The sequence below is a fragment of the Vibrio sp. 1402 genome, from assembly GCF_033340275.1.
Genome location: NZ_JAWOWE010000010.1, coordinates 57,672 through 173,014, shown reverse-complemented (window position 1 = coordinate 173,014; position 115,343 = coordinate 57,672). Strand labels below are relative to the sequence as shown.

The window sequence follows — 115,343 nt, the reverse complement described above, 5'->3', positions numbered from 1 at the left end:
AAAGCCGCCTGAATGGGCGGCTTTTTAAGTTTGAGCTCCTCGTCTTGAGTTCCCCCTAATTTGACTGTACTATTTCGCACCGCAACGAATATCTACTGGAGTTATCGATATGCTAACCATCAACTCTGATGCAAAATTAAAAGACCTGCTTGAGTTCCCTTGTTCATTTACTTACAAGGTAATGGGTCATGCAAAGCCTGAACTTCCAGAGCTTGTTCTTGAAGTTATTCAGCGCCATGCTCCAGGTGACTACAGCCCGACCGTTAAACCAAGTGCTAAGGGCAACTACCACTCTGTGTCAATCAACATTACTGCAACCTCTATCGAGCAGGTTGAGACACTGTACAAAGAGTTAGGTGAAATTGACATCGTACGCATGGTTCTATAATTTTTTGATATATTAAATTTTTTTTGAAAGCAGCCTTGGCTGCTTTCTTTTTATTTATCAAAGAGATAACGAGGCTTTACATCGCTTTCAGTTAAAAATCTGTTACGCAGCGGTAGAGCATCAGGGTTATCCGGTTTATAATCCAAAAACTTTATATATTAGCAACAGGAATTCCCATGCAACACCAACTTGTTGTAAAACGACTTGGCCGCCAAGACTATGAGCCTGTATGGAAGGCGATGCATGAGTTCACCGACCAACGCACAGAAGAAACCCGTGATGAAGTCTGGTTGGTAGAACATAACCCAGTATTTACGCAAGGACAGGCAGGTAAAGCTGAGCACTTGATTAACACTGGCGATATTCCTGTTGTACAAAGTGATCGCGGAGGCCAGGTTACGTATCATGGCCCTGGTCAGTTGGTCGCCTACTTCTTGATCAACCTACGCCGTAAAAAATTAGGTGTACGAGATCTCGTTACCACAATCGAGAACCTCGTGATCAACACGCTAAAAGCATACAATATTGACTCAGCCGCGCGACCTGACGCACCAGGTGTCTACGTTGCCGGTAAGAAAATATGCTCTCTCGGTTTACGCATTCGTAAAGGATGCTCGTTTCATGGTTTAGCCTTGAACGTAAATATGGATTTAACACCGTTTCTGCGTATTAACCCTTGTGGTTATGAAGGTATGGAAATGGTTCAGGTCAGCCAATTTGGCGGCCCAGACAATGTAGAAGCCGTAGAAAAACAATTAATAGAAGAACTCGTTACTTTGCTCGATTATGAGCAAGTAGAATTCAGCACAGAAGCACCTTCTCAAGGTAATAAAGCATGAGCAAACCAATCCAGATGGAAAAAGGCGTTAAATATCGTGACGCCGATAAAATGGCATTGATTCCCGTAAAGAACATGCCTACAGAGCAGAAAGAAGTGCTACGTAAGCCTGATTGGATGAAGATCAAGCTACCAGCCGACAGCCAACGAATTCAAGACATCAAAGCGGCGATGCGTAAGAATAAACTTCACTCCGTATGTGAAGAAGCATCTTGCCCGAACCTAGCGGAATGTTTTAACCACGGTACAGCAACCTTCATGATCTTAGGTGCTATTTGTACTCGTCGTTGTCCTTTCTGTGACGTTGCTCATGGCCGCCCATTACCACCGGAAGCAGAAGAGCCTCAAAAACTGGCGAAAACCATTGCCGATATGAAGCTGAAATACGTAGTAATCACTTCTGTTGACCGTGACGATCTGCGTGACGGCGGTGCACAACACTTTGCCGATTGTAACCGCGAGATCCGTGCGTTAAACCCGCATATTAAGATTGAAACACTGGTTCCTGACTTCCGTGGTCGCATGGATGTAGCGCTTGATCTAATGAAAGACAATCCGCCAGATGTCTTCAACCACAACTTAGAAACAGCGCCACGTCTTTACCGTAAAGCTCGCCCAGGTGCGAACTATAAATGGTCACTTGAGCTTCTTAAGAAGTTCAAAGAGCAGCATCCCGATGTACCGACCAAGTCTGGTTTGATGATGGGTCTTGGTGAAACCAAAGAAGAAATCATCGAAGTACTGAAAGATCTACGCGCACACGGCGTAACGATGCTGACTCTAGGCCAGTACCTAGCGCCAAGCCGTCACCACTTGCCAGTAGAACGTTACGTTCCACCATCAGAGTTTGACGAGCTAAAAGAAGTTGCACTAGAACTTGGCTTCACGCATGCAGCGTGTGGTCCATTTGTTCGCTCTTCTTACCATGCCGATATGCAAGCTCAAGGTATCGAGATTAAATAAGCTCTCGCTTGTTTTGAAAAGTTTGTTTTGAAGAGAAAAGGTTGGCTCAGTGCCAACCTTTTTTGTATCTGGCAAATGATGATAAAAAGCCATTCTACCACCGTCATTCTGAACAGCGAGGAACGAGCGTGATTCAGAATCTGTTTTCAGAATACTGATGATTTTTAGGGAAACTCTGAGTAAAAGAGTGTGCCTCAACAAGATTCCTGATCTCGCCTTGGCTCGTCGGAATGACGTGGTTTGGATATATTGAAAAGGGACAGTGTTGGTAGCCATCCCCTTATCACACACTCTCGCTATATCTCATTCCAAACGCCAGACAAACAAAAAGGCCCTCAAATGAGGGCCTTTAGTATATCAATGTTCAAAATAGATGAGTCGAGTTCTAGAAGAACACACGGAGTTTGCGCGAGCAAATGAGTATGTTCGACACCGAAATCGACTCACTCTATGAAAAGCAGTTAGGCGTAAACTGGTAGACGCTTACAAATTTCTAGCACTTTCTGTTTTGTCGCTTCGATAACTTCTTCGTTGCCGATGTTATCTAGAACGTCACACATCCAGTTTGCTAGCTCTTTTGCATCTTCTTCAGTGAAGCCACGGCGAGTGATCGCTGGCGTACCTACACGGATACCAGACGTTACGAATGGGCTGCGTGGGTCATTTGGTACTGAGTTCTTGTTTACAGTGATATTTGCTGCACCTAGTGCCGCGTCTGCGTCTTTACCAGTGATATCTTTGTCGATTAGGTCAACAAGGAACAAGTGGTTTTCTGTACCGTTAGATACGATTTTGTAGCCACGCTCTTGGAACTGACCAACCATTGCTTTTGCGTTTTTCACTACGCGAGCTTGATAAGCTTTGAACTCTGGCTCCATCGCTTCTTTGAACGCTACTGCTTTACCAGCGATAACGTGCATTAGAGGGCCACCTTGACCACCAGGGAACACTGCTGAGTTCAATTTCTTGTACATATCTTCGCCAGCATTTGACAAGATAAGACCACCGCGAGGACCTGCTAGTGTTTTGTGCGTCGTTGTTGTTACCACGTGAGCATGCGGTACTGGTGTTGGGTATTCACCGGCGGCGATAAGACCAGCTACGTGCGCCATATCAACAAATAAGTAAGCACCTGCTTTGTCAGCGATTTCACGCATGCGTTTCCAATCAACGATTTGCGAGTAAGCAGAGAAACCACCGATGATCATCTTAGGTTTGTGTTCAAGTGCTAGCTGTTCCATCTCGTCGTAGTTGATTTGACCAGCTTCATCGATACCGTAAGGGATAACGTTGTAGTGCTTACCAGAGAAGTTTACTGGTGAACCGTGAGTTAGGTGACCACCGTGCGCTAGGCTCATGCCTAAAACTGTATCGCCAGGGTTAAGAAGCGCCATGTAAACTGCGCTGTTTGCTTGAGAACCTGAGTGAGGCTGTACGTTAGCGTACTCACAACCAAATAGTTGGCATGCACGCTCAATTGCTAGTGCTTCAGCTTTATCTACGTACTCACAACCGCCGTAGTAACGCTTACCTGGGTAGCCTTCAGCGTATTTGTTCGTTAGCTGAGAACCTTGCGCTTCCATTACACGTGGGCTTGTGTAGTTTTCAGAAGCGATAAGTTCAATGTGTTCTTCCTGGCGAAGAGTTTCTTCCTGGATAGCTGCGAACAGTTCCGCATCGTAATCTGCGATGTTCATATCACGCTTAAGCATCTGTATCTCCTGACTCAGATTAGTACTGAAAGTTGCAAAAAAACTGTTGAATGACCCGACGCAAACGTTTTCGTCACCCTAATGGCGCGCATTCTACATAATTTGATTTAGGTCATAAAGAGAAATTTACAATTTTTCTCATGCAGTTTTTTCATGATGACAAGCAATGTTTATCATGCCAGCATTGCAATCGCATAACGACAATCTATTGCCTGTCAAATTTGTGCTTTACACCCTGTAAAACAGCAATTACATAGGTTTACCGTAAATTTTACCCTCTAGCTACCGAAAAGATCATCTTTTTACTACTATGCACGCCTTATTTATCACTAATGACTGCAACATTGATGGAAAAACACTCATTAAAAGAAGACTGGATAGCGATTCTCACGGGTACCTTTTTAGTAGCTCAAGGCGTTTTCTTTCTCCAATCCGCGAACCTTCTAACGGGAGGCACGACTGGATTGGCTCTGCTTATTAGCCAATTTACACCTTTTACCTTTGGTGTGCTGTACTTTTTAGCAAACAGTCCTTTTTACTTACTAGCATGGAAACGCTTCGGCCGTCATTTCGCCATTAATAGTGCCATTTCTGGCGCGTTGGTTTCTATCTTTGCCGATCATCTTTATTTGCTAATCTCGCTCGAATCGGTAAATGAAGTTTATTGCGCCGTCGCAGGCGGACTTTTAATGGGGCTCGGTATGCTGATCCTATTCCGACATCGCTCCAGCTTGGGTGGCTTTAACGTGCTGTGTTTGTTTATCCAAGACAAATTTGGCATTTCAGTTGGCAAAAGCCAAATGGCAATCGATGCATGTATCCTGTTTGCTTCATTCTTCTTTGTCACACCAGAAGTGATTGGCCTTTCAATTTTGGGGGCGTTTGCACTCAATCTCGTGTTAGCGATGAACCACAAACCGCACCGCTATTCCGTGACCTACGGTTCATAAATTTTTGATAATGATTGAAGCGCGATTTATAAGATTTCGCGCTCCAATCGCTATATAATACTTCGCGATTTCCAAATAGATCGGTACGGTATGCGCGACTTTCTGCAACAAGCTAAACAGACTCACAGTTGTATTGCGATTGGAGAGCTGATCTATAACCCGAAGACACAGACCCTTCATCAAGATGCTATCGCGATTGATCTTGAACCTCGCACCATTGAATTATTAGAACTGCTGTTAACAAGCGTTGGCCACCCACTCTCTGCTGACACCATTATTGAAACCATTTGGCAGAGCAAGTTCATCTCTAAGAATGTGCTCACGAACCGCATTAGCACCTTACGTGCCCTGCTACAGCAGTACTTACCCGAATACGATGCCGCTAAGCTCTTGGTCACTTACCCCCGCAAAGGCTACTTTCTTAACCCTGCCAATATTCGTTTAGTGCCACCAGCGAAAAACCATCGGCGCGTTATCTCAACCCAGGTGGCGAGTAATAAGAACTTCAAGCTGATTTTTGCTTACAGCTTATGTGCCATACTTGCGGTATGTAGCATGACACTCGCAAGCTTGTTATGGCAACGCCAAGAAATCTCAACACAACAAACACGTCATCAACTACTGATTCCCAAAGTCGAGCTACTACTCAACCGTGTCGATTCAATCGGCTCCCAGGCGCGAAAATACCGCATACTGGTCAAAGCCATCTTGCTGCAACAACAGGTCGAATATCCATACACCGACATCGCCAACCAAGATGCTCCCAGTTACTTTCTTGATCCTATCGGTCATACGCCATATTTCCCTGGCGCACGAAACATGCAGACCAGCGACTACGAGCTCAATATCGAGTTAAAAGACGGCACAAAACAGGGCATCTTGAAAGCGCAGATGAACCTTATTTATCCTGCGACGGGCAAGCTGGCGTTTCGCAATGAGTACACACTGCGTTTATCTGCCTTACAATCGGATATTTTCCAAATGCACTCGGATGTCGCGCAATACTTCAATCTGCCTGCACCTTCGGCAAGTTCGTGGCAGCTTTCGAATATTCACAAAAAAATGTTATTCGAGAATGCCTTTTCTAGCCAACCTCTCCGACAATCTGATGAGTTTGCGGCTATAACAACGGCAAGACATCTCGCCTTATACGAGCACGAACATCAAAAGCTGGAAGCGTATTTAACTCAAGTACAATCGTCGTTTGATGTTTTGCCAGATGAGCTGAGCCTCTGGTTAGGTCTATTGCATTTCAAATTAGGTAACTTAGACAGGGCAAAAGCTCTGTTAACGACACCAGATGGCGACTCACGTATCCAAAACGCACTGATTTATACCTTTGTGTCTCACATTGCTTACAAGCAGAACAAACTTGAACAGTTCCGTCTCAACTACATGGAATCACTGGTGGCGCTGCTGCGCGTTTTACCTTCCGAAACCTTGTTTGAGCGTCTTTCTCAATCTGAATCAAAAGAGACTTGCCTCCAACCGTGGAAAACGTTGCATGTTAGTGTGACCGATCAAGAAATCATAAGCCGATGGAAAGCGCTCATTAACGAGTATTGCATTAACGTAGCCAACGAAATAACCCCAAATAAAACAAAGACCTAAATATAAAATTAAGCTTTCATTAACCCCTATTATCTTTTGTTTTTTGCCCTTTTTCTCTCACTGAACTTAGCATGCTCGCATTCAAGCAACGGCCCAACATGAAGCGGCCTTATCAATCAGGAATGTAAACCATGCTAAACAAAATGACGCTTATCGCAGCAGCAACTCTGGCTCTTTACGGCTGTGGCGGAGGTTCGTCTTCTGGCAGTGCGAATCCAAACAAAGTGCCTCAAGAAAGTTTCGACGTCTCGATTCACAACTCAATCTTCGCTCCCACGCCAAGCACACAGCTAAACTACGCATTTAGCTTGGATGGCCAACCAGAAGGCGACATAAAACTGAGCTTCCAAGCGATGGGTCGCGAGCAAATATTGGCAGCATTGGCACAAATCCCAAACAGCGAGGCAATGGTCCAGTTGGTTAATGACTTGGTGAACTACGGCGCCGAACAGTTCTACTATTCAGACGAGCAGTACAACGACGACGAAGAGAGCAATACGCTTTACTTTGCAGGATCAGATGGTGCACTCCATGAAATCACTGACGCTTATTTCATTGGTCATCAGTTTATTGCCATGCTTATGCGCAGCGGTCCGATTTTCCGCCTAAACGGTGACGACGTAAAAGAGAAAAGCCCGAATATTGACATCGGTGAAGAAACTATATCTCTGCAAACCACTCTTACAGGCTACTCAGTTCACAACCTACTAGACCGTTTTGAAGAGCATGAGTGGGTACAAAACCTTCCTATGACAGCATCTTGCCAAGTGGTTTGGCAACAGCAAATCCGAGAGACTGGCGTGCGTAAAGCGTTCTCGATCTCAGGCAAGAAAATTGAAGCGGCATACCTGATGGAAGAAAACATCTACAACCTGAACTGTGATGACATGGACTCAATGGAGTTCGCCACTTCGGCAGAACGTTGGTTTAACCCGAGCTTAGGTCTGATTGAACAAATTGAACTGCTGAAAGTACAACAAGTACAAATCAACGAAGAGAAAGTGCAGCTAACAGCAATTGAAACAAAATAAGCCTGTACTCCACAAGTATCTCGCATCTCAATAAAAAAGGCTTTGGGGAGCACACCAAAGCCTTCATCTCGAACATCAATCTTAGGGGTGATGACACCCGAGTTTATTCTTCTATCAATAAAATACGAGTTTCGTAAGGTCGTAACACTTGATGGTTTGACGCGACTGCGCTCGCTGAGTTTTGATAGTTAGATAGCAAGTTTTTCGCCTTACTCATATCAAAACGTTCTGGCAGAACGCATTCCACCTCTTCAGCGTAGTAGTTATTGATACACAGCAGCGTTTGCTTATCGTTCTGACGAGCGTAAGCGAAAATACGTTTGTGCTCTGGCAGCAGGTCCTCGTAACGGCCATCGGTGATGACTGGAACCTGTTTACGCAGTTCAATCAGACGCTTGTAAAAGTAGAACACCGAGTTCAAATCGGCAACCGCAGCTTCAGCATTGATTTCCGAGTAATTCTGCGCCACTTCAAGCCACGGCGTGCCCTCAGTAAAGCCCGCGTGTTTTGCACTGTTCCATTGCATTGGTGTACGTGAGTTATCACGCGACTTCTGTGCCAAGATCGCCATCATATCGTCATGAGATACACCATCACGGTTGACCATGATGTCGTACATGTTAGTACTTTCAACATCACGATATTGGCTGATTTCGGTATAACCCGGGTTGGTCATGCCGATCTCTTCCCCCTGGTAAACATAAGGTGTGCCTTGCATCATGTGCACTGATGCCGCAAGCATCTTGGCAGATTCAACACGGTATTGCTCGTCGTTACCTAATCGGCTCACAACGCGTGGCTGGTCGTGGTTACACCAGAACAGCGCCCCCCACCCTTTGCCATTTAAGCCCGTTTGCCAATGATTGAAGATCTGTTTTAACTGAATGAAATCAAACGGCGCTTTGGTCCATTTTTCACCATTTGGATAATCGACTTTCAGATGATGGAAGTTGAACACCATGGATAGCTCTTTGCCGTCTAGCGAAGAATATTGCTGGCAGTGCTCTAGTGTGGTGGAAGACATTTCACCCACCGTCACGCTGCCGTATTTTTGAAACACAGATTCGCTAATCTCTTGAAGGTATTCGTGCACGCGTGGGCCGTCGGTGTAGAAGCGGCGACCATCACCAATATCATCACTTGGAAAATCTTGCTGCTTGGAAATCAGGTTGATAACGTCGAGACGGAAACCATCCACTCCTTTTTCTGCCCAGAAGCTGATGACTTCTTTCACTTCTTCACGCACTACTGGGTTTTCCCAGTTTAAGTCCGCTTGCTCTTTAGCAAAAAGGTGCAAATAGTACTGGCCTGTTTTTTCATCCAGCGCCCAAGCGTTGCCACCAAACTTTGATTGCCAGTTGTTTGGTTCAGCACCATCTACCGGATCTTTCCAGATGTAGTAATCACGGTATGGGCTGTTTTTATCACCCAGTGCGGATTGGAACCACTTGTGTTCTGTCGACGTGTGGTTCACTACAATGTCCATGATGATACGAATGCCCAACTGATGCGCTTCTGCTAGCAAAGTATCGAAATCTTCCATAGTGCCGAACTGTGGATTGATCGAGTAGTAATCGGAGATGTCATAACCGTTGTCGATCATTGGCGATTGGTAAACCGGCGTCAGCCAAATCGCATCCACACCAAGATGCTTAAGATAATCCAGCTTAGAAATGATCCCTTTGATGTCGCCCGTGCCTTTACTGCCACTGTCACAAAAGCTTTTTGGGTAAATTTGATAGATGGTTGCGGTTTTCCACCAGCTCTCATCATGCTTGGTCATAGCCATTTCTAACACTCACTTACCAGTAATCGGAAACTTAAAATTTGAAAAGAAAAAATAGGAGGAGGCAGCCAAGTCACTGCCTCAAATAGAATTACGCGTTTGCAGGCTCAAGCTCACCTTTGGCTTGTGCACGCTTATAAAGAATTAACGTTAATGCAGCAGGTACCAGCATTGCGACTAACATAGCCAAAGCAAAAATGCCCCAGAACTGCGGTTGGATAGACAAGATGCCCGGCAAACCGCCCACACCGATACCGTTCGCCATTACGCCCGCACTACCACAAATAGCAGCAGCACACGCACTACCGATCATCGCGCTCAGCATTGGGAACTTGTATTTCAAGTTGATGCCGTACATCGCCGGTTCAGTCACGCCAAGGTAAGCAGAGATAGCCGCAGGCACTGAGATATCACGCTCGCCGTGTTTTCTACTGATGATAATGATGCCGACGACCGCAGACGCTTGAGCAATGTTTGAAAGTGCAATCAGAGGCCAAATTGGCGTACCGCCTAGCTCTTGCATCAGTTGAAGGTCTACCGCGTTGGTAGTGTGGTGAATACCAGTAATGACCAATGGCGCGTATAGGAAGCCGAAGATGGTTGAGCCAATCATAGCGAAGTCACCCGTCATGGCTGCTTTTGCTGCGAAAGCAACGCCGTCACCCAACATACGACCGAATGGACCAATGATAGAGTGCGCAAGAATCACAGACACAATGATTGAGACAAACGGCACGACCACTAGGTAAAGGTAAGACGGAATGATGCGTTTTAAGTTGGTTTCAATAAACGCCAGTGCCATACCAGCAAGCATTGCTGGAATCACTTGCGCCTGATAGCCCACTTTCTCGATGGCGAATAAGCCAAAGTCCCACACTTCGGGTACTTGCTTACCAATCAGGTAGGCGTTCATCAACTGTGGCGAAACCAATGTTACACCAAGCGTGATACCCAGAATCGGAGTACCGCCGAGCTTTTTCACTGTCGACCAACACACGCCAACTGGTAGGAAGAAGAAGATCGCCTCACCAATCAGCCATAAGAAAGAGTGTACCGTAGCCCAAAACTGGCTGATTTCCGTTAGCGTTTGACCATCAAACATCTTGATGTCGCCAATCACGTTACGGAAGCCAAGAATCAGACCACCGGTAATGATCGCAGGTAGCAGTGGTACAAAGATTTCTGCAAGGTGGGAAATACCACGCTCAACGATATTCATGTTTTGACGAGCAGCGTTCTTCGCTTCGTCTTTGCTGGCTTCACTTTTACCCGTCAGTCCGATCAGTACCTTGTAAACTTCATCCACTTCAGTACCGATAACCACTTGGAACTGGCCTGCGTTGGTAAAACAGCCCTTCACCATCGGTAATGCTTCTAACTGTTTCGTATCTGCTTTGTCCGTATCATTTAGAACAAAACGCAAGCGAGTTAAACAGTGACTTACACTGGCAATATTGTCCGGCCCCCCGACCAGCTCAATAAGACGCTCCACGTCTTTACGCGCAATCTTACTCATAACTTTGTCCACCCTGTATTGGATACATTCGATTCATCATTTTGTTTTTATAAATGGGAACATTCCCATTTCTTAATTTTAATATTGCCATCCGAAGGCAAAAAACAAAATGGGAACAGTCCCATTAATTGAGAGTGATCACAGTATAATTTTAGAGCAGATCGTTTTAGTGTGGGTCAATAAACGATAGGCTGTTGAGTAAAGTGAACCACTTCCTCATCGCCATTTAATTGATTGATCAGCATGTTAGCGGACTTCTCACCTGCAAGGGTGTAACCTGGGTCGACACTAAATACTTTAGGGAAAAGGAAAGAGAGCAATTCATTACCACCAACACCTGTCACAACCACGTCTTCACGTCCTAACTCTTGAAGACGCTTAATCACGCCCAACGCGATAGTGTCACTGGCGCACACGATGGCCTGAGTATCAGATTGAAGGACTTTGTCTACCAACTGATAAGCACTTTCATGGCTCAACTTACCCGTTTGGAAACAAGGTGTAATTTGCTTGCGTTGACACCAAGCTTTATAAGCATTTAGACGAGCTAAGCCAGTGGTTTTGTCTTCAGGATCAACACCAATATAAGCAATGCGAGATAAAGATTGCTGCTCAAGGTGAGACAAAGCCATGTCTATCACACCTTGGTTATCGTAGTTGATCGAGGAAACCATTTGCGTGTCCATCGCGATCACGACGATACGATTCCCCCACTCCGCCAATGCTCGCTCATCACATCCAGTAAAGCCAAACACGATCACCCCATCGACGTTGCGACGTTTAAGCACATCCAAATGTTCATTGGTTTTATCGCGATCGAATTGGCTCTCCATGATCACCGCATCATAACCAGCGGAATACAAAGCATTGAGCATTGTACCAACGGCGCGATTTTCTGATGGTGAATCTAAACGGGAGATGATAACCCCAATAACTTTTTGGCTGCCACCACGCATCGACTGCGCCGACTTTGATGGGACGTAGCCTGATTCACGAATGATTTGCTCTACCTTCTCACGCGTTTGCGGTTTTACCTTGGGATCATTGGTAAGCACACGGCTGACCGTCGATTTGCCCACGCCAGCCAATTTCGCGATATCAAGAATGGTGAGTTTTTTGCTCATAAGTGTTCAGACTAAAAGAAGGAATCAAACAAAAGGGAAGCAGTGGCTTCCCTTATCTCAGTCAGTAATGAAGATTACTTGTTTAAGTACGCAGGCACATCTGCAATGCTATCTAATACTACCGTTGCAATGGCTTCGCCCTGTTCCGTTACTGGCTTACCAGTGCGAACCAAAATCTTAGTGCCAACGCCTGCCGCTTCTGCTGCCATCATGTCTTCAGCTTTATCGCCGATCATCACAGATTTCTCCATGTCGATCTTCAAGAAGTCACGCGCAGAAATGAACATGCCTGGTTTTGGCTTACGGCACTCACAATCTTGCTTGTACTCGCCAATGCCATGTTCTGGATGATGTGGACAGTAATAGATACCATCGAACTCAACACCATTATCAGCAAAGTTCCAATCCATCCATTGAGTCAGAGACAAGAAACGGTCTTCACTGAATTTACCGCGTGCGATGCCCGATTGATTCGTCACTAACACTAGAAGGTAGCCTTTATCTTTTAGCGCTTTCGTCGCTTCAAATACACCATCAATGTACTCAAAATCGTGTTCGTCATGAACGTAGCCGTGGTCAACGTTTATCACGCCATCACGATCGATAAAAACAGCAGGTTTTGCCAAAACGTATTTCTCTATTAACTCGGTTTAATCAGATTATTACATACCTTATAAACTTCAACACTATCTAATTCATTCTAGGCCTCGACAAAACGGTTGATTTGTTGGGCAAGAATCGGTAAATCTGAGGGTGCCCCGCCGTCTACCTCCTGCTTGTTATCTATACATCTTGGTTTCAAAACAGAACACCCATACATTTAGACGTCTAGACGTAAAAATATCTATTGACTTCATTCTGCTTAACCCATAGCATCAACTGAAAATTGAGATAAAGCTCAACATTAAGTTCTGTCAAAGGCCGTTTTTGACAGCGAAGTTCCCCGTATCTTTGGGCAGGTTGAAACATGATAGAAATAAAAAACGTCAATAAAGTGTTCTACCAAGGCAGTAAGGAAATCCTTGCCCTGAAAGACATTAACCTACACATCGACAAAGGCACTATCTTTGGTGTTATCGGTTCATCAGGTGCTGGTAAAAGTACGCTGATCCGCTGTGTCAACATGTTAGAAGCGCCGACCTCTGGTTCCATCATCGTTGATGGTGTAGATCTAACCAAACTCAGCAAAAAACAACTAGTCGAAACACGCCGTAACATTGGTATGATCTTCCAGCACTTTAACCTGCTTTCGTCTCGTACTGTGTTTGATAATGTGGCATTACCCCTAGAACTGGCAGGTAAAGACAAATCGCAAGTCACAACAAAAGTAACTGAGTTGCTAAAGCTTGTAGGCTTAGCCGACAAACACGAGAGCTACCCATCTAACTTAAGTGGCGGACAAAAACAGCGTGTGGCAATTGCTCGTGCATTGGCATCCGATCCTAGCGTGCTGCTTTGTGATGAGGCCACTAGCGCACTAGATCCGGCAACAACTCAATCTATCCTTGAGTTATTGAAAGAGATCAACCGCAAACTCAACATCACGATTTTACTTATCACTCACGAAATGGAAGTCGTAAAAAGTATCTGTCACGAAGTAGCAATCATTGGTGGTGGTGAGCTGGTGGAAAAAGGCACCGTTGGCGATATTTTTGCGCACCCTAAGACAGAGCTAGCGCACCAATTCATTCGCTCAACGCTGGATCTTTCCATTCCTGAAGATTACCAAGCACGTCTGCAAGCAGAGCGTGTTGATGGCAGCTACCCGTTGGTTCGCTTAGAGTTTACTGGCGCAACCGTCGATGCACCGTTAATGTCGCAAATTTCTCGTAAATACAATATTGATGTGAGTATTTTGAGTTCCGACCTTGATTACGCTGGTGGCGTGAAATTCGGCATGATGGTCGCAGAGCTATTTGGTAACGAAGAAGATGACAACGCAGCTCTTGAATACCTGCGTAAGCACAACGTAAAAGTAGAGGTACTTGGTTATGTCCTTTAATACGATTTCTGAATGGCTGAGTTTAAACAGCAAACTACTTTTAGGTGCAACGTGGGAAACGCTTTACATGGTTGCGGTTGCCGGATTAGTCGGCTTTGCTGTGGGTATTCCATTAGGCGTAATCCTCCATATTACTAAGAAAGGCGGCCTACTTGAAAACACCAAACTAAATAGCGGCTTAGGCGCTATCGTTAACATTGGTCGCTCAGTGCCATTCCTCGTACTGATGGTTGCGATTATTCCAGTGACAAAAATGCTGGTTGGAACCTTTATCGGTACAACCGCAGCAATCGTCCCACTGACTATTGGCGCCATTCCTTTTGTCGCTCGTCTTATTGAAGGCGCTTTATTAGAAGTACCGACAGGCTTGGTGGAAGCAGCGCAGTCAATGGGGGCGACTCCAACACAGATCATCACAAAAGTTCTACTACCTGAAGCAATGCCGACTATTGTTAACTCAGTAACGATTACCTTGGTCACTCTCGTTAGCTACTCAGCTATGGCGGGTACGGTAGGCGGCGGCGGCCTAGGCGACGTAGCCATTCGTTACGGTTTCCACCGCTACGATGTAACTATCATGGCCGTGACTGTCGTGATGTTGATTGTTCTAGTACAGATTATTCAGTCTATCGGCGACGCAGTGGTGCGCCGTGTAGACCACAGATAAGCATCAAAAATACAAATTATAAGGAGATAAAGATGAAATTTAGCCTTAAAGGTCTTTTGACTGTAGCAACGGCCGCCTCTGCTCTTGCTCTAGCGGGTTGCGGCGACAAAGAAGTAGACGTAAACAAAGTAAAAGTTGGCGTTATTGCTGGTGCTGAAGCACAAGTAGCCGAAGTTGCCGCTAAAGTAGCAAAAGAGAAATACAACCTAGACGTTGAGCTAGTAACATTTACCGATTACGTAACACCAAACGCCGCTCTGGATGATGGTTCAGTAGACGCGAATGCGTTCCAACACAAACCATACCTAGACCAACAAGTGAAAGACCGCGGCTACAAACTGGCTATCGCGGGTAACTCATTCGTTTACCCTATTGCTGGTTACTCAAAGCAAGTAAAATCAATTGATGAAATTCAAGATGGCGCACGCATCGCAGTACCAAACGACCCAACGAACCTAGGTCGCTCACTACTGCTTCTTGAGCAACAAGGTTTGATTACGCTACGTGATGGCGTTGGTCTACTCGCTACAGTACGTGACATCGTAGGCAACCCTAAAAATATCGAAATCATTGAACTAGAAGCCCCACAGCTTCCGCGTTCACTGGATGACGTAACGCTATCTATCATCAACACCACTTACGCAAGCTCTATCGACCTATCGCCAGAGCGTGACGGCGTGTTCGTTGAAGATAAAGACTCACCATACGTAAACCTAATTGTCGCTCGCGAAGAAAATGTTAATGCGCAAAACGTACAAAACTTCGTAAAAGCTTACCAAACGGAAGAAGTTTACGAAGCGGCAAAAGAGCTGTTCAAAGGTGGTGTTGTGAAAGGTTGGTAATCCCACTTTTCAAAACATGACCGAAAACAACGTTCCAAACGTAAACGTTCTAAACCTAAAAGGGCTGATGTAAAAACATCAGCCCTTTCTATTTGTCTATCTACCCATTTAAGTAGCTTCAATTCGCTACTTAAGGTGATCCCAAGAGATATTCGACACGATTCGGCAGTCATCACACTTAAAATGAAATATGTCATGTAGTGGCTCATCGAGTAGCCACTCGCCATCGCATTTTGGACACTTGCGCGCTTTCTCGCTCTCCAGCGACTGACCACCGACACGATACTGGTAATAGTACGTAGGGATCTTCGTGATGTATTCGATACGGCCACGTAAGTCCCAACCTCGGCGAAACAGCACACTATCCACATCGCAAATTTCGTGCAGCGCCGCATGTTCCGCTCGGCAGCCCCCTGCCATTTGGATTTCATCACACGCTTGCCACTCAGTCTGCCACTTAATGACGGCTTTATGGTCTCCATTAAGTGTTGGCTCATTACGATACAAAGGAATTGGCAACAGGGTTTCACCACTTCGCAAAGGCGAACACGTATGAACATAAGTCGTGTACAACACTTGCCAGCTAGGTGTCTCTTCTTCGGCTGCTTGTTCTGAATTCAAATCACGCCCCAGCATACGCATTTTCGGAGCAAGCAAAGACGCATCCGACAAACGGTTCATGCACACTTTGACGAAATCTGAGTGATAACGTGGATGTAAGCTGTCTTGTTCTGGGCAAACAACACGAACGAAAAATTCACCTTCTCCCATCACTATCGGGAATTCACGACCTAATACTTGGCCGTTGTAACGCAGAGCATCCATCAAGCCATTAATGGCTTTGTCTACCGCGCTGACGGTGGTGTTATCAAAACACTCAAACTGCAACTCAACAACATACATACTTAGACGGCAGCCTCTAACTTATTCAAGAACTCAACCAATGAATCTGCCAATACATCACGTTTAGAGGTGCCCAAACGCTCTAGAATCACATTGCCAGTTAGGTTACAAATAGAAATCACATCCATTTCCTCATCTGTCGCTGCGATAAATACCGTTGGTTTAAGTTTCAAGCGGCGCTGCGTCACCAAATGACCAAGAATATTTTCTTGTAGGCGCACGAAATCGTCATCGCTCCACACTTGCAGCAGCGTCAACGAATTACCTTGCCAAGTTGCCTCCATATCGGCGCAGTATTGAGAACCATAAAAGGCTTTAACATCATCTTGCAGTGACAACTCAATCGCATTTTCCACATTGGTGAAATCGGCCATTTCATCACGTGCGACCGCTTTCCAAAGCACCTTTCCATCACGCTTCTCTTCGACACAAGGAGAAACAAGCTCTGCAAGCTCTTCACTGCTTGGCAACTCATTGTGCTTAGCTTGCCAAGCTTGTTGGTAGCGCAGGCTGAACTCTTGTAGCGCCTGAGTAACGTTTTGGGTCATGAAGATCTCCTCATTCCTTATTTATCAGATAGCCGTACTTGCCGGATGGCAATTGACCAGCGGATTCAGTAAAATTCTCGCCATTCTAATCGAAAACGACCACAAAGTATGAGCAAATATTCTGACGCTAAAGAGCTTGCTGGCCTAACACTAGGTAAAACGACCGAGTATGCGAACCAGTATGACCCAAGCTTGCTGCAACCAGTCCCTCGCAGCCTGAACCGAGATGACCTTCAGTTAGGCGATACTCTGCCTTTCATGGGGAACGACATTTGGACGCTGTATGAACTGTCTTGGTTAAATAGTAAAGGTTTACCACAAGTGGCCGTTGGCGAAGTATACATTCCAGCCACCAGCGCAAACTTGATTGAATCGAAGTCTTTCAAACTGTACTTAAACAGCTATAACCAAACCCGCTTTGCAAGCTGGGAAGAAGTGACTGAGCGTTTAACACAAGACCTGTCTGAATGCGCAGGTGAAAAGGTGCTGGTTGAGGTGAATCCAGTGACCCACTATACCAATCAACCTATCGTAACAATGGACGGTGAATGTATAGATGACCAAGACATTGACATCACCAGTTACGATTTTGATGCCGATTTGCTTGGAGGTGCGGCAGGTGAAGCACAAGTTGAAGAGGTGCTACATAGCCACCTATTGAAATCAAACTGTTTGATCACTAACCAACCCGACTGGGGCAGTGTAGAAATTCGCTACCAAGGCGCAAAAATAGATCGTGAGAAGCTGTTACGTTACTTAGTGTCTTTCCGCGAGCACAATGAGTTCCACGAGCAGTGTGTAGAGCGTATTTTTACGGATCTAATGAAATACTGCCAACCAAGCAAACTGACCGTATTTGCCCGCTATACGCGCCGTGGAGGCTTGGATATCAACCCTTACCGCTCAACGGAACAAGATAAGCCAGCTCACAATCACCGTATGGCTCGTCAGTAAACGCATAGGCAACAGAAATAAGTTCGGCAATCTAAAGGGTTGCCGGACGTTTTTATTGTCCAAGCATGTTACTATATCAAATGGCTTCAACCCGCATTTAAACGGCTAACTGAGGCTTTTCGCCGTTATCGCCATATCTAAAAACAGTTCGAGGGAACGAAAGGATGTTTTGGGACAGTTCGCGTCTATTCAAATTGATTGGCTTTCTTTGCTTGCTGTTTGTACAGCCACTTCATGCAACCATTTTATCGTCCGCGTTACTCAACGAAGCACAACAATTGGCGGAAATAGAGCCATCACAAGCAAAACAAGCGGCAACCAACTATTTGTCACAGCGTGAACTAACAGAACGCAAAGAAAGTGACAGCCCTTCAGCCATGTCTCGCGACGAAACAGATCGTAGCGTTCGCACACCAAGCAGCACCATCGAAGCGCACAAGATTATCGCTCAGGCAGATTACGCCATGGGTAATGTTCGTTCGGCTATCGAGCACCTAAATAAAGCGGAACGCTTAGCGCAAGAATATCAATTGCCGTACATGGACTTAGATCTCCAGCTGATGCGCAACCAAATGATTTGGATGTACGACGAAAACTACTCAAAAGCGGAAGATACGCTTAACCAAATTGAACAACAGCTCGATGAAGCCGATGCCGTATTACAACGCACCGACAGTGTTCGCTACCGACTAGTGATGCAAAGAGCACTCCTCGCTTCACATAGTGGCGATATCATTAAAGCGGAAAACTTGTACTCTGAAGCAAAGACCATGCTTGACGATAGCCGCTCTGAGTTAGCCTTGATCGACTACTACACAGCCGTCGGCGAGTTTTACCTCAATAGCAAGAAATACAATTTGGCTTTGTCAGAACTGCTATACGGTTATTGGCAATCTATTGAAAGTAACAGTGGTGCAAGATTAGCAAAAGTGAATCGCCTTTTGGCTAGGCTCTTCCAGGAGCGACGAGTGTACGACAAAGCGATCGAATACTTATCTCAAGCCGCAGATTTTTATGACTCTTACCCTAGCTCTCCGATCCTAGCGGACGTCCTAGAGCAAATGGGCGACATCTACTTTTATCAGGGTAAGTTTAACCTTGCATTAGTGCATTACTTCAACGTACTTGACCATGAAAGTACCAGTAAGAACATCAATAGAATCATTAAAATTCGCTTAAGCTTGGCGGCTACCTACCTACAACTCTATAACTACGCGCTAGCAGAGCAGTACTTAGACCGCTCTAAAGAGCTTTTAGAATACACTAATATTCCTAAGCTTGAAGCAAAGGCTGCCCTGCTTCAGTCAGGTCTGGCTTATCATCAAAATGACAGTAAAGACGTCATTACTAATGCAAAGCTGGCGTTAGCGCTTGCTGAAAAGTCACCTGAAAATAACAACTTCATTAAGCAGCAATCATACCGTTTACTTGGGTTAGGTTACGAGCAGGCAGGCGAATACAAACTTTCTCTGCAAGCTTATAAAAAATACACCAACCTCGTTCGTCTAGAACAAAAGCAGCTTAACCAAATCAGTGAAGATGCGTTCCGTCAGCAAAAAGAATTTGCCGAACAAACCATCCATTACATCGGTCAATCAGAACGCTTAGAGCAAGTGGAAAGAGAGCATCGTAAATTCCAAAAAATCTCATTTGCATTGTTTATTACTGTATTGGTCATGTTTTTGTTCATTATGCGCCGCGGTGTCATTATGCAGCGCCAAGCAAGTGAAATCGAAAAACTGCGTAACGACCTCTTCACCCACTCTCGCTCTCGTTTACGTAACTTGCGTATGCTGAACGTTAAGCTGTCTCGCTCATTGAAAAAGTCGAGCGAAACTTTCGAGCAATGGCAAATGGGTGAATTGATCCACGAACCACTTAATGATCGCCTACGCTTTGTTATGATCGATTTGCCATTCTTACGAAGCATGTACGTCCATAACGGCTATAAGGCAGGTCTAGAACTAGAACGTGCATTTGGCGACTTCCTTGCGGAAAAAATAGAAAAACCGTCGCGTCTTTATCATTTCTCAGATGCGAACTTACTCTACATAGAACCGAACGCTGACCGTGATGCTTCTGCCGAAGTCATGTTCGAAAAATTCCAGACTTGGGTGGATGAGTTCGCACAGCAGCACAACGTCAATCGTATTATTCGTATGGGCATCAGCGATTATCCGTTCTTACCCCGAGCCTACACTGCAATTAACGATGAGGAATTACTCGATCTGTTATTGCTTGCTACTCACATCGCACGAGAAGTCAGCTTGAAGGATAAGCAAAGCCACTGGGTGTTCTTAAAAGCCATCGATAATGCGCCTGCTGCTAGCTTTGCAACAGGTAACATAAGAACTGCTTGTCAACATGCCATTAGCCAAGGCCTGATCAAGATCCATTCGTCCTACAAGAATGAGGACGACATCAAGAAAATATTAAAAAATGGATAATTAAACGCCTGTTGAACGTAATAACTAATGACGCTATAAAGTTTTTTGTTATTATCAGATAATTGTCAGTAGTACATGGACTTAACCGTAGTCACTTCATGGGAATCTTGGAATCCGATATTCAGTCGCAGCTGCATCAGCTGAGTTGTCAACTTGACCAACTCAGACTGACTCATCGTGATACTTCACTCAAATTCAAACGTGAACAACAAGTTCTTAAACGCGTTGTGGCATCATTGTCTTCAGCTTGCCAGGGTTCGAATACTCAGGTATCCAACTACCTATTTGAAATCCAACAAGAGCTGCAACATCAAAAAGATATCAGCACTCTTATCCCGCGTTTAGCGGTATTAGAGAGGATGCTCAAACAGCAGTCGAAGACGATGGATAAACAGAACGGTTACCTTAACGAACAAATCAAGCACAGTGGTGAAACACTGCAACGTGTCACGGGCTTACCTGCGCAGTTAAAACGTGAACTACGGAACCTGATGAGTTTCTCTGAAGTTCACGCCAGCAATAAAGCTGATCAAGCCACTAAGCTACTGAGTATTTACGAACGCGCTCTGAAAATCATCACGTCTAATTCACGTCTACATCTTAGTGAATTTGAAAACAATCCCGACAGATCTCAGCTTGAGTGCTTAGCCAGCGACCTCCAACATACTATTACAGAGCTGGATTTCGAGGGAGAATCAGGCGATAGATTGCTGGATATTCGCGCTAAGTTGCTCCTTGGCGTGAGTGCCGAGTCTCTCATTGAGCTTACGCTCTCAACGCTGAAATTGGTTGTCGAAGCAACAAAGTTCGAGCGCGAGGCGTCTAGCCAATTCCTTGATCAGCTGAACACTTCTCTCGCAAGTAACCTAAAAACCGTTCATCAGAACGTCGACCAGCATCATACCTACTTTGAACACCGCCAAGAGCTCAACACAGAAATGAACAGCTTGGTTGAATTAAGCCAAAAGTCACTTAATCAAGCTCAAGATATCGCGGTTGTGAAAAAAGAAATCACGCCTCTTCTCGAAAAAATGGCGTCGCTGACAGAGCGACTGAAAATGACGGAAGAGCGAGAGCAAGCGCTGCAAGAACGGTTAAGTTACAGTAAGAACCAACTCGAAGCGGTATTTGAAACTACGCAAGATTATCGTCGACGCTTAGATGACCAAGCTCAGCGTATGTTGCTCGACCCGCTGACTAAAGTTTATAACCGCACTGCATTTAACGATCGACTAGAGCTAGAGTATCGCCGTTGGATTCGCTCTCAGCAAAACCTTCGTGTTGTGCTGTTTGATGTAGACAATTTCAAAGCGGTGAATGATAGCTATGGTTATACGGCTGGCGATAAAGCGCTGAAGATTATCGCTCGTACTATTAACAAGCGCGTATCAGAAACGGAAACAGTGGCTCGCTTTGGTGGCGAGGAGTTCATTCTACTCGTCCCGGAACAATCTGAAGAATACACACTGGATCTGATTAAGCATATCCAGCGTGATATTAGCCAATTACCCTTTAAGTTCCGTGAGCAAAATATCATGATTACCTTAGCTGCTGTATCGACGTCTTTCAAAGAGTCCGATACGCCAGAGTATGTGCTCGATCGTCTTGGCAAGATGCTTGCGGACGCTAAAAAACGTGGAACAAACCAGCTTAACTGGAGCTAAGATTCGTACAAAAAGCGAGCAAACAAACCAAGTTTGGTGCAATCTGCGCTTTATAACCACCCATTTTCAACGAGTTATCACATTTCTTCCCTTTTAGTCTGCTAAGCTGTAAAAACCCAAGTCACTTCAAGATGATGTATTTATAAAAGGCAAATGTATCATCTTGAGGTTGCTTGGGAGTTGATAACCATAAAACCAAATCGGCCAACTACCTTTCATCAAACCATACGTATAACACCAAAAAGGTAAGTTGGTACTTTCCCTCAAATTAATGCAACACAAGGAGGCGTTATGATTACCCATATAAGCCCCGCTGGTAGCATGGACTTGCTATCTCAACTAGAAGTAGAGCGCTTAAAGAACACAGCCTCGAGTGAACTTTATCAGCTGTACCGTAATTGCACATTAGCGGTGTTGAACTCCGGTAGCCATACCGATAACTCGAAAGAACTGCTCGATAAATACCAATCGTTTGATGTCAACGTCGTGCGTCGTGAGCGTGGTATTAAGCTTGAGCTGACTAATCCGCCAGAGCACGCTTTTGTTGACGGCGAAATAATTAAAGGTATCCAAGAGCATCTGTTCTCCGTATTGCGTGATATCGTTTACGTAAACATGCATTTGGCAGACGCCCAACGGCTCAACCTTACTAACCCAATTCACATTACGAACCTCGTGTTCGGCATTCTTCGTAATGCCAGAGCATTAACTCCAGGTATCGCACCGAATCTTGTCGTATGTTGGGGTGGTCACTCTATCAATGGAGTGGAGTATCAGTACACACGTGAAGTGGGTAACGAACTGGGCCTGCGTGAACTTAACATCTGTACAGGTTGCGGCCCTGGCGCAATGGAAGGGCCGATGAAAGGTGCAGCAATTGGGCACGCAAAGCAACGTTATACTCAGCAACGTTATCTTGGTTTAACCGAACCCTCGATTATTGCGGCCGAGCCACCAAACCCAATAGTAAATGAACTGGTCATCATGCCCGACATCGAAAAGCGCTTGGAAGCTTTCGTCCGTATGGCTCATGGTATCGTTATTTTCCCAGGAGGCCCGGGCACAGCGGAAGAGCTACTGTACATTCTTGGCATCATGATGCACCCGGATAACGCCAATCAACCAATGCCTATCGTATTAACAGGACCAAAAGAGAGTGAAGAGTACTTCCGCTCTATTGATGAGTTCATTCGCGACACACTTGGTGAGGAAGGGCAAAAGCACTACGAGATCATCATTGACGACCCGGCAGAAGTCGCTCGTATTATGAAACGCTCCATGGACTCGGTACGCCTTCACCGAAAAGAGAAAGGCGATGCGTACAGCTTTAACTGGTCATTGAAAATTGAGCCAAACTTCCAACTGCCATTCGAGCCTACTCATGAGTCGATGGAACAATTGGATTTAAGCCTAGATCAAGAACCGCAAGTTTTAGCGGCCAACTTGCGTCAAGCCTTCTCTGGCATAGTGGCAGGTAACGTAAAGGCTGAAGGCATTCGAGAAATAGAACGTAGAGGGCCTTTCACCATTCATGGCGACGCAGTCCTCATGAAAAAACTCGATAAGTTGCTAAAAGACTTTGTCGAACAGCACCGAATGAAATTACCTGGCGGTTCAGACTACGAACCGTGTTATCGAATCGCTCACCCGGAAATTGGTGGTCGATAGTCAGGCTAGCATTCGTTACACTAGGGGCATTACGCCCCTTTTTTATTGCTAAGTCATTATGTCTATTCATCTTGTTATCATTGATGCCCTAAACCTGATCCGCCGAGTGCACTCAGCACAACCAGATCCAACCGACATAGCAAGAACCATAACCACAACGCAAAGAACCCTCACTCGCATTCTGTCAGAGGCCAACCCGACACACATCATCGCAGTTTTTGATCACCACGAACAAGATAGAGGTTGGCGCGCTGAAATTCTCCCTGACTATAAGCAAAACCGAAAACCAATGCCTCTGCCACTACTGCAAGGGTTAGATGCGATTCAACAAGCGTGGTGGGAGCAAGGTATTGATTCATTGCTGTCTGAAGGCGATGAAGCAGATGATTTGGTTGCTACACTCGCAACGAAAGTGGCCAGCCATGGTGAAAAAGTCACCATCGTTTCGACTGACAAAGGTTACTGCCAGCTACTTTCCCCTACCCTACAAATCCGTGATTATTTCCAACATCGTTGGTTAGATGAACCATTTATCGAAAAAGAGTTCGGCGTAAAACCAAGTCAACTAGCGGATTACTGGGGATTGACAGGGATAAGCTCTAGCCAGGTTCCGGGCGTACCTGGAATTGGCCCGAAAGCAGCGAAAGAGATTCTCACTCAGTTTGAGAGTATTGAAGCTGCCTACGCTAGTGAAGATCTCGTACCGAAATACCGTAAAAAATTGGATGAGCACATTGAGTCTGCTCGTTTATGTAAACGCGTCGCCGCTTTAAAGTGCGATATAGAACTAGGCTTTAACTTGCAAGATATTCGCTTTTTAGGGCCAAACAAAGCGGAGTAGTGCCCGATGGTAGTTTCACACCATGAAACCCTCAGATATTAAAAAAGCGCCATTTGAAGGCGCTTTTTCTATTCTAATCACTATCCCTAAAAGACTCAGGGAATAAAGTTAGTAAGGTGAAATATTCGACAGACATTGGATATGAATCGTGATCTCTTCACGATCATGATACAAATGTTTAGCTTGTAGCTTGAACTTTACCTTATTATCAATGAGGAACTGCTTCAGATTTTCAAGGTCTTGCAGCACTTCGTCATAACGCCCTTTCATTGGCAGCTTAAGGTTAAAGATGGCCTCTTTTGCCCAACCTTTTAACAGCCACTGTCCCATCAGGTGAGCAACACGAGCTGGCTTTTCCACCATGTCACAAACAATCCATGTTACGTTCTTGCGGTCTGGTTCGAACTTAAAGCCATCCACCATATGGTGTTTGATCTGGCCAGTTTCCATCAAACTGTCTGCCATCATGCCGTTATCAACGCAGTGAACGAACATTGAGCGCTTCACTAATTGGTACGTCCAACCGCCTGGACATGCACCTAAATCCACACCCCACATACCTGGTGCCAAACGCTCATCCCACTCTTCACGTGGAATAAAGACATGAAATGCTTCTTCCAGTTTAAGTGTTGAACGACTTGGAGCGTCTGCTGGGAATTTAAGGCGAGGGATACCCATGAAGAACTGTGAGTTGTTGTCAGTGTAAGAGTAACCAACGTAACAGTGGCCAGGCTCAACAAAGCAAATGTGCAGTACTGGTTTTTTCGCGTTATCTTTGTTCAGCATTAAGCCTTTGCCGCGCAACGCTTGACGCATTGGGACGGTAAACTTACGGCAGAATTTCAGTAGCTCTTTCGCTTCATTTGTATCTGGCGTTTCAATTCTCAAATCACCACAACGAGGGAATGCTTCAATGTCTGCTAGTTCATTCAAAATTGGACTAATGCGGTCATCACTTGGCAACGATTGAAACTCAGCTGCTACCGCAAACATTTGTCGAGCAAAAATTAAAGACTTAAAGTCTAAACCTCTCGCAAGTTTGTCGGCATCTCCATCTTGGTAACACTCGAAGACAACATAACCTGAGTTTCTCTTCACACGAGGGAAGCCATACACTTCCAACTGTGTCGCTTTGTCCTGAATTTCACCAGCACACTCTTTCTCAAAGCCAGAACGGCAATAGAGCATTAGTTGTTTCACTTGGAGACCTCTTTGATATTGAACGCAGCAAAAAAGAACAGACACCAACCAATCATGAACAGTAATCCTCCCACAGGAGTAATTGGCCCAAACCACTTAATGCCCGTCAGCGCCAGCGCGTAAAGACTGCCGCTAAAACAAAAGATGCCGATAATAAAGCAAATCGCCGCAATGAAAAAATATTTTTGTGCTTTTTGTCCCAAATGGAGCAGAAGCAGAATGGCACAAAACACAATCGCCAACGTGTGAATAAATTGATACAGAACTCCGGTCTCAAATACACCGAGCAAATAAGGGGCCAGTGTCGCTTTTAGCCCATGAGCAGCAAATGCTCCAAGAGCGACCGAAATCAGCCCAGACAGAGCAGAGAATGAGAGTAACCACTTACTTTTCACTGTACACCTCTTTTATAAACGCCGCTAACTGCTCTATCGCGAGTGCAATGTTACCCACTTCAGTATGACCTGAGATCTTGCGCGGTTTGAAGCTGTGGTCACCATCAGGTAAAAAGCTCACCGTTACTTGTGACGAAAGGACGAAATCATCGAATTCCTCACGCTTACCAAAGGTGTCTCGTTCCCCTTGCAGAATCAGCGTAGGTTTCTCAATGGTTGCTAAGTGCTCGCCTTTGTATTTCTCTGGCTTTCCTGGCGGGTGAAATGGAAACCCTAAACAGGCAATGCCCGCCACCAGCTCATTTTCAGCCAACAAGCTCGACATACGACCGCCCATTGACTTACCACCAATAACCACGGGAGAAGAAGTAAAGTGAGCGATCACTTCGCTGTATGCTTCGAGCAACTTTGGCGCGCGATCGGGCGGACGCTTTTTGCCATCTTCCGAACGTTTCACCATGTAAGGGAAATTAAAACGCACTACACGAATACCTTGCTCCACTAATCCTTTGGCGACAGCTGTCATGAAGTCATGCTCCATCCCCGCACCTGCGCCGTGAGCAAAAATAAACAGCGGTCCGTTTTCAGACCCCTCAGCTATCCAGTGATTCATCCAATACTTCCTCTTGTTCTTTTCTCGCGGTTGCTAACATCCAGTCTCTAAACGTTGCGATTCGGCCCATATCTGCCTGCTGTTCATGACACACCACATAGAATGCATTCTTAGATATCAACACCTCGTCGAATGGTGCAATGAGTCGTCCGGCTTCCATTTCAGGTTTGGCGAGTACGTTGTTACCGAGCGCGACCCCCTGACCGTGCGCAGCAGCCTGTAGCACCATCGTTGAGTGACTAAAAATAGGACCGTGGTTTACGTTGATGCCTTCAATGTTGTAATGACGAGCAAACTGCTTCCAGTCTTTACGCGAAGTATCGTGTAACAAAGTATGTAATTTGAGGTCACTTAAAGATTCTAATGGTTTGTTACCCAAAAGTAATGAAGGTGAACAAAGTGGGATCAAAAACTCTTGGTACAATTTATCTGCTCGCAAACCTGGCCAGTTCCCACGGCCATAGTAGATCGCCACATCAACATCATCAGTCAGTGAGCCTTCATCCATATCTACGGCTTTAATACGTACATCGATATCGGGCTCTTGAGCATTAAAATCGGCCAAACGAGGTACAAGCCATTGGATAGCAAAACTCGGCGGTAGGCTAATCGTCAATGCCCCTTTTTCGCTACGTTCCAACACCTTATCTGTCGCTTCCGCAATCGAGGTGAAAATATCTTTGATATCGAGAAAGTAACTTTGGCCTTCTTCTGTTAACAACAAAGAACGATTACGTCGACGGAAGAGCTTCAATGATAAGAACTCTTCAAGCGCTTTAATCTGGTGACTGACCGCGGCTTGAGTAACAAATAACTCTTCTGCTGCTCGTGTAAAACTGAGATGACGAGCAGCCGCTTCGAAGACTCGAAGCGAATTTAATGGAGGCAATCTGCGAGACATATGGGACCTCTAATAGGATTAGTTTTTTTAATCTGAAACATTATAAAATGTCCGTTGTCGAACAGCCAGATAAATTCTATATTTCACCCCGCAACACGGGCCTGAACGGCTTGATTTCTTTGGAAATCAATTGGCTTCGTTGTTGCGATGTTGTGTTTGCAAACTCGTATTTCGAGTTAGGTAGATTTCTACCATAATGTTTTGTCCACACTCCCTGTGACAAAACATATACTTCCTGTATTTATTTTTGACCTGTCTGTCAAATTTGTTACACCGCCTAAATTAGGCGGTGTTTTTTTATCTATCAAAAATCTCATCCGCATATCTGGCAGCAATATCACTTTATTACTCTTCTTTCGGATTAATTATCGTTATATCAACACAAAGTGTATGGCTTTGCGATGAGCCTCAACATTATGCTAAGTAATGGTTGTCTGTAACGCGATCAAAAACAAAAAAGGCGCAAATTGATGTCTCAATTTGCGCCTTTTAACGTATTTTAACAGTCAGCTATGGACGGTAAACTTTTACGTTGCTGAAGCCTTGCTCTTGCAAGTAAAGCGCTTGCAGACGGCTCATCACACCGCGGTCACAGTAAAGTAGGTATGTCTTAGACTGGTCTAAGTCACCAAACTGTGTACCCAGCTTGTAGAAAGGGATATGTTTCACATCCACACCTTCGATTTCAAGTGGGTTATCGTCTTCCTCTTCAGGACTACGAATATCTAGCACAACCGCGTGCTCTTCTACCGCTTGAACTTGCTCTACTTCTGGTGCGGCTTGCTCAGACTCTTTCGCGATATCACGAATGTCCATCATGCGAGCTTCTTGAACCACTTGCTCAAGGATACTAAAGTCGAATTTCTCTTCTTCAGCTTCTAGCTTGCCTTTCACCGCTTTCACGGTTGGCTTCTTAGAGATAACACCACAGTATTCTGGCATTGTCTTTGCGAAATCTTCTGTGCCGATTTCACGTGCTAGATTGATGATGTCTTCTTTATCCCAGTTGATAAGCGGACGCAGAATCAGCGTGTCTGTTACGTTATCGATGTGGCGTAGATTGGTTAGCGTTTGGCTCGATACTTGACCTAGCGCTTCACCTGTTACCAATGCTTCGATCTTCATCTTCTGGGCGATCATGCCTGCTGCACGCATAAACATACGCTTCAAGATCACGCCCATTTGGCCGTCATCGACTTTCTCTAGGATTTCCGCAACCACAGGCTCGAAATCAACTGAGATAAAACGTACTTTTGCTGAAGAACCGTATTTGTTCCATAGGTAGTGAGAAACCTGCTTAACGCCGATTTCGTGTGCTGGACCACCTAAGTTAAAGAAGCAGTAATGTACTTTTGAACCACGCTTGATATGAAGATAGCTTGAAACACCAGAATCGAAACCACCCGAGATCAGGCTTAACACGTCTTCTTGCGTACCCAGTGGGAAACCACCTAGGCCTTTATGACGAGACAATACTTGGTTTAGCTTGTCGTTCGAGACTTCTACCTTGATCGTCACGTCTGGGTTTCGTAGCTTAACACTAGCGCTTTCAATCGCTTGATTTAAACCACCGCCTACATAACGCTCTAGTTCAATAGAGGTAAAGTCATGCTTGCCACGACGCTTCGCACGTACAACAAAGGTTTTATTTTCGAGTGCAGCACGGTTGAGTTCTAGCACTTGCTCGAAGATATCGTGCAAGTCTTTAAATTCAGTTTGCTTCACTTCCAGTACGTGGTGAATGCCTGGTGTATGAGTCAAAACCTCAAGAACTTCAGCGTGGAATTCGTTACTCTCAGAGGTCACTTCAATGTGATCACGACGGTTAAATACCGCGACAGACTCCGTGCGGCTCTTAATGATGTTACGAATGTTGCACTCTAAAATCTTTGTGAAGCGCTTACGCACAGATTCACTTTTTACAAAAATTTCTGGATGGGGCTTTACAATAAATTTCATAGTCTAATTCGCAGGTTAGTTTCGCAATCAACAAAGAGTGACACTCAACTTCAATACTTCATACGCAGTAAAACCGCGTTTCAGTCACAAAAAGTAGTCTGAGCTCACTTTTAAGGCGCAAGATTATACACCCAAGCGGATTGGAAAAACAAAAAAAGCGAGCAATCTGCTCGCTTTCTTACCTCTTTACTGACTTAAAACTAAAGCCTAGTTATTGAATTACTGGCACTTCTTCACTGTAGAGAGGCTCGCCTTGCATAATGCTGATTTCAACCCGTCGGTTAAGCGCACGATTTTCATCAGAATCATTCGGTAACAAGGGCTCCGTATCCGCCATACCCCGCACTCTCAAACGTTGATGAGAGAAGCCTCTCACTTTCTCCATCTCTTGCGCGACTGATACTGCACGCTGAGAAGAGAGATCCCAGTTAGAACGATAAAGTTCCGAGTCTAGCGGTCGATTGTCTGTATGGCCAGATACTCGAACAATGCCTGGCACGTCTTTTACTAGCTCTGCAATCTGACGAACTAAAGGACGAAACTTAGGCTGCAAGAAAGCCGAACCTTCTGGGAATGCACCTTTTTCACGCATACGTATAACAATCTGCTGACCGAGATTTTCAACTTCAATGGCGCCTTGTTCAATCTCTCGTTCTAAGGCTTTCTTGATGCTTTCCATCAAGGTTTCCATCTCTTGCGACATCTCTTTAGATTGCTGTTGTTGCATGTCCGCTTCGGCAGACTCATTGTTTTGAGTTGACGTTTCTGCCGATTGCCCACCCGTTAACTTGCCTTCATCACGTTTTGTGCCACCAGCTCGATCAGACTCCCCTTCATGAAATTCGAGCGTCTGCTGAGTGATGTCCATGGTTTGCTGCATGATGACATCAATCGGAGTTGGTTCCGGCCGACCCGGTCGAAACTCTTGGGCAATAATGCTAGTACCTTTGGGAATGTCTTTCACTTCAAGCTGATTTTGCACACCGAAAGCAAATTTCATTGATCCTGCAATTTGTTTGAACTTCAGTACATCCATCTCAGAAAACGAGAGCAGAAGAACAAAGAAACACATCAGTAGCGACATCAAATCTGCGAATGTCCCCATCCATAACGGGAGGCCAGGTGGCGGACAATCGCATTTGTTATCTTCATCATCCATCACGACTCTCCAAGTTACTCGTCAATCTCAAGGGCACGTTTACCTTCATTGAGGTAGTTCTTCAAGTAACTATCGATCACTCGCGGGTTTTGGCCATCTTGAATCGCTAATACGCCATCCATGATCAAACGGCGATTTAGCGTTTCTTGGTCACGACGAAGAGAAAGCTTATCCGCAATAGGGAAAAACACCATATTGGACAGGATCGCGCCATACAATGTGGTCAAGAGTGCAACGGCCATTGCTGGTCCAATCGCTTTTGGATCATCCATGTTTGAAAGCATCGCAACAAGACCAACCAAGGTGCCAATCATTCCCATCGCAGGAGCAACGTCGCCAAAGGCGCGAAATACACCAGTACCTTGCGTATGTCGTTCATCCGTAAGCGCGATGTCTTTTTTGAGTGCCGCTCTCACAACGTCGGCATCATGGCCATCAACCAGTAGATCAATGCCTTTCTGCATGAATGTGTTGTTTATTTCCATCTCTTCAAGAGCAAGAAAACCACCTTTACGTGCCGCGTCGGCCATTTCCACAATTTTTGCGATCAGGTCTTCGGGTTCATCCGCTTTAAACATGAAGGCTTTGCCAGCAATCTTTGTCGCACCAAAAAACTGTCCCATTGTGAACTTCATCAACACGACGAATATTGAGCCACCAACGACAATAAGGATCGACGTGACATCGACAAACATGCCGATGCTGCCACCAAGCACCATCGCCATAATGACGAATGCAAAACCACCAATCAAACCTAATAGGGTTGCTAAATCCACAAAGCACTCCTCACGCTATACTCAAATACTGCCATTGGGCGGATTATTACCTGTATCGACAACTCGCGCAGAATTTTTAGAAAAATCTTAGCTAATGGATCACAAATTACACTTAACAACCTCAACCAAAATATGGGGTTTCACCGCTTAGACTCGTTGAACGCTAATTTTGTGACAATTATATAAGGTTAAATTTGACCAAGTTACTAGGCTAAGGTAACTTTCGTGCATCTTACCCGAGGCTTGATTAAGGCAGAAAAAAGATGGCGGTCAAGAAACCAGAAAACATGACCTTTGAAGCAACCATTGAAGAGCTTGATAGCTTGGTTGATCAATTAGAAAATGGCGATCTTGCTCTAGATGATGCCCTGCGTAAGTTTGAACGAGGCATTGCCTTAGCTCGTGCAGGCCAAACTAAATTAAGCGACGCCGAACAGCGCGTGAGCATTCTTCTTAGTGAAGATGATGAAGCACCACTGAGTGACTTCAAACCAGATTCAGAATAACAATCAGTAGTGAGCAATGTGATGCAACAGACATTGACGTCTTTTCAACAAAGAAACAATCAGCAATTGAATTTGTGGCTCGATCAGCTTCCATATCAAGAGCAGCCATTGATTCAAGCAATGAAATACGGCCTTTTGCTAGGTGGGAAACGCGTTCGCCCTTTTCTTGTTTACATCACAGGTCAAATGCTCGGCTGTAAACCTGAAGACTTAGACACCCCCGCCGCTGCTATCGAATGTATACATGCCTACTCACTCATTCATGATGATCTGCCAGCCATGGACGATGATGAACTGCGTCGAGGTCAACCAACTTGTCATATTAAGTTTGATGAAGCAACCGCAATACTGACAGGTGATGCACTACAAACCCTTGCCTTCACTATTATTGCTGATGGTCAATTAAGCCCGGCGGCAGAAGCTCAACGCATCAACATGATCAAAGCCTTAGCGCATTCCTCTGGTGCCAGCGGCATGTGTGTAGGGCAAGCCTTAGATTTAGGCGCGGAAAATCGCCAAGTTTCTCTTGAAGAAATGGAAGAGATACACCGTAAAAAAACCGGAGCTCTGATTGATTGTGCGGTAAAATTAGGTGCATTAGCTGCTGGTGAGAAAGGTATCGAGGTTCTACCTCACTTGGAGCGCTACTCAAAAGCAATTGGTTTGGCGTTTCAGGTTCAAGACGATATTCTTGATATCATCAGTGACACAGAAACACTGGGTAAGCCTCAAGGTTCCGACCAAGGTCTGAATAAGAGCACTTATCCTTCCCTGCTGGGTTTAGAGGGAGCCATAGAGAAAGCTCACACTCTGTTACAGGAAGCACTTCAAGCATTGGAAGCTATCCCATACAATACCCAGTTACTCGAAGAGTTCGCCCGATATGTCATCGAGCGCAAAAATTAACACTATAAGCGCGCATTTATATGACTCTTGATATTTCAAAGTACCCAACACTGGCGTTAGCAAATACACCGGAAGAACTACGTCTTCTTCCGAAAGAAACATTACCAAATCTGTGTGATGAACTGCGAACGTATCTGCTAAATTCAGTGAGCCAATCTAGCGGACACTTAGCGTCTGGCTTAGGCACCGTAGAGCTAACTGTCGCTCTGCATTATGTTTACAACACCCCTATCGACAAATTGATCTGGGATGTTGGTCATCAGGCTTACCCGCACAAAATCCTCACCGGACGTCGCGATAAAATGCCAACAATTCGCCAAAAGGATGGTCTACACCCTTTCCCTTGGCGTGAAGAAAGTGAATATGACACCTTATCTGTCGGCCACTCTTCGACATCTATCAGTGCAGGCCTTGGCATGGCCATCAGCGCACAAAAAGAAGGCAAAGGCCGTAAAATCGTCAGTGTGATTGGTGATGGCGCAATTACAGCAGGCATGGCATTCGAAGCCATGAACCACGCTGGCGACGTTCATCCTGATATGTTGGTGATTTTGAACGACAACGAAATGTCGATTTCAGAAAACGTCGGCGCCCTGAATAACCACCTTGCAAAAGTACTTTCTGGTAGCTTGTACACTTCTATCCGTGAAGGCGGTAAGAAAGTGCTGTCTGGTGTTCCACCTATTAAAGAGTTGGTTCGCCGTACGGAAGAGCACCTAAAAGGCATGGTAGTGCCTGGTACTCTGTTCGAAGAGTTCGGCTTTAATTACATTGGCCCGATTGATGGGCACGACGTCAATGAACTCGTCAAAACGCTGAAAAATATGCGTGAGCTCAAAGGTCCTCAATTCCTACACATCATGACCAAGAAAGGCAAAGGTTATGAGCCTGCCGAGAAAGATCCTATCGGCTACCATGGTGTTCCTAAATTCGATCCAACGCATAATTGTCTGCCGAAGAGCAGTGGCGGTAAGCCAACTTACTCAAAGATCTTCGGTGACTTTTTATGTGACATGGCGGCCCAAGATCCTAAGCTAATGGCAATTACGCCAGCAATGCGCGAAGGATCAGGTATGGTGCGTTTCTCAAAAGAGTACCCAGACCAATACTTTGATGTGGCGATTGCTGAGCAGCACGCAGTGACACTGGCAACAGGCATGGCAATTGCGGGCGATCATCCAATCGTTGCTATCTATTCGACTTTCTTGCAACGTGGTTATGACCAATTGATCCACGACATCGCGATCATGGACTTACCAGTGATGTTTGCGATCGACCGCGCAGGTCTCGTTGGCGCAGATGGTCAAACTCACCAAGGTGCGTTCGATCTAAGCTTTATGCGCTGTATTCCGAACATGGTGATCATGGCGCCAAGCGACGAAAACGAGTGCCGACAAATGCTTTACACTGGCCATAAGCATTCTGGCCCGAGTGCGGTTCGATACCCTCGTGGTAGCGGCATGGGCGTAGAAATCGAAACTGAGTTTACGGCGTTAGAAATCGGTAAAGGGCGCATGGTTCGCCAAGGTGAAAAAGTTGCTATTCTGAACTTTGGTACTTTCTTGGGTAACGCGCTAGAAGCGGCAGAATACCTTAACGCCACTGTTGCTGATATGCGCTTTGTGAAGCCGCTCGATGAAGCATTAATTCGTCAATTAGCCACAGATCATGACGTGCTCGTGACGTTAGAAGAAAATGTTATCGCGGGTGGTGCTGGTGCTGGTGTCGTTGAGTTCATGATGAAAGATAAAATCATTAAACCTGTGTTGAACCTAGGTTTACCAGATGAGTTTATTCATCAGGGAACACAAGATGAACTGCATGAAGAGCTTGGTCTCGATGCAAAAGGAATTGAAAAATCCATCTTGGATTATTTAGCAAAATAGAATGTAAAAAGGGATGCTCATAGCATCCCTTTTTTTACGGTCAACGTTTAATTCATCCAGCCCGCATATTTTGCGACTAGAAACAGGGCAACACCGGCCATAACTCCCGCCACGATATCATCAACCATAATACCCAGCCCACCGTGAACTCGCTTATCTAGCCACCCAATTGGCCAAGGTTTTACCATATCGAAAAAACGAAATAAGATGAAGCCAGTGATCAACCACTTCCATTCAGTGAGTGGAATATTCAGTGCAGGTACAATGCTCATCGTAATCCAAAAGCCTGCAAACTCATCCCATACGATTGAACCATGATCATGTACTTTCATGTCTGCAGAGGTCACTTGGCATATTTGAATGCCGATCACACACGAAATCAGAACAACAATGACATACGCCGTAAATGGTAATTGTGCCAACAACAAAAAGAAAGGCACGGCCGCCAGTGTGCCCATTGTTCCAGGGATAAACGGGGATAATCCACTGCCAAAACCCGTCGCCAATAGATGCCACGGGTTCTTTAATGAAATAAGAGAAAGAGGGTTGGTCATATCCTTAAACCTATACTGCTAGTTTGGTTTCAATCGTCATGCCTGTGAGTTGCTCAATAGTAACAGGCTCTTGGCTAGAGCTTAGCTCAGATCATTTAAAGTGGTCGAAGCCACTTAAGTCCCAATCAAGTGGTTGATTGTTATCATGCAGCTCGAAGGTTCCATTTGGTCGGATTTGACCAATACATGTGACCTTACAGCCAGTATGAGATAAAGCGCTTTGTAACGAGCCTCGATTTTGCTCCGGCACGGTAAAACACAACTCGTATTCTTCGCCACTTGCTAAAGCATACTGCTGCGCGCTGATCTTATCATCTAAAAACTGGACTAATTCTGAAGAGATCGGTAGCTGAGAGACATCAATACTCACCCCAACCTGAGATCGCTGTAAAATGTGCTTAATATCAGAGATTAAACCATCTGAAATATCTATCGCAGAAGAGGCTAAGCCAACAAGAGCTTGTCCAGCAAGCACACGCGGAGAACTAAGGTAATGAGCTCGCTCTAGTGCTTCCGCGCCGGCTCTGCTGCGCAGAGAGTCATCTAGAATCACATCCAAGCCAGCTTTTGCATCGCCAAGGTTTCCCGTTACATATACCCAATCCCCAGGCCTTGCGCCGGATCGCGTGAGCGCTTTGTCTTCAGGTACAAAACCTTGCACCGTGAGTGTCAGACACAATGGACCTTTGGTGGTATCACCGCCTATTAACTGAATACCATAGTAATCAGCCAGTTCGAAAAATGCATCACAGAAAGGAGCAAGCCATTCTTCATCTGGCTCAGGCATCGTTAATGCAAAGCTCACCCATGCAGGCGTTGCGCCCATCGCCGCCAAATCACTTATGTTAGAAGCCAATGCTTTGTGTGCGACCCATGCTGGGTTCGCGTCGGCTAAGAAATGCGTTCCAGCTACCAATGTATCCGTGCTAATCGCAATCTGAACATTAGCTGGCGCTTTGACCAAAGCACAATCATCACCAGCGGCTAGATGGACATCTTTACGTTGGCTCTGACGACCGACGAAGTACTTGTCTATCAGATTAAATTCACCAGACATAATTCACTTACTTTTTGATGTAAAAGCTTTTGATACAAAAAAGGTCAGCATGTGCTGACCTTTTCATTGAAGAAATCGTTATTTCTTACGAATGTGAGGTGCTGCTTTATCAAGTACACCATTCACAAACTTGTGGCTATCTTCTGCTGCGAAAACTTTTGCAAGTTCAATCGCTTCATTGATAACAACTTTGTAAGGAACATCTTCGCGACGAGTCATCTCGTACATAGCAAGGCGAAGAAGAGCAAGTTCCATCATATCTAAATCCTGCATAGGACGAGAGATGTATGGACGAATTTTGCTATCTAGCTCAGCGTGGCTAAGTACAACACCGCTTAATAGTTCACGGAAGTAAGCTACGTCTGTCTCTGGAGCAGCAAGCGCTGGCTCAGATGCATGAAGTTCTTCTTCATCGTATTTGTCGCCAGACAAAAACTGTTCTTCAATCTTGGCAACATTCTCTTTAGTAATTTGCCATGAGTAGATCGCCTGTAGAGCGAATTGACGTGCGTTACGACGTGCGGCTGGTTTCACACTGGCCCCCATTAGGAATCAATTTCAGATAGTACATTAATCATTTCAAGTGCGCTTAGTGCAGCCTCTGCACCTTTATTACCAGCCTTGGTTCCTGCGCGTTCAATCGCTTGATCGATCGTATCAACAGTCAAAACACCAAATGCTACTGGAATGCTGAATTCCATAGACACTTGTGCTAGACCTTTGTTCATTTCACTACAAACATAGTCAAAGTGAGGCGTTCCACCGCGAATAACAGACCCTAGAGAAACAATAGCGTCGAATTTGCCAGTTTTAGCAACACGCTGAGCTACTAGAGGTAGTTCTACGGCACCTGGACAACGCACAACCGTGATGTTGTCTTCGCTTACTTGTCCGTGACGCTTTAGTGTATCGATCGCACCAGAAAGTAGGCTTTCGTTAATAAAACTGTTGAAACGAGAAATAACGATAGCAATTTTTGCATTTGGCGCTGGGAAGCCACCCTCGATCACTTTCATAAGCTTTCCTTTAACTCTATTTATAAGTGAAATATGTTCATCAAGTGAGAATCGCCGGATTCTAGCACAAATTTGTGAGCAATATCTAATGGAAATTGGAGGCAAATCACCGGTTCCTAGCCATTGACGAGTTAAGCACGTCAAAGACTAGGAACTTATTGTTCGGTTGTTACTCGCAGACGTACTCAACAACATTCAGACCAAAACCACCTAACGCGTGGTACTTTTTGTTGGTCGATGACAGAAGGCGCATATCATGTACACCGAGATCCGCAAGAATCTGTGAACCAACGCCAACACGGCGAGACGTGCCTTGTTTTTTAGCAAGCGTTGGGGCTTCACCTTTGTCTTGCGCTTCGAACATCTTCACGCGATGAATAAGTAGATCAGTCGATTCTTCATGGCCAAGAACAACCAACACACCGCCCTCTTCACCAATGCGTTTCATTGCCTTATCTAGTGTCCAACTGCGCTCTGCATTACGATCGCTACGTAGTAAGTCGGTAAAAACGTCTTGAAGATGTACGCGAACCAGTGGCGCTTTTTCTTTCAAATCGCCCTTGCACATTGCGTAGTGCACTTGGTTATCAATGGTGTCTTTGTACGTGACTAACGTGAACTCGCCAAACTCTGTCGGTAACTTGCACTCAGCCACACGTTCAATCGTTGTCTCAGTGTTATTGCGGTACTCAATTAGGTCGGCAATAGTGCCCAATTTAATACCGTGCTTCTCTGCAAAGATCTCTAGATCTGGGCGACGAGCCATCGTGCCGTCGTCATTTAAGATCTCAACAATCACCGATGCTGGCTCTAAACCAGCAAGACGAGCCAAATCACAGCCAGCTTCAGTGTGACCTGCGCGAGTCAGTACACCGCCGTCTTGAGCTGCGAGAGGGAAGATGTGACCAGGCTGCACCAAATCCGCAGCTTTAGCGTTTGGCGCGACTGCTGCTTGAACGGTACGTGCGCGATCTGCGGCTGAAATACCCGTCGTTACCCCTTCTGCTGCCTCAATCGAAACAGTAAAGTTGGTGGTGTATTGCGCATTATTGTCTTGCACCATTGGTGGCAGACCTAGACTTTCGCAACGATCTTTGGTCATGGTTAAACAAATCAGGCCACGGCCATAGGTTGCCATAAAGTTAATGGCTTCCGGCGTAATATGCTCGGCAGCCATGATCAAGTCACCTTCATTCTCGCGGTCTTCATCATCCATTAGGATGACCATTTTGCCTGCGCGAATATCATCAATAATTTCTTGTGGCGTACTGATTGGCATAGTCTGTTATCCCGTTATTCTAAATTTGTTATTGCGACAGCAATGAAAAATTACGTTGCAGTGAATGCTAGTTAGGTCAATAGTTTGAGCTTTGCATTAAGCAAGTCAATGAATCTCGCGGTGTTCTGTGAGTCTGCTCTTTATCGCATGCCTCACGCAGCCACTCCCAAGACTTATGCAAAACCGTTTTGCTGTAAAAAGTCCATCGTGATACGAGACTCGGCCTTATCTTCTTGTTGTCCTTGCAGTAAACGCTCCATATAACGCGCAAGTACATCAACTTCTAAGTTGACTTTGCGCCCCACTTGAAACTGGTCAATCGTAGTTTCTTCACTCGTATGAGGAACGATCGTCAGCTTAAAAGCATTTTTACGTAAGTCGTTGACGGTTAGGCTAATACCATCAACAGTAATCGAGCCTTTCTCTGCAACGTACTTGCTAATTTCCGCAGGCATTGCAACCCAAAACTCTATCGCACGGCCAACTGAATTGCGTTCGACAATTTCACCAACCCCATCGACATGGCCAGAAACGATATGTCCACCCAATCGCGTTGTTGGCAACATGGCTTTTTCTAGATTCACCTTATCGCCTACTTGGTAATCAGCAAACCCAGTTTTCTTCAAGGTTTCTAATGACAGATCAGCACTGTAATAGTGGCTTCCGAAGTCAACTACCGTTAAGCAAACACCATTGGTCGCAATGCTATCGCCTAACTTAACGTCTGACATATCAAGCGTACCCGTTTCAACCGTGACGGTGATGTCTTCGCCCTTCGGCGTAATCGCAGCTAACTTGCCAACTGCTTCTACTATTCCTGTAAACATACTATTTCTTATCTAATTTCATTACGTTTTATGGTGGCGGTGATGCGAATGTCTACCCCAACCATACGAACGTCTGTAATGTTTAAATCTATGACGTCAGCCATAGCGCTTAACCCTAAAGCACCGATAAGCCCCCGACCATCGCTGCCCATGAGTTTTGGCGCAAGGTAAACAATGAGCTCATCTACAAGATTAGCCTTTATCATCGCACTCGCTAGCGTAGCTCCAGCTTCAACCCATAAGTGATTGATGTGGTGCTCATCCGAGATACGTTTTAATGTCGTTGATAAGTCAATTTGGTCAGCGCTGTCCAATAGAGGGATACAGTCTCCATCAGAGCGAATAATAACTCGCTCTCCATCGGTGTGGAACAGCTTGAGCGCACCCGTTAAATGGTTCTGACGGTCTAAGATTACACGTACTGGTTGACGAAGTTCTTCTCGTAAATACTGCGCTTGAACACTGGTAGGTAAGTCATCCCAACGCACATTGAGTGACGCATTATCATCAATCACCGTTTTGCTGGTAGAGAGAATACCACCACTCATCGCTCGATAACGCTGCACATCTTGGCGGGCCGCAGGGGAGGTGATCCATTGGCTCTGACCATTACTGAGTGCGCTTTGCCCATCCAAACTGGCTGCCATTTTTAATTGAACAAACGGCATGCCTGTACGCATGTACTTTATAAAACCAGGGTTAAGGGCAAGGGCATCTTGCTCTAACAAGCCGATTTGTACTTCAATTCCTGCATCACGTAACATCTGGATGCCGCGACCTGCAACTTTCGGGTTTGGGTCTACCATGGCGCAAACCACACGTGCCACTTTGGCTTTAATCAGCCCTTCGGCACATGGCGGTGTACGGCCGTAATGAGAGCAAGGTTCTAGCGTCACATAAGCGGTTGCACCAACTGCTTTTTCACCCGCCATGCGCATCGCGTGCACTTCGGCATGCGGCTCACCAGCACGATGGTGATAGCCTTCACCGACAATTTCTTCATCACGAACGATGACACACCCTACATTTGGATTAGGGGCGGTGGTATAAATGCCACGTTTCGCTAACTTAATAGCTCGTGACATCATGGCGAAATCTAAATCAGAAAACGCTCTTTCAAGAGTGTGTTGAGTCATGAGCTACTCAGTCTTCTAGGCGGGCAATCTCTTCGCCAAACTCGCGAATATCTTCAAAGCTGCGGTAAACGGAAGCGAAACGAATGTAAGCCACCTTATCGAGCTCTTTGAGCTGGTCCATGACTAAATTACCAATCATTTCACTCGGAACCTCTCGCTCACCCGTCGCACGCAGTTGTGATTTGATCATACTGATCGCTAACTCTATAGAATCGGCACTCACTGGGCGTTTCTCTAAAGCGCGTTGAATACCGCCAACCATTTTATCTTCATCAAATGGTTCACGGTTGCCATTCGATTTGATCACTTTAGGCATCACTAACTCTGCGCTTTCAAACGTAGTGAAACGCTCGCTACACGCCAAGCACTGACGGCGACGTCGAACTTGATGGCCATCAGCCACTAAGCGGGAATCAATAACTTTGGTATCGTTCTCGGAACAAAAAGGACAATGCATATCACCTCCATATCTATACCAAAATAACCTCATGAGCAATCACGGATAACCACGCGTTCATGGTTATACGGACTCTATTAAAGCTATTTGGGTATAACGCTTTCAAACCGAAATAAAAGCTCATGTAGTGTAGCGGAATTGGTATGTTAGACAAAACAAAAAGGGGCGCAAAGGCCCCTTTTTCACTCAAGATCTCGTCGAATGTGTTAACTGCGTGCTAAGTAGTTCGCTTTACCAACCCACTTGTAGCTAGTTAGCTCTTCTAAGCCCATCGGACCGCGTGCATGTAGCTTTTGCGTAGATACTGCGACTTCTGCGCCAAGGCCAAATTGCGCACCGTCTGTAAAGCGCGTTGAAGCATTCACATAAACCGCCGCCGAACCGACAGAATTGATGAACAGTTCTGAGTTTTCCAAACTATTGGTCATGATCGCATCTGAGTGGCTCGCGTTATGGACACGCATATGATCAATGGCATCTTTCACATCAGACACAACTTTTACACCAAGAGTGTAGCTCAACCATTCCGTATCAAAGTCACCTTCAACAGCATCGCGAATTTGTGTTGCTTGAGCCATCAGTGCTTTTGCCTTAGGCTCTGTCACGAAGGTCACTTTATCGTTCATGCGCTCTACGATCATTGGTAGGAATTGCGCTGCAATTTTTTCATGCACGAGCAGCGTATCTAATGAGTTACACGCAGATGGACGTTGAACTTTAGAGTTCTCAACCACATTCAGGGATTTCTCTAGATCAGCGGATTCGTCGACAAAGATATGGCTGATACCAAAGCCACCAATAATCACCGGAATCGTGCTGTTTTCTTTACACATTTTGTGTAGGCCAGCACCACCGCGTGGAATGATCATGTCGACGTAATCGTCCAACTTAAGCAATTGAGAAACAAGCTCACGATCTGGTTTTTCAATGTACTGCACAGAAGCGGCTGGAAGGTTCGTCTTTGCGAGCGCAGACTGAATAACCTTCACTAATTCCATATTCGAGAAAAAGGTCTCTTTGCCACCACGTAAAATACTTGCGTTGCCGGTTTTCAAGCACAACGCTGCAATATCAATGGTTACGTTTGGACGCGCTTCATAAATTACGCCCACGACACCAAGCGGCACACGACGACGAGACAGTGACATCCCATTTTCCAGTACCTTACTGTCTATTTCGCTGCCTACAGGATCGTTCAAGCTAATGACGTTGCGAACATCATTCGCAATTGCAGTCAATCGTTCTTCATTAAGCAAAAGGCGATCGAGCAGCGCATCGGTTAAACCCGCTTCACGGCCAAGTTCGATGTCTTTAGCGTTTGCCGCCAAAATAGCAGCAGAGCTTGCTTCTAGCTCATCAGCAATGATGGCTAATGCTTGGTTCTTTTGCGCAGTTGACGCTGTCGCTAATTCGAAAGCTGCATCTTTAGCAGCTTTACCCATATTCGTTAAATCCACTTTGCTTCCCTCTAATTCTATTCCTGAATGACGACCAAATCATCGCGGTGAATCACCTCAGAGCCATAATCATGACCCAAAATAGAGATGATATCTTTACTGTGCTTACCCGTAATTTTAGTTAGGTCATCACTTGAGTAGGCGCTGATGCCACGAGCCACCAACTTACCGTGAGTGTTTGTTACACGCGCCACTTCGCCTCGTGCGAAGTCACCACTAACTTTGATGACCCCTTTAGCAAGTAGGCTACTGCCCTTGCCAACCACAGCATTGACTGCACCATCATCAATAACGATGTCGCCCGATGCCGCAGGTCCCGCTAGAATCCAGCGTTTACGGTTCTCTAAGGCTTCAGAGCAAGGTAGGAAGCGCGTGCCCTGAGGTTCAGCACTTAAAGAGTCAAAGATAACATTCGGCGCACTACCAGCAGCAATAATAACCTCGATACCTGCGCGGCGAGCGATGTCTGCGGCTTGCAGCTTCGTTGCCATACCACCAGTACCCAATGTTGTACCGCTTCCACCTGCGATTTTACGCAGCGTGTCGTCGATGGTTTTTACTTCCTTGATAAGCTCTGCGTTCGGATCTTTACGAGGGTCAGCAGTAAACAGACCTTTTTGGTCCGTTAAAAGCAAGAGCTTATCTGCACCACATAAAATGCCTACCAAAGCGGAAAGGTTGTCGTTATCGCCAACTTTAATCTCGCTAGTCGCAACGGCATCATTTTCGTTTACGATAGGAACAATATCGTTCGCGACGAGCGCATTAATAGTGTCACGCGCGTTAAGGAATCGCTCACGATCTTCTAAATCGGCACGGGTTAGTAACATTTGGCCGATCTTGATACCATAAATACCAAACAAAGACTCCCATGTTTGAATCAAGCGGCTCTGCCCCACCGCGGCAAGTAACTGCTTACTCGCCATCTCGTTGGGCAATGCGGGGTAACCAAGATGCTCACGGCCTGCTGCAATCGCACCAGACGAAACCATTACGATTGAATGGCCTTGTTTTTTAAGCTCAGCACACTGGCGTGCTAACTCAACCATGTGTGCACGGTCGAGTGCCAGAGTGCCGCCTGTCAGCACACTTGTACCCAGTTTCACAACGACAGTTTGTGGTTGTGAAACAACTGCATTTTGTTGATTCGTTGTCATGATGTCTTCTGAAGTGAAAAACAAATAAAGAGAGGATGTTTTAACAATCAAATAGGGAATTAACAAGAGAAAAGGTGCGTTTTCGCACCTTTTTGTTTGGTATTAAATGAAAACAACCAAATTAAGCGAAATCGAAAGACTCCGTGTGATATTCGACTTCTAATTTGAAGTGTTCTTCTAAAGTATCAACCAGCTTTTGATGGAATGTGCTCTGCGTGAGATACACTTCCTCTACCACTTTTTTGGGAAGGGCTTCAGATACCCATTGCCCTTCTTTGTTGTACTTGCCAATATGATATTTAGCAGTAAAGCCTCCCTCGATGGATTCCAAATCCATCCACCAGCCCCAAAATTCACGCTTCTCAGGCGATTTTTTGTCGTCTACACATACAGATAAACAATCAAAATAATAGCGCCCTTCTTGCGATTGTGGTTCGCGCAGGTAAGGCCCTATCGCCTTCAACTTTGACATCAAGCGAAAGTGAGTCGGGCCCTGAGTCGTCTCTGACATATGAATCTCCGTTTTCATAGTTAAAAGTAAACACCCAAGAATGATTATTATTTTTAATTATCATGAGCTTATTTTTTGCTCAGATATATCACTCTTAACTAATTTAGGAGAATTGTCACCCTAATAATTCATCTTCTAGCCACTTTATGGCTAAATCGAGGGATTGCTCATATCCTTTTGTAATTGTTTTGGAACTGATTTTTTTCGCTCTACCATACTGGCTAAATAGAGCAACAAGTTGATTATCACTGTGTGGCGACACTGGATCGCCCTCAAGACTCAAAGCCAAAATAGGCACTTTGGTTTTTCGACTGCTCAGGAAGCCCTGAACCTTCAATGACCACGCCATCATCTGACCAGCCATGCTATTAATATCAACCGCATTTTTCCCCAAACGGGAAGCCAAAAGATCTAGGTACATCTTCGGCATTTTTTGTAACTTCTGAGGGGAAGTAAAAATATCATGTACGGGTGCGCCTAGAGCGACACAAGCTTTGATCTTTTCTTGCTCAACAAAAGAGAGTCTGATCATGGCATTACCACCAAAACGAAACCCAACTAACCCCACTTTGTGATGATCAACCCAAGGTAGCGAGTAAAGCTCATTCAATACCGCTTGATGTAGGCAACTTGAATTCTCGGTCAAGGGCCAATGAGAGCTATGCCCTACTGAAGGCATGTCTACGGTTAACATCGCAATATCTCGCGGTGCAAGACGATTACGGAACAAACGCCACATGTCGGTTTGTAGAGTATCCAAACCAGCGCTCACCATGACCACAGGCAACTGTTTATCCGTTCTTGGTAAATGGAGGTTCGCGATGATTTTGCGATTTTGGTAAGGCACTTCAATTTGCTTGATGGTGTACTTAGTTTTTTCTGCGCCGTCAGAATACGCTTTGTTTGCCAGTACTTGAGCCTGCGATGCCAAGTTGTCATTTTTTAAATGTGGGTAGCCTGCAATACTAAAACACAAAGAAGCAGTGAAGAGTTCATCCGCTGCCTCTTCTCCTTGCATTTCATTTGCTCGCTTCTGATGAGCCATACCAAGCTTGATCCACTCAAATGTCCAGTTACCACTGTGATAACCCATTACAGTGTCCAACCAATCATCATTGGTTCGCGAGTGAGAAGATGAAGCAATTTTGGACAGTACGCTTTCCATTTCGATCGGAGACAATCCTTGCCAAGCCCATTGCAAGCGACGCAAATGACGATACCAAGCACGATCACCCTGCGCTTCTCGTTCATCAAGTATTTTTTTACTGGTCGGCATGTACTGGGTAAGCGCGGAGGTTTCTTTTGCTTGCTTATGTTTCACGAACAAAGTTTCGGAAAGATTTTTACTGACGTCTTCAGACATAGGAAGAACCCTAGGCTATTAGCATGATTTAATATCATAATAAAAAAAATGCCCCTATAAAGGGGCATTTCTCAATATTCTTTAACCGCGTTTATTTTTGCTTGCGGTTTACTGGCTCAGCATACTGGATTGACATATCCCAAGGCTGCTCGATCCAAGTGTCTTGAGCAATATCTACAACGTAATCATCCAGCAGCTCTTTGCCTGATGGTTTCGCACACACAGCGATCATTTTCGCTTTTGGATACATCTCACGTAGTTTGCGCGCTGTATCACCACTGTCTACTAGGTCTTCAACGATTAGGTAACCTTCGCCATCACCTTCAGGTGCTTTTAGTACCGTCATATCGCGCTGATGATCATGGTCGTAGCTTGAAATACAGATTGTATCAACGTAACGAATACCCAGTTCACGAGCCAAAATAGCGCCTGGAACCAAACCGCCGCGGCTTACCGCCCAAATTCCTTTCCATTGCTCAGCTGGCATTTGTTTCTCAGCCAGTTCACGGCAGTAAGTCTGCATTGCATCCCAAGTGATAATGAATTTTTTACTCATTGTAATAACCTAATAATTTGAAAATATGCATCCTCAAAATCTAGCGAAGTCACTCAAAAGCGGAATGCTCACTAACTTCTCCAAAATGTTTGGAGACGAGGATTTCAAGCTGCGCAAACGATTATTCTACCGAAACACACCGCTAATACCAACGGTGATATCAAAATTCTCTGCCTATTCCGCAGAAAAACCGTCTTCTGTGAACAACGTAAAAAAAGAAAAAGCCAGCGTGAATAAATCCACACTGGCTTTTTGCTCGAGAAATTAACCGACGAGGTATTTAACGATGAAGATGGCTGACATCACCCATACACTCATCGACACTTCACGGCCCTTACCGCTGAATAACTTGATCGCCGCGTATGCGATAAAGCCTAACGTGATACCTTCTGCAATCGAGAATGTTAGCGGCATAACTAAACAAGTCACAACAACTGGGGACGCTTCAGTTAGGTCACGCCAATCAATGCTTACTAGCCCAGACAGCATCAAGATCGCCACATAGAATAGCGCACCTGACGTTGCATAAGCAGGGATCATACCCGCAAGTGGTGAGAACAATAGAGCAAGTAGGAAGAGTACACCAACAACCACGGCTGTTAGACCAGTACGCCCACCCGCAGCTACACCAGAAACGCTTTCAATATAAGATGTCGTGTTGGAGGTACCAAGTAATGCACCTACTGACGTTGCTGTTGAGTCTGCAAGTAACGCTTTGTTTAAACGAGGGATGTTGCCATTCTCATCAGTTAGGCCTGCTTTTTGAGAAACGCCAACGAGCGTACCTGCGGTGTCAAATAAATCGACAAATAGGAAAGCAAATACGACGGAAATCATGCCTACTTCAAACAAACCAGAGAAATCCAGTTGCATGAAAGTTGGCGCAATGCTTGGTGGCGTTGACATAATACCGCCCCACTGCACATCACCAAATAGAAGACCAAGCGCTGTAACGCCAAGAATGGCGATCATCACCGCACCTTTCACACCACGGTGAACCAATGCAATCGTAAGAAAGAAACCAATCGCGGCCAATACAGATGGCAATGATGTGATCTCTCCCATAGAAACTAATGTCGCTGGGTTATCAACGACGATACCTGCATTTTTTAATGCGATAAACGCTAAGAAAAGACCAATACCAGCTGAAATACCTGTTCGTAGAGAATGCGGGATCGAGTTAATAATCCACTCACGGATCTTAAATACGCTTAAAAGAATGAACAGAAGGCCAGAAACAAATACAGCCGCTAACGCAACTTGCCACGTATAACCCATTCCCAATACAACAGAGTAAGTGAAAAATGCGTTCAGGCCCATTCCTGGTGCCTGTGCGATTGGGTAATTGGCAACAAATCCCATAATAAAACAGCCGATTGCGGCAGCAAGACAAGTCGCAACAAAAATGGCGCCACGGTCCATACCGGTATCCGACAGGATCGCTGGGTTTACAAAAATAATGTAAGCCATAGTTAGGAAGGTCGTAACACCTGCAATGATCTCAGTGCGCACATTTGTGCCATTTTCACTGAGTTTAAAAAGCCTCTCGAGCATGATCGAATCCTGTAAAGGTAAAAAGTAAACGGTTGCGTAATCGATTGGCGGGAATTATAAAGTTATCAAATAGCAAATTCTAGATAGAATCTTCACTCTAATGCGTTTTTTTTCTTTGGATATGAAACACATTCTCTAATCTATCAAAGCAAGCAAAGAAATATATTCTTATAAAACAATAGGTAACCCAGATAACACAGTTCTCTAAAAGAGAATAAAAACTGAGCAATGTACTAAACTTTCAGATGAAAAAGGCCCATTTTAAACATGGTATCTAACAGATTTGATGGAAAAGTCGATAAAACCGAAGAATGGGGAATAGAAGAAGGCTTTGATGGCAATAAGTGAGTCAGGAAGAGAAAATAGAGATAAAAAAACGCCACCCAATTTGGGTGGCGGTGAATCATGTCAGCACTATCACTGAAAAAAAATTCCAATTTATAGGGGTGAACAAACTGTTCGAGTCACATGCGTTGACTTCACTTAGTAGCCAAAGCTTGTTGGGTATACAAAGTTACCGGTGTAAACAGACTTGCTATTCCAGAACATTGTACTTGGTAAACCTTTCATAACTATCACCTTTTAAATCAATTAAACATTCGTTGATTTCTCGGTTCCTTGGAGGCGATAAAACGGACTCATCCTTTGAGCATTTCATTCTTCTCTCAGAAGCTGGTTACAAATATACCACCAAGAAATTTAATTACAAGCATTTTAGTGATTGAAATCACAAAAAATGCATAAATTGACCTTTATCAAAGTTTATGTGTAATTAAATTACAATTTTATGAATTAAAAAATAAAGCCACTTTCAGAATGTATGATAGAGAACACATAGTGCTTGTTATTGTATTCACAAACTGTGACAGTTCTGAGAGAAATCCTTGTGATCGCGACTACTCGTACTCCTTATCTGGTGGTATGCTAACGGCAATTTGAAGGCCAAATCGTCTAGCATTTAATGCTACCTTGACAATATTTTTACGGTATATATTTGGCAAAGCACATCAAAAGGAGTCCTCCGTGTCTGAGTTCCATTCTGAGATCAGTACCTTATCACCTGCTCCACTTTGGCAGTTTTTCGATAAGATTTGTTCAATCCCTCATCCATCGAAACATGAAGAAGCATTAGCACAGTACATTATCAACTGGGCAACAGAGCAAGGCTTTGACGTTCGCCGTGATCCAACCGGTAACGTGTTCATCAAAAAGCCCGCGACACCAGGAATGGAAAATAAGAAGGCTGTTGTACTTCAAGCACACATCGACATGGTGCCGCAGAAAAACGAAGACACTGAACACGACTTCACCAAAGATCCAATCCAACCTTACATCGATGGCGAATGGGTAACTGCGAAAGGCACGACGCTTGGTGCAGATAACGGTATTGGTATGGCTTCTTGCCTTGCTGTATTGGCATCTAAAGATATTAAGCACGGTCCACTCGAAGTTCTGCTGACGATTGATGAAGAAGCAGGCATGACTGGCGCATTTGGCCTTGAAGCTGGTTGGTTAGAGGGTGAGATTCTTCTAAATACAGACTCTGAGCAAGAAGGCGAAGTCTACATGGGTTGTGCAGGTGGCGTTGATGGCACCATGACTTTCGATATTTCTCGAGAATCAACGCCTGCAGGTTTTGTAACACGCCAACTGACGCTGAAAGGCCTAAAAGGTGGTCACTCAGGTTGTGACATTCACACAGGTCGCGGTAATGCCAACAAATTACTTGGTCGTTTCCTTGCCGGTCATGCTCAAGAGCTTGATTTACGTTTAGTCGAATTCCGTGGTGGTAGCTTACGTAATGCAATCCCTCGCGAAGCGTTTGTTACTGTCGCGCTTCCTGTCGAAAACCAAGACAAGCTTGCTGAGCTGTTCAACCACTACACTGAGCTGCTTAAAACTGAATTGGGTAAAATCGAAACAGGTATCGTAACCTTTAATGAAGTGATCACGACTGACGCCCAAGTATTTTCAATCGCCGATCAGCAACGATTCATTGCGGCACTTAACGCTTGTCCAAACGGCGTAATCCGTATGAGTGATGAGGTGGAAGGCGTTGTTGAAACTTCTCTAAACGTTGGTGTGATCAGCACAGAAGAAAATAAAGTCACCGTGCTTTGCTTGATTCGTTCTCTCATTGACTCTGGCCGTAGCCAAGTGGAAAGCATGCTGCGCTCGATTACTGAGCTAGCAGGCGCACAAATTCAGTTCTCAGGCGCTTACCCTGGCTGGAAGCCAGATGCAGATTCCGAGATCATGGCAATTTTCCGTGATATGTATGAAGGCATTTACGGTCATAAGCCGAACATCATGGTCATCCATGCTGGTCTTGAGTGTGGCCTATTTAAAGAACCATACCCACACATGGATATGGTTTCTTTCGGTCCAACAATAAAATTCCCTCACTCTCCAGATGAGAAAGTGAAGATTGATACTGTTCAGTTGTACTGGGAACAGATGGTCGCGCTTTTAGAAGCGATTCCAGAGAAAGCATAATTCAATCACGAAAAACGACAAAGGGTGCCATACGTTATATATAGTAACTTAAAGGGTGTATATTGTGTATTAAGGCAGAGAAATCTGCCTTTTTATTGCACAATCTAAATTATAGGAATACAGTAAATTATATGTATACTGTGTATGGAAAAAGCATAATTTGTCATCAGTAAAAGTCAGAGCGACGATTGTAGAAGACAATACGGGCATCAAAAGCCAACTGTCTATCTTGGTAACAGAGCAAGGAGAGTTAAGTACAGTCACAGACTACCTACTCAAGCTAGAAGCGGACGGGGTGAGTAACTCTGTCATGGATGGATTTATTCAAGCTGTATCCTTGTTGCTGGATTATATGGAAGCAAATAGAGGATTGTTTGACGATCCGGAGTTGCTCTTTCAGACCTTTTCTAAGCGGCTATACACAGGAACGATTGGTGAAGATGGACTTGACCCATCAAGTTTGTATTGGGTGCCAAGTTCAACCAGTAACGTGAATAAGCACATTCACCGACTGACGGCATTCACTGATTGGCTGTCAGACAAGCAAGGCTCGGCACCTATGAATCCTTTGCGCGATGCCACACCTCATGAGCAGCGATTAAATTACGCTGCATGGTATAGAAAAAACCAAAATGATTTCCTCGGCCATATCGAAGATAAAACCGTCAATAAAACCATCCGTAAGGCGCGAACCATTAAGGGACGCATACCACTCACCAAAACCGAAGATGATGCTATCGCCTTTCCTGAAAAGCATTGGGAAGACTTTTATATAAATGGCATTGGTGGCGCGAGCGACCCACGAGTGGCTCTCAGGGATAAGTTAATACTCATGCTTATGCACGGTGGCGGGCTACGCGAAAGTGAGGCTTTAACGCTCTGGGTCACAGATGTGTTTGAAGCCCCCTATAAACCGGATAGCGCTATCGTTCGAATTTACGATGAAATCGACGGTAAAGCGCCAAGTGATCTTGAAGTGCGTTCTAAAAATCAGAATAGAGAAACATACTTAAAAGAAAAGTATGCGCGTATCCCTCGAATACGAATGAAAGGTACTGCTCATCTTGGTAGGAAATGGCGTTTGCCTGACCATAAAGATAAGTACATACAGGTTCAATGGTTTCCCACCGACTATGGCAGAGTGTTTATGTCACTGTGGAAAACCTATCAAAAGTACCGTGCTAGCATCGAATGCCATCACCCTTATGCGTTTATTGCGTTTCATCACAGCGCGTTAGGCAATCCTTACACCATAAACGCTTTCCATGATAACTACGCCAACGGCTTAAAGCGCATTGGTTTAGAGCCGAGCAAGGCAGAAGGCTTAGATCCACATGGGCACCGACATAATTACGGCAGACGGTTAGAGCGTTCAGGTCTGAACCCTTTGGTGATTCGCCGCTGTATGCACCACAAGTCTTTGGACTCACAAATCCCCTACACAGGAAAAGGTCAGCAGGAAATCTCTGACGAACTGACCCAAGCGACGTTGCAACTGGCAAACCCTGAATCCAAAGTCAAAGCGCTCGACTGGAAAACTCTGATTGAGAATGGTTTTGATGACGTCGACCCGCAGGGCTACTTCACTGGCAAGCATCCAAAATTGAGAGGTAAATAATGTCGAGTAGAGGCAAAAAACATGACGGACGCGCATCGGATTTAACCTTCTCTTGGATGTTGACCACACTTGGTGCCGAATGGCAACAATGGCAGGAACTGGCGGCTGAGTGGATGGCATCACAAACATCTGGTGTCGATGACAAGCGGAAGGCGTTAAGCCGCTTCTTTGAGTCTTATATTGCTGAATATGCACCCTATGCCATCGGCAATATAGATTTGTTTTTTAAGGGCTACCATGGACATAAGTGCTCTAGCGAAGAGTTGGAAAAACTGGTTAAAAAAACGCAAAACAGCCCCGCTTTCATCTATAAAGGCGTGAACTATCCTTATGAATTCATCGACTTTGTTATTGAAAAAGTGTTCTCCGAAGAAGATGATAATGGCAACCTTACTTTCTTAGTTCAAAACCCGCTCAATAAAATTAAAGTACAATTTAATACTGCGGAAACCGTACGTAACCCTTTGCCGTATCGCTATATTCAGGACTTGCGCCAAATCCTTTGTCCGTTACCTGATAAAACCGAACTTGCGGTCATTGAGAAAAATCTCAAGGACGATGATTCCTTTCTCTCAGCTTATTACTATCGCCATTTTAAGCACTGGACTTGGGCGCAGCATCAGACAGGACATGGTTCTCTAGGCGGTGACTGGTTTGAAGTCGAGCCTGAACTGATTGATAAATCCGACCCTGACTGTGTGTGGCGTAGCAAAGAGGTTTTACGCAAACCCAAGGGAGACAAAGCAGCAGTGCCTACCGTTATTCACCAAATCTGGTCGCCTGTAAAAGCGATGGTGATTTTTATGAAGCTCCATCTCCCTCTACGTACCTATCAGGTACGTATGCTAGACAGTGGAGAGGCCGATACGTGGCGATACGAAAATGGTCAATGGGTAGTGAATACCCAACATGATTTTGTTCTTGGAAGTGAAAAGCGCCCTTTTGGGAAAGGTGTTTTCCGCCGCATACATGACACCATGACAGGGCTGTATTCAACAGGGTTGTATATCAACACCAACAAGACCGCTGACCAGAACAAAGATGAACTGGAACGTGGTTACATCATCCCTTGGCAGAACGAAGAGATGCTGTACTGGCTGGAAAAACTGCGTAACTGGCAAGAAAAATACAACCCGATTGTAAAGCCTACCGACTGCACTGCATTATTGAAAAAGCACACTGTCAATAAAAAATCGGACAAACAACTAGAGAGCATGGGTGAAATTGCTTTTTTGTTTCGTGATGCTTCAGCAAAGGGTGAGGATAAGCACAAACCTATCAGTGCCACCGCAACAGCTCCTTTTTGGTATCAACTTCTCCTTGAGTTAGAAAACCAACTTGCAGAGCAAGGTAATACACTTGAAAATGGCAAACGTTTAAAACTGGTTGTGGATTACCCGGAAGGTAAGAGTAAAGGGGATATGAGTGCCACACTCTTTCCTTTGCACAGTTTGCGTGTCTCACTCATCACGGCTTATACGATGGATTCACAACTGCCATTGCCCGTGATTTCTAAGCTATTGGCAGGGCATACGCGCCTGTTGATGACTATCTACTATAACAAAATCACCCCATCGGTGATGGCAGAAAAAATGGATGAAGCGCATGGAGAGCTAGACGAAAAATCCAAGCAATCGGTACGCAATTTCCTCAAAGATGCCTCGATGGAGCAAATACAATGCAAGATGGTGTATCACAACGATGATAGCATTCAGGCGGCGCTGGTTAACCGTAACCCGATAGGTTGGGAGGAGCGCTCGTGTGGGGTGTGTCTGGTTGGTGGCAACACCGTTAAATCAAATGAAGCCAGTACTCTTGGAGGTTGTTGGAACGGTGGCGAATTGATAAGAGATGCCAAATCTGCCACACATCGCATTTATTCTAGCGTACCTCACGGCCCTGAAAACTGCTCTCGCTGCCGCTGGTTTATTACCGAAGCACGTTACCTTCCAGCACTCAATGCCTGCTTCAATCAACTGAGCTACAAAGCGCATCAGGCCGCGAGCCTATCTGTTGAGATTGAAGGTAAACTGGAAGCTCTCAAAGACGAACAGTTCTTTTGTGAGGAGCAAGGCAAGTTGTTTATCAAGTACGATGAACTGCAAGCCCTACAGCGCCGCTATGAAAAACAGCAAGTCGAAGCTGATGAATACGCCAAAGACTGGATTGCGTGCTTTGAGCTTATCAATAAAGTAATTCGTGTCGAAGAAACCAGAAATGAAGATGACGCCAAAGATAAGCTGATTGCGGTTGGCTCTGAGCAAGATGTAAGTCATGCCCTGAGGTTTATCGAAACCGACTCAGAGTTACTGCACTTATCACTGCTGTGTGATAACGCGGAGTTTTACCCTGACTTACAGGACGAGCTGCGTAAAACCCCCGCGATAGAAAAGCGCTCTCGTCAACTTAGCCGTGTGCTGATGAAAAAAGGCTTTGAGCCGATTTTTATGGAAATGGACGACAAACAGCAACTCATCGCTGCCAATGCCATGTTGCGTCAAATGGCGAAAATTGCTGACCCTGATGACAAACTTGAAGGCTACCGCAAGGTGGCGAACTACATCGAAGCGGGAGAATACCTGAACGATAACAAACTGTTATCTCAGGGTATTCATGCATTGACTGATAAAACCATTCACCTAGATGGCATCGCACTACCGAACTTATTGGAGGGCTAATGGAACTCGATATTGATGTTATTCTGGCTGACTTAAAAGAAGGCAAGCTGCCTCGCACGCAGCACAACCTCGATAAGCTCAACGACACACTGAAAGCCTATGCGGAATCAGGTCAGCGTGACTTCTCCATCACGCAAATTGGACGGGTGTCAGCCGAAAATGGCGGATTGGCGTATGAGGCTTTGCGTGCCACCCGTAACAAGCACTACCGAACACTCATCGAAGCATGGGCAGCGAAGTGCAATACCAATACCAAAAAACCGCTATCCAACACCTCACGCTCTAAATCAATCCCTGCGGACAATAAACTGTTAGAGCGCATCCCAGACCCTGCGGTTCGCGCCTTGTTCGGTCAAATCATTGCCGAACGTAACCGCTACCGCAAAGAGGTCAATTTACTCAAGCAACACGCCAATATTACCATCGACAAACGCCCTGTACGCCAGTTTGATACTACCGCAGAAGTGAGCGTGGAAGTGCTGCCATCTCTATCAGGCGCACTCACCGAATCAGAGAAAAAAGCCTTAGCGTATGCCATTTCTGATGAATGTATGGAAAAAAACGACTGGCAATATACTCAGGCGGGGCAAGTAAAAGACATGGAATACAACAGCGAAGTATTCCCTAGGGGCTTTGTCACAGGGCTGCGCAAGCTACTGGGTGAGGTAGATGACTAATGGCAAGTGGGCAGCCGAAATGAACTCACTTAGTTAGTTCATTTCGGCTTGTATCTCAGGCTCAAGAAGCAAAGTCTCTCGCTGAATTTCACGGTCTTGAAATCGTTGTCCCCCCCCACTTCGAATTTGGCTTTCGCACTCAAATCCATCAAAAAAACATTGAGTACAAGGGCGTTTTTAGTAGTCTGGTGGCAACAATAAAGTCCGAACATGCAATTACATAACAAGCAATTTAAGCAGCCCCTCAACGTGTGGCATTTTTACTATGCGTTGGTTTTAGTGTTTAAGGTGGTATGTTGCAACTTCGGTATTGCGTTGCTCACACCTTAACAGGGTGTTAGTTTGCATATTTCAGTGTGGTGAGAGAGAAAATATTATGTATGACACAGACCCTCATTATTGTGTTAGCCAAAAGTTTAGCGACATAATTTTAGAAGAGTTCATTGAGCCAAACAGTCGAGACTTATCTAAACATCGCATTTCACAAATAAGTCTAAAAGGGGATAAACGACTTTACAATATCTCTCTATTAACATGCGACGGCTTTACATCTGATGCTGCTTTTGATTTACAGCAGTCACAAGGTGAGCAAGTTGAGTTTAGCCAAACTTTCAACTTTGAGGTGCGAGAAATAATCATTAGCTGTATTGGCCTTGACGAAGAGATATCGATCTCAACTGCTGAGTGTGGGGAAGATTTTATTACTTCACAATTCAGTACAGAGCAGTTTATCTCGTTGTTAAGGTTTGGATTCAATCTAGTATTCTCCAAACTACAAGAAAGTAATTCAGAAGTAATACGGGCCCGCTCAAGTTGGTATGGCGATGAACATCCGTCTTTGCCAGGTGGGTTTGCTTTTTTTATTCCCAGAAAAAAAGAAGAAAATTAAGCGATAAATAAACCCCTTGGGTACAGCTGAGAACAAACTAACAAACTTCTCAAGAGGGATTCGCAACGCGGCGTTATGTGCTTGGAGGAAATAATATGCAAAAGAAGCAAATTGCAAAATACATATTATTTTTCCTTGGTATTGGAATTGTTATAGCTGTTGGCTTTGATCAGCTGTTCTTTCGAGGAAAGCTTATAGAGACTCATCACGGCGTGGTTCTACCTTCGTGGGATAACACTAATGCTCCTGATAAAAGCCGAAGCATCCACATTTATAGAGCAGCCGTAAAGTTAGAGCATGGGGAGGTTGTTCAGGTTATTTGCAAGTCGATCTGTATTGAGGGCAAGGTGGTTATTGTTGAACAGTACAAGCCATTGTTTGGCAGCTACAGCAACTATTACAGTTCATTATTGGCTCCGTAAAAATGTAACTACACGCATAACAAACGTCTAAGGCTTCAAGATACTTTTTCTAATCCAAGTCTCGCACATTAGAACCCATACTCTAACGTGCTTTTGTCCAACAGTGTGCTGACGGGGCATGAAACACGAAAATGCCCCAAAACTCGCTAGACCAAACACTCTACAAGATCTGTTTCGTTCATTTTATCCTACAAAAAGTTATTCGATAGAATGCAACTCAACACGATTGAGTCTACATTATACTTATTTAGCCTGTCAGATTGCCTATTTGATTGGTTAAATCATCAGATTGTCTTCTTGTGGATGATAAATACTTGAAAATATTGTTATTATCGTTTTTATTTATCAGTAAAACCGACTTCCATGAGATATGAATCCGCTCCTGTAGCCCCAAAAGAAAGACAAGAAACAACTAGACAGCGAGCAGCTCGCCAACGTAGAGAGCGTCAGGAAGAGTTGAGGTATACCGCGAGCGATGAAAAGCGATGGGCAGAAATTAGAGAGAGGGTTCTTAGAGATAGACAAGAGGCTGGATTAGGTCAAATCTCTCAAGGTTTAAAAACGCCTCAAATTCTAAGCGATTCTATCGGGCTACAGTGTTCACTTGACGATGAAATGGCGAAGAATCATCAGCATGTACTTATTACTGATTTAGAAGATGCGCACAAGATATTGCATAACGTTTGGCTAGATTCTGGTAAAGACGTTGCAGCTCTTGCAGCGAGTATTAATACAGCAAAATCATGGTTCAACCACACAGAGCCGATGTTTGACGCCGCGTCTATTGCTAAGCAATTCGGGGATATGAACATTAAGGCGGATCTTGTTGAGAGCAGAGGACAAATCTTTGTCGCATTCAATGGGACAGATCAGAACGGGAAAGTACTCAAACATGCGTTAGTGAATGGCTCTCGTATCAACATGAACGGAAAAAAATACCCGCTTAATTCATTTAAAGCAATGCAAACTGGTTTTAGCCCGAAATCTAGGGTTGCAAACTTTAAAGGTGCAGGAGTTTTAACGTTTGTTGTATCGGCGAGTATTGCTACTAGTGACCTAGTGTTCAAAGATGATTACCACCTAGTGGATTGGTTTGGGAATGTTGGCTCTGACATGTTCAAATTTATGCTCCAAAGCGCAGTTGGTGAAGCCGCATTGTTTGCTGCTGCTGTCTTAGGTCAACCGATAATTATCGGTGCAATTGCTGTAACAGCGACATATCTTCTAATTGAATGGGCTTGGGGCGAATACAAAATTTCTCAAACGATAGTTGAAAGGTTAGAAAGTGCGATATAAAACTAAAATCCGTGTGGCTGGCTTATTTTTTGTTTCACTAATGCTGTTGTGTTGGTTTTATCCTTCTTATGGCGTTTATTTGGATTACCTTGAGCTATTGAATCGAGCCGATACTGTGCAAGTTTCCGTTATTACCTTGTGGGTTCCTGTTGGTGTTTTTGGGGCTTTAGTGTGTGTGCTTTTTATGACACCTAAAGCATTGCTATATGGGAAGAAGATTAATGAACTTTATTCTCAAAGAGCTATGCAGTTAGCTAACAAAATTAGTATTTATTTTGCATTGGCAGGCGTGGCATTTGCTGCTGGCTGGACATATCACTCTATCGACTTGTTAGAAAAATATGGGTACGTATACAGCCGAGATTTAACAAAAGTCACTCCAACAGGAGTGCACTTGATGTACGTTAAAGCTCGATGATTGAACTTAACGGCACTAAATCCGAACCCAGCCAATACTTTTCTGGTGCGATGTTGCTCATCGCACTAGCCCTTCACAACAACTTTGCAATACCTGTGATTATTCGTAGCTTTCTAAATTAGAGAAGGCACTGACAAGGTTTTGTCCATCTTCGAGCCAGCTAGATCTGTGCTGGCTCATTTATGCCCCATTATTGGCTAGACTTTTTACTCATTCAAACCCTGTTCACGGTTTTTGCAATATTAAAAGTTATCCATTCTTCTCCTGCTGTTGGCTGTTAATCCCCGTGATGTATTACGGGGGTAAATTCCAACTAATTGCTAGCCTTTGATATGAGAAACAATCTGTTTATCTAGGTGGTATATCTCACACCTGATCGTTTGAGCTTGAATGCATATTGAATTGACGATAACTTATTCAACTAAATGTTAGGGAGTAGCTATGGACCACAGAGAGTACGGTTGGCAAATGAACGACCAATATGAAAAATTATTAACAAATCTGGAAATTCTAGGAACTTTACTCCAAGAGTCAAATTTTGCTGAATACGAAAACCAAGTTATTTCTTTTGACTATTTATCGTATAGTTTTCAATCAAAATTTCATGCCGTCATTTTTGAAGGTGAACTTGTACTTAAGGTGCGTTTTGAAACTCAAGTGTTCTCAGAGTCAGTATTTCATTTTGATGTTTTGATTAACTACTTTGGAAACATTAGTGCCATTGACCTGCTCGTGCCGGAACGTAACCTCAATTATTTTTCTTCGAACACAATCGAGGCCTACTTTGATAGGTTACTTGGCCAGTTTCTTGAGAAGTCAGATTTTTATCACGAAAACTCAATTGGAGATGCTTTATGAGTAATAAAAAGAATACAGACAATAATAAGCCACGAAAGCCAACGAACTCAAAGGGACAAGGTGTTAGCTTAATTGTCAACCGTAAGAAAAAAGATGCTTTTTCGAATAGTGATATATCATGTCCTAGTTCGAAAAAACCTTCTGAAACAGAGATTACGCAACTTCACTCTACTCCGCCTAAACCAGGCTCAGATAGTGGGAAAGATAAATAGAGGTTGTCATGCAAGCTAAACCAGAGGTTACCGACGAAAGTCGATGGTGGAACTTGATGTGGAATACTCGACTTGGCATCAGGTACCACTTGTACGCTCAATCAGTCTATCAAAAGGTTGCAAAATTTATCACTATCTTTACGTTAGCGGCAAGCTCTGCTGCATTTACTGTTGTATTGAATAAAAATGAAACCCTTGCGCTTACATTTACATTAATTGCGGCATTTTTGCAGATAGTCGATTTGGTGGTAGATACAAAGTCAAAAGCGACTCTCCACTCCACTTTAAGGCAGAAATATTTACAGCTTGAAGTCTTATTACAAGAGCATGATCAGTTAACAAAAGAAGGTGCTCATACATTTAATCAAACGAAAGCATCTATAGAGTTAGAAGAACCCCCTCTAATAAAAAGCTTGATGACATACTGCCATAACGAACAAGCTAGAGTTGACTTAGGGGAGAACAGTACACATCAAGTTCCTATTGGCCGCTGGACTCGTCTAAAGATATGGCTTTTACCTTTTTAATATCAGGCTCCCAGAGGAGCCTCATTTTACATCTTGTCCCTCAACGCCCTAGCATATCTTAATATCTTTCTAGCAACTTCAAGATCAGTCATCGCTCCAATCTCTAACAATGCTATACCTGTAATCACTTGTTGTGCTGTCACTAATTGTCCTGTTGGAAGCTCGAGTCGGTCATAGTGCATTTTAAAACTGTCCCAATCAGATGAGGGTCTCAGTATTCGACCTCTTGTCATACGCATTAACCTTTTACACTCGGAAGGTATATTTTTCCCCTTATCCCATTCTTTGACAGTCCTCACAGATTTTAAACAAAGTTCAGCTGTCTGATCTACGGTTAGACCACATTCAAATTCACGAAAAATATAGTTTTTAGTCATTTCGTGATACTTCATTGCTATGTTCCCAAAAAGAGGAACATATACTATACGACGCATGTGCAACCACATTAAACATAAGCAGACAAAGTGCGCACTGTACGAAGGAGTAATAACTGACAATAGTTGCCTTATAAAAAGTTATTCATGAATTGCTAATGTTCGATTTTTAGTAACGCATTTATGTCCAACTTCGAGCTAGCTACATCTGGCTAGCTCAGTTCTGCCCCTTTCTGAGTTTGGGTAGCTTGACATCTCATTTAGCCAACTAGTCATTGACCTACTTTTTCTCATGTATGTAAGGTACGTACTGGAGTCGAAATATCAGTTATCAATCATGCCTGTAAGTCATTAAAAAGTAGGGGGAGTAATGCCTGTTTTTATAAGTTATTCGCACAGCGATGAAGAATTTGTAAACAAGTTCGCTGCGCACTTGGTAAAGCACAATACTCATGTATGGGTTGATACATGGAACTTAAGCATAGGTGATTCTATTCTAAGTAAGGTTCAAGAGGCTATCGAAGAATCTAGTGCCCTCATCCTCGTTCTCTCAAAACAATCTGTTGAGTCTGAGTGGTGTAAAAAGGAATTAAATTCAGCACTAATGAGAGAGTTGGACGAAAAAAGAGTTATTGTACTGCCAATTTTACTCGAGGATTGCAATATACCGTTGTTTTTGAGGGAAAAAATGTATGCTGACTTTCGTTCATCTTTTGACGCAGGACTTACCTCAGTCGTAGATTCACTAGCTCGAATATCCAACCAACAGCAAAGCCGAATTGCTAGCTCGAATGGCCATGTCGATTGGTCTATGACATGGGGTTTTCAACAAGGTTTACTAAACGCTAATTTTACAATTATTGAGCAATCTACAGGTGCCCCCTTTACCGTTCTGTCTCAGATTTCTATTAAGTGCAACAGGCAAGCGACACAACGTTATCGACAGTATATGAGCCTTGGCTTAGATTGGTATTGTCAGTTTTTATTTACAACATTTATTGCTGATGCTGTTTGTGAAAAAGACCTACACTTGGTTCTAGAAAGCACAGAAAAAGAAACTATTGACGTAAAAGTTCAAGACAGCAAGTTAGGGGTTGAGTTCATAGTAAAAGTGGAGTCTAGTCGGCTTGGTGAAGATACCGGTAAGGATATTCTAGTTAATGCTACTCGTTACATAACTGATATTTCAAGATATGTAAAATCAGTTACACGTGATTTGACTTCAGATGAGAGTTCAAGGCTTCAATTATTGCTCTTGGCTAGATAGAGTTTCAAACCAAAATACTAGTAACGTGCCTCTTAACAAAACTACGAAAAGTGGCACGTTATACTCTTAAGGGCAGAGCTTTCAATTATCGCATTTTTGGTTTACTTCCCTATCGACGTACATTAGGATTCAATCAATTTTTTATCTAACTCTTTGATGATTAGCTTGGTAATCATTTCAACGGAGTGAGTAGAAGTGTTCAGCGCAAATTTGTCTGCCATGTGAAGATTAAACTCAATTACTTCATCAAAGGTGATCCTATGCCAGATTGGTAAGATTGATTTACCGTTGTGTACTTCCTTTGCGTAAAGGCTTTGCAGCTCAATCTCTGGCCATTTCTTTTTAACAAAATCTGGCGAAAGAACAACAATACCAAAGGTGCATTCACTCAGGCCTTTGTTGATTGAAGAGCTAAGACTATCACCAATAGACAATGAGTATTCATCATACCAAACACTAACACCTTCACTTATCAATGAATCAGCTAAATCTCTAACAATTGAACCTTTGTCTTCTGATGCATGGCTAATGAATACATCTACACCATCACGTTTCATAGTATCTCCGCTTATGTCCATTCCTGAAAATTGCCTAAGAGTTTCAGATTCTTTTCTCAATTCTCCAACAAATTTCCTGTTATCAATAATTTTCTGCTTTTCTAACTGAGAGCGCTTTTTGTTATCAAGAGCAGTTTCACGTCTTCTTCTAGCATCAGCCTGAATGCTATTCCACTCTCTTAACTTGGCTTTTTGCTGTTCTTCAGAAAAGATTTTCTGTATAGATTTGCGCTTATTTTTTTTATTATTTTTTTTAAAGTCGCCCTCTGCATAGAAGAACTGTGGCTTATCTTCAGCAAGTTGAGCTATCTCTTTTGTTTTCTCTCTGTGTGCTTTCTCTAATTGATTTAAAGTATTAGTTAAATCTTTATGCTCTTTTGAACCCAGCTCTGATTTTCGAAGATTATTGATTACTTGCCTTATCTTCTCATCAATCTCTTCAACCCTTTCTTCAGCCTGCTTAGATTTTTTGAATCTATCTGTAGAGCATCTAAATCCAATTGGTAACTTAGTCATGCCGAACCTTATGAATAACAATACATAACTAATATCCAATAAGTTAACGAAAAGGTGAAGATATATGGCAATAAATTGTGTGAATTAGCAGATACATTTCAAAATTACTGTATTGAAATGGCAAAATTGGCCATGAGAAAGGAGGTTACCCATAGAAATGGTAATTCATGGTCAACTAATTTAGTAAAGCCCCTGACTCAGTTTTGTCCAGAAACGTGTTTCATCGAGTGAGCAAGAAAAATTATAAATGCCTAGTGAGCAGTGCGAGCATAAGGAGTGGCTTTATTATTTTACTACCATTCCCCTTAAATACCCTTTTGGCAAGGTGATGGTTTCACGCAGTGAGGCCATCACCTTGCTAAGCCTTCAGGGATAAAAAAGCGTACACACCAATATACATAGTATGTACGCCTTTCATATTGAAAAGAAGCATTGCCAGCAAAGGGCTACCACTCACTCTTTCATAAATAGACATGGTTTTTACTGTATACTTAGCGCTGCACCCTTTTTTTGGTTTAGTTGAACCCAACTACACACGGTTTTGCGCGTAAGCGGCTAACTCATCCATTGAGGTTTGTGCAGCAACTTCACCATCAATGTAGTAAGTAACAAACTCACCATCGCGTACACCCATGAGTGTCGCCTTTTCACCGTTACTGTAAGTAATATCCATTTGAACGGTGTTCTCATCGATTTGCTGCATTCGCCCCTGCTCAATGACACGGTTATCCGCTAATGGTGCGATTGGTGCAGTCGTTAACGACTTATCTAACTGGTGATTGACATCAATGTAAGTATCTACCTTTGTATCGAAGATATGTGGCTTACCATTTAACGGGTTCTTACCCGTCCAAAATTCTAGAGAGTTAAACACGATATAATCCGCTGCGATCGCGACACCATAAACAGGCGCTAAAAGCATATTTAGACCACCTCGAGCGTAACGGTTGTCAACAGCTTTCAAGTTAAACCCCATAACATAACCTGTCACGGCATTACTACCTACGCAACCTGAAAGTGAAACTGCTACCGCAGTCAATGCACCAATTTTAGCAATTGCCTTTTTCATCAAAACCTCTAGTTAGAAAGTGTGAAACCTCAAATTCGGCGCGGATATTATCGGATAAAAAGTAGGGTTAAAAGTCCGTTTTTTTGTCCTCCATGAACAGTATTATTTTTAATACAGTCACATTTTTTAAGGCTATTATTGCGCACTCTTCTCTATGTCTTGTTATGTATTAAACTGATAGAAAAGATCATATTGAAAACAAAAACTTCACACATACCAAAATTTCACGCATGACGATTAAAGTAATTTGTCGTGTCCTTAATGAGAATGATTAGTGCGATTTTGCAGCAATTGTTACATTGCTGATGACGCATTTGACAGAGATGGTTTATGGCCAGAAGTAAAAAAAGCAAAGTGTTTGAGCTCTTAGGACATCAAATACAACCAGGACAACGATTAGAGATCGAATTTGAAGCAGCGAAGCTATATACACATTCGCCTTTATCTATTCCTGTGGAAATCATCCATGGGAAACAAGAAGGACCAGTGTTAATGGTGAATGCTGCTATCCATGGTGATGAGCTTAATGGCGTAGAAATCGTTCGTCAGATCATTAACCAACTGGATCCACAAAAACTGAAAGGCACTGTCATTGCAGTACCTATCGTTAACGTTTTTGGTTTCATCCATAAATCTCGTTACTTGCCCGACCGACGAGATCTCAACCGTTGCTTTCCTGGCAGTGAAAAAGGCGCACTTGCATCTCGTATGGCACACGGGTTCTTTAACAACATTGCCAAGCGTTGTGACTACATTTTGGATCTACACACAGGAGCCATTCACCGCACGAACTTGCCACAGATTCGCGCAAACTTAAGCAACCCAGAAACTCTACGTATTGCTCAAGCATTTGCGACGCCAGTGATTGTTGATTCAGCATTGCGTGATGGCTCTTTACGCAGTGAAGCAGAAAAATGCGATATTCCAGTGCTCACCTACGAAGCTGGCGAAGCATTGCGTTTTGATCCACTTTCGATAAGCGCTGGTGTACTCGGGGTTCGGCGCGTAATGCAAGCCATTGGTATGTTGCGTGCGAGCAGGAAAAAGCTGCCTGAGCCTATCATAGCGAAGTCCACCAGCTGGGTTCGCGCGTCAGGTAACGGCATTTTGCGTACTGTCGTTAATCTGGGAGACAAAGTAGAACAGGGGGAAACGCTCGCTTATATTAGCTCTCCTCTTGGTCATGATGAGATAGAACTAAAAGCCCCGAAGCGTGGTTTGGTTATCGGTCAACAAACATTACCATTGGTGAACGAAGGCGATGCAATTTTCCACCTTGCCTATTTTAACCAAGGTGATAATGCTTTAGAGCAAGCAGTCGAAAGCTATATTGAAGGCCTCACTGAATTCGATGCCGAGCCGCTGACAACCGGACAGATACCGTTAGAAACTCAGTAATTCCTATCAAATAGGCGCCTGATTAGCTCAAAAGGAGCAACAGTGCTCGCACTATCTTGTTTAAAGCCAATAAGCTCAGCGTCCATGATGCTGGGCTTTTTGTTTTATGTACGCTAACGATACTTATCGTAGTTTCCACGAATGGATAAAAAACTTTACAATCCGTCGCAAAAACACATTTGATAATTAATCTCATTATCATTTATTAATCGTAATAATGTTCTTATAATCCCAGCTTCATAAAAACACTATAAATCATCAATATGAAACGATTAAAAAGTCATCCATTCAAAGTAAATCTCATTTCACTGGCTTTGCTCTTCCCTCTTTATTCATATGCCGAGACAGCGCCAAATGAAGAGCTTGAAGTCATAGGCGTTCGTTATGCCAAACCTATTACCATTGCTGAGCCTGCGCAAACCACCATTAATTGGTCAGAGATTGAAGAGCAACAGTACTCTAATTTTGCCTCAATGATCGATGCCGTTCCCGGTGCATCAATAGATGGTGGCGGTCGTTCTGGTGGCGAACGTATTAACATTCGTGGTTTTGATGATCCAAGCGATATCGCCGTCTTTGTCGATGGCGCTCCAATTGGCTTTCAACAATACCGCTACGGTACCTTCTTTTTTGATCCGTTCTTAATTGGCGAAGCAGAAATTATCAAGGGCGCGCACGACTATCGAGCACTCAACGGGAAGTTTGGTGGCTCGATTCGCATTAAAACCAAAAGTGTCGATGATCTCCTGTACGGCGAAAGAAACTTTGGTGCTCGCATCTCAAGTGCATACAACACCAACGGCGATGAGAACGCCTACACGCTAACACTCTATGGTAAAAACGATACTGGTTTTTATTTTCTAGCGAATGGCTCGGTAAAAGATTCTGATGACATTAAAGTCGGAGGTGGTGAAACGCTAGATTACTCAGGTTATGAGCAAGAAAACATGCTCGTAAAGGTCGGTTATGAAAATAACGATCACGAGTTTGAAATTAGCCATACTCGCTACAAAGATGAAGGTCGTAAACCTTGGGCTAACCGTCGCGGAAAAATGCCTAACATCACCGAATACAATATCAAGAAATACGGCTCATTAGAAAAAGCCCAATACGCTTACACCGTCGATAACAAATACACGGACAACACCACAACCATCTCTTACCACTACATGCCGACTAACCCGTATATTGATTTCAATATCAAAATGGCACGTTCCGAAAACGATCGTCATTGGGTTCGCCCTGACGTAGCATTCGAGAAAATGTTCGTTTCTGTTGGCAGTTACGGTCATGAGTCATGGCTGAGTTACGAGCGTGACTACGTTGATGTGTTTAACCAAGCACAATTCGGAGACCACACTCTAGTCACTGGGCTTCAATATCAAAAAACCGATAGAGACTCGTTAGTATTCAACGCATCATACGACAGTAATGAAGCGAAAAACTACGGTTGGTACACCCCTTACTACGAACCATCTGGCACGCAGTCAATTTATGCCGCTTACATTGCTGATCACTATCAAGCAACAGACCGCCTAACAATCACACCTTCTCTGCGTTACGAATACATCAAGAGTGAAGGAAAAGGGAACGCAGCGCCGGATTATAATGATCCAGCTGCCGGACATGACTATGGTGAAACGACGCATAAAGGCTTTAGCCCACGTTTGGATATCGACTTTGATGCGAGCAATAATACGCGTTTAAACGCCTCCTACGCCTACGCTCTAAAAGCACCAACCGTTGATAACATCTACTCAGTGCAATATGCGCGCGCTACCGCTACGGCTACTGCTTTGAATCTGGACGTGTCTCGTATCCATGCTTATCAAGCAAGCGTTATCAACTTAACGGAAGGGCTGGTGAACTCTCGCGATAACCTCGCAACAGAGTTAACTATGTTCTATAACGATGTTAGCGACACAGTTGATATACGAACGGGCGAAAACCTCGACAAAAATACTACTGAGTTACAAAGCTGGAATACAAACCTAGATGGCTTTAAAAACTATGGCTTTGAGCTAATTTCACAATACCGGATTGAAGATTTCTACAGTAATTTCTCAGCAAGTTACATTCGCGGCAAAAACAAAGGTAGCCTATCTGACTCTACAGGTTCAGATGATGATCATCCTGATGTACCGCCATTAAACATTAATCTGGGTTTAGGTTACGAATGGATTCCTGGTTTACGTACGGGCTGGGAAGTCCGTTGGTATGATGCGCAAACCAAAACCAAGGCAAGCGGTAACAATTTAAAAGTGAAATCGCCAAGTGAGCAATACACGCTACAAAACGCTTACGTGGTTTGGGAAATACAACAAGTCGAAGGCTTGAGCATTGGCGCGGTTGTGAAAAACTTAACCGATCGTTACTACGAAGCATACCTATCTAATGGCGTGCCTTCGCCTGGTCGCGAAGTCAAACTGCACCTCACTTATCAATACTAACCATACCTAAAAGATGCAGGGCAGACATTAACTGCCCTGTTATATCGTATCCAATGGCCATAATTGCACGCTGTTTTATTTATCAGTATTATCATTTCCTTTTGCTTGCATACACATTATGAACAATCTAAAAACACGGCTTCTTCTGATTTGCTTCTTCCCTGTAGGTAGCCTAGCGCAAGCTTCTGAGAACATTGCAGACTACTTACAAGAACAAAGCAAGCACCAAGTTTCAGAAGATTTTTACGCACAGCCAGCAGCAAATAACCTGAATCTAGATGCAAAAACTAACTCTTTAACTTGGCACGAAGATGGTAAGCCGGATCACTGTCGTTACGCCAAGCAGCCCAAAGACGTCGCAACACATTTCGACTACGGTGAAGCAAACGATCTATCTGACGGCTTACAACACTTTGATTTACCAGAGAGACATTCTGCAAAGGTCAAATCGACACATCGCACTTATGCTAATAACCCTCACCTTCTTCCTGGCAATAAACAATTTGCCGCCCCTGAAGACGGCACGTTTAGCCTGTCCGTATCGTCGGATTGTTTTTAGCCGATATAAATAAAAAATGCCCTGAGACAAAACTCAGGGCATTTTCACTATTTGTTTGATGGGTAACGTCACCATCTCACCGATTTAAACTTATTCTTCGTCAGTGTCTACTTCGGTTTCACGTGCTTTGCGGGCTTCTTCTTTACGAACTTTTGCCGCTAGTTGTTCTGCTTCACGCTCTTGACGTTGCGCTGCTTTACGCTCGTTACGAACCACTTGGTTTTGGATAAACCCAGCCAGTTCTTGTTCAGCCCAAGCTTGTGCTTTCTCTTCGCTGTCAAAGCCTGTTTCACGCTTTGATACTACAGTCTTACGAGATGTCACTTGGCGAGTGATTTCTGCGCTCCAGCCGTTACGTTTTTCAGTGACGCGGATAGCAAATTTTGGATTCTTAGACATTTCTTTCATTTCCTAAGGGATTTAGGGATCAATCAGGGATTCGGTCAACTTGATAACTCCATCTAAGCTGAGCTGTTTAACACCATCCCTTGGTAAGCGCGGTATTAGAGCATAAAAGTAATCTAAACGCTGCAAGTTTTTTACGCTAGATAATAGATGACAAAGAAGAGACAGAACAAAGCAACGTTTCGCCAAGTCACTAGAAAGAGCGACGAAGAAAAAAGAAAGCGCTGGTCTCTCAACCAACGCTTTACTTAAGCTAGATTAACCTTTGGTTAATTAACCGATATTCTTACGGGCATTTTGGAACATACGCATCCAAGCGCCATTTTCACCCCAACCTTCCGGAGCCCAAGAATTTGCAACTGTGCGGAATACGCGCTCTGGGTGAGGCATCATGATAGTTACGCGACCGTCTGCTGTTGTTAAACCGGTAATCGCGTTTGGCGAACCATTCGGGTTGTTCGGGTATTGTTGTGTTGGGTTACCGAGGTTATCCACGTAACGAACCGCAACCGTACCTGATGCTTCAATCGCTGCTAGGTGCTCTGCATCACGTACTTCTACACGCCCTTCTCCGTGGGAAACCGCGATTGGCATACGCGAACCAGCCATGCCGTCGAAGAATACAGAATCAGATTTCTGAACTTCAACTAGACTAAAGCGCGCTTCAAAACGCTCAGATTCGTTGCGCACAAAACGTGGCCACAAGTCTGCACCTGGGATCAGCTCTTTCAGGTTTGATAGCATCTGACAACCGTTACATACACCTAAAGAGAACGTCTCTTCACGGTTGAAGAAGGCTTGGAACTGTTCACGAGCTTGTGCGTTAAACAGGATAGACTTAGCCCAACCTTCACCCGCACCTAGTACGTCGCCGTAAGAGAAGCCACCACAAGCTACTAGGCCATGGTATTCATCCAGTACCGCTTGGCCCGTTAGGATATCGCTCATATGGATGTCGGTTGCTTCAAAGCCTGCTCTGTCAAACGCTGCTGCCATTTCGACGTGGGAGTTAACGCCCTGCTCACGTAGGATTGCCATCTTAGGTTTAGCACCTTTCGCAATGTACGGTGCTGCAACGTCTTCATTTACGTCGAAGCTGAGCTTAACGTTTAGACCCGGGTCAGAGTTGTCTTTCTTAGCTTCATGCTCTTGGTCTGCACACGATGGGTTATCACGTAGACTTTGCATCTTATGCGTTGTTTCAGCCCAGATAACGCGTAGTTCGGTACGTGAACGTTCAAGCACAACTGCATCACCAGAAGTGATAACAAAGTCGTCTGAAGCTTCAACAGAACCAATCACATGTGAGCATGCCTCTAAGCCGTTTGCCGCCAGAGTAGATAGAACTGAATCTAGATCATCATTCTTAACTTGAACAACCGCACCTAGCTCTTCGTTAAATAGAACGGCTAGCGCATCGTCACCCAGCTTTGCGATGTTCGCTTTTACGCCACAGTGACCCGCGAACGCCATCTCAGCCAGTGTAACAAAAAGACCGCCGTCGCCTTTATCGTGGTAAGCCACTAGCTTGTCATCACGTACTAACGCTTGCATTGCATCAAAGAAGCCTTTTAGCTGCTCTGCATTATCTACGTCAGCAGGTTTGTCACCCAGCTGTTTGTATACTTGTGCCAATGCTGTCGCACCTAAGCGGTTTTTTCCGTTACCCAAGTCAACAAGAACTAGAGAGGTATCTCCTTTGTCAGTGCGTAGTTGTGGAGTCACGGTCTTACGTACGTCTTCCACACGACCAAATGCCGTGATAACTAGCGACAGTGGAGAAGTGACTTCTTTGCTCTCGCCGTTTTCTTCCCACTTGGTTTTCATCGACATGGAGTCTTTACCAACTGGGATAGTCAAACCTAAAGCAGGACACAATTCTTCACCAACCGCTTTCACTGCTTCGTAAAGACCCGCATCTTCACCTGGGTGACCCGCTGGAGACATCCAGTTCGCAGACAGTTTAATGTGTTTAATATCACCGATGTCTGTTGCCGCAATGTTCGTTAGTGACTCACCAACGGCTAGGCGAGCCGATGCTCCAAAGTCTAGTAATGCCACTGGCGTGCGCTCACCCATCGACATTGCTTCGCCATAGTAAGTGTCGTAGCTTGCCGCTGTTACTGCGCAGTTTGCTACTGGTACCTGCCAAGGACCAACCATTTGATCACGAGCAACCAGACCCGTAACTGTTCGGTCACCGATAGTAATTAGGAATGTTTTTTCTGCAACAGCAGGAAGACGAAGTACGCGATCCACCGCTTCATTAAGCTCAATACCATCACGAACAATGGCAGGGCTTTCCACTTTTAGTGTGGTTGCGTCACGGTGCATCTTCGGTGGCTTACCAAGCAGGATATCCATTGGCATATCGATTGGCGTATTGTCGAAGTGAGAATCTTCTAGCGTTAGATGACGCTCTTCTGTCGCCACACCCACCACTGCATACGGTGCGCGTTCACGCTTACAGATGGCGTCGAATGCTTCCATGTTTTCTGGCGCTACCGCTAGAACGTAACGTTCCTGTGATTCGTTACACCAGATTTCCAGTGGGCTCATGCCCGGCTCATCGTTTGGTACATCGCGTAATTGGAACTTACCGCCACGCTCACCGTCGTCGACAAGTTCAGGCAATGCGTTAGAGATACCGCCTGCACCCACATCGTGGATAAATGCGATTGGGTTATCGTCGCCTAACTGCCAACAACGGTCGATCACTTCCTGACAGCGACGTTCCATCTCTGGGTTTTCACGCTGTACCGAAGCGAAGTCCAGATCTTCTGCTGACTGACCAGATGCCATGGAAGATGCCGCACCACCACCAAGACCGATGTTCATTGCCGGACCACCAAGTACGATTAGGCTCGCACCTACAGGGATCTCTTTCTTCTGTACGTGTTCATCGCGGATGTTACCCATACCACCAGCAATCATGATTGGTTTGTGGTAACCACGAATTTCTTCACCCGCATGAGAAGTGACTTTTTCTTCGTAAGTACGGAAGTAACCCAATAGATTTGGACGACCAAATTCGTTGTTGAATGCCGCGCCGCCAAGAGGGCCTTCAAGCATGATGTCTAACGCATTCACAATACGACCCGGCTTGCCGAAGTCGGTTTCCCATGGCTGTTCAAAACCAGGAATACGTAAGTTAGAAGTTGTAAAACCAACCAGACCCGCTTTTGGCTTACCGCCGATACCCGTCGCGCCTTCGTCACGAATTTCACCGCCTGAGCCAGTCGATGCGCCCGGCCACGGAGAGATTGCCGTTGGGTGGTTGTGCGTTTCTACCTTCATCAAGATGTGCGTATCTTCATGGTGGTACGTGTATTGACGAGATTTAGGGTCAGGGAAGAAACGCCCCGCTTTAGAACCTGTCATAACGGCTGCGTTGTCTTTGTATGCAGACAGCACATAGTCAGGTGTCGTTTCAAAAGTGTTTTTGATCATTTTGAACAAAGACTTAGGTTGATCTACCCCGTCGATAGTCCAATCTGCGTTAAAAATTTTGTGGCGACAATGCTCTGAGTTCGCCTGAGCAAACATCATCAATTCAATGTCGTTTGGGTTACGCCCAAGCTTAGTAAAGTTCTCTACCAAGTAATCAATTTCATCTTCTGCGAGTGCCAAGCCAAGGGAAACGTTTGCCTCTTCAAGCGCCAGACGACCGCCAGCTAAGATATCAACATGTGCTACAGGCTTAGGCTCTGCAACAGTAAATAATGCTGATGCGGCTTCAAATTCTGTGAATACTGTTTCCATCATGCGGTCGTGAATTAACGCTTTAACAGCGTCAGCTTGAGCTTCTGATAGAACAACTGAAGATTCGACATAATAAGCCGTACCACGCTCTAGACGTTTCACTTTATCCAGACCACAGTTAACAGCGATATCGGTAGATTTAGAAGACCAAGGCGAGATAGTGCCAGGACGAGGCGTGACAAGAAGTAGAAGACCTTCAGGCTCATGCTCATGCTCATGCTCTTCGATGGTTGGGCCGTAAGTTAGTAACTTTTCAAGTTTTTCTAACTCTTGGTCATCAAGGTCTGACTTTAGATCGGCAAAGTGCATAAACTCGGCATAAATGCTAGTTACAGGCAGATCTTGTTCACGACAAAGTTCCAGTAGTTTATTAACACGAAACTCAGAAAGAGCTGGGGAGCCACGCAAAATTCTCATGTGCTTAGGTCTCTTATGCAATTGATTAAGGTGATATTGGAATAAATTCAGACACTTAAAATAAGCCCTGTCGAACCTATGCCGATTCCACCTCGTCATTGCGAGCGCATTATATAGTAATTGTTTTTGTGATGTAACATCAAAAGCAACCGTTTGCGTCATTTTTTTTGTCAAATTTGAATTACAACTAAAATGTCGATAAAACACACAATGTCACGTTATAAGTGTGTGATTCACTTTGCCCCATGAGCTCGCTTTGATATAAAGGCAAATAGAAATTTTCCAAGATGTACCTATTAATGCAAATAAGTCACTTCAACCGGCTCAAGCGCAGTGCTCTAATTTTAGTTTCTGTTCTTTTACTCTCTGCTTGCCAGATTGAGTCGGAGCCCAAAAGTGAATTTGAAAAAATTCAAGAACGTGGTGTGCTTCGTGTTGGCACGCTAAACAATCAGCTTTCCTACTACATAGGTCCCGATGGTCCCGCAGGGTTGGATTACGAATTGGCGCGTCAGTTTGCGGAGCAGCTCGGCGTCAAACTCGAGATTAAACCAGCCTTTCGCCAGGCTGAGCTTTTTCCTGCTCTTAAGAAAGGAGATATCGATATCATCGCTACGGGTTTAAATCAAACGTCACAAGCAGTCAAACGATTTAGACCAGGCCCTGCCTATTATTATGTAAGCCAACAAGTGGTATATAAAAAAGGGCAACTTCGACCACGTGATATCGAACAACTCATTGAATACCAAGCCTCGAAAGACGACGAGTCCGACGAAGATACAAATGCAGGCGCTCAAACATTAAAGATCGTTGAACAATCGCAATATGTTCCGACCCTAACAGCGTTAAAGAAGCAGTATCCAGAACTTCAGTTTGAAATTGTTGGTGATGCTGACACGAGAGACTTACTCAAATACGTATCGAAGGGTGAGTTACGTTTTACTGTGACTGATTCGGTGGAACTTTCCCTAGCTCAACGCCTTTACCCCGATCTTGCGCTCGCGTTCGAACTTACAGAAGATCAACCTGTGTCTTGGTTTACTCGACGTTCTGAAGACGAAAGCTTGTATGCAATGCTGATAGAGTTTTTCGGTAACATCAAACAATCAGGAGAACTGTCCACCCTCGAAGAAAAGTACATTGGTCATATTGAAGCATTTGACTACGTTGATACTCGCGCATTCATTCGAGCTCTGGATGACAAATTGCCTAAATGGGCACCTTTATTCCAAAAATACAGCGAAGAGTTCGACTGGCGATTAATTGCAGCATTGGCTTATCAAGAGTCACACTGGAAACCAACAGCAAAATCGCCAACGGGTGTTAGGGGGATGATGATGCTGACTCTGCCAACGGCGAAAAGCGTCGGGGTGACTGACCGTTTGGACCCTGAGCAATCTGTTCGTGGTGGTGTCGAGTACTTACGTCGTATTGTAAGTCGCGTGCCTGATAGCATTAACGAGCATGAAAAAATATGGTTTGCGTTAGCTTCATACAATATTGGTTACGGCCACATGATGGACGCACGACGACTCACCAAAGCACAAGGTGGCGATCCGAACGCTTGGGCTGATGTAAAAGACAGGCTGCCTTTACTGCGTCAGAAGCGCTATTACAGTCAAACTCGCTATGGGTACGCCAGAGGCGATGAAGCGCGTAATTACGTAGAAAATATTCGACGTTACTACCAATCCATCATTGGTCATGTCAGCCAACAGCCAGCGATTGATGAGAATAGCGATGACTTGCAAGTGATTCCGCCGCTCAACCCCGACATTTTGATATCGGGCGCAGTAGAGACCGTCGTAGAACAAGTCTCTGGCGCTTCTGACGTCACGGTTGAAGAAGACACCGAACAAGAAAGCATTGAAGAATAAACCCGCGGTAAACTAAAAAATGACGAGCCTATGAAGCTCGTCATTTTTGTTGAGTCCTAACGAAAACTTATCTAGACTCCAATATTCTGAGTGACACCAACCACACTCAACCATTCCTTTGGTTGGTCGCCTTTTCTTCATCGTTAGTAAAACTGATTGCTTTGTAACAGATTACTTTACAACCACATGGTTTAGCTCACTTGATGAAGCGGCGCTTTCGGCTACACTCTGCCGAAATAACGTCACTCCTATTATTAAGCATCGTATTGAAATTGTTTGCTGGCTCTGTGCAATGCAGAAGTCAAATGAAGAACGTTTAAACCATACAATGTTTAGTGCGATTATCGAGCCTATTGCCAAGCATCGATGAGCCGCGCTTTACTGGTATAAGTCTTGTCTGCAGGAGGTTTTGAATATGAGAAGACGTAGAGTGCAGTCAAAGCGTTTAAATAACACAGTAGCTGCTATCCGACGTAAACGTAAACTGACATGTATGAAAAAGAAAGTAAGTTCACGTAATCGTGTTTTTGTACATTTAGTCAATCACTAGTGCGTCCAAGCAAACATCTACCACGTTGTAGGTGTTTGCTAGCCCTCACTACTCCTACTACCTTGTTCGCTCTCTCCATTTTCTAATGCTTTTTGTGCTTGCTTCTTCGCTTTAATTTCCTTTCGGCGGCGCTTAAAAAACGCTTGTAGCTGAGTGCGGCACTCATCTTCTAGCAGCCCCTTTTCAACTAAGGCGTAATGGTAAGCTGCTTGGCTTTCAAACAAATTAAGCACTGTTCCTGCAGCTCCAGCTTTTAAATCTGGCGCTCCAAAAACAACCCGCTTAACGCGGCTATGCAATAAGGCTCCGGCACACATTGGGCATGGCTCAAGTGTTACATATAACGTCGTATCCAGAAGACGGTAATTTTCTAGCTTTTGGCCTGCTTTACGCAGTGTTTGGATCTCAGCATGTGCGGTAGCGTCATGGGTGCCAATAGAGCGGTTCCAGCCCTCAGCGATAATTTCACCATCTTTGACAAGCACTGCGCCGACAGGTACTTCCCCCTCAGCTTCTGCTTGCTCAGCAAGCTCCATCGCTCTGCGCATAAACAATTCATCTTGAGGGGTAAACGGATGGTTAGACAAAGGAGGCTCCAAAGAAACAAAAAACGATTGAAGTCAGGAATTTTATCACCAACTCGGTTTCACTACAGCAACACATCACGAGACAAAGTTTGCAACTCCAAAAAACCTAGTTACAAGACCTATCGATGTTCGTTTTGCGAGAACAAAAAAGCGCAGATCGAAGACCTGCGCTTTTTGGCTGCCAATTAGCGGCTTTCACACCCTACACGTTTTTACATGGTGTAAGTGTAAGGAGCTTGAATGCCTAGCGGGATACCTACCATCCAATAAGCAACTAGGAAGATAGACCAACCGATCAGCATTGCGATCGAGAATGGCATCATTAGTGACGCAAGCGTACCGATACCAGCCGACTTCACATAACGCTGACAGTAAACCACTACAAGAGGGAAAAATACCATTAGAGGCGAAATGATGTTCGATACAGAGTCACCCACACGGTAAGCCGCTTGAGACAGCTCAGGCGAGATACCAACCGCCATTAGCATTGGCACTAAGATTGGACCAATTAAAGCCCATTTTGCCGATGCCGAGCCAATAAGTAGGTTTACAGACGCGGTTAGAAGGATCATACCGATGATGGTCACTTCACCTGGTAGGTTCATCGCTTTTAAGCCTTCTGCGCCATACAACGCTAGCATCGTACCGATGTTTGACTGAGCAAATGCAGATAAGAACTGAGCACAGAAGAACGACATTACAATGTATGCGCCCATGGTTGACATGGTGTCAGCCATCGCTTTGATAATGTCGTTGCTGGTCTTGAACGTTCCAGACACTTTACCGTAAACGTAACCAGGAATGATAAACAGAATAAAGATCAGCGGAACGATAGACTTCATGATCGGTGCTGAGAAGGCCGTAATTTCACCTTCAGGCGAGCGTAGTGCTGATGTTTCTGGAATTAACGCTGCAACAAGTAAAGCAATACCCGCCATCATTGCCCAACCTGCATAACGGAATGCTTTTGATTCCAGTTCAGTAAATGAACCTAGGTTTGGCGCAGTTTCCGCATCGTCATCAATTGGCATTTTTGACAAACGAGGCTCAATGATTTTTTCTGTCACGTACCAACCAATCGCTACAATAATGATGGAAGATAGGCCAGTAAAGAAGATGTTCGCTAATGGGTTAACCACGTATTCAGGATCAAGAACCTGCGCCGCAGTTTGCGTAAAGCCTGCTAGTAGTGGATCTATACCTGAAGGGATAAAGTTTGCAGAGAAGCCACCAGATACACCTGCAAATGCTGCCGCAATACCTGCTAGAGGGTGACGACCTGCCGCATGGAAGATAATACCGCCAAGAGGAATAACCAGAACATAGCCTGCATCTGCCGCAGTATGCGATACAATGGCAACCAAAATAAGCATTGGAGTAAGAAGCTTAGCTGGCGTGAAGTTCAGCATCTTCTTAAGACCCGTCGTAATAAAACCCGAAGAATCTGCAACACCCACACCTAGCATTGCGACAAGTACGATACCCAGTGGCGCAAAGCCAGTAAACGTCGTCACCATATTAGCAAGGAAACTTGCTAGCGCTTCGCCCGTAAGTAAGTTGGTGATAGTAAGAGCTTCGCCCGTTCGAGGGTTTGGAAGATCGAATGATACATTCGACAAAAGTGCTGACGCCGCCCAAGTAATGATCAATGCCCAGAAGAACAAAATCGCAGGATCAGGAATTTTGTTACCTGTCCTCTCGATAAAGTTTAAAAAGCGCTCCATCCCGCTCGGCTTCGATGATGGTGCCTTATTTACAGCTTGGTTACTCATGGTAACTCCATAGTGAATGATGTTGGTGCCAAGGCCTATTTGAATAATTATAACGACCTACTATCCAACGAGTATTCTAGTAAACACTAATGGAGAAAGCACAAGGTTCTAGATTTTTTTTCATAATTGGAGACATATTTTGCAAAAACACCACTTCAATTAAACATAATAAAAACAGTAGCACATCAACTCAATTAACAGTTCAAAAACTATTTATTAACCGTGACAAGTCCGGTATTAAACAGGAATTACACCCGCATTTGTCCCTGCCCATGTATGCAATTGAACTTAGTTTTCGAATTCACTGTATTGTGAGATCATCGTTTTAAGCTGAACTGATCGCGTCTCGCCGATTCTATCCTTCCAGCTAGAGGTAATGGTGATAGTTTTCAGTGTTCCTGAAACCGTGGCAGCTGGAACTTCCCACTCGACGACATAAGATCCAGTAACAGAAGAGCCTGTTGCAATAGAAGCAAAATTTGCAGGTGTGATGGTAGACATCGCCGCAGAAGCACCACGCGTCCGGAACCATTCGAGCTGGTTTTCTGCTAGACGAAGTGCTTCAATACTTTTTATGGCATATTCGGATTCGCGTTCTAGATACACGTTTAGCTTCGTTAAACCTAGAGCCCCAACACCGATAAGTAGAAAAGAAATTAGAACTTCAAGAAGGTTAAAACCTTTTTGTTTAGAGATCATTCCAGGAGCCTTTTTTCCATCTAGGAATTGCATGCGCATTCCTTGAATTGTCTATCACATCTTTATTGTATCTAAAGTCCAAAGAATCGAAGAAAACCGCTGCCTGATCTTCACTATCAAAATATTGACCACCAGATACCGTAAAAGAACCATGCTGATAATAAGAAGCTATTGTCCTGTATGAGTCTTCTACAACACTTGGCACATGATTTAGGTGAGCATTGGCTTCGAACCCAACCCAATCCGCTGTTGTCGGGGTATAATCATGATTGAAATGAAACAAGACCCCTTTAAACTTATTTGATGTAGCGCCGGAGCTCGGTGGTCCCATCACGGAGAAAAGACCATCATGAATGAGCACTGTTACGCCATTGGTCGATGATGTAGCATTCACTAAATCATTGTATTCCGATTGCTTGATTTCACAGCTCCCTTCCACCCATAAATGATGCTTCCCTGACTGAATTTCTGCTGTTAAAGCAGCACCACAATTAGGTATACCATCAGCCACTGAGCCCGTCATAACATGAAATACACCATTATCTCGGACATCGTTATGCTCTTCAGCCTTTACTCCAAAGAAGGATTCAAATGGCTTTAAATCTGTATCTTGAGTAAAATCATCACCAGCACCAACCCCGCCAACACTAGATGAGAGATGACGGTTTGCCGTCGTGTTTGCACAATCTTTATTTGTAGGGTTGTTAAAATCGGCATAGGGAGACTCTCCATAAATTACGCCTTTATTATCAACTGAAGAGGAGTAAAAGCGCTTTTTATACCTTAACGCAATACACTCCCACCCATCGCTGCTCAATTCCCCTGGGTCTGGAGTAGAGAACGTTGCACTAGAATGAAAATAAATGTCGGCACTAGACTGCATTGCACCATAACTCAAGTTACCTCCCAAAATAATCTCCTTACTAATGCTTGTAAATCCAACATTAGAAGTAACCAAATACCCCTTGGAAGTACTCGTAAAATTCGGAATCGTCCAAAGCCCTGAGCCACAATCTGTTATTACGGCAGGTACAATATTATTAACTCTAAATTGCGCCCATGCACATTCAACACCTCCTTCCGCTAACCAATGTGCTTGTCGAGATTTTATTTCGTTTTGCGCAACTTTTATTTGAAAAAATACACCTTTGGATGATGCTAATGATGCAATTAAAGCAAGTAATAAAAGTATAGAAGTCACAAGCAAAGTGGTATAACCGGAATAGCTATATTTAGATGTCATTGCCAATTCCTTTGTTTGATAGAAAACTCCGCAACTTCACTAAAGACTCCATCAATCGTTTTCAAACCTAACTTAACGCTCGTGACCGAACTTACATTTCCTCCATTAGTCACTGTTTCTGAACTAACGGTGAATTGGGTAACTTGGAAAATATCATCATCAAATAGAGAACGACAAAAATCTATACCATCAAAAGATAATATTTGTGTTTGAGACACAACGCCTTTTTCACATATAAAAAACCGAGTATCTCTCTTCTCATACTTAATATTTCGATAGTCTTCATTGGCAGCTGAGTCCTCTTTAAAATACACAAGCCCTACAGAAGAGGCGCCGCTCAGCATTATGGTTCCTGTAGCTCCGGATAATTTGAGTGAACTACCGTTCCCACCATCATAACCTGCCCTTTGAATATCTTCTTTCATAACAGATAAAGTGATATTCAGACCTTGCAATAAATTTAGCTCTAAGCTTTTTTCCTTTGCTGTTTTTTGTAAACTCAAGAATATAGAGCCCACTACACTAAGGACAATTAATCCAATTAAAGAACTAATCATCAATTCGATTAAAGAGCTACCTATTTGATAACGTTTGTTAGCACTGACGGTAATCATATAACTTAGCTCCAGAGTTACTACAAATTTTAATCCTTCCGGGAGGGTTAGAGAGCTTTGCTTGTAGTTTTGTGTTTTGAGCATTGGTTGGGAAAAACTCTATATTTCCTCCTTGGGGTCGTCCACGGACCTCATCGAAGCTTATTTTTTGATTATCGTAGCTGTGCTTCAAAGATAATTCAGGGTAGGCAGAGCCGGAAAGGCTTAAAATTACGCCCCCAGAGCCGCTAGACGAGTTAGTTAACTGTAGAGACCATGCACCTTGACTGACAACGACGTTTTTAGCCATAGAGAAATGTATATATAACTTTTGATTTCTCATTACCGCCTCGGACTTACTTTGGCTTAGAAAACCAGCTAATTCAGTTGCTAATCGCTGCATTTGCACAGTTTGTGAAACACGGCTAAAGCTTGGAGCTGCAAACGCCAATATAATACTCAGTACAGCAACAGTAATAAGAAGCTCCAACAACGTAAACCCGCGAGGCATTTCCCAAATTCCTATGTAAACGGCAAAAGGGCCGTAATTCATCTTGCACAGATGCTATCACCTGCCAAAAATAGGCGGAAAAGTGAAAAGGAAACTACTCGTGATGATTCGAATTTCTCGTTGTAACGGCTACAAAAAAGGATTGAGAGGGATGACATTGATCGAATTACTGATAGCTGTCGTGATTGTCGGGATCATTGCTGCGATCGCCTACCCTTCTTACACTAATCATGTAATCAAGTCTCATAGGACGGTTGCCTTGAGCGATCTTAATCGAATTCAGCTAGAGCTAGAGACATCTTATGATGGTGGGTACGACTGGAGTCATATTCTCTCTGGAGGAACATGCACTCTATGTGACTCAGACACAAATAGATTTTCTTTCGATATTGCGAGCTCTGCAAGTACGGCCTATACCATTACAGCAACAGCAAAATCGTCTCTGGGACAAGACGACGACGAGTGCTTGACTGGTTCTAAAACGATTACTTTAACGTCAACAAATGTCGAAGAACCAAGTGATTGCTGGAATTAGGAAGAACACCGAGATGCAAAAAGGCCTGCATTTTAGCAGGCCTTTGTATTTGTGCTTTTCACTAACGTCTTAGCTGGTTAAATCATCAAAGAACTTTTTCACACCGTTGAAAAAGCCTTCTGATTTAGGCTTGTGCTTTGTCGCCGCTTCACCACCACAAGACTCTTCAAACTCTTTGAGCAGTTCTTTTTGGCGTGAGCTTAGGTTTACTGGTGTTTCAACAACCAACTTAACAATAAGATCACCAACACCGCCACCGCGAACGCCTTTCACACCTTTACCACGCATACGGAACATACGACCTGTTTGCGTTTCTGAAGGCACTTTTAGGCTTACGCGACCATCTAGGGTTGGTACTTCAACTTCACCACCTAGAGCTGCCATCGCAAAGCTTACTGGCACTTCACAGTATAGGTTGTTGCCATCACGCTCGAAGATATGGTGCTCTTTCACGTGCACTTGTACATACAAGTCGCCAGCAGGTGCTCCCATTTCTCCCGCTTCACCTTCGCCAGATAGACGAATACGGTCGCCAGTATCAACACCTGCAGGGATCTTAACATTAAGTGTTTTTGTTTTCTGCTTACGACCTTGACCATGACACTCATTACAAGGGTCTTTAATGATTTTACCTTTACCGTGACAGGTAGGACAGGTTTGCTGCACTGCGAAGAAGCCTTGGCGCATCTGTACTTGACCATGACCATGACAGGTACCACATGTTTCAGCAGATGAACCTTTCTTCGCGCCACTACCATCACAAGTATCACAGTGTACTAGTGTCGGTACTTCGATCTCCTTCGTTACACCACGAACCGCTTCTTCTAGCGTCAATTCCATGTTGTAACGTAGGTCAGCACCTCGCTGGGCACGGTGGCCACCACCGCCACGACGACCACCACCAAAGATGTCACCGAATACATCGCCAAAGATGTCGCCGAAATCAGCACCGCCGCCGCCAAAGCCGCCGCCACCGAAACCACCGCCGCCTTGTTCAAAAGCAGCATGACCGTATTGGTCGTACGCCGCTTTCTTTTGAGGGTCGGTCAGAACTTCGTACGCTTCTTTTACTTCTTTAAACTTGTCCGCCGCAGAATCATCACCCTGGTTTCGGTCTGGGTGGAATTTCATCGCTAGACGCTTATACGCCTTTTTGATATCGCGCTCTGAGGCATCACGGCTTACGCCTAATACTTCGTAAAAATCACGTTTTGACATGTTCTTCGTCACCAGTTAATTACTACAAACGGCATCGATTCACCGCTTGGTGTTTGTATCGTTCTAGGTAAGTGCACTTGTCTGCAACATACTTAACTAGAAAGACAGCGTTTACAAACAGACGGGCGTAAGAGTTGCCCCAAACGCCCGCACACGAAGTCTTATCGACCCCAGATGGCTAAGCAGCCATCTGGTTAAGAAATATTATTTCTTGTCGTCTTTAACTTCTTCGAACTCAGCATCTACAACGTCGTCTTCTTTAGACTGTGCACCTGCGTCAGCACCTTGTGCTTGCTGCGCTTGAGCTTGTTGTTGAGCGATTTCCATCAGCTTTTGAGAAGCAGTCATTAGTGCTTGAACTTTAGCATCGATAGCTTCTTTGTCTTCGCCTTTACGTGCTGTTTCTAGCTCAGAAATTGCTGCTTCAATCTTCTCTTTCTCTTCTGCAGGTAGCGCTTCACCAGCTTCTTCTACTTGCTTACGAGTACCGTGAATCATTTGGTCAGCTTGGTTACGTGCAGTCGCTAGCTCTTCGAACTTCTTGTCCGCTTCTTTGTTAGCTTCTGCTTCTTGAACCATTTTCTCGATGTCTTCATCGCTTAGACCGCCAGAAGCTTGGATAGTGATCTTCTGCTCTTTACCAGTCTGCTTGTCTTTCGCAGACACGTGTAGGATACCATCCGCATCAAGGTCAAAAGTAACCTCGATTTGTGGCATACCACGTGGTGCAGGCTGGATGCCTTCTAGGTTAAATTGGCCTAGAGACTTGTTGTACATCGCTTGCTTACGCTCACCTTGTAGAACGTGGATAGTTACCGCGCTCTGGTTGTCTTCCGCTGTAGAGAAAACTTGGTTCGCTTTAGTTGGGATAGTTGTGTTCTTCTCAACTAACTTAGTCATCACGCCACCCATTGTCTCGATACCTAGAGACAGTGGAGTTACGTCTAGTAGTAGTACGTCTTTAACGTCACCAGCAAGTACACCACCTTGAACTGCAGCACCCATTGCTACTGCTTCGTCAGGGTTTACGTCACGGCGCGCTTCTTTACCAAAGAACTCAGCAACTTTCGCTTGAACCATTGGCATACGAGTCTGACCACCAACTAGGATTACGTCAGTGATGTCGTTTACTGATAGGTCAGCGTCAGCTAGAGCTACTTTTAATGGCTCAAGAGAGCGTTGTACTAGGTCTTCAACTAGAGATTCTAGTTTTGCACGAGTCACTTTAATGTTCATGTGCTTAGGACCAGTTGCATCTGCAGTAACGTAAGGTAGGTTTACGTCTGTTTGAGAAGTAGAAGAAAGCTCGATTTTCGCTTTCTCTGCTGCTTCTTTAACACGCTGCATTGCTAGTGGGTCGTTCTTAAGGTTGATGCCTTGCTCTTTGTTGAACTCATCAACCAAGTAGTTGATTAGACGGTTATCAAAGTCTTCACCACCTAGGTGAGTATCACCGTTAGTTGCTAGAACTTCGAATGTTTTCTCGCCTTCAACTTCATCGATTTCGATGATTGAAATATCGAATGTACCACCACCAAGGTCGTATACCGCGATAGTGCGATCGCCGCCTTTCTTATCAAGACCGTAAGCTAGCGCAGCTGCTGTTGGTTCGTTGATGATACGTTTAACTTCTAGACCTGCGATACGGCCAGCATCTTTTGTCGCTTGACGCTGAGCATCGTTAAAGTAAGCAGGTACTGTGATAACTGCGCCAGTTACTTCCTCACCAAGGAAATCTTCAGCAGTTTTCTTCATTTTCTTAAGAACTTCAGCAGAAACCTGAGGAGCTGCCATTTTTTGGCCTTTCGCTTCTACCCAAGCATCACCGTTGTCAGCCTTAACGATTTTGTAAGGCATGATTTCGATGTCACGCTGAACTTCTTCGTCTTCAAAACGACGACCGATTAGACGCTTAATTGCAAATAGCGTGTTTTCTGGGTTAGTTACTGCTTGACGTTTCGCTGGTTGACCTACTAGCGTCTCACCGTCAGTGTAAGCAATAACCGATGCAGTAGTACGTTCGCCCTCTGCGTTTTCAATTACACGTGGTTTGTCGCCGTCTAATACAGCAACACATGAGTTAGTAGTACCTAAGTCAATACCAATGATTTTACCCATCTGGCTATCTCCGAATAAATTCTATTTTCGTTTGGTTATAACCCCAATGTGGGGGGAGGAGAATCGGGTTTCAACCCTTGCTCACAAACAAAAATAATCAATGTTTGCTTCTCTATGCCACATAGATAAGGGCGGCAAAATGCTTTTCAAGGGCAGAATTAAAAAAAAGCGTCTTTTTTCGAAATTTATGTGTTTCTTTCTGATTAGTTGGGAACTCGTCACACTGCTGTAGCGCAACAAAACGTCATTTCCCAGATAAATTTATTTATGCCCGACTCTTCCTAAATAAAAAACGAGCTCATAAGAGCTCGCTTCAATATTAGGGTTAAAATAAATGATTCAAGGTATTAGGCGTTCGCTTGAGCAGGCTCAGCATCAACACCTTCTTCTTTACCTATCTCACCTTCTGTTTTTGCAACAATGGTGTTCACTGCCGTGTCGCCGACAACGTTAGATGATGTACAGAACATATCATTAATACGGTCGACCGCTGCAATGATTGCCAAACCTTCAGGTGGTAAGCCTAGCTGGTGAAGCAAAACACCTACCATTACCACGCCGCCCCCAGGAACGCCGCCAGCACCAATAGATAACAGAAGAATAGTTAAGCCAAGTGTGAAGATGTCTGCGGTGTTAATTGGCTGGCCAAAAGCGTTCGCAACAAACATCGTTGCTAGAGCAATATAGATAGACACACCAGACATATTCATCGTTGCGCCCAGTGGTACACCGAAGCCAGCAACCGATTTAGAGACCTGAAGCTTTTCTGTCAGTGTGCGCATCGTTACCGGGATAGTCGCGTTTGAGCTCGCGGTAGATAGAGAGAAAAGAATCTGCTCACGAGTTGCACGTAGGAAAGTCTTTGGAGAAGTTCCTGTCGCAATACTCACTGCCATTGGGTAGAAGAAGAAGATCCAGAACACCAACATCGCAACCACCAAAGCCACGTAACCGGCAACGGACATTAATGTATTGGCGTTTAGCGTTGCACCTAGTTGAATCATTAGTGCGAACACACCATATGGTGCAAGACTCATCACTAATCCAACCAATTTCATCATGATTTCATTTGCCATTTTGAATGTGCGAATAGCTGGGCCACCACGAGAATCCAAAGCTTGAATTGCAAGCCCCGTCAAAATTGCCATAAAGATGATTTGCAGCATGTCGCCGCTAGCAAACGCTTGTACAGGATTGCTAGGAACAATGTTAACAACTAAAGAGAAAATGTCCGGCGTCTCTGTCGTTGTCAGCTGTACAGCCTCAGATACCGTTCCTGCTAGATTAGCGCCCGCTCCTGGCTGGAAGATCAAGCCGACAGTCAAAGCCGCCGTAATCGCAATGATGGTGTTAAGAATGTAAAGGGTAAAAGTTTTTCCACCAAGACGACCAAATGCACTGATGTCTTTCAAGTCAACAATGCCGCATACGATTGAAACGTAAACTAAAGGAACAACAAGCAATTTGATCAGTGAGACGAACATGCCGCCAACACCTTCTGCAGCTCCAAGTAGGTATGTATCAAAAATCGCAATACCGCTAAATAAGTACTGAATTGCTGTCCCCAGCACAAGGCCGGCAAACAAGCCTATAAAAATCTTACTAGAAAGCGATTTATCCATTATAAATCTCCGATATGTTGTGTTTGCTATTTACATTTTTGTAGTTATATATGCTTACTTTTAAAGCATTAGTCGCAAATCATACACACCAAAGTTACAAAATAAAGTGATAATTTACATTTTTGTTAACGAAATTGTTTTAGAAAAAATGACTATATTTACATTCCTATGCAGAACAAACATTCACGCAGCGAATGATTACAATCACTTATAGCCCTTCCCGTTAATAAACACGCAGCGAGATGAGAGAAAATCTCCTATAGGAAAATAATTAACCAATAGGAAAAAATATGAAGGGGATCAAATTTTCATTTATCGATATACAACGAAGTTCGATGCAGTCATTTATGTTTAAAACAAAAAAGCGCCCATCAAAAATGATGGGCGCTTTTATATTTAAAAAACAGGGAGTTAAAGTTACTTAGCAACCATTACCATTGCCGGACGAATCACACGGCCGTTTAGTTCGTAACCTTTTTGCATAACAAACATAACAGTGTTTGATTCATGATCAGGGCTCTCCTGAATCGACATCGCTTGATGGAACTCTGGATTGAATGCTTCACCTTCAGGGTTGATTGCTTTCAAGCCAAATTTCGCTACAACGTCTACAAACGTTTTATGGGTTAGTTCAACGCCTTCTAGGAACGGCTTCACAGTTTCATTCTCTGTATCTGCCGCTTGAATTGCACGCTCTAGGTTATCAATAACAGGAAGCAGCTCTTCTGCAAACTTGTTCAACGCAAACTTACGTGCTTTATCGATCTCTTGCTCAGTGCGACGACGCATGTTTTCTACTTCAGCTTTAGAACGCAACACCGCATCTTGTTGCTCTTTTACTTTTGCCTCGCTAGACAATAGTGCCGCTTCTAGTTGAGCAATCTTAGCGTCTGTCTCATCACCAAGCTCTTCAAGCTCAGCTTCAACTTCTTGTGCTTCAGCTTCTACTTTTTCAGCCTCTTCGATGATTTGATCAAGCTCTTCTTCTGTAACTTTGTTTTCTTCGTTGCTCATGATATCTCCAGAATTCAACATAATGCCCTTAAAGCCATGCGCGTTTTTGCGGGCTTTAACCACATAAAAATTCGCATATTTAGGTGACTTGCCATTATTATGGGGATGAAGATTCCTGATTCAAGCCTCTTTAATGCGGAAATGCTATGAAAAATCCATGTAACGTGATCGCGATTATCGGAAAACCAAGAGATCAACAAGCAATTCAAACTCATAAAGAGTTGTACCAATGGTTGACCTCTGAGGGCTATAAAGTATTCATTGACGATCGCCTTGCCGCAATACTGGATGATATCCCACAGAGTCAGTTTGCTAGCTTAGTTGAACTAGGAAAAAATGCCGATCTAGCCATTGTGGTTGGTGGCGATGGCAACATGTTAGGTGCGGCAAGAATTTTATCCCGATTTGATGTGCCAGTTATAGGCGTGAACCGTGGAAATTTGGGCTTCTTAACTGACTTGAACCCAGACGACTTCCAAGCGTCTCTGCAAGCGGTACTCGACGGTGAGTATATTGAAGAGGAACGTTTTCTTTTAGAGGCGGAAGTACACCGCCACGGACAAATAAAGAGCCATAACGCTGCGCTAAACGAAGCCGTACTTCACCCAGGGCAAATTGCTCATATGATTGAATTTGAAGTGTATATTGATGAAAGCTTCGCCTTCTCTTTACGGGCCGACGGTTTGATTGTCTCCACTCCGACTGGCTCGACGGCATATTCACTTTCTGGCGGCGGCCCAATTCTTTCTCCTAGCTTGAATGCCATTTCACTCGTGCCAATGTTCCCTCATACATTGTCGAGTCGACCTTTGGTGGTTGATGGAAAACGTCGAATTAAATTGGTGGTATCACCAGAAAACCGTGGAACACAAGAAGTTAGCTGTGATGGACAAGTCTCACTTCCAGTTACCCCTGGCGACGAAATTCACATCTATCAAAGTCCAAATGTACTAAAGCTCATCCATCCAAAAGACTACAGCTACTATCACGTCTTACGGAATAAGCTTGGCTGGTCTAGTAAATTGTTCTAACACTTGTTACTCAGGGCAATAACTTCAATAAAAAAGCCAGCAGCTTAATTGCTACTGGCTTTTGGCTTTCTTAGACAAGAAATAGACACAAAGTAGTGAGGCGACACGATATTTGTCATCATTAAAGAGAAGCTTATAAATTTTGATCCTGTGGGCAAACTTTACACAAAAGATAGAAAAGCAAATTCAATGATCTATGTCCGGTGATATTCTCACCATGAATAGAGTATTAACTCTATTTCATACAATCAATAAAGGACATATTATGAAGAAAACCATCATTCTGTCTGTTCTCAGTACATTAGCACTTATTGGCTGCCAATCAGAGGAAACGCAAGTCAACAGTGTATCCAACGCAAAAGCGGAAGATATCACTAAGACGAAGCGTGCCCTAGCTCAACAATTGAGTGAGAACTATGCTGCCATTGAACCCATGTTGAGAAGAGATATTACTCCACAACAGACTAACGTGTCTGTATCAGCATTTGTTAAGCAAAACCCTAACTCAGAGTTCAGCCGCCAGCTTGTACAAGCTGACACTCAAATTCGTAGCTGGAAAGGTATTTCTGAATACTCAGATCAGTTGTTAGAAGTTCGCTTGGCAAATGAAGCCATGATAACAGCATGGCAAAGTGGCGAGGTCGAGCCATTATTTGCGTTTGAACCAAGTGGTGATGATGAGAATTGGCAATACATCGAAGCATTTGATGTTTATGGCAACATCCATCAACTCGATGTTTACCAGCTCCCTGAGGTACCTGTACTTGTCGTTGATAACAATAGCTCTGCAGAGCTAAAAGCAGGCTTGCAAGCTATGCAAGCTGAGATGAAAAAACTCGGTCAACCAGCTTTAGTTCAACCATATATTGCTGATGAACAACGCCAAAATACACCGCTATTGTCAAGTAGCGCAGTGGGCGAAGCGGCTCCAATTCAAACCACGCAGTTGAAAAAGATCCGTCTAGCCGATGACAAAGAACCTTGGATCTCTGGCAAGGCAGAAATCTACGCTATCGTAACGGGCGTCAATCCAAGTCGTGATGAACCTACTCTCGATTTGGTGGAGCTTCCATACTTAGACTACGATAACCAAGATTACTATCCAAATCAGATCATTATTCACTGGTCTCGTTACCGCTGGGGTGCGGCAGACATTGTGCTCATGGAGCAAGATGACGGCACAGACTATAAACAATTGGCAAAACTCCTTGTTCAAGTTGCCGAAGAAGTATTGAAAGCGATTCCAGATCCAGAAGTTCAGGCTTACGCGATTATTCCGCAAATCACGAACAAGATCATCGACACTATCCCCGATGGTGTACTCACGAATGATGATGACTTCGTCGACGTTTACTACACTCTAATGCAAGACACTTCATACGTAGATCACCCAGGTGCAGGTGTGAATGCAGTCGTCACACTAGAACCACTAACGATTAACCCAACTCGTCCGTAACCTGTTCAATTTTAATGAGTCGTTGTAATCACATCGGCTCATTTTTCCCACTTCATCACAAAAAAACAGCCTACAAAGAAAATTTTCCCTACCTGACTTTACTGTATAAAGAAACAGTATATACTGTTCTCTTATACAGTATTGTTCAGTTATACAGGTAAATAAAATGCTGGCTCATCTAAGTGTTAATAATTTTGCGATTGTTAAGTCTTTACAACTCGAGCTTTCTAAGGGCATGACCACCATTACAGGTGAAACAGGCGCGGGTAAATCCATTGCTATCGATGCTTTAGGGCTCTGCTTAGGCGGACGAGCCGATGCCGGCATGGTGCGACAAGGTGAAGAGAAAACCGAAGTTAGCGCCGCTTTTTTATTGGACAACAACTTACATGCAACACGTTGGTTAGAAGATAACGATCTGCTAGATGGCAGTGAGTGTATTTTGCGTCGTATTATCACAAAAGAAGGCCGCTCAAGAGCCTTCATTAATGGCAGCCCTGTTCCACTATCACAACTCAAATCTCTAGGGCAGCTACTTATCAATATCCATGGGCAGCACGCTCATCATCAATTGATGAAAAGTGAGCACCAAATGGCCATGCTCGACCAATATGCTGGGCATTTAAACCTACTAAAAAGCACACGAAGTGCTTACCAGCATTGGCGTCAGGCGGATAATAACCTCAAGCAGCTAAAAGAAAATAGCCAGCAAAACCAGGCGCAAAAACAGTTGCTTGAATACCAAATCAAAGAACTGAATGAGTTATCGCTAGGTGAAGAAGAATTTGCAGAGCTCGAGCAAGAGCACAAACGACTATCCAACAGTGGTGAACTCGCCACTACCTGTCAGCAAGCCATCGAACTTATTTACGAAGGTGAAGAAGTCAATGCGCTTGGTATTTTGCAATCGGCCAATCACTCCCTAATTCAATTAGCCGAATTAGATGAAAAGCTATCTGAGCTACCTAACATGCTGTCAGAAGCGATGATTCAACTTGAAGAAACGAAGAATGAATTACGCAGCTACTTAGATGGCATCGATGTTGATCCTGCTCGTATGGCTTATGTAGAAGAACGTTTTTCTAAAGTGATGTCTGTAGCTCGTAAACACCACGTAATGCCAGAAGAACTATACCAACATCATCAAGATCTTCTGGCCCAAGTAGAAGCGTTAGATTGCTCCGATGAACGTTTAGATGAGCTTGCTCAAGAAGTAGAACACAAGTACCAAAGCTTTCTAACACAAGCAGAAAAACTGCACAAATCACGCAGCCGTTACGCAAAAGAACTGAACAAACTGATCACACAAAGCATGCACGAATTGAGCATGGAGAAAGCAGTATTCAGTATCGAAGTTAGCAATGACAACACGCACCCATCGCCGCTTGGCATGGACAGCGTGTGCTTCTTAGTATCGACCAACCCGGGACAACCATTGCAACCTATAGCAAAAGTTGCGTCAGGCGGTGAGCTATCACGTATATCTCTAGCTATCCAAGTGATCACCGCTCAGAAAGTAGATACACCAAGTTTAATCTTCGATGAAGTGGATGTAGGTATTAGTGGCCCAACAGCTGCCGTAGTGGGCAAAATGCTACGCAAGCTTGGCGAATCTACTCAAGTATTGTGTGTCACTCACCTCCCTCAAGTTGCCGGATGCGGCCATCAACAAATGTTTGTTGCTAAGCAAACCAAAGCAGGCCAAACCGAAACCCAAATGCACGCATTAGATGAACAACAACGTGTGGCAGAATTAGCTCGCTTACTTGGTGGTAGTCAAATAACCGACTCAACGTTGGCAAACGCAAAAGAACTGCTTATCGCCGCTTAATAGATCGACAAGGGATGAGATATGGATATCAGAGCAATACACAAAACCAACTGCTTAGATCTCATCCCTATTTTTATTGAGTTAGAACATTACTACTTCAAAGAAAAAGCTTCATCAAAACACGATCTGGTCCATTATCTAAAGAGCCAAGTCTTCTCTGAACATTCTGGTGTTAATATCATTGCGGTTTACGATAATGATGACGTCGTAGGCTTTGCATCTTATACCGTCATGTTCCCTGCCCCAAAACTCTCAGGGCAGATGTACTTAAAAGATCTGTTCGTATCTTCGAAGGTTCGAGGAAAAGGGGTTGGTCTCAAGTTAATGAAGTATCTGGCATCTTTGGCGATCAAGTGTAGATGCCAAAGGTTGGACTGGACAGCTGAAAGTAGTAACCCTACCGCAGGTCAGTTTTACCGCTCAATTGGTGCAACACTAATTCATGAAAAAGAGTATTATCGTTTTTCAGGTGATGCATTACGCGAATTCGCCAAAACCGACTAACGAGTCACTAGGCTTTGCTCACCGCTGAAAGCGTCCATCACCCTACTTCCGATTGAAATTTGCTCTTCGTCACCTAACTAATACGTCATGTGGTGACATTTACCGCCTAATATCGGTGAATAAATGCAACTCAACTCAAAATTCGTTGTCAGATTGTCTACCATACGACGCATAGCTTTTTACATCTGCGTCGAGCTTGTTTATTATCAGCGCAGTATTTTAAAGGTTACTAAGAAATTATTATGCAATTAAAGAAGTGGTTAGTTGCCGTACCATTAGCAATGACATTGCTGACAGGATGTTCGGTATTGGAAAGACTGGTTTATCGTATTGATATCAACCAAGGCAACTATGTAGAACAAAGTGCGGTTGATAAATTAAAGTTTGGGATGACTAAAGCACAGGTTCGCTTCGTATTAGGGTCGCCAATGCTTATTGAAAACGGCTATCCAAACACTTGGTATTACATCTATCATCATACTCCTGGCCATGGCGAACCAGTACAGAAAGATCTGATTGTAAACTTTAATGACCAAGGCACACTCGCAGACATCAGTGGTGACTTTCCAAAAAGTGACGCATTTTACGAGCAAATTCAGTAAACTGACTTTTGCAAAAAAACCTCCCGTTTGGGAGGTTTTTTATTATATAGAAATCACGTTAGTCAAACTTTGAGTAACTCACATGAGCTATTGGGTTTATATTAATCCTGCTTATTTTTACGTACAGTACTAGGCTTGCCACCGGTGACTGGGTCTGCACTTCCCTCGGCTTTAGCCTGCTCCGCCCTTTTACGGCGAATCTCTTTCGGATCGGCGAGTAACGGACGATAAATCTCTATTCGGTCTCGATCTCGAACGGTCGCATCCAACTTCACGTTACGACTAAACACACCCACTTTGTTCTTGGACAAATCAATTTCAGGGTACAACTCCAATACACCGGATTGTCGAATGATCTCTTCTACCGTTGCGTGATTATTTACCACTAAGTTAAATACACGCTGTTCATGAGGAAGAGCATAGACAACCTCAACGTGAATCATATCTGACTCAATACTCATAACACTCGTAGACCTGTTTTGCGCGTTTAGTAAATGCATTTACCATATTACTAGTAAGCTCGTTAAAAATCTTACCGAAGGCCATCTCAATCATTTTACTTGAGAATTCAAACTCAAGCTTTAGTTCAACCTTGCAAGCTTGCTCATCTAGCGCGGTAAAAATCCAACCACCACGCAACGTCTTAAACGGGCCATCCACCAAGTTCATCATAATTGCCTGACCGGGGATCAACTCATTTGAAGTCGTAAACGTTTTGCTGATTCCAGCCTTCGCCACATCGACAGAAGCCACCATACCATTCCCCGAAGACTCAATGATTCTAGAGCCCGAGCAACCAGGCAGAAATTCAGGGTATTTAGCAACATCATTAACCAGATTGAACATCTGTTCGGCGCTAAAAGACACAAGCGCAGAACGGCTGACTTGCTTCATACATACTCCTATCGATACATGTACAGATTTAAAGCTACTCGCCAATTTTACTTTTATTCCACGATTGCGCAAATAAAAGGATTTCCTATCCGATATCCAACCCGTATAATGACGCTATTATGGCAAAGAAAAAAACGAAACAAAAAGCGGGTAGCAATACTATCGCGCTGAATAAAAAAGCTCGCCACGAGTATTTCATCGATGATGAAATCGAAGCTGGCTTGGAGCTCCAAGGTTGGGAAGTGAAAGCCCTTCGCCAAGGTAAAGCCAATATTTCTGAAAGTTACGTATTTATGCGTGACGGTGAAGCCTTTGTGAGTGGCATGACAATCACTCCTTTAAATCAGGCATCGACACACGTTGTGGCGAATCCTACACGTGTGCGTAAACTACTAATGAGTCGTCGTGAGCTGGATAATCTATTCGGACGTGTAAACCGTGAAGGTATGACATTAACGGCCCTCTCACTGTACTGGTCTCGCTCTTGGGTGAAACTAAAAATTGGCGTAGCAAAAGGTAAAAAGCTGCACGATAAACGTACGGATCTAAAAGAAAAAGACTGGGCAAGAGAAAAAGCACGCGTAATGAAGAGCGCGCTGCGTTAATCTTGACCACTTAAACGCATAGTACTGGACAGCCAATGCTTTTCTGTTACTATGCGAATATTACCTGGGGCTGATTTAGGATTCGACGGGAATTCAGAAGTCTGAGGTGCATGCCGAGGTGCGGTAGGCCTCGTTAACAAACCGCAAAAAAATAGTCGCAAACGACGAAAACTACGCACTAGCAGCTTAATAACCTGCTAAGAGCTCTCTCGCCCTAGCTTCCGCACGTAAGACGGGGATCAACGAGGGATCAAACCCAAACGCGCTAGCCCGGATTCTCCCGCCTGAGAGATGAACGGCGAATTTTAATTCAGGCTAGTCATTCATTAGCGTGTCGGTTCGCAGGTGGGTGGCGAAATTAAAGATCGACTAAGCATGTAGTACCAATGATGAACGGTTTTCGGACGCGGGTTCAACTCCCGCCAGCTCCACCAAACGTTTGGAAAAGGCCACCTTCGGGTGGCCTTTTTTGTATCAACTAAAATAGTCTCTTTTTTCAAACATTCATGCTTTCTGAAATCTTACTACATGGATTACCGCATACCTTTGGCCCATGTAGGTTTACAAACTCGTTGAGTATTAATCAGTAAACAAGAAGTTCATAAGTACTAATCAAAAAGGCAGAGAGCATGGTACTAAAAGCCCTGCAACTTAAAAGTCTTCTGCTTACCTATCCTTTCTAAGAGATAACTAGATCTAAGTCTAAAGTCTATACTCATCTCCCTCGATGAATTGCTTGATGCATTCATTGTTAGTCCCTACTCGCTTGTTTCATTACAACTCTATCGATGTAATGACTACAAATAGTAGTTACCAAAAAATAATGTAATTCTAATCACAAAGTTAACCTTAGATATTGAATAGAAACACAACATATATAGATTTTTAAATTTCAAAATGAAAGTATTGTTGTGAAAAATTAAGTTACTGGAATTATTACAGTCATATTAGTGAGCATTGTAATGAATTTTGAAGAAAGCAAATTGAATGACGAACACGTTAATCAATACACACCGCAAATCAATGGTGTGTTAACAAAGAAAGGAAAACCCCTTAGTAGCCTGAAGGTTAGCCTTAGTATTGGTTTAAGCACGTCAGGGAAATCAATAGACTTATCAACATTCACAGACAGTACTGGTCGCTTTGAGTTTTCTCCAGTCTATGAAAATAAAAACATCATAAGCACTCCTCTTATTGAACACTATGTAACTATTGTTTTAGTCGCAGAACTCAGCAATGATGAAAGTACTATTATTTGGGAAGGAAGCTTTGATGGTTATAAAATAGAGGATTACGTAAAAAATAACATGGCTAACCTTGCTTGTGACACTGAGAACCCTCTTAAGTACTTTGCTTTTTCAATTGATGATGAAGAAAACGATGACTACTACGTAAACAGCCAATGTAATTTATTTGGTTATATAGACTCTGACTTATATGGAAATTAAACAATGCACTCATGATACAACTCCAGTTCCTATGTCTCCTCTTTGGCCATTTATTTACGGGGGATATTGAGTATCGGTTAGCAGGAGGTTCTGGTATCGACTTCCACGCTCATGGACTAGGAAAAAACCTGTTCCGGGTTATGTCAATAACGCTACAAGTAATGAGTGATCGGCACTACAATCTAAGCCTTAAACTTATCTAGAACGCAACGTATTTCTTGACTTCAACAATAGATATAATGCTCGGATGACTGATGGTTGGGTAAGTAAAATAGTCTCTTCAATTTTGACCTTATTAAGAATTTCAGGTTTGGGTCATATAATACAACAAATAGCAACTGTAGGCCTTACTGCTTGGGATCAACTAGCTAAAGCTATGGCGTACATCTCAAAACTAAAAAACGAGTATACAGAACACGTTCGCGGTATTTTAGGTCACATGAATGTAATGTCAGGTAGCGCAGCGATCGACCTATCGAGTATTACTTATAGAGTGATAAAACTTTGTTTTTCGAGACTAGTAAGAAGGTTAGATAGTCATGTTAGAAATGCTCTAAATATAGTAGAGTGACAGTAAAAGGCACGAACAATTATTCTAAAAAACGCTCTATTATCCTCAACTAGATTGAGTTCAGAAAAAGCGAAGCTATTTAGGCTTCGCTTTTTATTAGGGCTTAGAGTTGTTAACAATATTAAAATCTATATTCCACACCTAGTGATGCTTGGTTAAAGTCTGTTTCCGTGTTTGCACCGTTCGCGACATTCTCCGCATTGAGTTCTACGTCGTACCACATATATTCTGCGTTAACTAAGAAGTTATCAGTAACTTTAAAACCAACACCGGCACCAGCGAATACACCTTCATCATCTTTGTTGCCTTGGAAGCCCGCAACGTTGTAATCCGTCGAGTACCACATTTGACCGCCTTTTGCGTAAAGGTCGACACGATCAGCAATGGGAGCGGTAACTTTTAGAGCCGCGGTATAGCCGTCCGTTTCGGCATTTGCTAGGTTATTACCATAGCTACCGAAATCAATGTACCCCCCCTCCAACGCTAAGTAAGGATTAAAACGGTAACCAACTAAACCTTGAATAACATCGCTGTCATCATCAAAGTCATCTTGTCCATCAACTTTTAAGTAACCGTAGTTGGCGCCAACATATACACCATGATCGTTGGAGTCCGCAGCATGTGATAAAGTACTAAACGTTGCTAAAGAAAAAAGGCTAATCAAAGTAACAACATTGCTTTTCATTTCGTTCTCCTAATATAAGTTCCATTGAAGGTTCGAATAGTAAAGAGCAAATGCAATGCCAACTTTAAATTAATGAAAAATATATTTAATTTTATAGAATACTGACAATCCTCTAAAGAACTCCGAACAAAAACAGAAAAAAAGATCTGTCTGTTTACTTTATATAAACAATACTAAATTGAGGTTAATCGATGATGTGAAAAAGATTCTTGTTAATTTGTAGATTTTTCAAAGAAATTAAATAAACATCTAAATTACTCTTGTAGATTAATCCGTCAAAAAACGCTTAGCTAGTTTTTATAAGAAAGGAAGCTAATCACACATACGTTGCATCTTACTTTGCTTCAAGCCATGAATATTCTACTCTTTGCCTAAGCAGAGTTTAATGGAACTGAAGTATGTTAAAAGGCAGTGAATACCCTTCTATTCGAGCATTAAGGACGTTTGTCGCGGTCTCTAATTACCTCAGTTTCTCTAAAGCAGCGGATGCACTATGTATTACGCAAAGCGCAGTAAGCAAACAAATCGCATCGCTGGAGCAATTGGTGGGTTTACCTTTAATACAAAGAGGGACGAGTGGTATTGAGTTAACCGAAGAAGGCAAGCGTTATCTGCCGCAAGTCACAGAAGCTTTGGAGCTTATTCAGCATGCAACTGCCAACTTAATCCAGTCAGATTCAAAGCAAGAATTACTCACCGTGGACGTAACCCCTTCTTTTGCCAGCCTTTGGTTGATACCTAATATTGATGACTTCCACCAGCAACATCCTAACATCCGAGTAAGAGTCTGTACCGGGGATGGGAACGTCAAAGATTCGAGCAACGAAAGTGACTTACATATTCGCTGCCTTCCATTATCCACACATTATGAATACAGCAACTTACTGTGCGAAGAAACATTGTTATTAGTCGGTTGCACAAATGCTCCTGCAATTGAGAGTGTGCACGCTGTTAGCAATTATCCTTTTATACCTCAAATCACTCGCCCTCAGCTATGGGAGCAATTTAAAGCTGTCTACACTGTAGAATCTCCCGTTACCTATCAACCTGTAGGCGTCGAACATTTTTACCTAGCTTGCGAAGCTGTCAGAATGGGAAAAGGGCTCGCCTTGCTTCCCGATTTTATGGCGCAGTATTCGATTTTAAGAGGGGACATTCAGCATGTTCTCAACCTCTCTTTACAGAGCGGTTATGGTTATTACGTGATGATTCCAAATTATCGACTTTCAGCTAAAAAAGTAGTGGCATTTCACGAATGGCTGAAGAGCAAGCTAAGTTAATGTTGTTTCTTTAAACTCGTTTAGGTAAACCAAAACAACTCAAAGACTTCGGTATCTGTCTGCTCAAATTTATGGCATTCTCATCCATACTATTTAAAAAGGATAAATGGATAGTAGGATATGGACAGCAACACGCCAAGACTCTCTTTACGCACCATTGAGCCGACCGATTACCCAGAGCTCGCGGAATTAATGGACCTTGTTTTTCCTGATGTTGGTGGCTCATGGCCACGCCTGACCATCATGGATCTCATTCATCAGTTTCCTGATGGACAAATCTGTATTGAGGATAACGGAAAAATTGTCGGCGCAGCGCTAACAATCAAAGTGGACTACAACCGATTTTCACTTCCTCACCTGTACACCGACATCATCACCGAGAACAACGTCATCCAAAACCAAGTGACCGGTGACGCCATGTATGGTCTCGATGTATTTGTTCACCCGGACTACCGTGGGCTGCGTTTAGGTCGCCGTCTGTATGATGCGCGTAAAGAACTTTGCCGGAGTAAGAATTTCAAAGCAATTTTAGCCGGTGGCCGCATCCCGAATTACCACAAATATGCTGACGAATTGAGCGTGGCTGAATACATCGACAAGATAAAACGCCGTGAGCTTCACGATCCTATTTTGTCTTTTCAGCTTGCAAATGACTTCGATGTAAAGCGTATTATGCGTGGTTACTTGCCAGAGGATAGTGCTTCTAAAGGCTACGCAACTCTACTGGAGTGGGATAACTTCTTCTACGAAGAGGATATTCAATCCGTACATGATGTAGAAAAAACGCTGATTCGTATTGGTGTTGTGCAGTGGCAAATGCGCGCCATGAATGACTTAGAGGACTTGCTCGATCAGGCTGAGTTCTTCATTTCTTCTCTTGCGAACTACAAAGCCGATTTCGCCCTATTCCCTGAATTCTTTAACGCGCCGCTGATGGGCTTGCAAAACGACCAAAACTCCGTCGAAGCAATTCGCTTTTTGGCTAGCTTTACAGAAGAGATCAAAAACCGCTTCTCGCAGATGGCAGTCACCTACAACATCAACATTATTGCTGGCAGTATGCCCGTCATCGAAGATGGCAAGTTGTATAATGTGGCCTACTTACTGCAACGAGATGGTGAAATAAACGCTCAATATAAGATTCACATCACGCCCCATGAGCAAAAAGACTGGGTGATCGACGGTGGTGACAATGTTCAAGTGTTCGAAACCGATGCGGGCAAAGTCGGCATACTGATTTGTTATGACAGCGAATTCCCTGAATTGGGAAGAATGTTAGCAGAACAAGGCGCACAAATTGTATTCGTTCCTTTCTGGACGGACACAAAAAATGGCTATCAACGAGTACGAATTTGTTCCCAATCGCGTGCCATTGAAAACGAATGCTATGTTGCAATTGGTGGCAGTGTTGGTAACTTACCTCGTGTTGATAACGTGGACATCCAGTACGCACAATCTGCCGTATTCTCACCGTCGGATATCTACTTCCCGCACGATGCGACCTTGACAGAAGCAAGCGCCAACACCGAAATGATGATCTTCGCCGATGTTGATTTGACTAAGTTGAAGCAACTTAATACCGAGGGTTCAGTAACCAACTTACGTCACCGACGCCTTGATTTGTATGGCGCATTCACCAAAGCCAAAGAGTCATAAGGATCTCCCTAATTCGCCGCTACCAAAGAGCGTGGCGGCGAGTAAAGCCAGCTGCAGGTTGATTCTGCGCAATTATCAGAGGCATGTCAGTTTTTCTCAATGGTGAGAAACAAGAATTGACCCAATAGGACATTCGGAGTATCACTCCAACTTCGTTCCGCTTTTATTAGGGGAAAGCTTTTGGAACATATTAACGAACTTCTCATGTCAATGAAGCCTTTGCTTGAGCAATACGGCTACGTTGCGCTGATTGTCAGTATATTTCTAGAAGGGATAGGTATCCCGATGCCTGGTCAATCACTGATGATCGCGGCATCTTTGCTCTCGTCAGAACAAGTCATGAACCTAAGTATGGTAATGATGGTATCGTGGCTGAGCTGCTTTTTTGGTAATACCTGTGGCTACTTAATCGGTTATTACTTTGAGGGGTGGTTAGATAAAAAAGGCTACATTTCCGGCCCGAAGATGCAAACGCTTCAATTGACTATCCAGAAATACGGCCCTACGTGCTTGGTGGTCAGCCGCTTTATTGAAGGAATGAAGCAATTTATGCCTCTTGCATGCGGTATCGCGAAAATGCCACGTAGAGCGTTTTTGCTCGGTAACGCCCTCGCGGCGACGGTTTGGGTATTGGTATTCAGCTTGTTAACTCACTTTACATTTGAACATTTAAGCGTGTTGAGCAACCTGTACACCGAATACAAATATCTGGTATGGGCATTTGCTGCTGTCTTATTTACGTGGATGGTTTTAGGTATTGTTAAACGCAAAAAAGCCAAATCAATGCAATAACGACAGTCTCTTCATTAGCGCATAACTAAAGCTCGTGGTATCAGTGAGATACGCAACACGAGCTTTTATCTTTTTCTTTACGTGTAAAATTTAAACAGCCATTTAGACGTCTAGACGTTGACAATGTAGAAATGTGATATTAGTCTGCTCTTCTCTCTTATCATTAACATTGTCGTTTACATGTCCGGTTCCCAACAAACTACTAAAACAGTTGCACCGTCTGCGGTCGCACTGATCCCATTAATTGTATTCCTTGCGCTATTTATTGGCGTAGGCACTTACTTATCTTTGCAAGGCGTGGAATTTGCCTTCTACCAGCTGCCTGCACCCATCGCGGTATTACCAGCCATCATCATTGCGTTTCTTTTAAGTAAAGAGAAACTTAACCGCTCAATCGAACACTTCATGCGTGGTGTTGGCCACCCAGACATCATCGCAATGTGTATGATCTATCTGCTTGCAGGTGCCTTTGCTGCGGTAGCAAAAGCCTCTGGTGGTGTTGATGCAACAGTGAACCTTGGTTTATCCGCTATTCCAACCAGCATGATTTTACCGGGCATTTTTCTGATTTCTGCTTTTATCGCAACAGCAATGGGGACTTCGATGGGTACCATCGCAGCCGTTGCCCCCGTAGCGTTGGGGATTGCTGAATCAGCAGGAATGAGCTTACCGTTAACCGCTGGTGTTGTGCTGAGCGGTGCTATGTTTGGTGATAACCTTTCTATCATCTCTGACACCACCATCGCGGCGACACGCTCTCAAGGTTGTGAGATGAAAGACAAGTTTAAAGAGAACATTCGTATTGCTTTACCTGCGGCGTTGATCGCGATTGCAGTGTTCGCTTTCAACAGTACCGCGACTCAAGTGCCTGAAACTGGCGATATTGAGTGGCTAAAAGTCTTGCCGTACATCACTATTTTGATCCTAGCGGTATCTGGTGTGAATGTGTTTGTGGTTCTGTCGATTGGCATTCTTTTGGCTGGCGGCGTGAGCTTGGCATCGATTGACAATTACGGACTAACTAATCTAGCCCAAGACGTATACAAAGGCTTTGGTAACATGCAAGAGATCTTCTTGTTATCCATGCTGATTGGTGGTTTGAGTGAACTGATGCGTCGCCAAGGTGGTCTTGCTTTTCTAACAAATTTCGTTAGTAGCCTTATCCACGCGTTTGGCTCTAGTCACTCTAAGCATGCGAACAGTCGTGCAAGCGAGCTAGGTATTGCAGGTTTGGTATCAATGGTCAATGGCTGTACGGCAAACAACACCGTAGCCATCATTGTATCGGGCAGCGTTGCTCGCCAACTGGCGGAAGAGAATAATGTCTCTCCTCGCCGCTCAGCAAGCTTGTTAGACATTTTCTCATGCGTGGTGCAAGGCGTGTTGCCTTACGGTGCTCAAGTACTACTGCTAGGTTCCGTATTCAACCTATCGCCACTTGAAGTAGTTGCCAATTCTTACTACTGTTTTGCATTAGCGATAGCGGCTGTTGTCGCGGTGTTTATCAAACATCCCGCTCGTCAACCTGTAGCGCAAACTGAGAACTAACGACAAATACCGAAAAGGCTCCGATGGAGCCTTTTTACTTTCCTTTCTTCTTTTTTTCTTTTCCGCGAGCAGATTTACTTCAAAGCTGAACGCAAACTTTGCGCACTGTGTAAAGGAATCGCAAAGCGATGCGCCACATCGCGTAGAGCTTCCACCTGAGCCGCGTTACTGATTGCTAATTCGCCTGCCACATCGACGTGGTTATTCTCAAACCCCACTCTCACATCGAATCCAAGTAACATCGCACTCGCTAAACAGTCTTGCTCTCGCGCGCCAAAAGCACAAATGGCACATCGAATTTCTTCCTCGACAAAACGCGCCAAATTCAAACCTCGTAAATCCCATGGCGAAGACTGTTGAGCTTGGTGATAACGCCCTAACACCACTAATGCATGCTGATGCGTTTTAGGTAACACGCCCGCATCACGCAGTTGGAAATAACGTTCAATGTCGGTTGCATCGTAGAGAATAATTTGGCTCACGATGTTGTGTTCTGCCACCCAATGGAAAAAGGCATGCCCTTCTTTCTCACTTGCGCGATCAGGGATTAACTCCCTCAATGCAAAAGAAGCCGCTTCTGGTTTCACAGCTTTAACTAACGCCATCTGTTGTGGCGGAGAATACAAGCCCACCGCCTCTGTGGTGAGCTGTACCATCATGTTTTGTCCCACCGCTTCTTTCACGGCATGGTAAATTGCCATGTTGTCGTCGATGTCTAATGAATGACGTCCGTTGGCGTCTCTAGCATGCAAATGGATCATGGCAGCCCCTACCGTTTGACAAGCGATAGCCTCTGCAACCAGTTCGTCTGTTGTCATGGGTAAGCTGGCGTGATCGTGCTTAGTTTTTCTTGCACCGTTTGGGGCCACGATAATAGCGATAGGCTCTCGTATACATCGATTTTCTAATTCCATTCCTTCGCTACCTCTTTTAGCGTTAATGAGAGTTTGCCAACTAGCTCATCAATATGGTGAGGCTGAATAATGAATGGCGGCGCAAGCAAGATATGGTGCCCATTAACGCCATCAATCGTTCCGCCCATTGGATAGCACATTAAGCCATTTTCCATTGCTCGCTGTTTGATGCGTTTGTCTGCCAATGTGGCTTTACTCAGAGGCGCCTTGCTTTCTTGATCGGCCACCAGCTCAATGCCAAAAAACAAACCTTTACCACGAATGTCGCCAATGTACGGTAAATGGGCCAATGCAGAAGTAAGCTCATTACGCACCAAAGCACTTTGCCGATTCACCGCCGTTAACAAATCATCTTGGAAGATGGTTTGAATGGTCGCCACGGCAGCAGCGCACGCCACAGGGTGCGCCATAAAAGTATGACCATGTTGGAAAAAACCGCTTCCACCGGCAATAGCTTGGTAGACTCGATCATTCGCAACCACCGCGCCAATAGGTTGATAACCCGCACCAAGCCCTTTAGCCATACAAACCAGATCGGGCTCTGCCTCTTCTTGCTCAAACGCAAAAAAACTGCCACTGCGTCCAACGCCACACATGACTTCATCCAAGATCAATAACACATCGTATTGGTCGCATATTTCGCGAATACGCTTGAAATAGCCTTGCGTTGCAGGCACAGCTCCAGCGGTGGCACCCACAATGGGCTCGGCGACAAAAGCCATGACATTATCAGCCCCCAACTCAAGAATTTTTGCCTCTAGCTCATTCGCCGCTCGCAATGAGTAATCCAATTCCGACTCATGACTCTGCTGATAACGATAAGCATAGCACGGGGCGATATGATGGCTCGGGTGTAAGATGGGTTTGAACGGTTCACGTCGCCATTCATTACCTCCGACAGCCAAAGCCCCCAAGGTATTGCCGTGATAACTTTGCTGACGCGCGATGAATTGCTTTTTCTCTGGCTTACCTGATTCCACGAAATACTGCCGCGCCATTTTTAGTGCCGACTCCACCGCTTCTGACCCGCCACTGACTAAATACACATGGTTGAACTGCTCAGGCATATGCTGACAAATCAATTCCGCTAGTCGCTCACTGCTGTCACTAGTAAAAAATCCAGTATGAGCAAACGGCACTCGCTCGAGCTGTTCCAACATAGCTTTTTTAACGGCTTGATGACTGTGGCCAAGGTTTGATACCGCAGCACCACCACAAGCATCGAGATACTGTTTCCCTTGTTTATCGAATAGATAAACACCTTCACCTTTATCGATGATTGGCAACGTGGCATGGCAATGACGGTGAAATACGTAAGACATTTGAGTCCCTTCCAATGTGTAAGATTTGCACACATCATCAGGAACAACCCCAAATGCGACAAGGGAATAAATTTCACCCACCATGAGCTTTTGGAATACCACAACCCAAAAACACTAAAACCCTTGATATTTAAACAATAAAATAAAAATAGGCCAGCTTTTTTAAAGGCTGGCCTATGGGTAACCCAAAGCTAAAAACAGAATCGTTTTACGCGTTTAGTGCCTGTTCTAAATCGGCTAGAATATCGTCAATATGTTCAATACCCACCGATAAACGAATCATCTCTGGAGACACACCAGCTTGTTTTTGTTCTGCTTCGCTCAATTGACGATGAGTCGTCGATGCAGGATGGCAAGCCAATGATTTTGCATCGCCAATGTTCACCAAACGCTTAAAGATTTTCAAAGCATCATAAAAACGCACACCAGCGTCATAACCATCTTTTAAACCAAACGACAAAATCGCAGAAGGCTTACCTTTCATGTATTTTTCGGCGAGATGGAAGTGTTCAGAACTTGGCAATCCGGCATAACTTACCCAACTGACTTTGTCATTCTGTTCCAAGAATTCAGCCACTTTGAGTGTGTTCTCGGTATGGCGCTCCATGCGCAGCGGTAACGTTTCTAGCCCTTGCATAAGCATAAATGCATTCATCGGTGATAATGCGGCTCCGGTATTACGCAGTGGTACGGTACGCGCACGCCCGATAAATGCCGCTTCACCAAACGCTTCGGTATACACCACGCCGTGGTAAGAAGGTTCTGGTTGGTTGAAAACAGGAAAGCGGTCTTTGTGCTGCGCCCAAGGGAATTTACCTGAATCCACAATCACGCCACCTAATGTGGTGCCATGCCCACCAACGTATTTAGTGAGAGAGTAAACTACGATATCCGCACCAAATTCGATGGGTTTGCAAAGCACTGGCGTCGCAACGGTGTTATCCACAATCACAGGTACGCCTTGTGCATGAGCAAGCTCCGCCACACGTTCTAAATCGATGATATTACCCGCAGGGTTACCAATGCTCTCGCAGTACACCGCTTTGGTATTTTCATCAATTAATTCGGCCAAACTTTCTGGCTTGTCATCTTTAGCAAACTTCACCTGAATACCTTGATTTGGGAGCATGTGCGCAAACAAGGTATAAGTACCGCCATAAAGTTGCGGCGTAGAAACGATGTTATCGCCCGCTTGCGCTAAGGTCAGAATTGCATAGTTAATCGCTGCACTCCCCGCACTCACGACCAATCCAGCAATGCCGCCTTCTAACGCCGCCATGCGTTTTTCCAGAACATCGTTAGTCGGATTCATGATGCGAGTGTAGATATTCCCCGGCACTTCCAAGTTAAACAGATCAGCGCCGTGCTGCGCGTTGTCAAACTCGTACGCGACTGTTTGATAAATCGGCGTCGCGACAGATTTAGTGGTAGGATCAGTTTCGTAACCAAAATGGATGGATAGCGTTTCGTCTTTCATGTTCTTCCCTGTCTTTCATCACTCAAATAGCGGCAAGCAAAGCACTTACCTTGCTTAAAACTTATATTGCCCAATTTTTCAACAAATAACGTAGGGATGAATCACAGAGATAAAACGCTAATTCAACTGTCCAAGTAACCAGTGACGAAACGTTTCTGTCGCATTCGTACGTGTGTTCATGATCAAGTAATACCCTGCATTGGCAGGAATCGGTTTGAATGGAGAAACCAAACGCTCTGTCGTCAATTCATCCTCAATCAGTGCCATTCGTGCCATCGCAATCCCAACGCCTGCTTCGGCTGCAGACATCGCCATATCCGTTCGATTAAAAAAGTGTCCGATATCGGTTTTAAAATCCAACCCCATCGCTGACGCCCAATATAGCCACTCATAGTCACGCGTCGCGTTTTCCCATGGCATCGCATCGTGTAGTAGCGTCGCCTCTTGCCATTGCTTCACTGGCATTGAGTTTTTTTGCTCACCAAACAACGTTTTTAGCCAGCCATGATCCTCAAGGTATTTTGGACTCATCACCGGTAGCAGATGCTCATCCAAAATCAGCTCCGCGTTAGCATTTCTACAAGGATGAAGACCATAGTCAATTGCGACGTCATAGTCTTTTATCTCACTATTTACCAGCGCACCTTCCGCAAAGATTTGTACTTGGATATCCGGATTATCATGATGGAAGCTTTCGAGCTTTGGGACTAACCATTTGAAAGCAAAAGAAGGCGTCAACTTCAAACGAATTTCATTGGTTTGCTTTTCTACTTTGAGCTCATCAAGCAATTTGCTCAGTTCCGAAAAGTGAAACTGCGTCGCTTGGTGTAACTGAGTGCCTTTTACGGTTAAACGAATACCGCGAGAGTGGCGTTCAAATAAAGTAAAACCTAATAACGCTTCCAAATGAATAATTTGTTGGCTTATGGCACCAGTGGTGAGGTGTAAATGTCTTGCAGCACAAGTAAAGCTGTTGTACTCCGCGACTTGGCTAAATAGACACAAGCCACTTATCAGATTACTTTTCATCCTTGAGCCTATAGTTTTTCTAAACGCTGTGTGTAATTTATATCGATTGTTAACAAAAGGTAAAGAAAAGAAACTGAGCACTCTGATAAATGTGTGGAGTGCATCAATGGAAGTCATCGTATTAGGCAGCGGCGTTATCGGCTTAACCTCTGCTTGGTATTTATCTCAAGCAGGCTATCAAGTTACCGTCATTGACCGCCAAGCAAGCAGTGCCATGGAAACGAGCTTCGCCAATGCCGGGCAGATCTCATATGGCTATTCTTCGCCTTGGGCTGCGCCTGGTGTTCCTGTTAAAGCCATTAAGTGGTTAATGGAGGAGCATGCTCCACTTAAAATCAAACCCACTCTGAATGCCGACATGATCCGCTGGGCAAGTAAAATGGTCGCGAACTGCACCCTACCTCGCTATCAAGTTAACAAGGCTCGCATGCTTTCGATCGCCAACCACAGCCGTATTTGCTTAGAACAGTTACGCCAAGAACACGCCATTGAGTATCAAGGACGTCAGTTTGGGACCTTGCAAGTATTCCGAACACATCAACAGCTGCAAGCCATTGAAAAGGACATGCAGCTCCTTGAACAAAGCGGAACCCGATTTAAGCTAATGGACGTCGAACAATGTATTGAACAAGAGCCAGGGCTTGCACTTGTGAAAGACAAACTGGTTGGTGGCTTGCATCTACCGGATGACGAAACGGGCGATTGCCATCAATTTTGCCAACAACTAACGGAGCTTGCTAAGGCACACGGTGTCCGATTTGAGTTCGATACTGAAGTAAGCAATTGGGTTACAGTAGGCAAAAAGATCATAGGTGTCCAAACGAACCGAGGACAATTTAAAGCAGACCAATATGTGGTGGCCTCTGGCAGCTACTCTACAGCGCTACTCAAGCAACTCGATATTGATATTCCGGTCTACCCTGTCAAAGGCTATTCACTCACCATCCCGATGGAAGATGAACACTTCTCTCCTCGATCTACTGTGATGGATGAAACCTATAAAGTCGCTATGACTCGATTTGATGACAGAATTCGCGTAGCTGGCACCGCAGAATTAGCAGGGTTTGATACTTCCCTTCCACAAAAGCGCAAAAACACCATCGAAATGGTCATCCGTGATCTTTTTCCTCGTTGTGGTGACTTCAGCCAAGCTGAGTTTTGGAGCGGCTTTAGGCCAATGACGCCTGATGGCACACCAATTATCGGCGCGACTAAATACGATAACCTTTTTACTAACACCGGACACGGAACTCTGGGCTGGACGATGGCTTGTGGTTCAGGTCAATTGCTAGCAAGCGTAATGAAAGGTGAAAAAGCAAAAGTGATGGATAATGCGGAGCTTAACCTTTGTCGTTACTCCTGAGGACATGACTGAACAAAAAACAGGCAGACACTTACTCCACAAAATGCATAACCACTGGCATTTTTAACTCATCAAAATCGCAGCACATTTAAATGACAATGTGCTGCATAATTAATCATCAGACAAATCTTCTACCTAAAAGGAGCAAATAAGCAATAAGAACCAAATTTTAACAACTGCTCTCCATTCTGTGTTCATCATCACGCTACAAAGGATTTGTAGCTAAAAAAGTTAACAATTGCATTACATAAAGGGTAATGTATTGTGTGAAAAACAACCACAAACACAACTAACAGGGAAAATACTCATGCAGTCATTAGTTGATTTTCTGAATGGAATTATTTGGAGCCCGGTACTGATCTATTTGTGCCTTGGCGCAGGTTTGTTCTATTCAATCATGACGCGTTTTGTACAAATTCGTCACTTCTTTGAGATGTGGCGCTTATTACTTTCAGGGAAGAGTTCAACAAAAGGGATATCATCATTTCAGGCACTTGCCGTTTCACTGTCTGGCCGTGTAGGTACAGGTAACATTGCTGGTGTTGCTGCTGCTATCGGTTTCGGTGGCCCAGGCGCCGTATTCTGGATGTGGGTCGTAGCCTTCTTTGGCGCTGCAACCGCATACGCAGAATCAACACTTGCACAAATTTATAAAGAAGAAGACGAAGGCGAGTTCCGTGGTGGCCCTGCTTACTATATTGAGAAAGCAATGGGACAAAAATGGTACGCTTGGATCTTTGCTATCGCGACCATCTTTGCTTGTGGTGTTCTACTTCCTGGCGTTCAATCGAACAGTATCGGTAACGCAGTAGAAGCCGCATTTGGCTCAGGTGACATGATTGAAACCGCTATTGGTACCTTCAGTTTTGCTAAAATTTTCACTGGTACGGTTGTTTGTGTCATTTTGGCTTTCATCATTTTTGGTGGCGTAAAGCGTATCGCGAACTTTACCCAAGTCGTTGTGCCATTTATGGCGTTAGCTTACATCATTACTGCGTTTGTCATCATCCTTCTAAACATTGGTGAGGTTCCACGCATTTTCGGCATGATCATTGGTGACGCGTTCACACCAATGGCAGGCGTTGGTGCAGCAATCGGCTGGGGTGTAAAACGTGGTGTCTACTCCAACGAAGCAGGTCAAGGTACTGGTCCTCACGCAGCAGCAGCAGCGAGTGTTGATCACCCAGCTCAGCAAGGTCTTGTTCAATCTTTCTCTATTTACATCGATACATTACTTGTGTGTTCAGCAACCGCGTTCATGATTCTTATCACTGGCGCGTACAACGTAAATGGTGCGATTGAGGGTACATTCCTGGTTCAAAACCTACCAGCGGATATTGGTGCAAATGGCCCTGTGTTTACACAGATGGCGATCGAAAGCGCACTACCTGGCGTGGGTAAGCCATTCATCGCAATCGCTCTATTCTTCTTCGCGTTTACGACCATTCTGGCTTACTACTACATTGCAGAAACGAACATTGCTTACATTCGTCGTACGTTCAAAGTAAATGGACTGATGTTTATTCTGAAAGTCATCATTATTTCATCCGTGTTCTACGGAACCGTGAAAACCGCCAACTTAGCATGGGCGATGGGTGATGTAGGCGTAGGACTGATGGCGTGGCTAAACATCATCGGTATTTTGATCATCTTCTTTATGTCGAAGCCTGCACTCAAAGCATTGAACGACTACGAAGAGCAACAAAAACGTGGTGTGACCGATTTTACATTTAACCCTGTTGCACTGGGCATTAAAGGCGCAGATTACTGGGAAGATAAGTACCGACGTAAAACGGGTAAAGCACCAACGGCAGACAGCAATAGCGCAGAAACTGTTGAGCAACCATCAACATAGCGTTATCACATAAATAAGAAAAAGCAGTGGTCCGATTGAGGACATAAAAAAGGGGGATTAACCAATGGTTAATCCCCCTTTCTTCATTATGAGTAACAGCTTAGGCGATAACCGCTTCAACTTTACGAGCGATTTTTGCTTTACCGACAGGTAATACTTCACGACCAAATTCGTTGTTCAGTACTTGCGCCATTGCAAAGTAAATTGCACTTGCGCCACAGAAGATACCCTCGAAGCCAGCGATAGCACCGATCACTTCGCTACCAGTGAAATCACGAGCAGCAAGCAAGAAGAACAGGATAGTTAGAGAACCAAATACCACTTGCTTCGCTGTTGGGTAACATAGAGAACCAATGAACATGAAACCAGTGAAGATGCCCCAAAGCGCTAGGTACCAACCCATAAAGCTTGCAGGGCTTGCAGGAAGACCCATGTGAGGCATTACGATTAGACCAACCAATGTTAGCCAAAATAGACCGTAAGAAGTAAACGCAGTTGTGCCGAACGTATCACCGCGTTTAAAACACATGATGCCAACGATTACTTGGCTAAGGCCACCGTAAAAGATGCCCATCGCTAGAATCATAGAGTCAATTGGGAAAAATCCTGCATTATGAATATTGAGCAGAATAGTGGTCATACCGAAACCCATTAGACCTAGCGGTGCTGGGTTAGCCAGTTTTGTCGACATGTACAAATACCTTTTTTCAAAAATGTTGATAAAAAATGCGCGCGAATTTTAATGGGCTCCAGAACAAAAGAGAAAAGCTGTTATTGAAAACTTAGATTCCATAAATAAACCACTACATATATAAAAAAAGACCCTGCAAAAAAGCAGAGTCTTTATAGATGGTTAGGTTGTTTTTTACTCGATCACTGACAAGAAATCTCGTCCCAGAACCAGTTGCTTTGCGTTGGGCTTTCCCACACTCCTGGGCCATTTTTCGCAACAAAACATTTGTTTTGGTACGTCACTTTATCGCCGTTAGCGACTTGCGTTACACCCGGCTCCCACTGAATAAAATTGCCTGTCACTGGTGGTTCTGGCTCGGTTACTGGCGGCTCAGGTTCTGTGACGGGCGGCTCTGGCTCAGTCACCGGTGGTTCAGGTTCCGTTGTAGGCGGCTCCGTAGGAGTGCCTGAAACCAGCTTCCACGGGTCTCCTTTCGTTGGCTCATTACCTTGTGACCACCATTTCGCTTCGTAAACAGCACCTTGGTAAGAGACTTGTTTCCCCGTGTTATATACTTTGCCAGAATCCCACGCTGCCACACCACCTACAGGCGGATCGACCGGATCCACTGGATCTAACTTGTCAACTACACGAACTTCTGGCCAACCCGCATGAGATTGGTAGAAGTTAGTTACACATTTCTCATAATCACCCGCAACTAGCGCAGAGTAAGCCGTTTGGAAACCAACAAGCTCACATTCAAATGAGTGACCTCCAGGACGATCTGAGTAGTATTTCCAGTTACCATCCCAGTTGGTGTAAAGCACGTCTGTCGCACCATTTAGGTTCAGACTGCCGTAAGGCGTCTGCTGCCAACAGGTATTGGTCTCATCGGCTTCAATTGGAATTTGATAATGGGCGGCAAGACCTTCCCAATAACGAATACGGTTAACAGGTTGACCTTTATCTTTGTTTTGCTCCCCACACTCAATACCACCATTGATCACGTTGATGGTGGTACCAAAGCCGTAACCAATGCCAGCATCAAGCTCACGCTGTGAAGGCCCCCAAGTACGGTCAATCACATGTAGCATTGCAGGTTTCGGTGCTTGTGGGGTTAGGAAGAACCAGATAGCCGATGCTAAGTTCAGCCACGAATCCGCAACCAAGCCTGGATTTTTCAGCAATACAGATGCATCGCCATCAAACATCACTTCAGAGAACGCGCCATAGTTAAAATGGTAAGAAAGCTGTTTTGCACCACGTCCAAAGTAACCTTGTCCAGGTTCACATGGCCAGCGTTTGTTTTGCCAGTCATTTTGACCACAACCTGTTGTGTAACCTTCTTGCCCTTCAGACCATCCCATTTCTCGCACATGAACCAAAGCTTGCTGCCACTCTTCCAACCCTAGCGGATTATCCGATACGTTATCAATCGAAATATGGCCACCGGTTTCTTGTGCAAAGTGAGCAAACGCTGTCACGATCGATTTTTTACAAATTGCATCCGAATCACGACCGTCTGTGTACTCACCACAGAATGCAGGGAACTTACCAATTGCACGTAGGAAACGCGTGTAAGTGTATTCAGGTGCCGCCATTTGAGTCAGGAAGTCCCACTCACTTTCGGGGAATACACGCTCTACACGCTTCACGTTTTCTGGGTTGGTTGTCGCCCCTGGAACAATCGCTTCAACCACTGAGTTCGGGCGTGTCTCTAATGCTTGTGACCAAATGGCATACATAGGATCAGAAGTTTTGCTTTGCTCTACGGCTTGAACGTCACCACGAGCAATAACATAACCATTCGGATTTTGCGGATCGGGCTGAATATTCATACTCGCATTCACTTGTGCTGCTAAGACACAACTCAATGCAAGAGGAAGATGTTTGAGTGCAAACATGTCTAGTCTCCGGATTTCAACAATACAATATACGAGGAATAACTAGACATATAGTGGATCATATATACGAAACACCGAGCCAAGTACGTTGATTCTGCGAGACAAAATGAATAAATAGGTCCTCACACACATTTTGTCACAAGAAAAATGTTACCTTGACTCAAAAGAAAAGCGGAGACCCTGTGAGCCTCCGCTTTGTGATGTTTCTCTCTTTATTGTTCTGCCGAAACCACCTCTAGCTTCGCGGTTGACTTTTGTTTAGACAGCACAAAATAAACCACACACTGAGAAATAATTGCGGCAAGCACAATCACTGGTGAGGCGTTGATTCCAGCTAAAAGAAAACACCCCAATGCGATCATTCCATTGAGTAATGCGTAAGGTAATTGTGTACGGAAGTGCTCATACTGTTCACACCCCGCTCCTGTCGACGACAAAATCGTAGTTTCAGAGATGGGAGAACAGTGATCGCCAAACAAGCCACCAGATAATACCGCACCAATACAAACCAACAGTGGTGCATCAATCGCGACGGCAGTTGGGATCACTAATGGCATCATGATGGCAAACGTCCCCCAAGATGATCCCGTAGCGAACGAGATAATACCGGCCAGTAAAAACGCAACCGCTGGCAATAACCAGTAAGGGAAACCGGCTTGAGCTTGTTCAGCAATGTATGCAGCTGCACCTAATTCTTTCCCAACCGAGCTAAGCGCCCAAGCCAATACCAGAATCACCGCCACTGACATCATGTTTGACATCCCTTTCAGATAAACCTGAATACCATCCGAAAGCTTTCTTACGCCATAAAACGCCATCAGCGCAATTAAAGTGAAGGCCGCGAAGAAATATGCAGAAGAAAGTGCAGCCCTAAACGTTGATCCTGCCACTTTTTGAAATGGAAAACCGTGTGGCACGAGGATGGTACATAGAACCACCAGCATAACGAGCAAAGGTGCCCATACAAAACTAGATTTTGCATTTTTATGCGTAAACACATTCATGGACTCCTGCACTTTCCCAAAGTCGGAGCCCTGCTCTGCTAGTTGTTCAGCCTTCGCCATCGGTCCGAAATCTAATTTGAAGAAAGAGACAATCGGCACAATCGCGATCGCAAGAAAGGCGTAAAACTGATACGGGATCGCACCAATGAAAGCATCCCAATCACTCATACTGACATTCAGGGCAGTAAACTCTTTTTGAATCAATCCCATGATGTAAACGCCCCATCCGATAAAAGGGATCAAGATTGCGACGGGAGAGGAAGTAGAGTCGATAATAAAAGCTAATTTTTGGCGTGATACTTTTAACTTATCAAATAAAGGGCGAAAAACAGGGCCAACAATCAGTGGTGTACCAAGGTCTGAGAAGAAAATAACCACACCACCGCCAGATTTCTCCATCAAGGCAACAAAGCCACCAATAAAGACCAAGAGCAAAATGACACCCGCATTGTAGCTGTCAGTTAATTGCGGCAGTAGATAGCTTTTCATCAGTGCACTAAACGAGTCTAGTGGCCCTTTTTCGACAAATGTCCCTTCGAGCATAGCGACACCACTCACCACACCCGCGAATAAACCAACAACGACATTTCTTGTGGTCAGCGCGAGGAAAAGAGTAATAAGGATGGGAATGAGAGAGGTAACGTCAGCCTGTTCCATAGCAATACCATTTATGATAATTAAACAATTAAAATGAATATATATTTAATTTAACCGCATGTATATATCTCTCACAAAAAAGTTGAGCCACCTCTTCACAAACTTGAAGTACAAAAAAACCAGCCCGAAGGCTGGTTCTTATAAACTCAACTGTCTAGAGGAAAATTATTCCCACTCGATTGTCGCAGGTGGCTTACCAGAAATGTCGTAAACAACACGAGAAATGCCATCAACTTCGTTGATAATACGGTTAGAAACCTTACCTAGGAAGTCGTATGGTAGGTGTGCCCAATGAGCAGTCATGAAGTCGATAGTTTCTACCGCACGTAGAGACACAACCCAATCGTACTTACGGCCATCGCCCATTACACCAACAGAACGAACTGGTAGGAATACCGTGAACGCTTGAGATACTTTGTCATATAGGTCTGCAGCGTGAAGCTCTTCAATAAAGATAGCATCAGCACGACGTAGCAAGTCACAGTATTCTTTCTTGATTTCACCAAGAACACGAACACCTAGACCTGGACCTGGGAATGGGTGGCGGTAAAGCATGTTATAAGGCAGGCCTAGCTCTAGACCAATCTTACGTACTTCATCTTTGAACAGCTCACGTAGTGGCTCAACAAGACCCATTTCCATGTCATCTGGAAGACCGCCCACGTTGTGGTGCGATTTGATCACGTGCGCTTTACCAGTCTTAGATGCAGCTGACTCGATTACATCAGGGTAAATCGTACCTTGAGCTAGCCATTTCGCGTTTTTCAGCTTCTTAGACTCTTCATCGAATACATCTACGAATACGTGACCGATAGTCTTACGCTTCTCTTCTGGGTCAGACTTGCCTTCAAGTGCTTTGAGGAAGCGTTCTTCAGCGTCAACTTTGATAATGTTCAAACCAAATTGGTCGCCGAACATATCCATAACTTGTTGACCTTCGTTTAGACGAAGTAGACCGTTATCAACAAATACACACGTTAGCTTGTCGCCGATTGCGCGGTGAACCAGCATCGCAACTACCGATGAATCAACACCACCAGATAGACCTAGGATAACTTCGTCGTCACCCACTTGCTCTTTAATACGAGCAACCGCATCTTCGATGATAGATTCCGATGTCCATAAACGCTCACAGCCACATACGCCAAGAACAAAGTTCTCAAGCATTTGTAGGCCACCTTTTGTGTGTGTCACTTCTGGGTGGAACTGAACACCGTAGTATTTCTTCTCTTCATTCGCCATCGCAGCGTAAGGACAAGTGTCTGTCTCACCAACTTTTACGAAATCGGCTGGGATCTCTACTACTTTGTCGCCATGGCTCATCCAAACGTCTTGAGTTGCTTCAAGGTCTTTAAATA

101 protein-coding genes and 1 other RNA gene (1 of these 102 only partly in view) are annotated in these 115,343 nt (G+C 44.3%); 48 read left to right on the top strand and 54 right to left on the bottom strand.

Translation table 11 applies throughout. From position 1 onward, the window contains the following. The first annotated feature begins 109 nt into the window (after positions 1–109). The 3 genes from ybeD (at position 110) to lipA (ending at position 2,189) form a co-directional block, all read left to right on the top strand. Positions 110–388 (top strand): DUF493 family protein YbeD, encoded by a 279-nt coding sequence (gene ybeD, locus R7044_RS18130; RefSeq protein WP_005384135.1) that lies wholly within the window; start codon positions 110–112, stop codon positions 386–388. Positions 389–564: 176 nt separating this feature from the next. Further along, positions 565–1,227 (top strand): lipoyl(octanoyl) transferase LipB, encoded by a 663-nt coding sequence (gene lipB, locus R7044_RS18125; RefSeq protein ID WP_005384137.1) that lies wholly within the window; start codon positions 565–567, stop codon positions 1,225–1,227. Continuing rightward, entirely contained in the window at positions 1,224–2,189 is a 966-nt protein-coding gene (lipA, locus tag R7044_RS18120) for a lipoyl synthase (protein ID WP_005391329.1), read from the top strand. Before lipB ends, lipA begins: the two co-directional genes overlap by 4 nt. Positions 2,190–2,650: 461 nt before the next feature. Here the strand turns inward: lipA and glyA are convergent, their stop codons facing one another. Continuing rightward, positions 2,651–3,901 (bottom strand): serine hydroxymethyltransferase, encoded by a 1,251-nt coding sequence (gene glyA, locus R7044_RS18115; protein WP_005381985.1) that lies wholly within the window; start codon positions 3,899–3,901, stop codon positions 2,651–2,653. Between the two features lie 347 nt (positions 3,902–4,248). On the opposite strand from glyA, the gene R7044_RS18110 reads away from it, so the two are divergent. The 3 genes from R7044_RS18110 (at position 4,249) to R7044_RS18100 (ending at position 7,493) form a co-directional block, all read left to right on the top strand. Beyond that, complete coding sequence (locus R7044_RS18110) at positions 4,249–4,851, top strand: YitT family protein (protein WP_017635671.1); 603 nt, start codon at positions 4,249–4,251, stop codon at positions 4,849–4,851. Positions 4,852–4,941: 90 nt separating this feature from the next. Next, on the top strand, positions 4,942–6,462 hold the full coding sequence (locus R7044_RS18105; protein WP_033905860.1) for a winged helix-turn-helix domain-containing protein: 1,521 nt from the start codon (positions 4,942–4,944) through the stop codon (positions 6,460–6,462). Positions 6,463–6,593: 131 nt separating this feature from the next. Next, positions 6,594–7,493 carry a hypothetical protein gene (locus tag R7044_RS18100; RefSeq protein WP_033905857.1) on the top strand — a complete coding sequence of 300 codons (900 nt, stop codon included), beginning with the start codon at positions 6,594–6,596 and terminating at the stop codon, positions 7,491–7,493. Positions 7,494–7,596: 103 nt separating this feature from the next. Here the strand turns inward: R7044_RS18100 and treC are convergent, their stop codons facing one another. The 4 genes from treC to gmhB all read right to left on the bottom strand — a co-directional run bounded on the left by treC (position 7,597) and on the right by gmhB (position 12,545). After that, positions 7,597–9,282, bottom strand: a complete 1,686-nt coding sequence (treC, locus tag R7044_RS18095) for an alpha,alpha-phosphotrehalase (RefSeq protein WP_033905856.1) — start codon at positions 9,280–9,282, stop codon at positions 7,597–7,599. A gap of 88 nt (positions 9,283–9,370) precedes the next feature. Continuing rightward, a complete protein-coding gene (gene treB, locus R7044_RS18090; protein WP_025768902.1) occupies positions 9,371–10,795 on the bottom strand; it encodes a PTS trehalose transporter subunit IIBC in 1,425 nt (474 codons plus the stop codon). Positions 10,796–10,971: 176 nt separating this feature from the next. After that, positions 10,972–11,919 (bottom strand): trehalose operon repressor TreR, encoded by a 948-nt coding sequence (treR, locus tag R7044_RS18085; protein WP_033905853.1) that lies wholly within the window; start codon positions 11,917–11,919, stop codon positions 10,972–10,974. 74 nt (positions 11,920–11,993) lie between these two features. Next, positions 11,994–12,545 (bottom strand): D-glycero-beta-D-manno-heptose 1,7-bisphosphate 7-phosphatase, encoded by a 552-nt coding sequence (gmhB, locus tag R7044_RS18080; protein WP_005381961.1) that lies wholly within the window; start codon positions 12,543–12,545, stop codon positions 11,994–11,996. 341 nt (positions 12,546–12,886) lie between these two features. Here gmhB and metN point away from each other — a divergent pair, with 341 nt between their 5' ends. Genes metN through R7044_RS18065 form a run of 3 tightly spaced genes read left to right on the top strand, consistent with a single transcriptional unit; the run spans position 12,887 to position 15,430 of the window. Further along, positions 12,887–13,921: a methionine ABC transporter ATP-binding protein MetN gene (gene metN / locus R7044_RS18075; RefSeq protein WP_033905850.1), complete on the top strand. Its 1,035-nt coding sequence runs from the start codon at positions 12,887–12,889 to the stop codon at positions 13,919–13,921. After that, on the top strand, positions 13,911–14,588 hold the full coding sequence (locus tag R7044_RS18070; RefSeq protein WP_005383604.1) for a methionine ABC transporter permease: 678 nt from the start codon (positions 13,911–13,913) through the stop codon (positions 14,586–14,588). Before metN ends, R7044_RS18070 begins: the two co-directional genes overlap by 11 nt. Before the next feature lie 32 nt (positions 14,589–14,620). Beyond that, positions 14,621–15,430, top strand: coding sequence for a MetQ/NlpA family lipoprotein (locus R7044_RS18065; protein ID WP_005381966.1), 810 nt, complete (start codon positions 14,621–14,623; stop codon positions 15,428–15,430). 126 nt (positions 15,431–15,556) lie between these two features. Here R7044_RS18065 and R7044_RS18060 read toward each other — a convergent pair whose 3' ends face one another. Continuing rightward, complete coding sequence (locus R7044_RS18060) at positions 15,557–16,333, bottom strand: Zn-ribbon-containing protein (RefSeq protein WP_005383605.1); 777 nt, start codon at positions 16,331–16,333, stop codon at positions 15,557–15,559. A gap of 2 nt (positions 16,334–16,335) precedes the next feature. Next, positions 16,336–16,881 (bottom strand): SecY-interacting protein, encoded by a 546-nt coding sequence (gene syd, locus R7044_RS18055; RefSeq protein ID WP_005381970.1) that lies wholly within the window; start codon positions 16,879–16,881, stop codon positions 16,336–16,338. Between the two features lie 108 nt (positions 16,882–16,989). On the opposite strand from syd, the gene queF reads away from it, so the two are divergent. From queF to xni, 5 genes are all read left to right on the top strand, one after another. After that, on the top strand, positions 16,990–17,835 hold the full coding sequence (queF, locus tag R7044_RS18050; protein WP_225455733.1) for an NADPH-dependent 7-cyano-7-deazaguanine reductase QueF: 846 nt from the start codon (positions 16,990–16,992) through the stop codon (positions 17,833–17,835). A 164-nt stretch (positions 17,836–17,999) separates the two neighbouring features. Next, the gene (locus R7044_RS18045; RefSeq protein WP_017635678.1) at positions 18,000–20,282 is read left to right on the top strand and encodes a tetratricopeptide repeat protein; all 2,283 of its coding nucleotides are present in this window, start codon (positions 18,000–18,002) and stop codon (positions 20,280–20,282) included. A gap of 98 nt (positions 20,283–20,380) precedes the next feature. Further along, positions 20,381–21,946 carry a sensor domain-containing diguanylate cyclase gene (locus R7044_RS18040; RefSeq protein ID WP_033905849.1) on the top strand — a complete coding sequence of 522 codons (1,566 nt, stop codon included), beginning with the start codon at positions 20,381–20,383 and terminating at the stop codon, positions 21,944–21,946. 291 nt (positions 21,947–22,237) lie between these two features. After that, the gene (ppnN, locus tag R7044_RS18035; protein WP_225455732.1) at positions 22,238–23,614 is read left to right on the top strand and encodes a nucleotide 5'-monophosphate nucleosidase PpnN; all 1,377 of its coding nucleotides are present in this window, start codon (positions 22,238–22,240) and stop codon (positions 23,612–23,614) included. A gap of 58 nt (positions 23,615–23,672) precedes the next feature. Continuing rightward, complete coding sequence (gene xni / locus R7044_RS18030; RefSeq protein WP_005381982.1) at positions 23,673–24,455, top strand: flap endonuclease Xni; 783 nt, start codon at positions 23,673–23,675, stop codon at positions 24,453–24,455. Positions 24,456–24,563: 108 nt separating this feature from the next. Here the strand turns inward: xni and rlmM are convergent, their stop codons facing one another. The 7 genes from rlmM to pomA form a co-directional block, all read right to left on the bottom strand. After that, positions 24,564–25,655: a 23S rRNA (cytidine(2498)-2'-O)-methyltransferase RlmM gene (gene rlmM, locus R7044_RS18025; protein WP_017820611.1), complete on the bottom strand. Its 1,092-nt coding sequence runs from the start codon at positions 25,653–25,655 to the stop codon at positions 24,564–24,566. Continuing rightward, entirely contained in the window at positions 25,652–26,050 is a 399-nt protein-coding gene (locus R7044_RS18020) for a DUF423 domain-containing protein (protein WP_033905848.1), read from the bottom strand. The genes rlmM and R7044_RS18020 overlap by 4 nt, the downstream gene beginning before the upstream one ends. Further along, positions 26,040–26,663 carry an alpha/beta fold hydrolase gene (locus R7044_RS18015; protein ID WP_033905847.1) on the bottom strand — a complete coding sequence of 208 codons (624 nt, stop codon included), beginning with the start codon at positions 26,661–26,663 and terminating at the stop codon, positions 26,040–26,042. The genes R7044_RS18020 and R7044_RS18015 overlap by 11 nt, the downstream gene beginning before the upstream one ends. Beyond that, positions 26,644–27,564, bottom strand: a complete 921-nt coding sequence (locus R7044_RS18010; RefSeq protein ID WP_005383616.1) for a transcriptional regulator GcvA — start codon at positions 27,562–27,564, stop codon at positions 26,644–26,646. Before R7044_RS18010 ends, R7044_RS18015 begins: the two co-directional genes overlap by 20 nt. Before the next feature lie 510 nt (positions 27,565–28,074). Continuing rightward, on the bottom strand, positions 28,075–29,523 hold the full coding sequence (gene thiI, locus R7044_RS18005) for a tRNA uracil 4-sulfurtransferase ThiI (protein ID WP_005383617.1): 1,449 nt from the start codon (positions 29,521–29,523) through the stop codon (positions 28,075–28,077). 211 nt (positions 29,524–29,734) lie between these two features. Next, on the bottom strand, positions 29,735–30,682 hold the full coding sequence (locus R7044_RS18000; RefSeq protein ID WP_033905844.1) for a flagellar motor protein MotB: 948 nt from the start codon (positions 30,680–30,682) through the stop codon (positions 29,735–29,737). 14 nt (positions 30,683–30,696) lie between these two features. After that, on the bottom strand, positions 30,697–31,458 hold the full coding sequence (gene pomA, locus R7044_RS17995; protein ID WP_005381564.1) for a flagellar motor protein PomA: 762 nt from the start codon (positions 31,456–31,458) through the stop codon (positions 30,697–30,699). A gap of 263 nt (positions 31,459–31,721) precedes the next feature. On the opposite strand from pomA, the gene xseB reads away from it, so the two are divergent. Genes xseB through dxs form a run of 3 tightly spaced genes read left to right on the top strand, consistent with a single transcriptional unit; the run spans position 31,722 to position 34,756 of the window. Next, complete coding sequence (xseB, locus tag R7044_RS17990; protein ID WP_005381566.1) at positions 31,722–31,964, top strand: exodeoxyribonuclease VII small subunit; 243 nt, start codon at positions 31,722–31,724, stop codon at positions 31,962–31,964. A gap of 21 nt (positions 31,965–31,985) precedes the next feature. Further along, positions 31,986–32,870 carry a (2E,6E)-farnesyl diphosphate synthase gene (gene ispA / locus R7044_RS17985; protein ID WP_005383621.1) on the top strand — a complete coding sequence of 295 codons (885 nt, stop codon included), beginning with the start codon at positions 31,986–31,988 and terminating at the stop codon, positions 32,868–32,870. Positions 32,871–32,890: 20 nt separating this feature from the next. Continuing rightward, positions 32,891–34,756: a 1-deoxy-D-xylulose-5-phosphate synthase gene (gene dxs / locus R7044_RS17980; RefSeq protein ID WP_215810311.1), complete on the top strand. Its 1,866-nt coding sequence runs from the start codon at positions 32,891–32,893 to the stop codon at positions 34,754–34,756. 47 nt (positions 34,757–34,803) lie between these two features. Here dxs and pgpA read toward each other — a convergent pair whose 3' ends face one another. The 14 genes from pgpA to R7044_RS17910 all read right to left on the bottom strand — a co-directional run bounded on the left by pgpA (position 34,804) and on the right by R7044_RS17910 (position 47,680). After that, positions 34,804–35,310 (bottom strand): phosphatidylglycerophosphatase A, encoded by a 507-nt coding sequence (gene pgpA / locus R7044_RS17975; RefSeq protein WP_031780838.1) that lies wholly within the window; start codon positions 35,308–35,310, stop codon positions 34,804–34,806. Positions 35,311–35,401: 91 nt separating this feature from the next. Next, on the bottom strand, positions 35,402–36,367 hold the full coding sequence (gene thiL, locus R7044_RS17970; protein ID WP_033905841.1) for a thiamine-phosphate kinase: 966 nt from the start codon (positions 36,365–36,367) through the stop codon (positions 35,402–35,404). Positions 36,368–36,445: 78 nt separating this feature from the next. Then, positions 36,446–36,913, bottom strand: coding sequence for a transcription antitermination factor NusB (gene nusB, locus R7044_RS17965; protein ID WP_005381571.1), 468 nt, complete (start codon positions 36,911–36,913; stop codon positions 36,446–36,448). Beyond that, complete coding sequence (gene ribE / locus R7044_RS17960) at positions 36,913–37,383, bottom strand: 6,7-dimethyl-8-ribityllumazine synthase (RefSeq protein WP_005381572.1); 471 nt, start codon at positions 37,381–37,383, stop codon at positions 36,913–36,915. Before ribE ends, nusB begins: the two co-directional genes overlap by 1 nt. A 169-nt stretch (positions 37,384–37,552) precedes the next feature. Further along, a complete protein-coding gene (gene ribBA / locus R7044_RS17955; protein ID WP_005381573.1) occupies positions 37,553–38,662 on the bottom strand; it encodes a bifunctional 3,4-dihydroxy-2-butanone-4-phosphate synthase/GTP cyclohydrolase II in 1,110 nt (369 codons plus the stop codon). Positions 38,663–38,835: 173 nt separating this feature from the next. Continuing rightward, positions 38,836–39,489: a riboflavin synthase gene (locus R7044_RS17950; RefSeq protein ID WP_005383626.1), complete on the bottom strand. Its 654-nt coding sequence runs from the start codon at positions 39,487–39,489 to the stop codon at positions 38,836–38,838. A gap of 8 nt (positions 39,490–39,497) precedes the next feature. Beyond that, complete coding sequence (gene ribD, locus R7044_RS17945) at positions 39,498–40,625, bottom strand: bifunctional diaminohydroxyphosphoribosylaminopyrimidine deaminase/5-amino-6-(5-phosphoribosylamino)uracil reductase RibD (RefSeq protein WP_033905840.1); 1,128 nt, start codon at positions 40,623–40,625, stop codon at positions 39,498–39,500. Positions 40,626–40,632: 7 nt separating this feature from the next. Further along, entirely contained in the window at positions 40,633–41,082 is a 450-nt protein-coding gene (gene nrdR / locus R7044_RS17940) for a transcriptional regulator NrdR (RefSeq protein WP_005381578.1), read from the bottom strand. A gap of 206 nt (positions 41,083–41,288) precedes the next feature. Continuing rightward, positions 41,289–42,539: a glutamate-5-semialdehyde dehydrogenase gene (locus R7044_RS17935; protein ID WP_225455731.1), complete on the bottom strand. Its 1,251-nt coding sequence runs from the start codon at positions 42,537–42,539 to the stop codon at positions 41,289–41,291. 17 nt (positions 42,540–42,556) lie between these two features. Beyond that, the gene (proB, locus tag R7044_RS17930) at positions 42,557–43,696 is read right to left on the bottom strand and encodes a glutamate 5-kinase (protein WP_033905836.1); all 1,140 of its coding nucleotides are present in this window, start codon (positions 43,694–43,696) and stop codon (positions 42,557–42,559) included. A gap of 121 nt (positions 43,697–43,817) precedes the next feature. Then, positions 43,818–44,207: a sigma factor-binding protein Crl gene (gene crl, locus R7044_RS17925; RefSeq protein ID WP_005381584.1), complete on the bottom strand. Its 390-nt coding sequence runs from the start codon at positions 44,205–44,207 to the stop codon at positions 43,818–43,820. 115 nt (positions 44,208–44,322) lie between these two features. Further along, positions 44,323–45,570: an esterase FrsA gene (gene frsA, locus R7044_RS17920; protein WP_225455730.1), complete on the bottom strand. Its 1,248-nt coding sequence runs from the start codon at positions 45,568–45,570 to the stop codon at positions 44,323–44,325. A gap of 91 nt (positions 45,571–45,661) precedes the next feature. Next, complete coding sequence (tet(34), locus tag R7044_RS17915) at positions 45,662–46,126, bottom strand: oxytetracycline resistance phosphoribosyltransferase domain-containing protein Tet(34) (RefSeq protein WP_005381590.1); 465 nt, start codon at positions 46,124–46,126, stop codon at positions 45,662–45,664. A gap of 264 nt (positions 46,127–46,390) precedes the next feature. Continuing rightward, positions 46,391–47,680 carry an NCS2 family permease gene (locus R7044_RS17910; RefSeq protein ID WP_005381592.1) on the bottom strand — a complete coding sequence of 430 codons (1,290 nt, stop codon included), beginning with the start codon at positions 47,678–47,680 and terminating at the stop codon, positions 46,391–46,393. Positions 47,681–48,703: 1,023 nt separating this feature from the next. Between R7044_RS17910 and R7044_RS17905 the strand changes: the two genes are divergently transcribed. From R7044_RS17905 to R7044_RS17855, 11 genes are all read left to right on the top strand, one after another. Then, entirely contained in the window at positions 48,704–50,176 is a 1,473-nt protein-coding gene (locus tag R7044_RS17905; RefSeq protein ID WP_053350265.1) for an aminoacyl-histidine dipeptidase, read from the top strand. Positions 50,177–50,336: 160 nt separating this feature from the next. Then, positions 50,337–51,794: a gamma-mobile-trio recombinase GmtY gene (gene gmtY / locus R7044_RS17900; RefSeq protein WP_029865152.1), complete on the top strand. Its 1,458-nt coding sequence runs from the start codon at positions 50,337–50,339 to the stop codon at positions 51,792–51,794. Further along, positions 51,794–54,472 carry an integrase family protein gene (locus R7044_RS17895; RefSeq protein ID WP_213899795.1) on the top strand — a complete coding sequence of 893 codons (2,679 nt, stop codon included), beginning with the start codon at positions 51,794–51,796 and terminating at the stop codon, positions 54,470–54,472. The genes gmtY and R7044_RS17895 overlap by 1 nt, the downstream gene beginning before the upstream one ends. Then, a complete protein-coding gene (gene gmtX / locus R7044_RS17890) occupies positions 54,472–55,149 on the top strand; it encodes a gamma-mobile-trio protein GmtX (RefSeq protein ID WP_213899794.1) in 678 nt (225 codons plus the stop codon). Before R7044_RS17895 ends, gmtX begins: the two co-directional genes overlap by 1 nt. A gap of 376 nt (positions 55,150–55,525) precedes the next feature. Further along, positions 55,526–56,038, top strand: a complete 513-nt coding sequence (locus R7044_RS17885) for a hypothetical protein (protein ID WP_213899793.1) — start codon at positions 55,526–55,528, stop codon at positions 56,036–56,038. 95 nt (positions 56,039–56,133) lie between these two features. Further along, complete coding sequence (locus R7044_RS17880) at positions 56,134–56,460, top strand: hypothetical protein (protein ID WP_213899792.1); 327 nt, start codon at positions 56,134–56,136, stop codon at positions 56,458–56,460. A gap of 363 nt (positions 56,461–56,823) precedes the next feature. Next, positions 56,824–57,756 (top strand): hypothetical protein, encoded by a 933-nt coding sequence (locus R7044_RS17875; protein ID WP_020196717.1) that lies wholly within the window; start codon positions 56,824–56,826, stop codon positions 57,754–57,756. Further along, positions 57,746–58,174, top strand: coding sequence for a hypothetical protein (locus R7044_RS17870; protein ID WP_318141729.1), 429 nt, complete (start codon positions 57,746–57,748; stop codon positions 58,172–58,174). Before R7044_RS17875 ends, R7044_RS17870 begins: the two co-directional genes overlap by 11 nt. A gap of 441 nt (positions 58,175–58,615) precedes the next feature. Then, positions 58,616–59,032 (top strand): hypothetical protein, encoded by a 417-nt coding sequence (locus R7044_RS17865; protein ID WP_225455728.1) that lies wholly within the window; start codon positions 58,616–58,618, stop codon positions 59,030–59,032. Further along, positions 59,029–59,244 carry a hypothetical protein gene (locus R7044_RS17860; protein ID WP_225455727.1) on the top strand — a complete coding sequence of 72 codons (216 nt, stop codon included), beginning with the start codon at positions 59,029–59,031 and terminating at the stop codon, positions 59,242–59,244. Before R7044_RS17865 ends, R7044_RS17860 begins: the two co-directional genes overlap by 4 nt. An 8-nt stretch (positions 59,245–59,252) precedes the next feature. Next, entirely contained in the window at positions 59,253–59,771 is a 519-nt protein-coding gene (locus R7044_RS17855) for a hypothetical protein (protein WP_225455726.1), read from the top strand. A 26-nt stretch (positions 59,772–59,797) separates the two neighbouring features. On the opposite strand, the gene R7044_RS17850 is transcribed toward R7044_RS17855, so the two are convergent. Next, on the bottom strand, positions 59,798–60,163 hold the full coding sequence (locus R7044_RS17850) for a regulator (protein ID WP_225455725.1): 366 nt from the start codon (positions 60,161–60,163) through the stop codon (positions 59,798–59,800). Between the two features lie 352 nt (positions 60,164–60,515). Between R7044_RS17850 and R7044_RS17845 the strand changes: the two genes are divergently transcribed. Further along, positions 60,516–61,412 carry a toll/interleukin-1 receptor domain-containing protein gene (locus tag R7044_RS17845; protein ID WP_225455724.1) on the top strand — a complete coding sequence of 299 codons (897 nt, stop codon included), beginning with the start codon at positions 60,516–60,518 and terminating at the stop codon, positions 61,410–61,412. A gap of 122 nt (positions 61,413–61,534) precedes the next feature. Here the strand turns inward: R7044_RS17845 and R7044_RS17840 are convergent, their stop codons facing one another. Further along, positions 61,535–62,485 (bottom strand): toll/interleukin-1 receptor domain-containing protein, encoded by a 951-nt coding sequence (locus tag R7044_RS17840; protein ID WP_225455723.1) that lies wholly within the window; start codon positions 62,483–62,485, stop codon positions 61,535–61,537. Positions 62,486–63,014: 529 nt separating this feature from the next. After that, positions 63,015–63,554 carry a DUF3332 domain-containing protein gene (locus tag R7044_RS17835; RefSeq protein WP_005381596.1) on the bottom strand — a complete coding sequence of 180 codons (540 nt, stop codon included), beginning with the start codon at positions 63,552–63,554 and terminating at the stop codon, positions 63,015–63,017. Between the two features lie 330 nt (positions 63,555–63,884). Here R7044_RS17835 and R7044_RS17830 point away from each other — a divergent pair, with 330 nt between their 5' ends. The 3 genes from R7044_RS17830 (at position 63,885) to R7044_RS17820 (ending at position 67,961) form a co-directional block, all read left to right on the top strand. Further along, positions 63,885–64,952, top strand: coding sequence for a succinylglutamate desuccinylase/aspartoacylase family protein (locus R7044_RS17830; RefSeq protein WP_017820600.1), 1,068 nt, complete (start codon positions 63,885–63,887; stop codon positions 64,950–64,952). A gap of 263 nt (positions 64,953–65,215) precedes the next feature. Continuing rightward, positions 65,216–67,402 carry a TonB-dependent receptor domain-containing protein gene (locus R7044_RS17825; RefSeq protein WP_213866987.1) on the top strand — a complete coding sequence of 729 codons (2,187 nt, stop codon included), beginning with the start codon at positions 65,216–65,218 and terminating at the stop codon, positions 67,400–67,402. Positions 67,403–67,520: 118 nt separating this feature from the next. Continuing rightward, positions 67,521–67,961 (top strand): DNA-directed RNA polymerase subunit beta, encoded by a 441-nt coding sequence (locus tag R7044_RS17820; RefSeq protein WP_213866988.1) that lies wholly within the window; start codon positions 67,521–67,523, stop codon positions 67,959–67,961. Positions 67,962–68,051: 90 nt separating this feature from the next. Here R7044_RS17820 and R7044_RS17815 read toward each other — a convergent pair whose 3' ends face one another. Beyond that, positions 68,052–68,360 (bottom strand): DUF3622 domain-containing protein, encoded by a 309-nt coding sequence (locus R7044_RS17815; RefSeq protein ID WP_025998700.1) that lies wholly within the window; start codon positions 68,358–68,360, stop codon positions 68,052–68,054. Positions 68,361–68,639: 279 nt separating this feature from the next. After that, positions 68,640–72,545, bottom strand: coding sequence for a phosphoribosylformylglycinamidine synthase (gene purL / locus R7044_RS17810; RefSeq protein WP_225455736.1), 3,906 nt, complete (start codon positions 72,543–72,545; stop codon positions 68,640–68,642). A 299-nt stretch (positions 72,546–72,844) separates the two neighbouring features. On the opposite strand from purL, the gene mltF reads away from it, so the two are divergent. Further along, positions 72,845–74,422, top strand: coding sequence for a membrane-bound lytic murein transglycosylase MltF (mltF, locus tag R7044_RS17805; protein WP_181881277.1), 1,578 nt, complete (start codon positions 72,845–72,847; stop codon positions 74,420–74,422). Positions 74,423–75,010: 588 nt separating this feature from the next. Here the strand turns inward: mltF and tadA are convergent. The 6 genes from tadA to R7044_RS17775 form a co-directional block, all read right to left on the bottom strand. Next, positions 75,011–75,520 carry a tRNA adenosine(34) deaminase TadA gene (gene tadA, locus R7044_RS17800; protein ID WP_373921587.1) on the bottom strand — a complete coding sequence of 170 codons (510 nt, stop codon included), beginning with the start codon at positions 75,518–75,520 and terminating at the stop codon, positions 75,011–75,013. Between the two features lie 251 nt (positions 75,521–75,771). Beyond that, positions 75,772–77,331: an AbgT family transporter gene (locus R7044_RS17795; RefSeq protein ID WP_005383758.1), complete on the bottom strand. Its 1,560-nt coding sequence runs from the start codon at positions 77,329–77,331 to the stop codon at positions 75,772–75,774. A gap of 288 nt (positions 77,332–77,619) precedes the next feature. After that, positions 77,620–78,030, bottom strand: coding sequence for a prepilin-type N-terminal cleavage/methylation domain-containing protein (locus R7044_RS17790; protein WP_005381606.1), 411 nt, complete (start codon positions 78,028–78,030; stop codon positions 77,620–77,622). Beyond that, positions 78,020–79,273 (bottom strand): hypothetical protein, encoded by a 1,254-nt coding sequence (locus R7044_RS17785; RefSeq protein ID WP_205390742.1) that lies wholly within the window; start codon positions 79,271–79,273, stop codon positions 78,020–78,022. Before R7044_RS17785 ends, R7044_RS17790 begins: the two co-directional genes overlap by 11 nt. Then, positions 79,270–79,887 (bottom strand): PilW family protein, encoded by a 618-nt coding sequence (locus tag R7044_RS17780; protein WP_005381615.1) that lies wholly within the window; start codon positions 79,885–79,887, stop codon positions 79,270–79,272. Before R7044_RS17780 ends, R7044_RS17785 begins: the two co-directional genes overlap by 4 nt. Beyond that, positions 79,868–80,377, bottom strand: coding sequence for a GspH/FimT family pseudopilin (locus R7044_RS17775; RefSeq protein WP_205390741.1), 510 nt, complete (start codon positions 80,375–80,377; stop codon positions 79,868–79,870). The genes R7044_RS17780 and R7044_RS17775 overlap by 20 nt, the downstream gene beginning before the upstream one ends. Positions 80,378–80,480: 103 nt before the next feature. Between R7044_RS17775 and R7044_RS17770 the strand changes: the two genes are divergently transcribed. Next, positions 80,481–80,912, top strand: coding sequence for a type IV pilin protein (locus R7044_RS17770; protein WP_205391100.1), 432 nt, complete (start codon positions 80,481–80,483; stop codon positions 80,910–80,912). Positions 80,913–80,981: 69 nt separating this feature from the next. Here R7044_RS17770 and dnaJ read toward each other — a convergent pair whose 3' ends face one another. The 4 genes from dnaJ to grpE all read right to left on the bottom strand — a co-directional run bounded on the left by dnaJ (position 80,982) and on the right by grpE (position 86,884). After that, entirely contained in the window at positions 80,982–82,130 is a 1,149-nt protein-coding gene (gene dnaJ, locus R7044_RS17765; protein WP_005381620.1) for a molecular chaperone DnaJ, read from the bottom strand. A 204-nt stretch (positions 82,131–82,334) separates the two neighbouring features. Then, the gene (dnaK, locus tag R7044_RS17760; RefSeq protein WP_005381623.1) at positions 82,335–84,248 is read right to left on the bottom strand and encodes a molecular chaperone DnaK; all 1,914 of its coding nucleotides are present in this window, start codon (positions 84,246–84,248) and stop codon (positions 82,335–82,337) included. A 347-nt stretch (positions 84,249–84,595) separates the two neighbouring features. Beyond that, the gene (locus R7044_RS17755; protein ID WP_005381625.1) at positions 84,596–85,870 is read right to left on the bottom strand and encodes a dicarboxylate/amino acid:cation symporter; all 1,275 of its coding nucleotides are present in this window, start codon (positions 85,868–85,870) and stop codon (positions 84,596–84,598) included. 417 nt (positions 85,871–86,287) lie between these two features. Continuing rightward, positions 86,288–86,884: a nucleotide exchange factor GrpE gene (gene grpE, locus R7044_RS17750; protein ID WP_021034134.1), complete on the bottom strand. Its 597-nt coding sequence runs from the start codon at positions 86,882–86,884 to the stop codon at positions 86,288–86,290. 146 nt (positions 86,885–87,030) lie between these two features. Between grpE and nadK the strand changes: the two genes are divergently transcribed. The 5 genes from nadK to bamE all read left to right on the top strand — a co-directional run bounded on the left by nadK (position 87,031) and on the right by bamE (position 92,308). Next, positions 87,031–87,915: an NAD(+) kinase gene (nadK, locus tag R7044_RS17745; protein WP_005381631.1), complete on the top strand. Its 885-nt coding sequence runs from the start codon at positions 87,031–87,033 to the stop codon at positions 87,913–87,915. 265 nt (positions 87,916–88,180) lie between these two features. Continuing rightward, positions 88,181–89,371 (top strand): DUF3103 domain-containing protein, encoded by a 1,191-nt coding sequence (locus R7044_RS17740; protein ID WP_005383752.1) that lies wholly within the window; start codon positions 88,181–88,183, stop codon positions 89,369–89,371. A gap of 166 nt (positions 89,372–89,537) precedes the next feature. Then, positions 89,538–91,202 carry a DNA repair protein RecN gene (gene recN, locus R7044_RS17735; RefSeq protein WP_005383750.1) on the top strand — a complete coding sequence of 555 codons (1,665 nt, stop codon included), beginning with the start codon at positions 89,538–89,540 and terminating at the stop codon, positions 91,200–91,202. A gap of 21 nt (positions 91,203–91,223) precedes the next feature. After that, positions 91,224–91,706 (top strand): GNAT family N-acetyltransferase, encoded by a 483-nt coding sequence (locus R7044_RS17730; RefSeq protein ID WP_064376795.1) that lies wholly within the window; start codon positions 91,224–91,226, stop codon positions 91,704–91,706. Between the two features lie 242 nt (positions 91,707–91,948). Then, positions 91,949–92,308 (top strand): outer membrane protein assembly factor BamE, encoded by a 360-nt coding sequence (bamE, locus tag R7044_RS17725; RefSeq protein ID WP_017820585.1) that lies wholly within the window; start codon positions 91,949–91,951, stop codon positions 92,306–92,308. A 101-nt stretch (positions 92,309–92,409) separates the two neighbouring features. Here the strand turns inward: bamE and R7044_RS17720 are convergent, their stop codons facing one another. Next, positions 92,410–92,769 (bottom strand): RnfH family protein, encoded by a 360-nt coding sequence (locus tag R7044_RS17720; protein ID WP_064376794.1) that lies wholly within the window; start codon positions 92,767–92,769, stop codon positions 92,410–92,412. Continuing rightward, positions 92,759–93,202, bottom strand: a complete 444-nt coding sequence (locus tag R7044_RS17715; protein WP_005381641.1) for an SRPBCC family protein — start codon at positions 93,200–93,202, stop codon at positions 92,759–92,761. Before R7044_RS17715 ends, R7044_RS17720 begins: the two co-directional genes overlap by 11 nt. A 119-nt stretch (positions 93,203–93,321) precedes the next feature. Here R7044_RS17715 and smpB point away from each other — a divergent pair, with 119 nt between their 5' ends. The 3 genes from smpB to R7044_RS17700 all read left to right on the top strand — a co-directional run bounded on the left by smpB (position 93,322) and on the right by R7044_RS17700 (position 95,255). Further along, positions 93,322–93,807, top strand: coding sequence for an SsrA-binding protein SmpB (gene smpB / locus R7044_RS17710; protein WP_005381642.1), 486 nt, complete (start codon positions 93,322–93,324; stop codon positions 93,805–93,807). A 66-nt stretch (positions 93,808–93,873) separates the two neighbouring features. Then, positions 93,874–94,241, top strand: a transfer-messenger RNA (tmRNA) gene (gene ssrA / locus R7044_RS17705). Between the two features lie 528 nt (positions 94,242–94,769). Beyond that, a complete protein-coding gene (locus R7044_RS17700) occupies positions 94,770–95,255 on the top strand; it encodes a DUF6795 domain-containing protein (protein ID WP_064377308.1) in 486 nt (161 codons plus the stop codon). 692 nt (positions 95,256–95,947) lie between these two features. Here the strand turns inward: R7044_RS17700 and R7044_RS17695 are convergent. Further along, complete coding sequence (locus R7044_RS17695; protein WP_005381668.1) at positions 95,948–96,511, bottom strand: porin family protein; 564 nt, start codon at positions 96,509–96,511, stop codon at positions 95,948–95,950. Between the two features lie 398 nt (positions 96,512–96,909). On the opposite strand from R7044_RS17695, the gene R7044_RS17690 reads away from it, so the two are divergent. From R7044_RS17690 to R7044_RS17675, 4 genes are all read left to right on the top strand, one after another. Further along, on the top strand, positions 96,910–97,791 hold the full coding sequence (locus R7044_RS17690; RefSeq protein ID WP_064377310.1) for a LysR family transcriptional regulator: 882 nt from the start codon (positions 96,910–96,912) through the stop codon (positions 97,789–97,791). A gap of 120 nt (positions 97,792–97,911) precedes the next feature. Continuing rightward, positions 97,912–99,447: a bifunctional GNAT family N-acetyltransferase/carbon-nitrogen hydrolase family protein gene (locus tag R7044_RS17685; RefSeq protein ID WP_064377311.1), complete on the top strand. Its 1,536-nt coding sequence runs from the start codon at positions 97,912–97,914 to the stop codon at positions 99,445–99,447. A gap of 204 nt (positions 99,448–99,651) precedes the next feature. Continuing rightward, positions 99,652–100,239 carry a DedA family protein gene (locus R7044_RS17680; RefSeq protein ID WP_064377313.1) on the top strand — a complete coding sequence of 196 codons (588 nt, stop codon included), beginning with the start codon at positions 99,652–99,654 and terminating at the stop codon, positions 100,237–100,239. A 180-nt stretch (positions 100,240–100,419) separates the two neighbouring features. Continuing rightward, positions 100,420–101,787, top strand: coding sequence for a Na+/H+ antiporter NhaC family protein (locus R7044_RS17675; protein ID WP_017635705.1), 1,368 nt, complete (start codon positions 100,420–100,422; stop codon positions 101,785–101,787). Positions 101,788–101,861: 74 nt separating this feature from the next. Here R7044_RS17675 and R7044_RS17670 read toward each other — a convergent pair whose 3' ends face one another. The 4 genes from R7044_RS17670 to R7044_RS17655 all read right to left on the bottom strand — a co-directional run bounded on the left by R7044_RS17670 (position 101,862) and on the right by R7044_RS17655 (position 106,529). Beyond that, positions 101,862–102,701 (bottom strand): 3-keto-5-aminohexanoate cleavage protein, encoded by an 840-nt coding sequence (locus R7044_RS17670; RefSeq protein ID WP_064377316.1) that lies wholly within the window; start codon positions 102,699–102,701, stop codon positions 101,862–101,864. Further along, the gene (locus tag R7044_RS17665; protein WP_225455722.1) at positions 102,692–104,023 is read right to left on the bottom strand and encodes an aspartate aminotransferase family protein; all 1,332 of its coding nucleotides are present in this window, start codon (positions 104,021–104,023) and stop codon (positions 102,692–102,694) included. The genes R7044_RS17670 and R7044_RS17665 overlap by 10 nt, the downstream gene beginning before the upstream one ends. A 208-nt stretch (positions 104,024–104,231) precedes the next feature. Then, a complete protein-coding gene (locus tag R7044_RS17660; protein ID WP_170890788.1) occupies positions 104,232–105,500 on the bottom strand; it encodes an O-acetylhomoserine aminocarboxypropyltransferase/cysteine synthase family protein in 1,269 nt (422 codons plus the stop codon). Between the two features lie 117 nt (positions 105,501–105,617). Further along, positions 105,618–106,529, bottom strand: a complete 912-nt coding sequence (locus tag R7044_RS17655) for a LysR substrate-binding domain-containing protein (protein ID WP_225455721.1) — start codon at positions 106,527–106,529, stop codon at positions 105,618–105,620. Positions 106,530–106,635: 106 nt separating this feature from the next. On the opposite strand from R7044_RS17655, the gene R7044_RS17650 reads away from it, so the two are divergent. Continuing rightward, positions 106,636–107,892 (top strand): D-amino acid dehydrogenase, encoded by a 1,257-nt coding sequence (locus R7044_RS17650; RefSeq protein ID WP_225455720.1) that lies wholly within the window; start codon positions 106,636–106,638, stop codon positions 107,890–107,892. Positions 107,893–108,199: 307 nt separating this feature from the next. Beyond that, the gene (locus tag R7044_RS17645; protein WP_005381681.1) at positions 108,200–109,747 is read left to right on the top strand and encodes an alanine/glycine:cation symporter family protein; all 1,548 of its coding nucleotides are present in this window, start codon (positions 108,200–108,202) and stop codon (positions 109,745–109,747) included. A 100-nt stretch (positions 109,748–109,847) separates the two neighbouring features. Here the strand turns inward: R7044_RS17645 and R7044_RS17640 are convergent, their stop codons facing one another. From R7044_RS17640 to guaA, 4 genes are all read right to left on the bottom strand, one after another. After that, complete coding sequence (locus tag R7044_RS17640) at positions 109,848–110,438, bottom strand: acetate uptake transporter (protein ID WP_005381682.1); 591 nt, start codon at positions 110,436–110,438, stop codon at positions 109,848–109,850. A 182-nt stretch (positions 110,439–110,620) separates the two neighbouring features. Next, positions 110,621–112,324, bottom strand: a complete 1,704-nt coding sequence (locus R7044_RS17635) for a chitinase (RefSeq protein ID WP_225455719.1) — start codon at positions 112,322–112,324, stop codon at positions 110,621–110,623. 212 nt (positions 112,325–112,536) lie between these two features. Then, positions 112,537–113,985 (bottom strand): Na+/H+ antiporter NhaC family protein, encoded by a 1,449-nt coding sequence (locus tag R7044_RS17630; protein ID WP_225455718.1) that lies wholly within the window; start codon positions 113,983–113,985, stop codon positions 112,537–112,539. 165 nt (positions 113,986–114,150) lie between these two features. Next, positions 114,151–115,343: the 3' portion of a glutamine-hydrolyzing GMP synthase gene (guaA, locus tag R7044_RS17625; protein ID WP_005383721.1), read on the bottom strand. 361 nt of this gene lie beyond the right edge of the window; 1,193 of the gene's 1,554 nt are visible here — the last part of the coding sequence; its start codon lies beyond the right edge, outside the window — the gene reads right to left on this strand; it ends in the stop codon at positions 114,151–114,153.

What these genes read in the sequence shown, in the direction of transcription:
- ybeD (WP_005384135.1), top strand. Translation starts at nt 110, where the DNA reads ATGCTAACCATCAACTCTGATGCAAAATTAAAAGACCTGCTTGAGTTC.
- lipB (WP_005384137.1), top strand. Translation starts at nt 565, where the DNA reads ATGCAACACCAACTTGTTGTAAAACGACTTGGCCGCCAAGACTATGAG.
- lipA (WP_005391329.1), top strand. Translation starts at nt 1,224, where the DNA reads ATGAGCAAACCAATCCAGATGGAAAAAGGCGTTAAATATCGTGACGCC.
- glyA (WP_005381985.1), bottom strand. Translation starts at nt 3,901, where the DNA reads ATGCTTAAGCGTGATATGAACATCGCAGATTACGATGCGGAACTGTTC.
- R7044_RS18110 (WP_017635671.1), top strand. Translation starts at nt 4,249, where the DNA reads ATGGAAAAACACTCATTAAAAGAAGACTGGATAGCGATTCTCACGGGT.
- R7044_RS18105 (WP_033905860.1), top strand. Translation starts at nt 4,942, where the DNA reads ATGCGCGACTTTCTGCAACAAGCTAAACAGACTCACAGTTGTATTGCG.
- R7044_RS18100 (WP_033905857.1), top strand. Translation starts at nt 6,594, where the DNA reads ATGCTAAACAAAATGACGCTTATCGCAGCAGCAACTCTGGCTCTTTAC.
- treC (WP_033905856.1), bottom strand. Translation starts at nt 9,282, where the DNA reads ATGGCTATGACCAAGCATGATGAGAGCTGGTGGAAAACCGCAACCATC.
- treB (WP_025768902.1), bottom strand. Translation starts at nt 10,795, where the DNA reads ATGAGTAAGATTGCGCGTAAAGACGTGGAGCGTCTTATTGAGCTGGTC.
- treR (WP_033905853.1), bottom strand. Translation starts at nt 11,919, where the DNA reads ATGAGCAAAAAACTCACCATTCTTGATATCGCGAAATTGGCTGGCGTG.
- metN (WP_033905850.1), top strand. Translation starts at nt 12,887, where the DNA reads ATGATAGAAATAAAAAACGTCAATAAAGTGTTCTACCAAGGCAGTAAG.
- R7044_RS18070 (WP_005383604.1), top strand. Translation starts at nt 13,911, where the DNA reads ATGTCCTTTAATACGATTTCTGAATGGCTGAGTTTAAACAGCAAACTA.
- R7044_RS18065 (WP_005381966.1), top strand. Translation starts at nt 14,621, where the DNA reads ATGAAATTTAGCCTTAAAGGTCTTTTGACTGTAGCAACGGCCGCCTCT.
- R7044_RS18060 (WP_005383605.1), bottom strand. Translation starts at nt 16,333, where the DNA reads ATGTATGTTGTTGAGTTGCAGTTTGAGTGTTTTGATAACACCACCGTC.
- syd (WP_005381970.1), bottom strand. Translation starts at nt 16,881, where the DNA reads ATGACCCAAAACGTTACTCAGGCGCTACAAGAGTTCAGCCTGCGCTAC.
- queF (WP_225455733.1), top strand. Translation starts at nt 16,990, where the DNA reads ATGAGCAAATATTCTGACGCTAAAGAGCTTGCTGGCCTAACACTAGGT.
- R7044_RS18045 (WP_017635678.1), top strand. Translation starts at nt 18,000, where the DNA reads ATGTTTTGGGACAGTTCGCGTCTATTCAAATTGATTGGCTTTCTTTGC.
- R7044_RS18040 (WP_033905849.1), top strand. Translation starts at nt 20,381, where the DNA reads ATGGGAATCTTGGAATCCGATATTCAGTCGCAGCTGCATCAGCTGAGT.
- ppnN (WP_225455732.1), top strand. Translation starts at nt 22,238, where the DNA reads ATGATTACCCATATAAGCCCCGCTGGTAGCATGGACTTGCTATCTCAA.
- xni (WP_005381982.1), top strand. Translation starts at nt 23,673, where the DNA reads ATGTCTATTCATCTTGTTATCATTGATGCCCTAAACCTGATCCGCCGA.
- R7044_RS18015 (WP_033905847.1), bottom strand. Translation starts at nt 26,663, where the DNA reads ATGAATCACTGGATAGCTGAGGGGTCTGAAAACGGACCGCTGTTTATT.
- R7044_RS18010 (WP_005383616.1), bottom strand. Translation starts at nt 27,564, where the DNA reads ATGTCTCGCAGATTGCCTCCATTAAATTCGCTTCGAGTCTTCGAAGCG.
- thiI (WP_005383617.1), bottom strand. Translation starts at nt 29,523, where the DNA reads ATGAAATTTATTGTAAAGCCCCATCCAGAAATTTTTGTAAAAAGTGAA.
- R7044_RS18000 (WP_033905844.1), bottom strand. Translation starts at nt 30,682, where the DNA reads ATGGATGATGAAGATAACAAATGCGATTGTCCGCCACCTGGCCTCCCG.
- xseB (WP_005381566.1), top strand. Translation starts at nt 31,722, where the DNA reads ATGGCGGTCAAGAAACCAGAAAACATGACCTTTGAAGCAACCATTGAA.
- ispA (WP_005383621.1), top strand. Translation starts at nt 31,986, where the DNA reads ATGCAACAGACATTGACGTCTTTTCAACAAAGAAACAATCAGCAATTG.
- dxs (WP_215810311.1), top strand. Translation starts at nt 32,891, where the DNA reads ATGACTCTTGATATTTCAAAGTACCCAACACTGGCGTTAGCAAATACA.
- pgpA (WP_031780838.1), bottom strand. Translation starts at nt 35,310, where the DNA reads ATGACCAACCCTCTTTCTCTTATTTCATTAAAGAACCCGTGGCATCTA.
- thiL (WP_033905841.1), bottom strand. Translation starts at nt 36,367, where the DNA reads ATGTCTGGTGAATTTAATCTGATAGACAAGTACTTCGTCGGTCGTCAG.
- nusB (WP_005381571.1), bottom strand. Translation starts at nt 36,913, where the DNA reads ATGGGGGCCAGTGTGAAACCAGCCGCACGTCGTAACGCACGTCAATTC.
- ribE (WP_005381572.1), bottom strand. Translation starts at nt 37,383, where the DNA reads ATGAAAGTGATCGAGGGTGGCTTCCCAGCGCCAAATGCAAAAATTGCT.
- ribBA (WP_005381573.1), bottom strand. Translation starts at nt 38,662, where the DNA reads ATGCCAATCAGTACGCCACAAGAAATTATTGATGATATTCGCGCAGGC.
- R7044_RS17950 (WP_005383626.1), bottom strand. Translation starts at nt 39,489, where the DNA reads ATGTTTACAGGAATAGTAGAAGCAGTTGGCAAGTTAGCTGCGATTACG.
- ribD (WP_033905840.1), bottom strand. Translation starts at nt 40,625, where the DNA reads ATGACTCAACACACTCTTGAAAGAGCGTTTTCTGATTTAGATTTCGCC.
- nrdR (WP_005381578.1), bottom strand. Translation starts at nt 41,082, where the DNA reads ATGCATTGTCCTTTTTGTTCCGAGAACGATACCAAAGTTATTGATTCC.
- proB (WP_033905836.1), bottom strand. Translation starts at nt 43,696, where the DNA reads ATGACAACGAATCAACAAAATGCAGTTGTTTCACAACCACAAACTGTC.
- crl (WP_005381584.1), bottom strand. Translation starts at nt 44,207, where the DNA reads ATGTCAGAGACGACTCAGGGCCCGACTCACTTTCGCTTGATGTCAAAG.
- frsA (WP_225455730.1), bottom strand. Translation starts at nt 45,570, where the DNA reads ATGTCTGAAGACGTCAGTAAAAATCTTTCCGAAACTTTGTTCGTGAAA.
- R7044_RS17910 (WP_005381592.1), bottom strand. Translation starts at nt 47,680, where the DNA reads ATGCTCGAGAGGCTTTTTAAACTCAGTGAAAATGGCACAAATGTGCGC.
- R7044_RS17895 (WP_213899795.1), top strand. Translation starts at nt 51,794, where the DNA reads ATGTCGAGTAGAGGCAAAAAACATGACGGACGCGCATCGGATTTAACC.
- gmtX (WP_213899794.1), top strand. Translation starts at nt 54,472, where the DNA reads ATGGAACTCGATATTGATGTTATTCTGGCTGACTTAAAAGAAGGCAAG.
- R7044_RS17885 (WP_213899793.1), top strand. Translation starts at nt 55,526, where the DNA reads ATGTATGACACAGACCCTCATTATTGTGTTAGCCAAAAGTTTAGCGAC.
- R7044_RS17880 (WP_213899792.1), top strand. Translation starts at nt 56,134, where the DNA reads ATGCAAAAGAAGCAAATTGCAAAATACATATTATTTTTCCTTGGTATT.
- R7044_RS17875 (WP_020196717.1), top strand. Translation starts at nt 56,824, where the DNA reads ATGAGATATGAATCCGCTCCTGTAGCCCCAAAAGAAAGACAAGAAACA.
- R7044_RS17865 (WP_225455728.1), top strand. Translation starts at nt 58,616, where the DNA reads ATGGACCACAGAGAGTACGGTTGGCAAATGAACGACCAATATGAAAAA.
- R7044_RS17860 (WP_225455727.1), top strand. Translation starts at nt 59,029, where the DNA reads ATGAGTAATAAAAAGAATACAGACAATAATAAGCCACGAAAGCCAACG.
- R7044_RS17855 (WP_225455726.1), top strand. Translation starts at nt 59,253, where the DNA reads ATGCAAGCTAAACCAGAGGTTACCGACGAAAGTCGATGGTGGAACTTG.
- R7044_RS17850 (WP_225455725.1), bottom strand. Translation starts at nt 60,163, where the DNA reads ATGAAGTATCACGAAATGACTAAAAACTATATTTTTCGTGAATTTGAA.
- R7044_RS17845 (WP_225455724.1), top strand. Translation starts at nt 60,516, where the DNA reads ATGCCTGTTTTTATAAGTTATTCGCACAGCGATGAAGAATTTGTAAAC.
- R7044_RS17840 (WP_225455723.1), bottom strand. Translation starts at nt 62,485, where the DNA reads ATGACTAAGTTACCAATTGGATTTAGATGCTCTACAGATAGATTCAAA.
- R7044_RS17835 (WP_005381596.1), bottom strand. Translation starts at nt 63,554, where the DNA reads ATGAAAAAGGCAATTGCTAAAATTGGTGCATTGACTGCGGTAGCAGTT.
- R7044_RS17830 (WP_017820600.1), top strand. Translation starts at nt 63,885, where the DNA reads ATGGCCAGAAGTAAAAAAAGCAAAGTGTTTGAGCTCTTAGGACATCAA.
- R7044_RS17825 (WP_213866987.1), top strand. Translation starts at nt 65,216, where the DNA reads ATGAAACGATTAAAAAGTCATCCATTCAAAGTAAATCTCATTTCACTG.
- R7044_RS17820 (WP_213866988.1), top strand. Translation starts at nt 67,521, where the DNA reads ATGAACAATCTAAAAACACGGCTTCTTCTGATTTGCTTCTTCCCTGTA.
- R7044_RS17815 (WP_025998700.1), bottom strand. Translation starts at nt 68,360, where the DNA reads ATGTCTAAGAATCCAAAATTTGCTATCCGCGTCACTGAAAAACGTAAC.
- purL (WP_225455736.1), bottom strand. Translation starts at nt 72,545, where the DNA reads ATGAGAATTTTGCGTGGCTCCCCAGCTCTTTCTGAGTTTCGTGTTAAT.
- mltF (WP_181881277.1), top strand. Translation starts at nt 72,845, where the DNA reads ATGCAAATAAGTCACTTCAACCGGCTCAAGCGCAGTGCTCTAATTTTA.
- tadA (WP_373921587.1), bottom strand. Translation starts at nt 75,520, where the DNA reads ATGCGCAGAGCGATGGAGCTTGCTGAGCAAGCAGAAGCTGAGGGGGAA.
- R7044_RS17795 (WP_005383758.1), bottom strand. Translation starts at nt 77,331, where the DNA reads ATGAGTAACCAAGCTGTAAATAAGGCACCATCATCGAAGCCGAGCGGG.
- R7044_RS17790 (WP_005381606.1), bottom strand. Translation starts at nt 78,030, where the DNA reads ATGATCTCTAAACAAAAAGGTTTTAACCTTCTTGAAGTTCTAATTTCT.
- R7044_RS17785 (WP_205390742.1), bottom strand. Translation starts at nt 79,273, where the DNA reads ATGACATCTAAATATAGCTATTCCGGTTATACCACTTTGCTTGTGACT.
- R7044_RS17780 (WP_005381615.1), bottom strand. Translation starts at nt 79,887, where the DNA reads ATGATTACCGTCAGTGCTAACAAACGTTATCAAATAGGTAGCTCTTTA.
- R7044_RS17775 (WP_205390741.1), bottom strand. Translation starts at nt 80,377, where the DNA reads ATGCCTCGCGGGTTTACGTTGTTGGAGCTTCTTATTACTGTTGCTGTA.
- R7044_RS17770 (WP_205391100.1), top strand. Translation starts at nt 80,481, where the DNA reads ATGATTCGAATTTCTCGTTGTAACGGCTACAAAAAAGGATTGAGAGGG.
- dnaJ (WP_005381620.1), bottom strand. Translation starts at nt 82,130, where the DNA reads ATGTCAAAACGTGATTTTTACGAAGTATTAGGCGTAAGCCGTGATGCC.
- dnaK (WP_005381623.1), bottom strand. Translation starts at nt 84,248, where the DNA reads ATGGGTAAAATCATTGGTATTGACTTAGGTACTACTAACTCATGTGTT.
- R7044_RS17755 (WP_005381625.1), bottom strand. Translation starts at nt 85,870, where the DNA reads ATGGATAAATCGCTTTCTAGTAAGATTTTTATAGGCTTGTTTGCCGGC.
- grpE (WP_021034134.1), bottom strand. Translation starts at nt 86,884, where the DNA reads ATGAGCAACGAAGAAAACAAAGTTACAGAAGAAGAGCTTGATCAAATC.
- nadK (WP_005381631.1), top strand. Translation starts at nt 87,031, where the DNA reads ATGAAAAATCCATGTAACGTGATCGCGATTATCGGAAAACCAAGAGAT.
- R7044_RS17740 (WP_005383752.1), top strand. Translation starts at nt 88,181, where the DNA reads ATGAAGAAAACCATCATTCTGTCTGTTCTCAGTACATTAGCACTTATT.
- recN (WP_005383750.1), top strand. Translation starts at nt 89,538, where the DNA reads ATGCTGGCTCATCTAAGTGTTAATAATTTTGCGATTGTTAAGTCTTTA.
- R7044_RS17730 (WP_064376795.1), top strand. Translation starts at nt 91,224, where the DNA reads ATGGATATCAGAGCAATACACAAAACCAACTGCTTAGATCTCATCCCT.
- bamE (WP_017820585.1), top strand. Translation starts at nt 91,949, where the DNA reads ATGCAATTAAAGAAGTGGTTAGTTGCCGTACCATTAGCAATGACATTG.
- R7044_RS17720 (WP_064376794.1), bottom strand. Translation starts at nt 92,769, where the DNA reads ATGAGTATTGAGTCAGATATGATTCACGTTGAGGTTGTCTATGCTCTT.
- R7044_RS17715 (WP_005381641.1), bottom strand. Translation starts at nt 93,202, where the DNA reads ATGAAGCAAGTCAGCCGTTCTGCGCTTGTGTCTTTTAGCGCCGAACAG.
- smpB (WP_005381642.1), top strand. Translation starts at nt 93,322, where the DNA reads ATGGCAAAGAAAAAAACGAAACAAAAAGCGGGTAGCAATACTATCGCG.
- R7044_RS17700 (WP_064377308.1), top strand. Translation starts at nt 94,770, where the DNA reads ATGAATTTTGAAGAAAGCAAATTGAATGACGAACACGTTAATCAATAC.
- R7044_RS17695 (WP_005381668.1), bottom strand. Translation starts at nt 96,511, where the DNA reads ATGAAAAGCAATGTTGTTACTTTGATTAGCCTTTTTTCTTTAGCAACG.
- R7044_RS17690 (WP_064377310.1), top strand. Translation starts at nt 96,910, where the DNA reads ATGTTAAAAGGCAGTGAATACCCTTCTATTCGAGCATTAAGGACGTTT.
- R7044_RS17685 (WP_064377311.1), top strand. Translation starts at nt 97,912, where the DNA reads ATGGACAGCAACACGCCAAGACTCTCTTTACGCACCATTGAGCCGACC.
- R7044_RS17680 (WP_064377313.1), top strand. Translation starts at nt 99,652, where the DNA reads ATGTCAATGAAGCCTTTGCTTGAGCAATACGGCTACGTTGCGCTGATT.
- R7044_RS17675 (WP_017635705.1), top strand. Translation starts at nt 100,420, where the DNA reads ATGTCCGGTTCCCAACAAACTACTAAAACAGTTGCACCGTCTGCGGTC.
- R7044_RS17670 (WP_064377316.1), bottom strand. Translation starts at nt 102,701, where the DNA reads ATGGAATTAGAAAATCGATGTATACGAGAGCCTATCGCTATTATCGTG.
- R7044_RS17665 (WP_225455722.1), bottom strand. Translation starts at nt 104,023, where the DNA reads ATGTCTTACGTATTTCACCGTCATTGCCATGCCACGTTGCCAATCATC.
- R7044_RS17660 (WP_170890788.1), bottom strand. Translation starts at nt 105,500, where the DNA reads ATGAAAGACGAAACGCTATCCATCCATTTTGGTTACGAAACTGATCCT.
- R7044_RS17655 (WP_225455721.1), bottom strand. Translation starts at nt 106,529, where the DNA reads ATGAAAAGTAATCTGATAAGTGGCTTGTGTCTATTTAGCCAAGTCGCG.
- R7044_RS17650 (WP_225455720.1), top strand. Translation starts at nt 106,636, where the DNA reads ATGGAAGTCATCGTATTAGGCAGCGGCGTTATCGGCTTAACCTCTGCT.
- R7044_RS17645 (WP_005381681.1), top strand. Translation starts at nt 108,200, where the DNA reads ATGCAGTCATTAGTTGATTTTCTGAATGGAATTATTTGGAGCCCGGTA.
- R7044_RS17640 (WP_005381682.1), bottom strand. Translation starts at nt 110,438, where the DNA reads ATGTCGACAAAACTGGCTAACCCAGCACCGCTAGGTCTAATGGGTTTC.
- R7044_RS17635 (WP_225455719.1), bottom strand. Translation starts at nt 112,324, where the DNA reads ATGTTTGCACTCAAACATCTTCCTCTTGCATTGAGTTGTGTCTTAGCA.
- R7044_RS17630 (WP_225455718.1), bottom strand. Translation starts at nt 113,985, where the DNA reads ATGGAACAGGCTGACGTTACCTCTCTCATTCCCATCCTTATTACTCTT.